The 115,004-nt window shown below is 72.2% G+C and carries 105 protein-coding genes and 1 CRISPR repeat array (2 of these 106 cut by a window edge); of the genes, 58 read left to right on the top strand and 47 right to left on the bottom strand.

Annotation, left to right across the window (positions count from 1 at the left end; all coding sequences use genetic code 11):
- The 3 genes from C1701_RS02685 to C1701_RS02695 form a co-directional block, all read left to right on the top strand.
- Nucleotides 1-736 carry the 3' portion of an ABC transporter substrate-binding protein gene (locus C1701_RS02685; protein WP_026420758.1) on the top strand. The gene continues 641 nt to the left of window position 1, outside the view, so only the last 736 of its 1,377 coding nucleotides appear in the window; its start codon lies off the left edge, out of view; the stop codon is at nt 734-736.
- A 58-nt stretch (nt 737-794) separates the two neighbouring features.
- On the top strand, nt 795-1,694 hold the full coding sequence (locus C1701_RS02690; protein WP_051314449.1) for a carbohydrate ABC transporter permease: 900 nt from the start codon (nt 795-797) through the stop codon (nt 1,692-1,694).
- Between the two features lie 101 nt (nt 1,695-1,795).
- Nucleotides 1,796-2,590 (top strand): carbohydrate ABC transporter permease, encoded by a 795-nt coding sequence (locus C1701_RS02695; protein WP_103056942.1) that lies wholly within the window; start codon nt 1,796-1,798, stop codon nt 2,588-2,590.
- 429 nt (nt 2,591-3,019) lie between these two features.
- Here the strand turns inward: C1701_RS02695 and C1701_RS02700 are convergent, their stop codons facing one another.
- The 6 genes from C1701_RS02700 to C1701_RS02725 form a co-directional block, all read right to left on the bottom strand.
- A complete protein-coding gene (locus tag C1701_RS02700) occupies nt 3,020-3,319 on the bottom strand; it encodes a hypothetical protein (RefSeq protein WP_103055478.1) in 300 nt (99 codons plus the stop codon).
- A gap of 112 nt (nt 3,320-3,431) precedes the next feature.
- Nucleotides 3,432-3,821: a hypothetical protein gene (locus C1701_RS02705; protein ID WP_103055479.1), complete on the bottom strand. Its 390-nt coding sequence runs from the start codon at nt 3,819-3,821 to the stop codon at nt 3,432-3,434.
- A gap of 3 nt (nt 3,822-3,824) precedes the next feature.
- A complete protein-coding gene (locus tag C1701_RS02710) occupies nt 3,825-4,121 on the bottom strand; it encodes a hypothetical protein (RefSeq protein WP_103055480.1) in 297 nt (98 codons plus the stop codon).
- Nucleotides 4,122-4,281: 160 nt separating this feature from the next.
- Complete coding sequence (locus tag C1701_RS02715) at nt 4,282-4,848, bottom strand: AMIN-like domain-containing (lipo)protein (RefSeq protein WP_030105057.1); 567 nt, start codon at nt 4,846-4,848, stop codon at nt 4,282-4,284.
- 171 nt (nt 4,849-5,019) lie between these two features.
- Nucleotides 5,020-5,790, bottom strand: coding sequence for an META domain-containing protein (locus tag C1701_RS02720; protein WP_103055481.1), 771 nt, complete (start codon nt 5,788-5,790; stop codon nt 5,020-5,022).
- Nucleotides 5,791-6,099: 309 nt separating this feature from the next.
- Nucleotides 6,100-6,966, bottom strand: coding sequence for an META domain-containing protein (locus C1701_RS02725; RefSeq protein WP_337662101.1), 867 nt, complete (start codon nt 6,964-6,966; stop codon nt 6,100-6,102).
- 510 nt (nt 6,967-7,476) lie between these two features.
- On the opposite strand from C1701_RS02725, the gene C1701_RS02730 reads away from it, so the two are divergent.
- The gene (locus C1701_RS02730; protein WP_103055483.1) at nt 7,477-8,358 is read left to right on the top strand and encodes an isocitrate lyase/PEP mutase family protein; all 882 of its coding nucleotides are present in this window, start codon (nt 7,477-7,479) and stop codon (nt 8,356-8,358) included.
- Between the two features lie 33 nt (nt 8,359-8,391).
- Here C1701_RS02730 and C1701_RS02735 read toward each other — a convergent pair whose 3' ends face one another.
- The 5 genes from C1701_RS02735 to C1701_RS02755 all read right to left on the bottom strand — a co-directional run bounded on the left by C1701_RS02735 (nt 8,392) and on the right by C1701_RS02755 (nt 12,951).
- Nucleotides 8,392-9,654, bottom strand: a complete 1,263-nt coding sequence (locus tag C1701_RS02735) for a glycoside hydrolase family 10 protein (RefSeq protein WP_026420748.1) — start codon at nt 9,652-9,654, stop codon at nt 8,392-8,394.
- A gap of 654 nt (nt 9,655-10,308) precedes the next feature.
- Nucleotides 10,309-11,298 (bottom strand): phosphotransferase family protein, encoded by a 990-nt coding sequence (locus C1701_RS02740; RefSeq protein WP_030105052.1) that lies wholly within the window; start codon nt 11,296-11,298, stop codon nt 10,309-10,311.
- A gap of 47 nt (nt 11,299-11,345) precedes the next feature.
- A complete protein-coding gene (locus tag C1701_RS02745) occupies nt 11,346-11,636 on the bottom strand; it encodes a helix-turn-helix domain-containing protein (RefSeq protein ID WP_103055484.1) in 291 nt (96 codons plus the stop codon).
- Nucleotides 11,637-12,259: 623 nt separating this feature from the next.
- Entirely contained in the window at nt 12,260-12,454 is a 195-nt protein-coding gene (locus tag C1701_RS02750) for a DUF397 domain-containing protein (protein ID WP_016698855.1), read from the bottom strand.
- Complete coding sequence (locus tag C1701_RS02755) at nt 12,451-12,951, bottom strand: DUF5753 domain-containing protein (protein ID WP_248783820.1); 501 nt, start codon at nt 12,949-12,951, stop codon at nt 12,451-12,453. Before C1701_RS02755 ends, C1701_RS02750 begins: the two co-directional genes overlap by 4 nt.
- Nucleotides 12,952-12,997: 46 nt before the next feature.
- On the opposite strand from C1701_RS02755, the gene C1701_RS27070 reads away from it, so the two are divergent.
- The 3 genes from C1701_RS27070 to C1701_RS02765 all read left to right on the top strand — a co-directional run bounded on the left by C1701_RS27070 (nt 12,998) and on the right by C1701_RS02765 (nt 14,194).
- Nucleotides 12,998-13,177, top strand: a complete 180-nt coding sequence (locus C1701_RS27070) for a hypothetical protein (protein ID WP_162182554.1) — start codon at nt 12,998-13,000, stop codon at nt 13,175-13,177.
- Nucleotides 13,156-13,605, top strand: coding sequence for a hypothetical protein (locus C1701_RS02760; RefSeq protein WP_103055485.1), 450 nt, complete (start codon nt 13,156-13,158; stop codon nt 13,603-13,605). Before C1701_RS27070 ends, C1701_RS02760 begins: the two co-directional genes overlap by 22 nt.
- Before the next feature lie 124 nt (nt 13,606-13,729).
- Nucleotides 13,730-14,194 (top strand): hypothetical protein, encoded by a 465-nt coding sequence (locus tag C1701_RS02765; protein WP_337662102.1) that lies wholly within the window; start codon nt 13,730-13,732, stop codon nt 14,192-14,194.
- Between the two features lie 301 nt (nt 14,195-14,495).
- Here the strand turns inward: C1701_RS02765 and ggt are convergent, their stop codons facing one another.
- The 3 genes from ggt to C1701_RS02785 all read right to left on the bottom strand — a co-directional run bounded on the left by ggt (nt 14,496) and on the right by C1701_RS02785 (nt 19,610).
- Nucleotides 14,496-16,307 carry a gamma-glutamyltransferase gene (ggt, locus tag C1701_RS02770; protein ID WP_026420742.1) on the bottom strand — a complete coding sequence of 604 codons (1,812 nt, stop codon included), beginning with the start codon at nt 16,305-16,307 and terminating at the stop codon, nt 14,496-14,498.
- A gap of 406 nt (nt 16,308-16,713) precedes the next feature.
- Nucleotides 16,714-18,168, bottom strand: coding sequence for a glycoside hydrolase family 28 protein (locus C1701_RS02775; RefSeq protein ID WP_103055486.1), 1,455 nt, complete (start codon nt 18,166-18,168; stop codon nt 16,714-16,716).
- A 428-nt stretch (nt 18,169-18,596) separates the two neighbouring features.
- The gene (locus tag C1701_RS02785) at nt 18,597-19,610 is read right to left on the bottom strand and encodes a pectate lyase family protein (RefSeq protein ID WP_081715762.1); all 1,014 of its coding nucleotides are present in this window, start codon (nt 19,608-19,610) and stop codon (nt 18,597-18,599) included.
- A gap of 536 nt (nt 19,611-20,146) precedes the next feature.
- Between C1701_RS02785 and C1701_RS02790 the strand changes: the two genes are divergently transcribed.
- Entirely contained in the window at nt 20,147-21,493 is a 1,347-nt protein-coding gene (locus C1701_RS02790; RefSeq protein ID WP_103055488.1) for a cytochrome P450, read from the top strand.
- Between the two features lie 92 nt (nt 21,494-21,585).
- Here C1701_RS02790 and C1701_RS02795 read toward each other — a convergent pair whose 3' ends face one another.
- The gene (locus C1701_RS02795; protein WP_026420738.1) at nt 21,586-21,777 is read right to left on the bottom strand and encodes a hypothetical protein; all 192 of its coding nucleotides are present in this window, start codon (nt 21,775-21,777) and stop codon (nt 21,586-21,588) included.
- Between the two features lie 354 nt (nt 21,778-22,131).
- Here C1701_RS02795 and C1701_RS02800 point away from each other — a divergent pair, with 354 nt between their 5' ends.
- Complete coding sequence (locus tag C1701_RS02800; protein WP_103055489.1) at nt 22,132-23,460, top strand: cellulase family glycosylhydrolase; 1,329 nt, start codon at nt 22,132-22,134, stop codon at nt 23,458-23,460.
- A gap of 94 nt (nt 23,461-23,554) precedes the next feature.
- On the opposite strand, the gene C1701_RS02805 is transcribed toward C1701_RS02800, so the two are convergent.
- Nucleotides 23,555-23,827: a hypothetical protein gene (locus C1701_RS02805; RefSeq protein WP_026420736.1), complete on the bottom strand. Its 273-nt coding sequence runs from the start codon at nt 23,825-23,827 to the stop codon at nt 23,555-23,557.
- Between the two features lie 724 nt (nt 23,828-24,551).
- Here C1701_RS02805 and C1701_RS02810 point away from each other — a divergent pair.
- From C1701_RS02810 to C1701_RS02830, 5 genes are all read left to right on the top strand, one after another.
- Complete coding sequence (locus C1701_RS02810; protein WP_030106982.1) at nt 24,552-25,757, top strand: nucleotide disphospho-sugar-binding domain-containing protein; 1,206 nt, start codon at nt 24,552-24,554, stop codon at nt 25,755-25,757.
- A gap of 476 nt (nt 25,758-26,233) precedes the next feature.
- Nucleotides 26,234-29,197 carry an AfsR/SARP family transcriptional regulator gene (locus tag C1701_RS02815; protein ID WP_337662103.1) on the top strand — a complete coding sequence of 988 codons (2,964 nt, stop codon included), beginning with the start codon at nt 26,234-26,236 and terminating at the stop codon, nt 29,195-29,197.
- Nucleotides 29,198-29,643: 446 nt separating this feature from the next.
- Nucleotides 29,644-30,408, top strand: a complete 765-nt coding sequence (locus C1701_RS02820; protein WP_337662104.1) for an AfsR/SARP family transcriptional regulator — start codon at nt 29,644-29,646, stop codon at nt 30,406-30,408.
- A 211-nt stretch (nt 30,409-30,619) separates the two neighbouring features.
- A complete protein-coding gene (locus C1701_RS02825) occupies nt 30,620-30,841 on the top strand; it encodes an MbtH family protein (RefSeq protein WP_051713501.1) in 222 nt (73 codons plus the stop codon).
- A 233-nt stretch (nt 30,842-31,074) separates the two neighbouring features.
- Nucleotides 31,075-31,851: a thioesterase II family protein gene (locus C1701_RS02830; RefSeq protein ID WP_155886282.1), complete on the top strand. Its 777-nt coding sequence runs from the start codon at nt 31,075-31,077 to the stop codon at nt 31,849-31,851.
- A 720-nt stretch (nt 31,852-32,571) separates the two neighbouring features.
- Here C1701_RS02830 and cas6 read toward each other — a convergent pair.
- Nucleotides 32,572-33,261 carry a CRISPR-associated endoribonuclease Cas6 gene (gene cas6, locus C1701_RS02835; RefSeq protein ID WP_026420733.1) on the bottom strand — a complete coding sequence of 230 codons (690 nt, stop codon included), beginning with the start codon at nt 33,259-33,261 and terminating at the stop codon, nt 32,572-32,574.
- A gap of 591 nt (nt 33,262-33,852) precedes the next feature.
- Nucleotides 33,853-35,220 carry a flavin-containing monooxygenase gene (locus C1701_RS02840; RefSeq protein WP_051713500.1) on the bottom strand — a complete coding sequence of 456 codons (1,368 nt, stop codon included), beginning with the start codon at nt 35,218-35,220 and terminating at the stop codon, nt 33,853-33,855.
- Nucleotides 35,221-35,355: 135 nt separating this feature from the next.
- On the opposite strand from C1701_RS02840, the gene C1701_RS02845 reads away from it, so the two are divergent.
- Both C1701_RS02845 and C1701_RS02850 read left to right on the top strand, forming a co-directional pair.
- Nucleotides 35,356-36,375, top strand: coding sequence for an SDR family oxidoreductase (locus C1701_RS02845; RefSeq protein ID WP_337662105.1), 1,020 nt, complete (start codon nt 35,356-35,358; stop codon nt 36,373-36,375).
- Nucleotides 36,272-36,904: a TetR/AcrR family transcriptional regulator gene (locus tag C1701_RS02850; RefSeq protein ID WP_103055492.1), complete on the top strand. Its 633-nt coding sequence runs from the start codon at nt 36,272-36,274 to the stop codon at nt 36,902-36,904. The genes C1701_RS02845 and C1701_RS02850 overlap by 104 nt, the downstream gene beginning before the upstream one ends.
- A gap of 55 nt (nt 36,905-36,959) precedes the next feature.
- Here C1701_RS02850 and C1701_RS02855 read toward each other — a convergent pair whose 3' ends face one another.
- Together C1701_RS02855 and C1701_RS02860 are read right to left on the bottom strand one after the other, a co-directional pair.
- The gene (locus C1701_RS02855) at nt 36,960-39,755 is read right to left on the bottom strand and encodes a hypothetical protein (protein ID WP_051713497.1); all 2,796 of its coding nucleotides are present in this window, start codon (nt 39,753-39,755) and stop codon (nt 36,960-36,962) included.
- Nucleotides 39,752-41,506, bottom strand: a complete 1,755-nt coding sequence (locus C1701_RS02860) for an HSP90 family protein (protein WP_337662106.1) — start codon at nt 41,504-41,506, stop codon at nt 39,752-39,754. Before C1701_RS02860 ends, C1701_RS02855 begins: the two co-directional genes overlap by 4 nt.
- A gap of 610 nt (nt 41,507-42,116) precedes the next feature.
- A CRISPR array of direct repeats spans nt 42,117-43,106; the repeat unit is 37 nt; unit sequence GTTGCACCGGCCCTCCGGGGCCGGTGAGGATCGCAAC.
- 20 nt (nt 43,107-43,126) lie between these two features.
- Between C1701_RS02860 and C1701_RS02865 the strand changes: the two genes are divergently transcribed.
- Nucleotides 43,127-43,546, top strand: coding sequence for a hypothetical protein (locus C1701_RS02865; protein ID WP_103055494.1), 420 nt, complete (start codon nt 43,127-43,129; stop codon nt 43,544-43,546).
- Nucleotides 43,547-43,590: 44 nt separating this feature from the next.
- Here the strand turns inward: C1701_RS02865 and C1701_RS02870 are convergent, their stop codons facing one another.
- Complete coding sequence (locus C1701_RS02870; RefSeq protein ID WP_026420729.1) at nt 43,591-44,334, bottom strand: peptidase E; 744 nt, start codon at nt 44,332-44,334, stop codon at nt 43,591-43,593.
- Nucleotides 44,335-44,732: 398 nt separating this feature from the next.
- Here C1701_RS02870 and C1701_RS02875 point away from each other — a divergent pair, with 398 nt between their 5' ends.
- The gene (locus tag C1701_RS02875) at nt 44,733-45,248 is read left to right on the top strand and encodes a pyridoxamine 5'-phosphate oxidase family protein (RefSeq protein ID WP_030106992.1); all 516 of its coding nucleotides are present in this window, start codon (nt 44,733-44,735) and stop codon (nt 45,246-45,248) included.
- Nucleotides 45,249-45,860: 612 nt separating this feature from the next.
- On the opposite strand, the gene C1701_RS02880 is transcribed toward C1701_RS02875, so the two are convergent.
- Nucleotides 45,861-47,066 carry an ROK family transcriptional regulator gene (locus tag C1701_RS02880; protein ID WP_337662107.1) on the bottom strand — a complete coding sequence of 402 codons (1,206 nt, stop codon included), beginning with the start codon at nt 47,064-47,066 and terminating at the stop codon, nt 45,861-45,863.
- A 410-nt stretch (nt 47,067-47,476) separates the two neighbouring features.
- Between C1701_RS02880 and C1701_RS02885 the strand changes: the two genes are divergently transcribed.
- The gene (locus C1701_RS02885) at nt 47,477-48,934 is read left to right on the top strand and encodes an RICIN domain-containing protein (RefSeq protein WP_103055496.1); all 1,458 of its coding nucleotides are present in this window, start codon (nt 47,477-47,479) and stop codon (nt 48,932-48,934) included.
- A 190-nt stretch (nt 48,935-49,124) separates the two neighbouring features.
- On the opposite strand, the gene C1701_RS02890 is transcribed toward C1701_RS02885, so the two are convergent.
- Complete coding sequence (locus tag C1701_RS02890) at nt 49,125-50,543, bottom strand: FAD-binding oxidoreductase (RefSeq protein WP_103055497.1); 1,419 nt, start codon at nt 50,541-50,543, stop codon at nt 49,125-49,127.
- A 63-nt stretch (nt 50,544-50,606) separates the two neighbouring features.
- Between C1701_RS02890 and C1701_RS02895 the strand changes: the two genes are divergently transcribed.
- Nucleotides 50,607-51,605: a helix-turn-helix transcriptional regulator gene (locus C1701_RS02895; protein WP_103055498.1), complete on the top strand. Its 999-nt coding sequence runs from the start codon at nt 50,607-50,609 to the stop codon at nt 51,603-51,605.
- A gap of 114 nt (nt 51,606-51,719) precedes the next feature.
- Here the strand turns inward: C1701_RS02895 and C1701_RS02900 are convergent, their stop codons facing one another.
- Nucleotides 51,720-52,181: a nuclear transport factor 2 family protein gene (locus C1701_RS02900; protein ID WP_026420723.1), complete on the bottom strand. Its 462-nt coding sequence runs from the start codon at nt 52,179-52,181 to the stop codon at nt 51,720-51,722.
- 93 nt (nt 52,182-52,274) lie between these two features.
- Here C1701_RS02900 and C1701_RS27075 point away from each other — a divergent pair, with 93 nt between their 5' ends.
- The 6 genes from C1701_RS27075 (at nt 52,275) to C1701_RS02925 (ending at nt 56,740) form a co-directional block, all read left to right on the top strand.
- Complete coding sequence (locus C1701_RS27075) at nt 52,275-52,571, top strand: TetR/AcrR family transcriptional regulator (protein ID WP_308208840.1); 297 nt, start codon at nt 52,275-52,277, stop codon at nt 52,569-52,571.
- 71 nt (nt 52,572-52,642) lie between these two features.
- Nucleotides 52,643-52,840, top strand: a complete 198-nt coding sequence (locus C1701_RS27080) for a hypothetical protein (protein ID WP_308208841.1) — start codon at nt 52,643-52,645, stop codon at nt 52,838-52,840.
- A gap of 360 nt (nt 52,841-53,200) precedes the next feature.
- A complete protein-coding gene (locus C1701_RS02910; protein WP_026420722.1) occupies nt 53,201-53,944 on the top strand; it encodes a class I SAM-dependent DNA methyltransferase in 744 nt (247 codons plus the stop codon).
- Nucleotides 53,945-54,192: 248 nt separating this feature from the next.
- Entirely contained in the window at nt 54,193-55,026 is an 834-nt protein-coding gene (locus tag C1701_RS02915; protein ID WP_337662108.1) for a nucleotidyltransferase domain-containing protein, read from the top strand.
- 98 nt (nt 55,027-55,124) lie between these two features.
- Nucleotides 55,125-55,898, top strand: a complete 774-nt coding sequence (locus C1701_RS02920) for a GNAT family N-acetyltransferase (protein ID WP_103055499.1) — start codon at nt 55,125-55,127, stop codon at nt 55,896-55,898.
- Between the two features lie 113 nt (nt 55,899-56,011).
- Complete coding sequence (locus C1701_RS02925; protein ID WP_103055500.1) at nt 56,012-56,740, top strand: DsbA family oxidoreductase; 729 nt, start codon at nt 56,012-56,014, stop codon at nt 56,738-56,740.
- 42 nt (nt 56,741-56,782) lie between these two features.
- Here the strand turns inward: C1701_RS02925 and C1701_RS02930 are convergent, their stop codons facing one another.
- The gene (locus C1701_RS02930; RefSeq protein ID WP_103055501.1) at nt 56,783-57,568 is read right to left on the bottom strand and encodes an SDR family oxidoreductase; all 786 of its coding nucleotides are present in this window, start codon (nt 57,566-57,568) and stop codon (nt 56,783-56,785) included.
- A 120-nt stretch (nt 57,569-57,688) separates the two neighbouring features.
- Here C1701_RS02930 and C1701_RS02935 point away from each other — a divergent pair, with 120 nt between their 5' ends.
- Nucleotides 57,689-58,309: a TetR/AcrR family transcriptional regulator gene (locus tag C1701_RS02935; RefSeq protein WP_030107003.1), complete on the top strand. Its 621-nt coding sequence runs from the start codon at nt 57,689-57,691 to the stop codon at nt 58,307-58,309.
- A gap of 255 nt (nt 58,310-58,564) precedes the next feature.
- On the opposite strand, the gene C1701_RS02940 is transcribed toward C1701_RS02935, so the two are convergent.
- Nucleotides 58,565-60,322: a glycoside hydrolase family 35 protein gene (locus C1701_RS02940; protein WP_103055502.1), complete on the bottom strand. Its 1,758-nt coding sequence runs from the start codon at nt 60,320-60,322 to the stop codon at nt 58,565-58,567.
- 1 nt (nt 60,323) lies between these two features.
- The gene (locus tag C1701_RS02945) at nt 60,324-61,640 is read right to left on the bottom strand and encodes an ROK family protein (protein WP_211237631.1); all 1,317 of its coding nucleotides are present in this window, start codon (nt 61,638-61,640) and stop codon (nt 60,324-60,326) included.
- A 240-nt stretch (nt 61,641-61,880) separates the two neighbouring features.
- On the opposite strand from C1701_RS02945, the gene C1701_RS02950 reads away from it, so the two are divergent.
- The 4 genes from C1701_RS02950 to C1701_RS02965 all read left to right on the top strand — a co-directional run bounded on the left by C1701_RS02950 (nt 61,881) and on the right by C1701_RS02965 (nt 66,832).
- A complete protein-coding gene (locus C1701_RS02950) occupies nt 61,881-62,672 on the top strand; it encodes a family 43 glycosylhydrolase (protein ID WP_081715757.1) in 792 nt (263 codons plus the stop codon).
- Nucleotides 62,673-62,828: 156 nt separating this feature from the next.
- A complete protein-coding gene (locus C1701_RS02955) occupies nt 62,829-64,790 on the top strand; it encodes a heparinase II/III domain-containing protein (protein ID WP_337662109.1) in 1,962 nt (653 codons plus the stop codon).
- 564 nt (nt 64,791-65,354) lie between these two features.
- The gene (locus C1701_RS02960) at nt 65,355-66,272 is read left to right on the top strand and encodes a hypothetical protein (protein ID WP_026420715.1); all 918 of its coding nucleotides are present in this window, start codon (nt 65,355-65,357) and stop codon (nt 66,270-66,272) included.
- Nucleotides 66,273-66,385: 113 nt separating this feature from the next.
- Nucleotides 66,386-66,832 carry a hypothetical protein gene (locus C1701_RS02965; protein WP_103055503.1) on the top strand — a complete coding sequence of 149 codons (447 nt, stop codon included), beginning with the start codon at nt 66,386-66,388 and terminating at the stop codon, nt 66,830-66,832.
- A gap of 1,175 nt (nt 66,833-68,007) precedes the next feature.
- Here the strand turns inward: C1701_RS02965 and C1701_RS02975 are convergent.
- Nucleotides 68,008-69,003 (bottom strand): alpha/beta fold hydrolase, encoded by a 996-nt coding sequence (locus tag C1701_RS02975; protein WP_030107014.1) that lies wholly within the window; start codon nt 69,001-69,003, stop codon nt 68,008-68,010.
- Between the two features lie 52 nt (nt 69,004-69,055).
- Here C1701_RS02975 and C1701_RS02980 point away from each other — a divergent pair, with 52 nt between their 5' ends.
- On the top strand, nt 69,056-69,667 hold the full coding sequence (locus C1701_RS02980; protein ID WP_026420711.1) for a TetR/AcrR family transcriptional regulator: 612 nt from the start codon (nt 69,056-69,058) through the stop codon (nt 69,665-69,667).
- A 549-nt stretch (nt 69,668-70,216) separates the two neighbouring features.
- Here the strand turns inward: C1701_RS02980 and paaE are convergent.
- The 6 genes from paaE to paaZ form a co-directional block, all read right to left on the bottom strand.
- On the bottom strand, nt 70,217-71,356 hold the full coding sequence (gene paaE, locus C1701_RS02985) for a 1,2-phenylacetyl-CoA epoxidase subunit PaaE (protein ID WP_103055504.1): 1,140 nt from the start codon (nt 71,354-71,356) through the stop codon (nt 70,217-70,219).
- A gap of 55 nt (nt 71,357-71,411) precedes the next feature.
- Nucleotides 71,412-71,927 (bottom strand): 1,2-phenylacetyl-CoA epoxidase subunit PaaD, encoded by a 516-nt coding sequence (gene paaD / locus C1701_RS02990; protein WP_337662110.1) that lies wholly within the window; start codon nt 71,925-71,927, stop codon nt 71,412-71,414.
- Nucleotides 71,921-72,847 (bottom strand): 1,2-phenylacetyl-CoA epoxidase subunit PaaC, encoded by a 927-nt coding sequence (paaC, locus tag C1701_RS02995; RefSeq protein WP_103055505.1) that lies wholly within the window; start codon nt 72,845-72,847, stop codon nt 71,921-71,923. The genes paaD and paaC overlap by 7 nt, the downstream gene beginning before the upstream one ends.
- Nucleotides 72,848-72,854: 7 nt before the next feature.
- Nucleotides 72,855-73,112: a 1,2-phenylacetyl-CoA epoxidase subunit PaaB gene (paaB, locus tag C1701_RS27085; RefSeq protein WP_026420707.1), complete on the bottom strand. Its 258-nt coding sequence runs from the start codon at nt 73,110-73,112 to the stop codon at nt 72,855-72,857.
- A 167-nt stretch (nt 73,113-73,279) separates the two neighbouring features.
- Entirely contained in the window at nt 73,280-74,305 is a 1,026-nt protein-coding gene (gene paaA / locus C1701_RS03005; protein WP_248783958.1) for a 1,2-phenylacetyl-CoA epoxidase subunit PaaA, read from the bottom strand.
- A gap of 46 nt (nt 74,306-74,351) precedes the next feature.
- The gene (gene paaZ / locus C1701_RS03010) at nt 74,352-76,394 is read right to left on the bottom strand and encodes a phenylacetic acid degradation bifunctional protein PaaZ (protein WP_103055506.1); all 2,043 of its coding nucleotides are present in this window, start codon (nt 76,392-76,394) and stop codon (nt 74,352-74,354) included.
- 65 nt (nt 76,395-76,459) lie between these two features.
- Between paaZ and C1701_RS03015 the strand changes: the two genes are divergently transcribed.
- The 11 genes from C1701_RS03015 to C1701_RS03065 all read left to right on the top strand — a co-directional run bounded on the left by C1701_RS03015 (nt 76,460) and on the right by C1701_RS03065 (nt 88,224).
- The gene (locus C1701_RS03015; protein ID WP_016701606.1) at nt 76,460-77,257 is read left to right on the top strand and encodes an enoyl-CoA hydratase/isomerase family protein; all 798 of its coding nucleotides are present in this window, start codon (nt 76,460-76,462) and stop codon (nt 77,255-77,257) included.
- A gap of 334 nt (nt 77,258-77,591) precedes the next feature.
- Complete coding sequence (locus tag C1701_RS03020) at nt 77,592-78,425, top strand: helix-turn-helix domain-containing protein (RefSeq protein WP_103055507.1); 834 nt, start codon at nt 77,592-77,594, stop codon at nt 78,423-78,425.
- A 719-nt stretch (nt 78,426-79,144) separates the two neighbouring features.
- Nucleotides 79,145-80,395: a hypothetical protein gene (locus tag C1701_RS03025; RefSeq protein WP_026420703.1), complete on the top strand. Its 1,251-nt coding sequence runs from the start codon at nt 79,145-79,147 to the stop codon at nt 80,393-80,395.
- A gap of 384 nt (nt 80,396-80,779) precedes the next feature.
- Nucleotides 80,780-81,208: a hypothetical protein gene (locus C1701_RS03030; RefSeq protein ID WP_103055508.1), complete on the top strand. Its 429-nt coding sequence runs from the start codon at nt 80,780-80,782 to the stop codon at nt 81,206-81,208.
- Between the two features lie 92 nt (nt 81,209-81,300).
- Nucleotides 81,301-81,804, top strand: a complete 504-nt coding sequence (locus C1701_RS03035; RefSeq protein ID WP_245533645.1) for a DUF3558 family protein — start codon at nt 81,301-81,303, stop codon at nt 81,802-81,804.
- Between the two features lie 383 nt (nt 81,805-82,187).
- Nucleotides 82,188-82,742, top strand: coding sequence for a DUF3558 domain-containing protein (locus C1701_RS03040; protein WP_337662111.1), 555 nt, complete (start codon nt 82,188-82,190; stop codon nt 82,740-82,742).
- 795 nt (nt 82,743-83,537) lie between these two features.
- Nucleotides 83,538-83,720, top strand: coding sequence for a hypothetical protein (locus C1701_RS27090; protein ID WP_337662112.1), 183 nt, complete (start codon nt 83,538-83,540; stop codon nt 83,718-83,720).
- 41 nt (nt 83,721-83,761) lie between these two features.
- Nucleotides 83,762-84,322: a DUF3558 domain-containing protein gene (locus C1701_RS03050; protein ID WP_081895415.1), complete on the top strand. Its 561-nt coding sequence runs from the start codon at nt 83,762-83,764 to the stop codon at nt 84,320-84,322.
- 370 nt (nt 84,323-84,692) lie between these two features.
- Complete coding sequence (locus tag C1701_RS03055) at nt 84,693-85,247, top strand: DUF3558 domain-containing protein (protein WP_337662113.1); 555 nt, start codon at nt 84,693-84,695, stop codon at nt 85,245-85,247.
- A 957-nt stretch (nt 85,248-86,204) separates the two neighbouring features.
- On the top strand, nt 86,205-87,542 hold the full coding sequence (locus C1701_RS03060) for a phenylacetate--CoA ligase family protein (protein ID WP_337662114.1): 1,338 nt from the start codon (nt 86,205-86,207) through the stop codon (nt 87,540-87,542).
- Between the two features lie 13 nt (nt 87,543-87,555).
- The gene (locus C1701_RS03065) at nt 87,556-88,224 is read left to right on the top strand and encodes a TetR/AcrR family transcriptional regulator (RefSeq protein WP_030228814.1); all 669 of its coding nucleotides are present in this window, start codon (nt 87,556-87,558) and stop codon (nt 88,222-88,224) included.
- Here C1701_RS03065 and yczE read toward each other — a convergent pair.
- The 3 genes from yczE to C1701_RS03080 all read right to left on the bottom strand — a co-directional run bounded on the left by yczE (nt 88,197) and on the right by C1701_RS03080 (nt 90,626).
- The gene (yczE, locus tag C1701_RS03070) at nt 88,197-88,913 is read right to left on the bottom strand and encodes a membrane protein YczE (RefSeq protein ID WP_103055511.1); all 717 of its coding nucleotides are present in this window, start codon (nt 88,911-88,913) and stop codon (nt 88,197-88,199) included. The genes C1701_RS03065 and yczE overlap by 28 nt on opposite strands.
- A gap of 218 nt (nt 88,914-89,131) precedes the next feature.
- Complete coding sequence (locus C1701_RS03075; protein ID WP_051713543.1) at nt 89,132-90,319, bottom strand: hypothetical protein; 1,188 nt, start codon at nt 90,317-90,319, stop codon at nt 89,132-89,134.
- A gap of 1 nt (nt 90,320) precedes the next feature.
- The gene (locus tag C1701_RS03080; RefSeq protein WP_016697700.1) at nt 90,321-90,626 is read right to left on the bottom strand and encodes a hypothetical protein; all 306 of its coding nucleotides are present in this window, start codon (nt 90,624-90,626) and stop codon (nt 90,321-90,323) included.
- Nucleotides 90,627-91,006: 380 nt separating this feature from the next.
- Here C1701_RS03080 and C1701_RS03085 point away from each other — a divergent pair, with 380 nt between their 5' ends.
- The 3 genes from C1701_RS03085 to C1701_RS03095 all read left to right on the top strand — a co-directional run bounded on the left by C1701_RS03085 (nt 91,007) and on the right by C1701_RS03095 (nt 95,154).
- Complete coding sequence (locus C1701_RS03085) at nt 91,007-91,846, top strand: M23 family metallopeptidase (protein ID WP_016697701.1); 840 nt, start codon at nt 91,007-91,009, stop codon at nt 91,844-91,846.
- A gap of 490 nt (nt 91,847-92,336) precedes the next feature.
- On the top strand, nt 92,337-94,976 hold the full coding sequence (gene lanKC / locus C1701_RS03090) for a class III lanthionine synthetase LanKC (RefSeq protein WP_035292115.1): 2,640 nt from the start codon (nt 92,337-92,339) through the stop codon (nt 94,974-94,976).
- A 46-nt stretch (nt 94,977-95,022) separates the two neighbouring features.
- Nucleotides 95,023-95,154: a SapB/AmfS family lanthipeptide gene (locus C1701_RS03095; protein ID WP_026418839.1), complete on the top strand. Its 132-nt coding sequence runs from the start codon at nt 95,023-95,025 to the stop codon at nt 95,152-95,154.
- Between the two features lie 881 nt (nt 95,155-96,035).
- On the opposite strand, the gene C1701_RS03100 is transcribed toward C1701_RS03095, so the two are convergent.
- The 3 genes from C1701_RS03100 to C1701_RS03110 all read right to left on the bottom strand — a co-directional run bounded on the left by C1701_RS03100 (nt 96,036) and on the right by C1701_RS03110 (nt 97,530).
- A complete protein-coding gene (locus C1701_RS03100) occupies nt 96,036-96,233 on the bottom strand; it encodes a DUF397 domain-containing protein (RefSeq protein WP_103055512.1) in 198 nt (65 codons plus the stop codon).
- A 254-nt stretch (nt 96,234-96,487) separates the two neighbouring features.
- Nucleotides 96,488-96,685 carry a DUF397 domain-containing protein gene (locus C1701_RS03105; protein WP_337662115.1) on the bottom strand — a complete coding sequence of 66 codons (198 nt, stop codon included), beginning with the start codon at nt 96,683-96,685 and terminating at the stop codon, nt 96,488-96,490.
- Between the two features lie 2 nt (nt 96,686-96,687).
- Complete coding sequence (locus C1701_RS03110) at nt 96,688-97,530, bottom strand: helix-turn-helix domain-containing protein (RefSeq protein ID WP_103055513.1); 843 nt, start codon at nt 97,528-97,530, stop codon at nt 96,688-96,690.
- Between the two features lie 259 nt (nt 97,531-97,789).
- On the opposite strand from C1701_RS03110, the gene C1701_RS03115 reads away from it, so the two are divergent.
- The 8 genes from C1701_RS03115 (at nt 97,790) to C1701_RS03145 (ending at nt 103,898) form a co-directional block, all read left to right on the top strand.
- Nucleotides 97,790-98,245 (top strand): hypothetical protein, encoded by a 456-nt coding sequence (locus C1701_RS03115; protein ID WP_103055514.1) that lies wholly within the window; start codon nt 97,790-97,792, stop codon nt 98,243-98,245.
- Nucleotides 98,242-98,505 (top strand): hypothetical protein, encoded by a 264-nt coding sequence (locus tag C1701_RS03120; protein ID WP_103055515.1) that lies wholly within the window; start codon nt 98,242-98,244, stop codon nt 98,503-98,505. The genes C1701_RS03115 and C1701_RS03120 overlap by 4 nt, the downstream gene beginning before the upstream one ends.
- Nucleotides 98,506-98,742: 237 nt before the next feature.
- Nucleotides 98,743-98,919, top strand: coding sequence for a hypothetical protein (locus tag C1701_RS27095; RefSeq protein WP_337662116.1), 177 nt, complete (start codon nt 98,743-98,745; stop codon nt 98,917-98,919).
- 84 nt (nt 98,920-99,003) lie between these two features.
- On the top strand, nt 99,004-99,357 hold the full coding sequence (locus tag C1701_RS03125) for a hypothetical protein (RefSeq protein WP_103055516.1): 354 nt from the start codon (nt 99,004-99,006) through the stop codon (nt 99,355-99,357).
- Nucleotides 99,358-99,436: 79 nt separating this feature from the next.
- Nucleotides 99,437-99,766, top strand: coding sequence for a hypothetical protein (locus C1701_RS03130; protein WP_030227703.1), 330 nt, complete (start codon nt 99,437-99,439; stop codon nt 99,764-99,766).
- Nucleotides 99,767-99,771: 5 nt separating this feature from the next.
- Entirely contained in the window at nt 99,772-100,407 is a 636-nt protein-coding gene (locus tag C1701_RS03135; RefSeq protein WP_248783725.1) for a hypothetical protein, read from the top strand.
- 551 nt (nt 100,408-100,958) lie between these two features.
- Nucleotides 100,959-101,954, top strand: coding sequence for a pectate lyase family protein (locus C1701_RS03140; RefSeq protein WP_026418846.1), 996 nt, complete (start codon nt 100,959-100,961; stop codon nt 101,952-101,954).
- Between the two features lie 366 nt (nt 101,955-102,320).
- A complete protein-coding gene (locus C1701_RS03145) occupies nt 102,321-103,898 on the top strand; it encodes a serine/threonine-protein kinase (RefSeq protein WP_051313959.1) in 1,578 nt (525 codons plus the stop codon).
- A 13-nt stretch (nt 103,899-103,911) separates the two neighbouring features.
- Here C1701_RS03145 and C1701_RS03150 read toward each other — a convergent pair whose 3' ends face one another.
- Entirely contained in the window at nt 103,912-105,072 is a 1,161-nt protein-coding gene (locus C1701_RS03150; protein WP_026418847.1) for an acyl-CoA dehydrogenase family protein, read from the bottom strand.
- Between the two features lie 303 nt (nt 105,073-105,375).
- Between C1701_RS03150 and C1701_RS03155 the strand changes: the two genes are divergently transcribed.
- Nucleotides 105,376-105,786: a spore-associated protein A gene (locus C1701_RS03155; RefSeq protein WP_103055517.1), complete on the top strand. Its 411-nt coding sequence runs from the start codon at nt 105,376-105,378 to the stop codon at nt 105,784-105,786.
- Nucleotides 105,787-105,841: 55 nt separating this feature from the next.
- On the opposite strand, the gene C1701_RS03160 is transcribed toward C1701_RS03155, so the two are convergent.
- Entirely contained in the window at nt 105,842-106,513 is a 672-nt protein-coding gene (locus C1701_RS03160; protein ID WP_103055518.1) for an O-methyltransferase, read from the bottom strand.
- Nucleotides 106,514-107,583: 1,070 nt separating this feature from the next.
- Here C1701_RS03160 and C1701_RS03170 point away from each other — a divergent pair.
- Complete coding sequence (locus C1701_RS03170) at nt 107,584-108,186, top strand: AAA family ATPase (protein ID WP_030106674.1); 603 nt, start codon at nt 107,584-107,586, stop codon at nt 108,184-108,186.
- A 128-nt stretch (nt 108,187-108,314) separates the two neighbouring features.
- Complete coding sequence (locus C1701_RS03175; protein ID WP_016701587.1) at nt 108,315-109,184, top strand: metallophosphoesterase family protein; 870 nt, start codon at nt 108,315-108,317, stop codon at nt 109,182-109,184.
- A gap of 37 nt (nt 109,185-109,221) precedes the next feature.
- On the opposite strand, the gene C1701_RS03180 is transcribed toward C1701_RS03175, so the two are convergent.
- A complete protein-coding gene (locus C1701_RS03180) occupies nt 109,222-111,057 on the bottom strand; it encodes a glycoside hydrolase family 15 protein (RefSeq protein ID WP_103055519.1) in 1,836 nt (611 codons plus the stop codon).
- A 383-nt stretch (nt 111,058-111,440) separates the two neighbouring features.
- On the opposite strand from C1701_RS03180, the gene C1701_RS03185 reads away from it, so the two are divergent.
- Nucleotides 111,441-112,238, top strand: coding sequence for an alpha/beta fold hydrolase (locus tag C1701_RS03185; protein WP_103056951.1), 798 nt, complete (start codon nt 111,441-111,443; stop codon nt 112,236-112,238).
- Nucleotides 112,239-112,345: 107 nt separating this feature from the next.
- Here C1701_RS03185 and C1701_RS03190 read toward each other — a convergent pair whose 3' ends face one another.
- The 4 genes in view from C1701_RS03190 to C1701_RS03205 are tightly spaced (at most 56 nt apart) and all read right to left on the bottom strand, a layout consistent with a single transcriptional unit that may run on beyond the window.
- Complete coding sequence (locus C1701_RS03190) at nt 112,346-112,867, bottom strand: PH domain-containing protein (protein WP_211237529.1); 522 nt, start codon at nt 112,865-112,867, stop codon at nt 112,346-112,348.
- 56 nt (nt 112,868-112,923) lie between these two features.
- Entirely contained in the window at nt 112,924-113,412 is a 489-nt protein-coding gene (gene ribH, locus C1701_RS03195; protein ID WP_026418852.1) for a 6,7-dimethyl-8-ribityllumazine synthase, read from the bottom strand.
- Nucleotides 113,409-114,692, bottom strand: coding sequence for a bifunctional 3,4-dihydroxy-2-butanone-4-phosphate synthase/GTP cyclohydrolase II (locus C1701_RS03200; RefSeq protein ID WP_026418853.1), 1,284 nt, complete (start codon nt 114,690-114,692; stop codon nt 113,409-113,411). The genes ribH and C1701_RS03200 overlap by 4 nt, the downstream gene beginning before the upstream one ends.
- Nucleotides 114,689-115,004: the 3' portion of a riboflavin synthase gene (locus C1701_RS03205; protein WP_026418854.1), read on the bottom strand. Its footprint extends 317 nt past the window's final position; 316 of the gene's 633 nt are visible here — the last part of the coding sequence; the start codon falls outside the window, past its right edge — the gene reads right to left on this strand; its stop codon occupies nt 114,689-114,691. Before C1701_RS03205 ends, C1701_RS03200 begins: the two co-directional genes overlap by 4 nt.

Here is a 115,004-nt window from a genome sequence, read left to right on the forward strand (position 1 = left end):
CCTCGCCCCGCTCGGCACGGTCATCCACACCTTCGGCGGCCGGTGGTTCGACGAGGAGTGGAACGCGGCCCTGGACTCCCCGGAGACCGCCGCCGCCGTCCAGTTCTACGTCGACCTGGTGCGCGAGCACGGCCAGCCCGGCGCGGCCACCAGCGGCTACACCGACTGCCTGACCCGGTACAGCCAGGGCCAGACGGCCATGTGGTACGACGCGACCGCCATGGTCAGCGCCGTGGAGGACCCCTCGGAGAGCCTGGTCGCCGGGCAGAGCGGCTACGCGCCGGCCCCGGTCCAGGAGACCGACGGCGCGGGCTGGCTGTACTCCTGGTCGCTGAGCATCCCGGAGACCTCGGAGCACAAGGACGAGGCGTGGCGGTTCATCCAGTGGGTGACCGACAAGGACTACCAGCGGCTGGTCGGTGAGGAGCTGGGCTGGTCCCGGGTCCCGCCGGGCGCGCGGCTGTCCACCTACGAGATCCCCGAGTACTCGGAGGTCGCCGGCGCGTTCGCCGAACCGACCCTGGAGGCGCTGGCCAGCGGCGACGAGAGCAACCCGACGACGCTGCCCATCCCCTACGAGGGGATCCAGTTCGTCCGGATCCCGGAGTTCCAGGACCTGGGGACCCGCGTGGGTCAGCAGATCTCCGCCGCCGTCGCCGGTTCGGTGACGGTCGAGGAGGCCCTGGAGCAGTCCCAGCGGTACGCCGAGACCGTCGGCCAGACCTATCAGGGATGAGGTGTCGCTGGTGAGCACGGTGCAGACGGCGGAGAGACCAACTCCCGCCCCCGCGAGCATGACCCCGGAGATGAAGAAGGCCGTCCGGCGGACCGGGTGGGTGCGGCGCGCCCCCCTGATGCCGGCGCTGATCTTCGCGATCCTGGTGACGCAGCTCCCGTTCCTGCTGACGATCTTCTACTCGTTGCAGTCCTGGAACCTGGTGCGCCCGGGTTCCTCGGAGTTCGTCGGCCTGGCCAACTACGTCAACGTCTTCGCTGACAGCACCTTCCGGGGTGCGGCGCTGCGGACGATCCTCATCACCGGCGGCTGCGTGCTGATCGCGATGCTGTTCGGTGTGCTGCTGGCGATCCTGCTCGACCGGCCCTTCCGGGGTCGGGGCGTGGTGCGGACCCTGCTGATCACCCCGTTCCTGGTGATGCCGGTGGCCGGGGCGCTGCTGTGGAAGACGACGATCTTCGACCCGCTGTTCGGGCTGCTGAACTTCGTCCTCAGCCCGTTCGGCGTGGACAGCGTGGCCTGGGTGTCGCAGTACCCGATGGCCGCGGTGATCACGGCCCTGGTGTGGCAGTGGACGCCGTTCATGATGCTGCTGGTCCTCGCCGGGCTCCAGAGCCAGGGCAAGGACGTGCTGGAGGCGTCGGCCACGGACGGCGCGAACCGCTGGCAGACCTTCCGCTGGGTGACGTTGCCGCACCTGCGGCGCTACATCGAGCTGGGTCTGCTCCTCGGTTCGATCTACGTGGTCAACACCTTCGACACCATCTACATGATGACCCAGGGCGGGCCGGGGACGTCCACGACGAACCTGCCCTTCTACCTCTACCAGCGGGCCTTCCTGGGCTTCGACGTCGGCCAGGCGGCGGCGCTGGGTGTCGTCACCGTGATCGGCACGATCATCGTCGCGACGGTGGCCATGCGGCTGATCTTCCGCAGCTTCTCCCGGGAGGACTCGTGAACGCATCGACCGAGTTGACGAGCGGACCGCGCCCGGCGGAGTCGAGGTCGGGCGCGCCGGCGGGCCGGCGCAAGCAGACCGGCTCGCAGCGGGCGGGTGGCATCGCGCTGACCACGCTCACCTGGGTGCTGGGGCTGGCGTTCTTCTTCCCGGTGCTGTGGATGGCGTTGACCGGGTTCAAGTCGGAGGCGGAGGCCTACAGCGACCCGCCGACGCTGTTCTTCGTCCCGACGTTGGAGCAGTACCGCAGCGTGTTCGACCGGGGGGTGCTGCCCTACCTGCTGAACTCGGTGTGGGCCACGCTGATCTCGGCGATCCTGGTGATCGTGCTGGCCACCCCGGCGGCGTACGCGCTGTCGATCAAGCCGGTCAAGCGCACCCAGGACGTGCTGTTCTTCTTCATCTCCACCAAGATGCTGCCGGTGGCGGCGGTCATCGTGCCGCTGTACGTCGCGGCGCAGCAGCTGTCGCTGGCGGACAACATCTGGACGCTGGTGATCCTCTACACGGCGATGAACCTGCCGATCGCGGTGTGGATGATGCGGTCCTTCTTCATGGAGGTGCCGAAGGAGATGTTGGAGGCGGCCCGGGTCGACGGGGCGACGCTCCCGCAGATGTTGCGCCAGGTCCTGATGCCGGTGGTGCTGCCGGGGGTGGCCGCGACGGCACTCATCTGCCTCATCTTCTCCTGGAATGAATTTTTCTTCGCCGTGAACCTGACGGCGGCCCGCGCCGCCACCGTGCCGGTGTTCCTGGTGGGCTTCATCACCAGTGAGGGCCTGTACTGGGCGCAGCTGTCGGCGGCGGCCACCCTGGCCTCGCTCCCGGTCATCCTCGCCGGCTGGGCAGCGCAGAAGCAGCTGGTGCGCGGTCTGTCGATGGGTGCGGTGAAGTGATCGGCCGTCACCGCGCGGTTCCCGCCGCGCGGTGACCTCGGACCCACTGAGCCCGTGCCGGCGTGCTCAGTGGTCCGACGCCCCCACCGGGATTCCCTGGTGGGTGCGGCGTCGGAGGAACGCCCCGGCGTGGCCGCCTCGCGCGGATCACGCCGGGGCGTTCGCACGTTCCGGGGTCCTTCCGAGGACGGCCCCGGGTGGCGGTGCTCCCCCGACCACCGTCGAGGCCCGCCGGGTCACCCTTGTCCCGCCGGGATGACCCGGCGCGGTCCGCTCCTGGCCCGGAGAGGGGCGGTCCGCACCCGGACCGGCGGTGTCCGGGCTCCGGGTACGGCGCTGGCCGTCGCCAGCTCCCGGTTTCGGCGGGCGCACCCGACCACCCGGGTGGACGCGGCCGCGCCCTGGCCCGGGCGTGGCGGGCGGTGCCCCTCAGCCCGCCGACGGGTCCGAGGAGGTCGTGCCGGAGGAGCGTGCACCCTCCCCGTCGGCCGGTCCCCGCCGGGACGGGGAAGCCCGTCCCGCGCCACGGCCCCGCGTGTGGGTGATCCAGCACTGGACGGCGATCACCACGCCGAGCAGGGCACCGAGCACGGCCGGCCAGTGCGTCCCGCCGCCCTCGGGGCGGTCCACGACGGCGCTCACCGCGAAGATGACCGCGCTGGCGGCTGCCGCGACGCCGGCCACGGCGAGGACGCGCTGGATCCAGGCTGGCGGGTGGGGTGCGGCCACGTGCTCACTCCAGGTGGTGTCGTCCTCGGGCCCAGGGCCTGGTGACGCCGGGCCGGCGGCCTTCGGTGCCTCGCGCGTGGACCTCGTCTCGGGAGACCGGCGGGGGCGGTGATCACGATACGCCGCCGGTGGCACCGCCCGTCCCGGGCGCGTCCGACGGCGGGCGACGGTGGCTCGGCTGGGACGGCGCGGGGGCGGCGACATCGCCGGGCGGGGAATCCTCGGGGGAATCCGGGCCGGTCCGGTGCCCGGGGCGAGCGCGGTCACCCGGCCGGCGGTCCGAGCTCCTCCGCTCCCGAACGGCGGCGTTCCACCGCACCCAGTGGGCCACCGCCGACACGGCGAAGAGCGATCCGGTGGCGACGAACCACCCGTTGATCTCGCCGTTCTCCCGGTGGTGCAGGACAACGGCGACGGTGAACAGCAGGGCGGTGACGGTGTTGAGGACGGCGTTGATGACCAGGAGCCGGGGGCTCCACGGGGTACGACGACGTGGGGGCACTCCTCACCTCCCCGCCTCGCCGGCGTTCCGCCGGATCTCCGCTTCCCGGCCGCGCATCCGCTCGTCGTCGCGGCGCATCTTCCGCCAGGCTCGTGAGCGCACCCAGGTGGTGCAGCCGAACGCCGCTGCCAGGGCGATCAGCCACGGCGCCGGCAGCTCCAGCAGTTCCCGGAGCCTGCCACCGTCGTGGACGGCGACCAGGGCGCCGATCAGCGCGAAGGCCACCACCAACCCCACGCCGGCCAGGACCCTGGCGCGGCGCGAGCGGAGGCGGGGCGGTGGGACATCGGTCTCGGACATGCGACACACTCCCCTCCGTGGGTTCGGCCAGTCACGGGCCGGGCGCGGCGGTCGCCGCCGATCTCCCGGGAGCGCCCGGTGCGCGCCGAGCCCGTGGTGGTGGTCTCCCGAGGGGCGCGGCGCGGCCGTCGAACCCGGCACGCGCCACACCCGGAGCGGTTCAGCGGTCGACGTCGACGATGATCCGGTTGCCGAGCACCCGGAGCTCGTACTCGTTCTCGCCGTCGGTGCCGACGACGAACTCGAAGGTGCCGTTGGGATCGGCGAACAGGGTGGCGCTGGCGACCGTGGCGAGACCGCCGGCCGGCATGTCGAAGTTGGTGGGGTTCGCGCTCTCCAGGATGAGGGGGCGGTCGGCGATGCCGATGACCCGGATGAAGTCGGTGCCGGCGGGCGTGGTGTAGAGGCGGTCGTCGTCCGCGTTGGGCGGGTTCACGTTGGACACGGCCCGCACGTTCGTCAGGGTGACGCCGCCGTGGAACTCGGCCACCACCCGGTCGAAGTCGGGGTGGGCCCCCGCGCGGAACTCCACGCTCCCGGTCTCCACCGCCGTTCCCCTGCCGTCCGAGGCGGCCGGGGCCACCCCGTGGGGACCGCTCGCCGGGACGGCGTCCACCCCGCCCGGCGCCGGGGCGCCGCCGGCCTGGTCGGGTTCCGCCGTCGCGCAGGCGGTCGTCGCCGCGGCCAGGGCGAGGCCGCTGATCAGGGCACCCAGTCGTCTTCGCACAACACACCACCGTTCGTCGTCGTTGATCTTCGTCGTGTGTTCCAGGTACCCCGGCTGGTCGCGGTGTACACCCGGCCGCCGGGGGTTCGTGGTGGGGGCGGGGGCGGGGGACGTTGCCCGGCGCCTGCCGTGCTCCCCGTGGGGGTTCCGAGGCCCCCGCTACTGGTGGCCTCAGTCCTCGGCCCGGTAGCCGAGCCCGCCGTCCGCGTCGGACAACCGGAGCTGGTCGCCGCTGGTCTCGAACTCGACCTCGCCGCCGAGGGTGCTCAGCACGCGGTCGTCCTGGCGCTGGGCGAACTCGTCGTCGCAGGTCGCCTCCTCCGGCTCTAGGTCGACCACCTCCACTCGCCCGTCCGCCTCGCGCCAGGTGCCGGTGAACGCCCGGCAGCCGGTGGAGCCGGTGAGGGTGCCGTCGGCGGCGAAGCGGAGCGTGGCCGGGTCGCTGTGGGTGGAGGAGGCCGTCTCGCCGGTGATGACGGAGCCGAGGAGCCAGTCGGTGCCCACCAGCTCGGCGTCGGGGACCTCCGGCACGACCTCGAAGCGCAGTTCGACCTGCGATCCGGTCAGCATTAACGCGTCCCCGTCGCGGTGGGCTCCGCCGACCGCGGACAGGGCGGCGAGGTAGGTCATCTCCAGGTCCATCGTCGGCCCGTCGCAGCCCCGGGCCGTCACGCCGTCGAGGTTGATCCGGACACCGTCGTCGGCCGCGTCGACGGCCCCCGTGTAGAGGTTGCAGGCGGCGGTCCCGCGCACCTCGCCGTCGACCACGGAGAGGCTGACCGGGTCGGCGTCGTCGAGGTCGAACGGTCCCTCGGCCCCGGTGCCCGCGACCAGTGCCCACTCCCCCTCGAGCGCCGAGGACGCGCCAGGTTCGTGGCCACAACCGACCGCTCCGGCCAGGACCACGGCGAGGAGGGCGGGGACAGTGCGGCGTCGAACCATGATGACCTTTCCTTCGGGCGGCTGTGCCCCGAGGACGGGGGACGCCTCGGCGTGGGTTGCACGTCGGGAACGACGGGAACGGCACACCGCCCGACCCCGGTGGTTGGTGACCGGGACACGACGGAGGTCGGGTGTGCGATTCCGGGTGGGGGTCAGGGCTTCGAACACCTCGGGTGGCGGGCCGTGCCGCCGCCAGGGTCGACGGAGCGATCACAACGCCATCCACCTCGCCCGCGCTCCCGGCGAACCGTCCCGTGCTCTGGGCCGGGGAGATCGGCCGGTCTCGCGGGTGGCGGGCGGCTCGGGGCGTCAGTGCTCGGTCCGGTAGACGAGCCCGCCGTCCGCACCGGACAGCCGGAGCCGGTCGCCGTCGATCTCGACCTCGACACCGCCGTCGAGGATGCTCCACACGCGGTCGTCCTGGCGTCGGGTGGCGTCGTGGTCGCAGCGCGGCTCCTCGGGCTCCAGCTCCGCCAGTTCCAGGTCCGCCACCTCCACTCGACCGGCCTCCTCACGCCAGGTGCCGGTGAACCACCGGCAGCCGGTGGAGCCGGTGAGGGTGCCGTCGCCGGCGAACGAGAGCGTGACCGCCGGGTCACCTCGGGTGGAGGAGGCCGACTCGCTGGCGGAGGAGCCAGTTCCGCCGGTGACGACGGTGTCCAGGACCCAGTCGGTGCCCACCAGCGGGGCGTCGGCGAGCTCCGGGACGGGCTCGAACCGCAGCTCGACGTCCGTCCCGGTCAGCACCAACGCGTCCCCGTCGTGGCGGGCCCGCCCGACCGCGGACAGGGCGGCGAGGTAGGTCTTCTCCAGGTTCATCACCGGCTGTTCGCAGCCCATCTCCGTCCACTCGGGGGAGGGGAAACTGATGCCGTCGCCCACCGCGTGGAAGGGCCCGCCGTAGAGGTTGCAGGCCGCCTTCCCCGTCGCCTCCCCGTCGGTGACGGTGAGGGTGACCGGGTAGTGGTCGAGCACGTCCACCGGCCCGTCGGCGGTGCTCCCCCCGACCAGCTGCCACTCCCCCTCCAGGGCGGCGAGCCCCGTCCTCGGGGCAGCGACGTCGATCGCTGGGAAATCCGCGCCGGTCGCGGCGGGGCCGGGGTCCTGGCCGCACCCGGCCATCGCGGACAGAACCGCGGCGAGGAGGACGGGGAACACGAAGCGTCGAGTCATCATGACCATCCCTGGAAGCGGTTGTGCTCCGAGGACGGGGCCCCGGACGGCGCGGGTTGCACGTCGGGGCAGCGGGGAGGGCACACCATCCGTGGCCGGGTGGGCGGGACATGGCGGGTGCTCGGTTCGGCCGGGGCGTGGGGCGGCCCCTCGTCAGGCGCGGGAACCGCCCCCGTGATCGCTGTCCACGAGGGACGCGCGCCTTCCCACGCGCCCTGTGGGGTGCGGTCCACGGCCGGGACTGCGGGACTTCCGACGGCGGGGCACCGGAGCGGCGGGTGGCCGCATGCCTCGTGCCTTCCGAAGTGCCGTTGGGCGGGCTCGCGAGGAGTGGGACGAGGCTGGCGGTGGGGGCGCCGGGTTCGAGCCAGGCCAGGGTGGTCACGCGGGCAGAGGCAGCCACGTCCGCCCGTCCACTCGACGGCACCTCCCTTCATGGATGCACGTTGGATACATTCCTGTTGGTCACGTCCGTCCGCGCGGCCCGGCCGCGCCGCCTGTGAGGAGCCGCCCATGAGCCAGACCACCGCCAGCGCCCTGCGCCACCGGGTGACGCACGGTCCGCTGCTCGCGGTCCCCGGCGCGGCCAACGCGCTGGCCGCCCGCGTCATCGAGGACCGGGGGTTCGAAGCCGTCTACGTCACCGGTGCCGGGCTGGCCAACACCTACCTCGGCGTCCCGGACATCGGGCTGGTGACCCTCACCGAACTGGTCTCCCACGTGGCGGCCATCCGGGACGCGGTCTCCGTCCCGCTCGTGGTGGACGCCGACACCGGGTTCGGCAACGCGGTGAACGTGACCAGGACGGTCCGGCTGCTCGAACGCGCCGGCGCCGACGCCATCCAGCTGGAGGACCAGGCCGCGCCCAAGCGGTGCGGGCACTTCGACGGCAAGGAACTCGTCCCGGCCCTGGAGATGGTGGGGCGGGTCCGGGCGGCGGTCGACGCCCGCCGGGACGATGACCTGCTGGTGATCGCCCGCACCGACGCCAGGGCCGTCGAGGGCTGGGACGCCGCCTTGGACCGCGCCCACCGGTACGTCGAGGCCGGGGCGGACATGATCTTCGTCGAGGCGCCGAGGACGGAGGAGGAGGTGCGGGCGCTGCCCTCCGCGCTGCCCGTGCCGCAGGTGGTCAACCTGGTGGAGGGCGGCCGCACCCCGCTCCTCCCGCTGTCGGAGTTGGGTGGTTTCCGGATCGCGCTGTTCGCCAACGTCGCCCTCCAGGCGGCGGTGCGGGGGATGTCGACGGCCCTGGACCGGCTGCGGGAGACGGGCTCCCTCGCGGAGGTGGCCGACCAGCTGGCTCCGTGGAGCGAACGGCAGCGGCTGGTCGGGAAACCCGCCTACGACGAGCTGTCCGCCCGCTACGCGGCCCCGGCCGATCCGGCGGGCTGAGCATCCTCGACCGGGACGACCGCGCCTCCCCGGTCAGGGCGACGAGGTCTCCTCGGCGGCGTCGGAGTAGTGGTCCCGCACCACCCGTTCGATGGCGGCGGCCGCGTTCCCCCGCAGCGAGGACATGCTGAAGTAGATGTCCCCGCCGACCTCGGGGTGTCGCCGGTTGAGCGTCAGGTGCTCGCTCAACTCGGCGTCGTCCCAGGCCGGCGAGCTGCCCACCTTGTAGGCGGCCTGCCCGATGTGGAGGCCGACACCGGTGCCGGCGACCAGCTCGGACCACCACGGGACGAGGACGCCGTAGTCGGCGGCGGCGTGCCCGATCTCCCAGTACACCTGCGGGGCGACGTAGTCGACCCAGCCTTCCGTCACCCAGGTGCGGCTGTCGGCGTAGACGGCGTCGTAGGACTCCAGGCCGCTGGTGCGGGAGCCCCGGTCGTCGGTGGAGGCGTTGCGCCAGATCCCGAAGGGGCTGACCCCGAAGTCCACCTCGGGTTTCGCCGCCCTGACCCGCTCCCCCATCTCCCGGACCAGCCGGTTGACGTTGTCCCGCCGCCAGTCGGCGACCGAGGAGAAGTCCCCACCGTGCTCGGCGAAGGTGTCCCCGTCGGGGATCTGCTGCCCCGCCACCGGGTAGGGGTAGAAGTAGTCGTCGAAGTGGGCCCCGTCGACGTCGTAGCGTTCGACGGCGTCCATCATGGCGTCCTGCACGAACTCCCGGACCGCCGGGACACCGGGGTCGTAGTAGAGCTGCCCGCCGTAGCTGAACACCCAGTCCGGGTTCCGCCGGGCCGGGTGGTCGGGGCTGAGCCTGTTCGGATCGGCCTGGGTGCTGACCCGGTAGGGGTTGAACCAGGCGTGGAACTCCAGGCCGCGCTGGTGCGCCTGTTCCACCAGGTACTCCAGCGGGTCGTACCCCGGGTCGCCGCCCTGGGTCCCGGTGAGCCACTGCGACCACGGCTCGTACTCGGAGGGCCAGAACGCGTCGGCGGTGGGGCGTACCTGGACGAAGACCGCGTTGAGCCGGAGCTCGACGGCCCGGTCGAGCAGGGCGTCGTACTCGGCGCGTTGTGCCTCGGGGGTCAGCCCGGTCCTGCTGGGCCAGTCGATGTTGGACACGCTGGAGATCCACACGCCACGCAACTGTTCCTCCTCGTTGGCCGTGGCCGTCGGCGGCGACTCCGCCTCGGCGCTCGGCGTCGTCGGCACGACGGAGGACCAGGCCAGCAGCAGGCCGAGGACACCGGCACCGAGAACGCGTGGCCGGCGACGGGAACGTTCCTGTCGGGTGAACACCTTCACCTCGCACTGTGCGCTCGCTGGTGGGACGGAGGTCGGTGCCCGACCTCGTCGCCCTGACGACGGTTACTTTCCCCTTCTCCGTCGACAATGGCGGAGATCGACGCGCACGCACCGGCTTCCGTCGCAGCACCACCCGTTCGGCGGTCAGCGCATCCGGCGTGAACGCCACCATCGGGGCGGGTCGCGCTTACGCGGCGCGCCCACTTCCGGCGGGCCGTGTCCTCCCGGAGGAGGCGGCAGCCGCGCACCGTCGGTCGCAGCCGAGAACATCGGCCCTGCGGTGTGCCGACCCGTGACCCGGTCGTCAGAAGCGGAATCCTGGTTCATCGTCACGTCGGGCCGGACACGTTCCCCGGCCGGGGGCGTGGTAGGTGGTGACCTCGCGCCCACGTCGAGCTGAAGGCGTCCCCTTTACCAGTCCGCGAAACACGTCGCCACCCCGGCGGGTGCCGAAACCGTGCGAACAGGGGCCGGGTGCCCCAATAGCCGCCCTGCCGCTCGGAGGGCGGTCCCTGGACCCGCCCGAGCACTCTGGGATGCGGAGCCTGTTCATGGACGCGCTGCGGGCACAAGACCTTGACGGCCTGGAACGCGAAGCGCCGCAGCGACCGTCGTCGGTGTTCGGCCGGGGCAACGGGAGCTTGCTGTTCACGCCCGCAGTTGGCCGAGCACGTTCCTCATCTGCTCATACGTCTCCGGCACCGCGTCGGCGTTCCCCAAGCGGTGCCGCTCCAAACGGATAGCGCCAATGTGCTTGGCGAGGTAGAGCAGCGACCTCCTAGCCGCAGCTGCCGTGGACGGTCGCTGCCCGTAGGTTTCCCAGAACGCATCCCGTTCAGTGCCGGGCTTCTTCGCCGCCATGAACACCGGCCAATCGGAATCGGGATCCCCCCACGACGTCCGATCATTGTCGAAGACCCCGGTAATCGTGGGCTCCGGCGCGTCGGATGCCATCATCACGTTGACCGTCCACAGGTCACCATGCAGCAGCCTCGGCTCGGTCACCTCGTTCAGCACCGCCTGGTACTTCTCCACTGCGGCCAACACCTCGTGCACGTCGGCCGAGTCGAGCCCGGCGTCGTCCAAGTCGGCCACGAGATCAACGAAGAACGCGGTGACAGCCTCGGCCCAGGTGCTGAACCCAGGGCCAGCCACAGGGCCGAACCGATCCCCTCGCACGGCATGGATACTTCGGGATATCTCCCCCATCTGCCGGAAGAACGTGGCCCACTCCGACTTCGGATATTGCCCGATACCTTCCGGACCGGAAACCCCATCGAGCATTTCCTGGAAAAGGTAGTCCCGGTCAATGATCTCGTGAGTGAAGTCCGCCGCGAGAGTGCGCGGAATCATCCGCGAAATCGACGCGAGGAACGGCGTACTTGCATACTCATTGCGCATCAGTTCCCGCTCGATGCGGTACTGACGTGCCGGTTCCGGAGCTATGCGCAGGATGACCCGACGGTTGTCGCCGAGGTCGACGCGGTAGGTGTTGTTGTACATCCCATTACCGAGTTCGACGGCCGAACAGGGTCTTACGTTCGACCCGAACGCCCGTTGACAAATGGCCTCGATCGCCTCGGCGGTCACCGACTGCTGGAAAGCATCAGCGGGACGCTCAATCGGACGGAACTGCACACAGTCTCCTTCGCTGACATGGTCAGGCGCGTTCGAGGGTGCCATCCTCACAGGTCGAATTCCCCAGCCTTGCACCAGCTACGAAAGCGGTCCACTCCTCGAAGGTATACAGGTGCACGAGCAGTTCGGGATGCTTGAAATTTCAAACCCAGCTCATCGATCAGCCGCATCCCAGTGGCCTGACTGTCCCGGATGGAGTGCCCATTTTCCAGCCGGGTGATCTTCATTCGTGACTGGCCAATGCGCTTGGCCAGGTCGGCGTGCGTCAACCCGGCAACCTCCCGCAGCACGCGCAGCTCCACCGCCAACCGCTGTCGACGCACGTATGGGTTGATCATCACACCTCCCTGCACACGGCTCACCAATGAACAGTTCGACGTAGCGTGCAGATCAGTAGCGTATCTCACAGCGCCGGACCAGCAATACCCGCGCCGAGCACACGTTCGGGCCGACACCAAGTCAGGCCCTGCTGTGAGCGTCGACGGAACTCAAGAATGCTTGGCAGTGGTCGCGGCGCAGCAGAACTGTCGGGCCGAATACGTCCCTCATACACCAGAAGGGCGGATCTCGCGACGACCGGCGAGGGCGGACTCGTCACCCGAGTTGACGCGGGTTCCCCTCGGCAGAACAAGCTTGTCGTGGTCGCCCGGCCAACAGGGTTCACCGGCCTTGGAGCTGGTCCACGGCAGGCTTCGAACAACAGACCCGCCCTCGTTCGGCAGCCCCACGCTCGCCGGCAGTCCACCCATCGTGGCAGCCGAAGGCCACCCACCACCACCCGTAGGACACGGACACCACCGGGAGGAGCAGCGGCTACCACCAGCAGCGCTCAACCCGCCCCAGGCGATGCCACCGGAACCGCGGACACGTCCTTCCACCGCACGCCGCCACCCAAGCCCACCCACCCCCCGAACGCCTGGAGCCCCCGCATCACGGGGGCTCCACCACATCCGAGGAACGCTCAGAAGCGGTCGGACCTCACCGCCGCGATGAAGGCAGCGAAGGCGTCACGATCAACGACGAGGGTGCCCGCGTCCCGGTTCTTCGTGTCCCGGATACCCGCGATGCCTGGCGCGCCACCGACTTCGACGCAGTCGCCCTGGCTTCCGCTCGCCCGTGCCTTCCGCCACCCGGTGAGGCGGTCACGTGCCGTCATGGTGCCTGCCTTTCGTACTGGTCACGGTACGAGGCGATGACCTTGGCTGAGTCGTCCGGGGTCATCGCCACGGCGGACAGCGTAGCCAGCGCTTCCAGGTACACCGAGGTGTCGCTCCGCCTGTCGAGATACGTCCCAGTGGCCAGATGTTCGAGGTAGACAACTGGATCCGCGTCGGCGAACTCCAGGATCGTGCCCATCCCACGTCCGCCGATCATCCAACCGGGCTGTGGCCCGATCGCCTCCGGGATGACGCGCACGGTGGCGTGTGCGTGGTCGATGAGCAGGTCCAACTGATCAGCCATTACTGCCGGGCCACCCACAACCCGGCGGAACGCGACTTCGTCGAGGTAGGCCGTGTAGACGGGAGCATTCCGGGAACGCAGCAACGCCTGACGCCCCATCCGGGCGAGTACGAGGTCCGCCATCGGATATGGACCCGGGGTGGCAGCAACCATCGCTCGGGCGTAGTCCGCAGATTGGAGCAGGCCCGGCACGATGTCACTGATCTGCGTGATCCGAACTGCCTCGTTCTCGTAGCTGATGAGCGTGCCGAGTTGGCCGGGAAGCGAGGACGACGGGGTCCACGGTGACGCGCTCCGGCGCGGGCGGCTGGCCCCGGGGGTGGTGGCCCCCGAGGCCACCACCCCCACCCTCCCCGCGTTCCCCGCACGTCCCGCCCTGGCCGGTGTCATCCCGCAGTGGACGGAGCCAGCACCGTGATCACCCCCACCAGCCGCACCACCCCACACCCTTGGTCAGCCACCGTCCCCGCCATCGACCCGACCGGAACGCTCACCACCCTCACCCTCGTCCTCGCCCCCGACCAGTCGACCGTCGTCCTGCTCGCCAACGGCACCCACACCCCCCTGGCACCCCCCGCCGCCCGCCACCTCGCCGCCGCCCTCCGAACACAACGCCGACTGCTCCTCACCCTCCACAGCGGACCCGCCTGCCGAACCCTGTCGGTCGCCCCCACCGCGACCCGGCCCACCCCCACCTCCGGGGCCAGACTCACCCTCCGCTCGGCCTCCCAGATCGCCGCCCACTGGCCGCTCATCCTCGGCCCCGGCCCCGCGCGATCCCTCACCCGCCTGCTCGACGAGGCGGCCCACCACTGCCGGCGGGCACCCTCGGCCCACCGACCCTGACGGAGACGACCATGACCACCCCGCCATCGCACCTCAACCCCACCCCGACCCGGGCCTGCCGTGTCCGCGCCTACGCCCTCCCGGTCCGCGCCCGCCGGGTCCGCCCCTACCTCCCGGCCCGGCCATGACCACCCCCGGGACCGTGCTGCCCGGCACCGAGATCGGACGCATCCTGGCCTGGTGGCCCGCCGGCCACCAGACGACGACCCTGCGGGTGGAGGCCAGCCCGCTCGGTGTCGTCCTCCGCCCCGAGGACACCCCCACCGAACCGATGGGGATTCCCCCCGTCCAGGCCCGCCGCCTCGCCGGAGCACTCCTGGTGGCCCACGCCCACGCGGTGGCCACCGTCCTGACCACCGGGCCGGAGCTGGTGGCCTCGCTGATGGTCACCTCCCTGCCCGGTCTCGGGGGCAAACTGCTCACCCTGGCCTGCCCCGGGCTGGAACCGCGGCGGTGGGCACTGCCCACCACCTGGCAACCCACCCGCCCCGGGGATCCCCCGCTCACCCACCCGGAGGCCGCCGGCGCGCTCCTCGGCCACGCCGCCGGCCACCCACCAGCCGACCAGCACCCCTCCCCACCGCCCTGAACACACCGGAACCCGATGCCGGCCCACCGCCGACCACCACACCACGGTGGAGGCGGAGTCGGCACCGGCGGGCGGCCGTACTCACCACACCCCGGCCGCTCCCCCGCGTCGGCGGACCGCGCCGCCCACGTCGACGGGTTCGCCCCGCCGGGCAGGGGCACGCCGGTGACAGCGCCAGCCGCACGGCGGTTTCCCTCGGTTCCCGCACCGACCGCGTTCCCACGTCCACCCGCTCCCGCCCCTGCGGGACGAACTCACCGGGCCGGTGCGGCGGGGCCGGCGGCCCGGTGTCTCGGCGGGCTCACGGCGAGGGCCAGACGACCGCCGCCGCGCCACCCCCCTGCCGGGTGGGCTCGGCGACGGCGACCAGCCGCCCGTCGGGCAGGAACTCGACGCCGCTGGCCATGCCGATGCCGCTGGTGGTGTCGAAGCGGTGGCCCCGGTCGAGGAGCCCGTCCACGGCGGGCAGGTCCACGAAGGTGGTCTCGGCGAGGGTGGTGGCGGTGTTCCGCTGGCTGGCGCGCGGGGCGGCGACGGCCTCCAACAGGGAGGCCTCCCGGTCAAGGCGTTGGGTGAGGATGCCCAGCACGGTGGTGATGATCGTGGTGCCGCCCGGGGAGCCGGTGGCCAGCAGGGGCTTCCCGTCGTGGAGCACGATCGTGGGGGCCATCGACGACCGGGGCCGCTTCCTCGGGCCCGGCAGGTTCGGGTCCGGCTCTCCCGGTGTCACCGGGGAGAAGGAGAAGTCGGTCAGCTCGTTGTTGAGCAGGAAACCCCGTCCCGGCACGACCATCCCGTTGCCGCCGGTCTGCTCGATGGTCAGGGTGTAGGAGACGACGTTGCCCCACCGGTCGGCGGTCGTCAGGTGCGTGGTGCTCATGCCCTCCCGGCCCGGTTCCACCTGGCCCCCGTCCGTCCCGCACGGCGTGCTGGCCCGGGGGTCGCCGGCGGGCACCGGGCTGGTCAGGGCCCGGTCAGGGGAGATCAGGCACGCCCGGTCGGCGGCGAAGGCGTCGGACAGCAGTTCCCCGGTGGGGACGTCGGTGAAATCGGGGTCGCCCACCCAGCGGTTGCGGTCGGCGAAGGCGACCCGGGAGGACTCCAGCAGCCAGTGCAGGTAGGAGGACTCGTCCATGCCGGCGAGGTCCACGGTCTCCAGGATGTTCAGCGCCTCCCCGACCGTCGTGCCGCCGGACCCGGGCGGGGCCATCCCGTACACCTCGTACCCCCGGTAGTCCAGCCTGGTCGAGGGCCGGTCGGGTGCGGTGTGGGCGGCCAGGTCGTCGGTGGTCATCCCGCCGGGTCGGACCACGCGGTCCGCCCCGGGGTCGACCTGGGGTTCGCGCACCGAGGACACGATGTCCTCGGCGATCTCGCCCTGGTAGAACGCCTCGACCCCGTGGGTCCCGAGGATCCGGTAGGTCTCGGCGAGGTCCGGGTTGCGCAGCACGGTGCCGATCTCCGGTGGCCGCCCGTCGGGCAGGAACAACTCCCGGGTGGCCGGGAACGCGGCGAACCGCTCCTGGTTGGCGGCGGTCTGGCGGTGGAAGTTCTCGTCGACGACGAACCCGCGCCGGGCCAGGATCTCGGCGGGCCTGAGCAGTTGGGCCAGGTCGCGGCTCCCCCAGCGGTCCAGGACCCGCTGCCAGGTCAGGGGGGTGCCGGGGACCCCGACGGAGAGGCCGCTGGTGACCGCCTCGTCGAAGGGGATCGGCTGCCCGTCCTCCAGGAACAGGTCCTCGCCGGCCGAGGCGGGGGCCGTTTCCCGGCCGTCGACGGTGTGCACCTCGCCGGTCGCGGCCTCGTAGTGCACGAGGAAGCCGCCGCCACCGATCCCGTTGGAGTAGGGCTCGGTGACCCCGAGGGCCGCGGCGGTGGCGACGGCGGCGTCGACGGCGTTGCCACCCCGCCGCAGGACGGCCAGCCCAATCTCGGTGGCGTACTCGTCGGCGGAGGCGACCGCCCCGCCGTGCCCGACGGCCTCCGGTCGCTTCGGCGGCGGTGCGGCGGCTCGCGCCCCGACCTCGGGTTCACCGGCCGCCGGGACCACCGCCACCGCGGCGACCGCCGCGGCGGTGGCCAGCACCGCGACCGTCCGGAAGCTCCGACGCATGCGCCCACCTCCCTGAGGTCCGACCGGCCGCGCCGATCGGGGGTGTCCGGATCGGACCACCGGCACCCGTGGACCTCTCATGGTCACAGCTCGTGTCCCAACGCGCACCCGTCAGCCAACGGATCACCTGCTTCACCCCGAGGAGTGAGACGGTGGCCGCGCACCGTCGGGCGCCGGCTCCGGGCGCACCCCACCCGTTGGCGCCGTGGCATGGCCCGCTCGCGGGGCCCCGCTCCGCCCGTCGGAGCCGGACCCGCGTCGCGGTCGCGCACGATCGGCCCTCGCCCCAGGAGCCCAGGACGCACCGGAGGGCTCCCGGCCGGCGCTCCTCCGCTGCCGGCCGCCCGCCCGTCCCCCAGCGGCGTCCTCCCGGGCACCGCGAGGACATCCGGGGCCGCCTCGGCGCTCACTCCCGCCGGGGCTCGGGCACCGACGATGCCGGGACGGCTCCCGCCGCCGGGACACCGTTCTCCCGGACCTCCTCGCACCGCAGGCCCTCGACGCCCTCGACCAGGGCCGGCTCGTCCACCCGTCGAACGTCGACGTCCCGCAGCGCCACGCCGCGCACCGGGGCGTCCGAACGGCCCCGGATCTCCAGCGACCGGCCGGCCCGTTCCACGGTGAGACCGTGGATCCCCACGCCGAGCACGGCCGGTCGGGCACCCCGGGTCCAGCCGGCTCCCCCCTCGTCGGCCACGATCCGCACCACCGCGCCGTCGACGGTGTCCACGTCCACATCGCGGACGTGGACCTCGCCGACCGTCCGGCCGGCCCGGGACCCACCCCGCACCCGCAGGGCGGTGTCGGTCCGGGATCCGCTCACCCGCAGCCCGGACAGGAACACCTGCTGGGCACCGGCGCCCACCACCACCGCCTCCCGGGCGCCACGCAGGGCGCAGTCCTCGACGAGGACCTCCGAACTCGGGACGTCGGGGTGCCGCCCGTCCTCGCCCTGCCCCCCGAGCACCGCCAACGCGCGCTCCGAGGCGTCGAGGTCGCAGCCGCGCACCCGGACCCGCCGGCTGGACTCGACGGCGCAGCCCACCCCGTCGGGGCCGGTGGCGCGGACCGCCACGTGCTGGACGAGCACGTTCTCACAGGACACCGGGTTCACCGCGGCCATCGGCGCGTTGAGCACGGTGACGCCGTCGATGACCACGTTGCGGCACCGGTAGGGCTGGACGAACTGGGGCCGCAGCGCGTCCCGCGCACCGAAGACCCGCTCGCTGACCCGGACCCCGCGTTCGGCCAGGGAACGCAACCGTTCCCTGGCGGCGGCCTCCGAGGGGTCCCCCTGGCGCCACCCGTGCTCGGGCAGCCCCGTCCACGGCCACCAGTGCCGCTCGTCGGCGCCACCGTCGAGGACACCGCCGCCGCTGACGCCGACGTTGCGCTGCCGGTGCGCGTACACCAGCGGCGAGGGCCCCACCAGGTCGAGACCGCCCCAACGACCTCGCACCCCCGGCAGGTAGGCGGCCGGGTCCCGGCTGAACGCCACCGTCGCCTCGTCGGAGACGTACAGGTTCACGTTGCTGAGCAGGTGGACCGGGCCGGTCAGGAACCGGCCGGCCGGCACCACCACGTGCCCGCCGCCCGCCTGCGCGCACAGCTGGATCGCGGCGCGGATCGCGGCCGTGCAGTCACGTTCACCGTCCCCGACCGCGCCGAACTCGGTGACGTCGAGGAACCGGTTGGGGAACCTCGGGGGACGCACCCGGTCCCGGAGCCGGTCCGCCCTGCCCCACGGTCCGACCGGGGCGGCGACCAGCGGACGGGCGGGACCGTCCTCGCCGCACGGCGTGCCGGCGTGGGGACGACCGGCACGCCGATCCGGTTCACGTCGACTGTGGACGGAAGTCATGGGAAGCCTCCTCGGGGGCCGGCCCTCGGCCGGAGTCGGTCACCGGCGAGGGCGGGACGCCGGCGAACCGGTCAGGGGCCGCGCGGCGGTGGGAGCGGGCCGGCGGGCGCTCCGGACACCGGAGGACGACCCCGCGCCGGCGACGACCTCCCCCGCGGACGCCGAAGCCGGGGCGTCGGCCCCGTGACGTCCGGCAAGGAGAGGCGCACCGCCCGGACCGTGCCACCGGGCCACCGCCAGCCGACCCAGCAGCTAGGCGAAAACTTTCCTCGATATACCACTTGCCAATATATCCGCCACCACTTCCCGGTCAATAGGTCGAAGGATTTCCACGTTTCCGGCCATCGGTGGATTGACGGAGCCCCCAAACGCGCGGCGCGCGCCGGACCTGGTCCGACGCGCGCGGCTCGTGGAGCGGGATCGTTGGGTCAGAGGCCGATCTTGCCGACGCCGGCCCCGGCGGTCACCACACCGGGGACCCGCTCGGCGGCGATCGGCGTGTAGCCGTAGGGGATCGGCCGCACCTGCGCCCCGTTCCTGGCCTCCGGCGTGCCGGAGTTGTCCAGCCAGTTGTTCAACAACAGGGTGTTGCCGGGAGGGGAGGTGGTGCCGGAGGAGGCCAACACCGGCCGGCGCACGTTCTCGAAGTAGTTGCGCTCGACGTAGACGCCCGCCTCGATGTTCGAGGACACGCCGTAGCTGCCGACGTCGCGGAAGTAGTTGTTCAGCACGTGCACGGGGTTGCCGAACCGCACGCGCGGGTTGCGCTGGTTGGTGCCCTCGAACAGGTTGTGGTGGTAGGTGACGCGCAGCCTGCCCCGGTCCATCCCCCCGTCGTTGTCCGAGGAGCCGACCAACGAGGTCTTGTCGTGGTTGTGCAGCCGGTTCCAGGACACGGTGACGAAGTCGGAACCACGGCGGATGTCGATCAGACCGTCGTACGCGTTCGACAGGTCGTTGTGGTCGATCCAGATGTTCGTGGAGCCGTCCTGGATGTTGATCGCGTCGTCGTTGGACCCGGTGAGGACCAGGTTCCGGATGATGATGTTGCGCTGACCGTTGATCGTCAGGCCACCGCCCCGGATACCCGAGTTGGACCCGACCCCCAGGATGGACTTGTTGGAACCCACCCGCTGCATGCCGCTGACCTGGATCATCCCCTGCACCCGGATGATCAGGCGCTCCGAGGAGTTCAGGTTGCTGGCGAGCTGGGAGGCGTTGGTGACGGTGACCGTCCGACCACCGGCGCCTCCGGTGGTTCCGCCGTTCTGCGAGGCCCACCCGACGGGGGCGCTGTCCTGGGCGAGCGCCGCCGACTGGGTCACCGCCAGCGTCCCGCCCGCCGTGGCCAGGACCGCCGCGAGCGCGGTCAGCGCGCGCCGCCAGCCCCGCCGGGGCAGGGGCTGACGGCCGGGTCTCGGTCGGATCTCGTCTGTTCTCATCAGGAAACCTCTCGTCGTGGCCAGGGAACGGTCCATGACCGTGGGATGGGGAGGGAGGGCGGTGCCGGGCGGTAAAGGCCGCGTCGGAGCGCCGGAGAAGCCGACCCGGGAGCCGACGACCGCGCCCCGGGGGAACGGAACGTAGCAACGGGGTTCCGGAGGGTCAACGCGGCGGGACGGGTGGGCCAGGCGAACGGCGCCGCTTTCGATAACCCACCGTCGCCCCGGGCAGATCGAACGGGTTCGAATGGCCGGCGGCGGCCAGGAAACGCACGAGAAGGCGCCGTCGTCCCCGGACCGCCGTCCGGTCGCACGGTCCGGTTCGTGGACAGGACCTACCGCCGAACGAGGGACCGGTGCTCGACACGCCCCCACTCCGGCACCGGCTCGGCCAGACTGGGCCGAGCCGTCACCGCACCGGGTCACCCCCGGCCCGCCGTCGGACGCGTCCGCCGACCGCCCCGCTCCGGGCCCCCGGTGGCGTCTCCCCGCGACACCGTCCCGCCGTTCGGTCCACGAGATTGGGAGAGCCGCCGATGAGCTCGCTCCGCACCCCCGCCGCCCCCGGTGTCCCCGTCCTGGGCTCGCTGGTCGACCTCCGACGTGACGCGCTCCAGGCCTACCTGCGGGCCTGCCGGGACCGTGGTGACGTCGTGCGGTTCGTCGCGGGCCCACCCGGGCTGCGCGTCGCGTTCCACGCGGTCTTCTCCGCGAGCGGGGCCGCCAAGGTCCTGTCGGCCGGGGCCCCGTTCCACAAGGGAGGCCACCTGTACCGGGAGGTCAGGGCCGTCATCGGGGACGGTCTGCTCACCAGCGACGGTGGTGACCACGTCCGCCAGCGGCGCCTGGTCCAGCCGCTGTTCACCCGGCGCCGGGTCGACGGCTACGCCGAGGGCATCCGGGAGGAGACCATCCGCACCCTCGACGGGTGGCGGGGCCGGGACGGCGAGGTGGTCGACATCGCCGGGGAGATGACAGACCTGACCCTCCGGGTGGTGACCCGCCTGCTCTTCGGGGCGGACGGCAGCGCGGCGGTCCCCACCATCCAGCGCTGCTTCCCGGTGCTGAACTCCTGGACCTACCGGCGGGGGACCAGCCCCGTCCGGACGCCCCGCGAGTGGCCCACCCCCGCCAACCGGCGGGCGGCGTCGGCCCGCGCGGAGCTCTACGCGCTGTGCGACCGGATCATCGCCGACCGCGCCTCGGCTGGCGCGGACGGCGCCGACCTGCTCAGCAGGTTGATCCGCACCCGGGACGAGGACGGCGACCGCCTCTCCCCCTCCGAGGTGCGGGACCAGGTGCTGCTGTTCCTCCTCGCCGGCCACGAGACGACGGCGACGGCGTTGTCCTTCTCGCTGCACCTGCTCGCCACCCACCCGGAGGAGCAGCGGCGGACGCGGGACGAGGTGGACCGGGTGCTGGGTGGCCGGGAGCCGTTACCGGCCGATCTCCCCGACCTCGACCACACCACCCGGGTGGCCAAGGAGGCACTGCGCCTCTACCCGTCCGCCCCGGTGATCGCGCGCAGCGCGCGGGAGGACACCGAGATCGACGGCCACCGCATCCCGGCCGGCACGGAGGTGGCGCTCATGCCGTGGGTGACCCACCGGCACCCGGCCTACTGGTCAGAACCCGAGCGGTTCGACCCTGACCGCTTCCTGCCCGAGCGGGAGGCCACCCGGCCCCGCTACGCCTGGTACCCCTTCGGCGGGGGACCTCGGGCGTGCATCGGCCAGCACTTCTCCATGCTGGAGACGGTGTTGGTCCTGTCGATGCTGACGCACGCGTACCGCTTCGAAGCGGTGGACCGGACCGTCCCGGTCGGTCAGGGAGTGACCCTGACGCCCCTGGGCCCGAACAGGTGCCGCCTGGTCGCGCGCTGACCCGGCGCGGCACCGCTCCCGGCGGGAACGGCGGGGCAGCACGCGGGCGAACCCGCCGGACCGGGACCGACCGGCGGGGGCGGCCCGGTCGGTCAGTGGCCGTCGTGCGTCCAGAGCCGGGCGTCGGCGCGCGCCGGGTCGTTGGCGCAGCTGATCAGCCCGTAGCCGGCCGCCATGGCGAGGAGCACTCCCGCCGCCGCGGGCGGGTACCAGAGCAGCGCCACCGCGACGAGGAGAAGCACGCCGCCCAACGCGAACAGCGCGGCACGCCGGGTGTCGGACATGGTTGACCTCCCTGTTCGTGGTCCTGATGTCCTCGGTGTCGATGCCACCACCCCCCCGCGTTACCGGTCGATCGCCGATTCACACGGCCTCGCGTCCACCGTCACCCGAACGCGGGTGCGGAGAACCCGGGTGAGGTGGTGACCGGGAAGGCCGCGGAGGTCGGGAGGGGCCCGAGTGCCGGGGGCCGGGCGGCCGAGCCCCCTCGGCCGGGGGCACCCGCGCGACGGCGGCCGTCCGCGTCATTGAGCGGGTGGGAACACCGGTCCTATGCTGAACGGGCCGCCCGGATCCGAGTGCCTTCCTCGGTCCGACAGTCCCCTGTCCGGACCACTGGTCACCCCAGAAGGCAGGTCATGAGGAACCCACTGAGAACCGCAGGAACCCTGCTCGCCTCCCTACTGCTCACCCTGTTCGTCGTCACTCCCTCGGCGCACGCCCAGGCCGGCTTCACCGTCTCCGACGGTCGGCTGTACGACGCGAACGGCAACGAGTTCATCATGCGCGGGGCCAGCCACCCCCACGCGTGGTTCACCCACGAGACCGGCGCCTTCGCCGACATCAAGGCGCTGGGCGCGAACACCGTGCGCGTGGTGCTCAGCAGCGGCCACCGCTGGGAGCGCAGCGACGTCGACGACGTCGCGAACGTGGTCTCGCTGTGCAAGGCCAACCGGCTGATCTGCGTGTTGGAGGTCCATGACACGACCGGGTACGGGGAGCAGGACGGCGCGGCCAGCCTGGACCAGGCCGTGGACTACTGGCTCGACGTCCGGGAGGCCGTGGAGGGCGAGGAGGCCTACGTCATCGTCAACATCGGCAACGAGCCGCACGGCAACACCGGGTACGAGGCGTGGACGGCGGACACCATCGGCGCGATCGAGCGGCTGCGGTCGGCCGGGTTCACCCACACGCTGCTGGTGGACGCGCCGAACTGGGGGCAGGACTGGACCTTCACCATGCGGGACAACGCCGAGGAGGTCTTCGCCAGCGACCCGGCGGGCAACACGGTGTTCTCCATCCACATGTACGGCGTGTACGACACCGCGACGAAGGTCAGCGACTACCTGGCCGCCTTCCAGGACGCGAACCTGCCGCTGGTCATCGGCGAGTTCGGGCACTACCACTCCGACGGCGACCCCGACGAGGACGCGATCATGGCGGGCGCCGAGTCCCGGGGCCTCGGGTACATCGGGTGGTCCTGGAGCGGCAACAGCACCGAGGTCGGCTACCTCGACATGGTGAACGACTTCGACGGGAACAGCCTGACGTCGTGGGGGGAGCGGATCTTCCACGGTGAGAACGGGATCGCCGACACCTCGGTGGAGGCCTCGGTGTACGGGGACGACGGCGGCGGTGGCACCGGCCCGTCGTGCTCGGTGGGCTACCGGGTCGTCAACCAGTGGCCCGGCGGCTTCCAGGGTGAACTGGTCATCGGGAACACCGGTTCCGCCGAGGTGAACGGCTGGCGGCTGGACTGGGAGCTCCGCGACGGTCAACGCGTCCAGAACCTGTGGGGCGGGGTCGTCGAGCAGCGGGACGGTGCCGTGAGCGTCACCAACGCCACGCACACCGCGACCATCCCCGCCGGGGGCTCGGTGACCGTCGGGTTCACCGCCACCTGGACCACCGTGAACACCGGGCCGACCGGGTTCACGCTCAACGGCTCGGCCTGCGCGCTGGCGTGAGGACCGGGCGGAGGCCCGGGCGCCACCTCGGCCCGCGAGGCGGGGCCGAGGTGGCTGGCGATCCCCCGCCCCGCCGACGCAGGGGCGAGCGGGCTCACTCGACCGATTCGGGCTCCCTGGCGGCGAGGCGCCGCAGCAGGACGAGTTCGACGAGGTCGTTGACGGTGCGCAGCGAGCCGTAGGCGATCGGGTCGTCGGCCAACGCGATTCCGTACTCGCGCTCCACGCTCCCCACGAGTTCCCGGAAACGCTCCTCGCTGAGGTCGTCGAGTCCGAGCGAGACCCGACCGGTCACGCTGTCCGGGGAATCGGAGTGCTGCTCGACACCGAGGACGGCCAGGACGAACTGGCGGATCTCGTCTCTCATGGAACCTCTCTCGTGTTTTCGGGTCGGGCCGACGTTTCGGGGTGTTGACGACTTCCGGGTACGCGGAAAGAAGATCCCACCGATCGGCGGGGTGCCATCCTCCCCGGACCGACACTACAGCGCGGGCACCGTGGTGACGGCGCCCATCCGGACGCCGATCCTCCTCCACCGAGAACCAGCCGGCCCAGACAATTCGCCCATTGACCCCAGGGCCAGGACAATCAGCCACTTCGAACGTGATTCAGTTTCGACAATGACCCGACAATAGGGCAATTTTCGAAACGGGAATCTCCATTTCTCACTCTTTGGAGTGCAGGTCCTGATCCCACCTTGCAGGAGCTCCGGAAAAGGCGATAGCCATTGAACTCGTGAACCCCGCCGCGAGGTGTCCTTCTCGGTTCCCTTCCCGCATGGTCCTCGGGAGGAGCGGACCACTCGTCAGCCCCGCGCCGGGCTGGCGGCACCTCGGCGGGGTGGGGCGGAACCGGGTGCCACGGTTGGCGGGCCCACCAGCCCCACCGGACCGGCGAACCGACCGAACACGTCCGGCGACCGCACCCGCCGGGCACGGTCCTCCGGGCCGCCCGGCCAGGGTGCGGGCGCGAGGAAGCGGTGCTCCCCCCACGCTCCCGTCCGCCCCACGCTGAGTCCCTGGTCGTTCGCGGGGCGCGGTGCTGCCCCGCGGCCCGCGGCCCTACCGTCGTGGAAGCTGAGACACGGTCCGATGCGCATCCTCCTCACCGCACCGCCCGGCATCGGGCACGTGCTCCCCCTCGTCCCCCTCGCCTGGGCCGCCGAACTCGCCGGGCATGAGGCCCTCTTCGCCTCGACGGGTCCCGCGCTGGCGATGGCCATCCACTCCGGCCTGCGCTGCGCCGAGGTCTGCGGCACCGACATCGCCGACACCTACCGCCGCACCGCCGACCACGTCCAGTTCCCCCGCCCGCTGACCCGGAGCGAGGCCCAGCTGGTCCTGGCGGGGTGGAGCAAGTACGCCGAGCCCCGCAGGGCGCCCGTGCGCTCGGCCGCCGAACGGCTGTTGTCCGGCACGGTCGGCCTGACCGCGGCGGTGGGCGAACGGATGATCGACGGCCTGGTCGGCCTGATCCACCGCTGGTCCCCGGACGTCGTCGTGGCCACCGGTCAGATGCCGGCCGGGATCCTGGCCGCCGAGGTCACCCGCGTGCCGTTGGTCCTGCACCGCTCCGGTGTGGCCGGTCCGGTGCCGGCGGCGGCGTTGGCGTCCATGTCGGGCGCCCGAGCCCGTTACGGACTGCCTGACGGCGAGGTGATCCCGACGGCGGTGGTCGACAGCTGCCCCGACAGCCTGCGGCCGACGGGCAGCGACGCGGGGGTGCCGCTCCGGTGGACCAGTTACACCGGCGGCGGTGTCCTGCCCTCCTGGGCGCTGTCCGCGCCGGCGCGTCCCCGGGTGTGCGTGGTGGCCGGATCGTCCCTGCCGGCCCGCGCCGAGGACCTGCTCTTCGGCCAGCTCGTCGCGCAGCTGGGCCAGCGCGATGTCGAGGTGGTGGTGAGCACGGGCGGGGCGGACCTGTCGAGGTGGTCACCGCTGCCCTCCAACGTGCGCGTCGCGACCTGGTTCCCACTGCCCGCCGTGCTCCCCACCTGCGTGGCCCTCATCCACCACGGGAGCACCTCCTCGACCTTCGCCGCACTGGCCAGCGGGGTCCCCCAGCTGGTCCTGCCCCGGTCGCTGGAACAGCCGATGAACGCCGCCTCGGTGGTGGAACGGGGGGTGGGCGACGCCTGCGCCCTGCTGCCCGAGACCGTCGACGAGGTCAGCTCGGCCCTCGACCGCGTCCTGGACGACGACGTGCTGCGGTCGGCGGCGCGGGAGGTGGCCGAGGAGATCGCCGCGCTGCCCGCCCCCTCGCACGTCCTGAACCGGCTCTCCGAGTTCGTCCCGTAGTCCCCCACCCCGCCGTGCCCCGAGGACCGGGGCACGAGGTCGGGGCCGAGCGCTGGACGCGCGACCGGGCAGCAGGCGGCACGGAGCCGGCGCCCGGGGAAGGTGGACGACCCCGGGTTCTCCACACCGACCCCCGAAATCCGACGTCGCCATCGCCGGACGTCCGCCTCGGCCACCGCTCGGGGAGCCAGCGAAATCCGGAGGATTTCCCGGCACGGCCACCGCAGCGCTCAGAAGTTCCACCCGTCCGGGATGACCATCCGCCCCGGCGCGGGACCGCGAATACGCACCGGCCGTGGCACCGAGCCGTCCTTCCCGGGCGGCGGACGGTTACCGGATCAGCATTGGTCCAAAAAGCCCTGGCACTCCTGATGAATGTCTTAGAATCGAGGAATCCGGCGCGCGCTTCGCCAATCCGGACCGGGTGCGTCCGGGGGAGACAGGCTCGACCTTTTGGGGGAATCCTGCGACTGGACGTGCTGGGGCCGCTGTCCCTGTTCGGTGACGACGGCCAGCAGATCGTCGTGCCGCGCGGCAGGGCGGCGACGGTCCTCGCGTTCCTGACCGCCCGCCGCGGCCAGCCGGCACGCCGGGACCTCCTGGTGGACGTGCTGTGGGGCGAACGCCCACCCCGCACCAACGCGGCCAGCGTGCACAACTACGTCTCCACCGTGCGGGCCCTGCTGAACCGGGCGACCGAGTCCGGCGCGGACCGGCTCCTGCTCACCCCCCAGGGCTACCGGCTCGTCCTCCACCCCTCGGAATGCGACCTCCTGGAGTTCGAAGGCCTCGTGTCGGCCGGACGCGACGCGGCCCGACGGGGAGAACCCGCGCGGGCGGCGCGGCAGCTCCGCCGGGCACTGGACCTGTGGCGCGGGGAACCCTTCCCGCAGCTGGCCTCCTCCCCCCGTTCCTGGTCCGAGCCGAGGCGGCTCCACGAGCTGCGGCAGTCGGTCCACGAGGACTGCCTGGAGGCCGAGCTGTCGCTGCGACGTCCCGCCGAGCTGGTACCCGAGCTGCGGCAACTCGTCGAGGACGAACCGCTCAGCGAACGCGTCCGCGCGCTGTTGATGCGCGCGCTGGTCCTCGCCGGCGAGACCGCCTCCGCGCTCGCCGTCTTCCAGGAGGCCCGGGAGACGCTGGTGAACGCGCTGGGGATCGAACCCGGCCGGGAGCTGCGCGAACTGCACGGCAGCATCCTGCGCGACGACATGCCCCGCACTCCTCCCCCGCCCGGTGGCGACGCGGAGGGGACGACGGCCGATCCGGGATCGGACGAGACCGGTCCGGACCCGTGCGAGACCGACCCGTGGACCCCGCCCAGGCAGTTGCCCCGTGACCTGCCGGACTTCGTCGGTCGGGACGAGGTGCTGGCCCAGATCCTGGCGCACGCCGCATCCACGCGCTCCGTCCCCGTCCTGGTGGTCACGGGCGGGCCGGGGACCGGCAAGACCGCGTTGGCCGTCCACGCCGCGCACCACCTCGTCCCCCGGTTCCCCGACGGCCAGCTGTACCTGAACCTCGGTGGCGGGTCCGAACACCCCGTCACCCCGGAGGACGCGTTGGCCGCGCTGTTGCGCAACCTCGGGGTGACCGACGCGTGCGTGCCCACCGGGCTCGAGCACCGGGCGGCCGCCTACCGCAGCCGGCTCGCCGGGCGTCGCGTGCTGGTCGTCCTCGACGACGCCGCCGACGTCGACCAGATCACCCCGTTGTTGCCCGGGACCGCCGGCAGCGCCGTCCTGGTCACCGGCCGACGACGGCTCCCCGCGCTGCCCAGCGACCTCTCGACCGTGCTCGAACCCTTCACCCCCGAGGAGTCACTGCGGTTCCTCGCCCGGCTGCTCGGTGCCCAGCGCGTCGAGGACGAGCCGGAGGCGGCCGCCCGCCTGGTGGAACTGTGCGGGGGCCTGCCGCTGGGCATCCGGATCATGCTGTCCCGGTTGGAGACCCGTCGTCACTGGTCGTTGGCCTCCCTCGTCGGGAGGATGCGCGACGAGAGGCGCGTGCTCGACGGTTTCGACGCCGGGCACCTCAGCGTGCGCGCCAGCTTCACGCTGTCCTACTCGGGACTGGGTGAGGCCGAACGTGCCCTGTTCCGGCGTTTCCCGCTCACCCCCGCCCGGGAGCTGGCCTGCTGGGCGCTGGCCGCGCTGGCCGGCACCAGGAACCCCGACGAGGCCATCGACCACCTGCTCCTCGCCCACCTGGTGGAGCCCGCCGACGGTCCGTACGAGCGCTACCGGGTGCACGACCTGGTCCGGTCCTTCGCGGCGGAGCGCGGCGCCGAGGCCGACGGCCTGGTCGGCGAGCCGACGAGCGAGGCGCGGGCCGCTGTCCGGCGGTTGTTCGACACGGCCCACGCCCTCATCGGCGCCGCCCACCGGCGGCTGCCGACACCGGGGGGTTGGCCGACACCGTGCGGGTCGCCTCCCGCATCGCCACCGCCCGTCCCCGTGCCGCCGGGGTTGGCGGAGGACGCCATGTCCTGGTTGACCGAGGAGGCCCCGACACTGGTCCCGACCCTCGTGCAGGGGTGTGAGCTGGGGTGGGCGGCCTCGTCGTTGGACGCGGTGGAGCGCCTCGCTCCGTTCCTGGCGTTCCGGCACCGCACCGACGAGACGCGTCGGCTGTACCGCGCCGTCGCCTCCGGACTGGCCGATGACCGCCGGCTCCTGGCCAGGGCCCACTTCGGCCTGGCCCAGTCGGAGGTGATGGCCGGGCGGCTCGACTCCGCCTCGATGCTGCTCGACGAGAGCGCCTGGCTGCTGGCGGACGCCGGTGACCACGACGCCCTCGCGCACACCCTGGTGCTCGCCAGCTTCTGCCGCACCCACCACCAGGAGTTCGACGTGGCGGAACGACTGGCGAAGCGCGCGCTGCGGGTGGCGGAGACCACGCGGGACCGGCACGCCCTGGTCCGATCCCTGCGGCAGTGGGGCAACGTCCGGTTGAAGCGGGGCGACGACCGGGCCGCCGTCCACCTCCTGGACCACGCGCTCACGCTCGTGGAGGGCCACGACGAGCCCGATCTGGAGGCGATGGTGCTGAACACGCTGGCCAACGCCCTGATCGGCCTCGGGGAGCTCGACCGCGCGGACCACCTGTGCGACCGCGCGGTGTCGCTGCTCGACGTGTTGGGCCAACCGGTCGGCCGCGCCTACGTGCGGGTGGCCCAGGTGGTGATCCGCGCCGAACGCGGCGATCACCTCGAGTCCCTGGCGATCGCCCAGGACCTGCTCACCACCTTCCGCCAGTTCGGGGACCAGCGGGGCGAGGCCTACGTGCGCCACCGGATGGCGCTGGCCGAGCTGGCGTTGGGCAGGTCGGCCAGGGCCGTTCCGCTGCTGCGGGCGGCGTCGAGCCTGTACCAGGCACTCCACATGCCGACCAAGGCCCACGAGGTGCGGTCCACCCTCGACTCCCTGATGCCGCGCTGAGGGGACCCCTGCCGCCACGCGGTTTCCGCCGGGTGGCACGATCGGCCCGTCCACTCCGGACCGCCGACGGATCGACCCCGCCCGGCGCGGGTCCCCAGTCCCGTCGGGACAACCGCTCCACGCGGCCGGACCACGGGGGTACGACCACCGGATCGGACGTGTCCCGGGAGTGGACGAATCCTGTACCGTCAGAACTCGCGCGGCAGTGGCCGGACGACCGCCCTCGCCCCCGCCTCCCACCCCGGGCCCGGTGTCCGCCGCCCCTGAGCCCGGTGTTAGGGCTTTCTTAGCGCGCCGGGCGAGACTGGGCCGCCGCCCGCGCTGGACCGGTGCCGCGGGCCTGTCCCACGGAGGCGGGATTGAGGTTCGGAATCCTGGGATCACTCGAGGTCGAGGACGACGCATGTGACGTTCGGACACCTGGAGCGTCGAAACCGCGTGTCCTGTTGGCACACCTGTTGACGAACGCCGACCGGGTGGTGTCGGTGGAACGGCTCATCGCCCAGATGTGGCGGAGGCAGCCGCCGAGGACGGCGCGGACCGCCCTGCACGTCTACGTGTCGAAGCTGCGGCGGCTGTTGGGCGGGGAGACCACCACACCCGACCGGTCGATGCTGGTCACCCAGCCTCCCGGTTACCTGCTGCGCCTCGGCGGAGCTGGCCTGGACGCGCGGGCGTTCGACACCCTGCTGGCGACCGCCAGGACCCGCGCCAACCAGGGCCGGCTGTGCGAGGCGTCGCAGCTGATCACCGACGCCCTGGGGCTCTGGCGGGGGCCGGCGCTGGCCGACGTCCGGTCGGCCGGCGGCGATCTGGAGAACGAGGCCCGCCGGCTGGACGAGGCCCGGATCGCCGCCTACGAGCGGCGCGTCGAACTCGACCTGCGGCTCGACCGGCACGCCGACCTGGTCGGCGAGCTCTACGCGGCCACCTCGGACCATCCGATGCGGGAGAGCCTGCACGAGTACCTCATGGTGGCGCTGCACCGCTCGGGCCGGCCGGGCGAGGCGCTGGAGGTCTACCGGGCGATCCACCGCTCGCTCCAGGACACGCTGGGGCTGGAGCCGGGGCCCCGGCTCCAGCGGTTGCAGCGGACGGTGCTCACCCGCGGCGCGGAGGACCTGGAGTACCCCGGCAGGTGGGCGGGTTCGGGCCGAGGGTTGGCCGGCGGCACACGGCCTCGCCCGAAGCTGTCGGTGCGGAGCGCCTGAACCACCGGGGACACGGGTCGGGAGCCCAGTCCTGGCGGCGGGCCGGTGGGCCGGTCGTGGTCCCGCCCACCGGGTCCGGCCCCGGCGCCGAGGGGGTTCCATCGGGATGCGCGGCCGGCGGGGGTGCCGGCCGGTTTCGCCCGCCATGCAGCGAACGTGCAGGGCGGCAGGGTTCACTCGTGCGGTCCACGCACTCGACGGAGGGGGTTCGATGACGAAGGGGACGAAGGGGACCACGGGCGCGGAGGCGACGCACCACCGGTTCCTGGTGTTGGGGAACGAGACGGGGCAGTACTCGGTGCGGCCGGCGTTCGCCGAGGTGCCCAGCGGCTGGACGGTGGCGTTCGGGGCGGACACCAGGAGGAACTGCCTGGATTTCCTGGTCTCGCGGTGCCCGGTCGCCCCGGGGAGGGGCTCGTTCCGGGCAGGGTGAACCACGGGCACCGCCTCGCCAGCGGGGGACGGCGGTGCGGCGGGCGGGCCGTGGAGCGCGGCGCGGCGGGGGCTGGTCGGCGGTCCCCGAGGGTGGGCGCGGGTCCGGGCTGGACGGGAGACGTGCCGGTTGGGTTCACTGTGGCCGGGAGGATCACCCCGGGTGCCCGACCGGTGACGGTCGGCGAGGTTCGCCGTTCGGGGCTCCCGCCGTTGACCGCCGTCCAGGAAGGCATGCCCACCGTGACAACCTCGACCACCGGGACCGAGTCGCCGTGGTTCCGGCGTTTCCACCGCACCGCCGTCAACCCGAGGGCCCGCCTGGTGTGCTTCCACTCCGCCGGGGGCAACGCCAACCAGTTCCGCTCCTGGCCGGGACTGCTTCCGCTGGACCTGGACGTGCTCGCCGTCCAGCCTCCGGGACGGCAGGACCGGATCGGTGAGCCGGTGGTGGACCGGATGGACGACCTGGTGTCCCTCGTCGTGGCGGAGCTCCTCCCGCTCACCGACCTACCGCTCGTCCTGTTCGGGCACAGCATGGGCGCCGCGGTCGCCCACGAGGTCGCGGCGCGGCTGGAGGACGAGCACGACGTGCGGGTTCCCCTGCTGCTGGTGTCGGGGCGGGCCGGCCCCGGCCGGACTCGACCACGGGGGCTGGCGTACGCCGACGACGAGACCCTGCTGGCGGACGTGTCCCGGCTGAGCCAGTTGGACCGCGCCCTGTTCGCCGACCCCGACCTGCGGGAGGTGGTGCTGCCGTCGATCCGGGGTGACTACCGGCTGGTGGAGACCTACCGGGCCCCGGTGGGCCGGACGGTGGAGGCGCCGATCGTGGCCTACACCGGTGCTGCCGACCCCGTCGTCCGGGTCGAGGACGTGCGGGAGTGGGCCACGGCGACCTCGTCCAGGTTCGAGATGCGGGTCTTCGACGGAGGCCACTCCTACCTGGTGCCGCAGGAGGCGGCGTTGGTGGCCGACGTGCGCGTCAGGATCGACCGGGCACTCGGCTGACTGGAACGGCGGCCACTCCCGGTGCTGGCCCCGGGGAACGGCACCGCTCGGCGACGTCCATCCACGCCAGGAGCTGGCGGGGCACTCGGCGGCTGACCTGGTCGGGCCGTCAACGAGGTTCGGCCGGAGGACGACGGGCGACGCGAGAACCCGGTGGGCAGCCACCGCGCACCGCCACTGGGGGCGTTCGGGAGGCGGAGCCGGGCCCCACCCCGACGCCCGACCCACTCCGGCGGCGCCGAACACGACGCGAGCGGGGGAGGCGTGTCCCGCCCCGCCCCGGAGCGTCCCCGCCAGGGGCGGTCGTCGCCACGCCGTCTACCCCGACGATCATTGCCCCTGCGCTCGGGGGACTCGGCCCGACTCGGCTGCCCCCTGCCCGGCACGGAGGGTGCGGCACCCGGTCGATCCGGGGCGAGCCCGAAGGCAACCGAGGGGAGGCCACCGGCTCCGGTGCTGGGCCGGGCACGCACCCCGACGCGGTGGTGCGCGGGCGCGAGTGCCGTCGGCGGCCGTCGCCCCCGGGGAACGGTGGACGACCGGGCGGGGCGGCCACACCGCCGTGACGGAGGTGGCGGAACGGCGCTCCGGCACCCCCCGCGAGCCCGACCGGACGAGGGTGGGCGCGCCGCGACGGCCGGGGGTCGCCGGTCACCTCGGGTCGGATCACCGACGGCGACGACATGGACCGCCCCGGTGGCGGACGTCCCCGGGGGTCCCTCAGCGGATCCAGCCGAACCCCTGGTTGTTGCCCAGGCCCAACCCCCAGGACCGGATCGCCTCGACGAAACGTGGGTCGGCGCTGAGCCGGACCCGGATGACGGCCCCGATCCTGGGCGCGCCCTGCACCAGGAACCGCCGGCGCGGACCGGAATCGACGAGGACCAGGTCCTGCGGCGCGGGCAGGCCCAGCACGTCGGCCTTGTGCCGCAGGTTGTGCGCCAGCCGGCCGAGGAACGCCGGGTGGGTGGGCTCGATGAACTGGTTGTCGTACTTCACGAGGACCGGGGTGGCCGTGGTCAGCTCCACCTCGCCCCCGGCCGTCGGTTCGGCGGTCTCCACGCGCACCTCCCGGACCCGCAGCACCGTCCTGCCCCAGCGCAGGCTGTCGTGCCGGTGGAGCGCGGCGGCCATCGGACCCGCGATCTCGGGCATGGGAGAGCCGAACCAGACCGCACCCCGGTCCGAGGTGGTGTAGACGCCACGCCGCCGAGGGGCGCCCCGGAACTGGGGGCAGGTCAGCCCGAAGGGGCGCATCGGATCCCCGCGCCACCCCTCGTCGTGCAGGCTGCGCGCGAGTTCCCCGTTCTGGCTGCGCAACAACGTGTAGGCGACAGCGCGCGCCGGGCCGAAGACGTCCGCCCAGTGCATGGTCTCCGCCTTGGTGTCGACGTCCACCCGAATCCGCATGGAATCCCCCGTGGTTGCCCCGCCAGTCCCGGAACCGGTTCGCGCGCCGGTGACGGAATTCGGGGAACCGGGAACGGCACCCGTTCTCCCGGACGGCGAACTCGGTGAGGCGGTAGATTAGCGTCCGCGCTTCCGCCGAACGGCGGGCCCCCGCGTTCTCCCGCCGCCGATCATCGGAACACCGGTCCACTCCTGGCGAGGCACCTCAGCGTGGGCCGCTCCTTTTCCTTGCTCCCCTCGACGAATTCCGCGGGAGGACGCGGCCGAACCCCGGGAAAAACCAGCGGGCCGAGATCCGAAATTTTCGTGGTGATCTTTTCGACGCGTCTCCCGCCGGCGGTCGTCGTGCTCCGGCGGGCCGAGACCCGGCTCGGCCTCCGGGCCTCGTCGCCCCTCGGTTCGCGGCCACGAGGTGGTGCGCGCCGGCCGGGGCTCCGGACCGGGAGGGGGTGGCCCGGTCCGACCACCGCGCGCGGTCGAACCGGACCGTCTCACCTCCCGCAACAGGGTCTGCGCCGACCCGCGGGCCGCCCCGCCGGTCGGAGACGGGCTCCCGGGCGCGGCACCCGGTCGAGCCCGTTCGCGTGGTGGTCAGTGGTCACGCCACCGGGACGGATCACCACCAGCCCGCAACGCCTCCAGCTCCCGGTGGGCGCGCTCCAGCTCCCGCCGGTAGACCCGCTGGTCGGCGTAGGCGCGGTGCCGGGGGCTGGCGAGGTGGCGGACACCGCCGCTGAGGTTGGGCCGCAGCTGCTTGCGGACCGCGAGCAGCCGGGCGGCCGGTCCACCGACCCGGTGGGTCAGCACCGCGCTGGCCACCAGGTCCGCCTGCCGGCTCAACAACGGGAACGCGCCGGCGTCCGTCTCGAAGAGACCGAGGAAGAACAGGTCGGGGCGCCGCCGGTCCAGCACGTGGAGGTAGAGGTCGGGTGTCCCGGCCCCAGCCCCCACGAGCCCCGGCGGCAGGAACGGGAAGTCCACCCGGTAGCCGGTGGCCTGGATGACCAGGTCGGGACGCCAGGTGCTGTCGTCGGTGAAGCGGATCTCGGGCCCCTCCAAGGCGACCACGTCGGGAACCGCCGTGACGTCGCCGTGGCCGAGGTGGTGCAGGATGCGGTCGTTGAGGATGGGGTGGCTCTCGAAGATGCGGTGGTCGGGCGCGGGGAGGCCGTAGTCCTCTGGCCTGCCGGCGAGCAGCCGGAGCAGGCGCCGCATCACCGCCTGCCGCAGCCACGCCGGCAGCGGCGGGCTCTGGGCGGCGAAGACGTCGGCCGGCCGGCCCAGCACGTACTTCGGGATGACGTGGTAGCCGCGCCGCAGGCTCAACCGGGTCTCGACCGCCGCCGTCGCCGCGTCGCAGGCGATGTCCACCCCCGAGTTCCCGCCCCCGACGACCAGCACCCGACGCCCCCGCAGCCGTCCGGGCCCGTCGTAGTCCCTGGCGTGGATCAGCTCACCGTCGAAGGCACCGGGCCACTCGGGCCTCCGGGGCGTCCACTGCCGCCCGGTGGCGACCGCCAGGCCCGCGTACCGGTGGGAGCGCCCGTCGGAGAAGCTCACCGCCCAGCCGCCCGACGGCTCCGGCCGGGCGGAGGTCACCGCCCGCCCGCCGGTGAAGTGCTCGTGGACGTCGTGGTGCGCCGCGAACTCCCGCAGGTAGTCCAGGATCAGGCGGTGGCCCGGGTAGTCCGGGTAGCGCGCCGGCATCGGGAATCCCGCGAAGGCGGACATCGTGCGGGAGCTGATGAAATGCGCGGAATCGTAGAGCGGCGTCCCCGGATTCTCCCGATCCCACAATCCGCCGATCGCGTGATGTCGGTCGACGAGGTCGAAGGAAATGGACCGACGCCGGAACGCGGCGGCGAGCGCCAGACCGGCGGGTCCGGCGCCGATGACGAGATACCGGTCCGATGTCGACGCGGGACCACCGGAACCCGACGGCCGTTTCCTGGTGGTCATCACCAACCCCGAGAAGAAAGCGGAACTCGAATTGAATTCGAGTTATACTCCCAAGATCAGCACGCGGTCAAGTCCCTCCCGGAGGTCCGTGCCATGCCGGTGACACCGGAGAAACCATCCCGCCACCCCCATCCGGTGCCCGCGACCACGGCGCGCCACTGGCCGCCGCGCCGGCACCCCTCCCCTGATTTCTGGGCGGGACGCCACGCCGTGGTGACCGGGGGGTCGAGCGGGATCGGACTGGCCCTGGTGGACCGGCTCCTCCACCTCGGAGCCCGGGTCAGCGCCGTCGCCCTGGACGACGAACACCTCGACCGGCTCACCCGCCGCGCCACCACCACCCCGCGCCTGGTGACCCGCGCCCTGGACGTCACCGACCTCGGCGCCACCCGCGACACGCTCGCCGGCCTCGCCGAGCAACACGGCCCGTGCCACTCCCTGTTCACCTGCGCCGGGATCACCGAACCCGGCTACTTCCACCGCTTGTCCGACGACACGTTCCGCTCCATCATGGAGGTCAACTACTTCGGCACCCTCCACTCCGTGCGCGCCGTGGTACCCGCCATGACCGCCGCCGGGCACGGCACCCTGACCTGCGTCGTGTCCGTCGCGGGGATCCTCGGGGTGTTCGGCTACGGCGCGTACTCGCCCAGCAAGTTCGCCGTGCGGGGGCTCACCGAGGTGCTGCGCCAGGAGCTCCGCCCGGCCGGCGTCCGCGTCAGCGCCGTCTACCCACCCGACGTCGACACCCCGATGCTCGCCCAGGAAACCCCGCTCAAACCCCCCGAGCTGCGCGCCCTCTCCGGAACGATCCGCCCCCTGAGCGCGAGCCGGGTCGCCGAAGCCATCCTCGCCGGCACCCAACGAGGACATCCGGTCATCATCCCGGACTGGCGCACCAGGGGGCTGCGGTGGGTGGCCGGCGCCGCGCCGGGAGTGGCGAACGCGATCATGGACCGGATCATCACCGGGGCGAGCCGGCCAGGAGGAGGCGATCCGCGGAACCCGGGCCCGACCCCGGACCGGCAGGACGGAAAGGCGAGGGCAGCACGTGAGCACAGCGATCCCCGGCTACCGACGTCGACCAGCGCAGGCGCGCACCCAGGAACGAGCACGCCGCATCCTCGCCGCGGCGGAGGAACTGCTGGTCGGTGAGGGCTACGCGGCCGTCACCACCAGCAGGGTGGCCGCCGTCGCCGGAATACCGGTGAGCTCCCTCTACCACCTCTTCCGCGACCGGGACAGCATCATCGACGCCCTCGTCGCGGGCTACCTCGACCGGTTCCTCGACATCACCGACGACATCTCCTCGGCCGTCGAACACCACACGGTGGGCCTCGACCAGGTGGTGTCCGAACTGATCGACGGCTACGCCAGCCTCTACCGCACCGAACCCGGGTACCGGGTGCTCTGGCTGGGCGGCCACCTCGACGGCCGGCTCGCCGCCAAGGACCGCGACAACAGCAGCCGGGTCGCCGAACGGCTCCGGACCGTCCTGGCCGAACAACCCGAGGCCGCCCACCGACCCGAACTCGTCGCGCTCGCCTGCCGCGTCGGCGTCGAGATCGGCGACCACCTGCTGCGACTGGCCTTCCAGGAGAACCCGGACGGCGACCCCGCCATCCTGGAACAGGCCAAGATCGCCGTCACCGCCTACGTCCGCCAGGCCCTGACCCGACGCTGACGCCGGGGGCTCCGGGACCGCGACACCCGGAGCCCCCGCACCGACGGCGTGGACGTCAACCCCGCAACTCCGCCAACAGCTCCGCCACCCGCTCCCGGTAGTTGTCGGCGCCCTCCGGAAGCTCGTCCAACGCGTGGGTCAACACCACTTCGGCCTCGTCCCGCCGGTCCAGGTCGATCAACATCCGCCCCCGCAGCACGTCGGCGATCGCCGCCTCCACCCGCCCGTCCAAGGCCCGAAAACCCGCCGCGGCCGCCGACGCCCTGGGCAATCCGTCGTCCAGCCGTCCCAGGGCGGCGAGGATCCGGGCGGCGTCGTAGGACAGGCGCGCCCGCTGCCAGCCCACGGCGGGATCACCGGCGGGCAGCTCCGCGGCCAGCTCGTCCGCACCGGACAGCACCTCCCACGCCCGCTCACCCTCCCCCGCCCAGTGCCAGGACAACGCGGCCTTCCGCCGGTTCTCCAACTCCTCCACCCGCCGCTCGGCCCGCCGACAGGCCTCGGCGGCCCGCAGGTAACGCTCCGCCGCCTCGGCGTCGCGGTCCTGCTCGTCCAACACGTCGGCGACGTGGCCGTGCATCTGCGCCACCCCGGCCGGGTTCTCCTCCCGCTCGCAGTACTCCACGAGCTCGTCGAAGAGGGCGAGCGCCTGCTCGACATGCCCCAACGCCCGGTAGGACTGCGCGAGCAGGAACCGCCCCCGGTACAGCTCGTCGACGTCACCGAGCCGCTCCAGCGCCGGCAGCGCCTCCTCGGTGGCCTCCGCCGCCTCGTCGGGCAGTTCGATGCGAAGGCAGGCGTCGGCCAGGTCGAGCCGCACGTAGGCCGCCCGCTCCGCCTGCCCGTCCTCCTCCAGGTCCACGACGAGGTCGGTCAACTGCTCCTGGGCCTCCAGCGACCGGCCCAGGTTCAACGCCACCTGCGCCCTGCGGTGCAGGGCGGCGAACCGGAGCGCGGACTCGTCGGTGCGGGCCGCCTCGGCGAACAGGCCGTACGCGCCGGGCAACTCCCCCAGGTTCGCCCGCAGCGAGGCCAACCCGAACTGCACGCGGCGCAACAGCGTGGAGGGCGGGAACGCCTCCAACTCCTCCAACGCCCGTTCCCACAACGGCAGCAGCCGGGTGCGCGCGTCCAGCCCGGCCTGGCTGGCGAACCGCGCGTGCTGCGCGACCACCCCGGCCAACACCACGCGGTCACCGAACCGTTCCGCCCGCTCGACCGCCTCCGCCAACAATTCCACGGCATCGTCGGTCCGGTCGCTGAGGTGGTAGGCCGCCGCCAGCCGGCACCGGGCCCGCAGCGCCTCGCCCCGGTGGCCGTCACCGTCGAGCGCCAACAGGCCCCGGTTGATCTCGGCGAGCCCCTCCTCGGACCGCCCACCCTGGCAGAGAAGCACGCCCAACCGGGTCCGCGTCTCGTTCTCCCGCACCAGGTCCCCCACCCGCGCGAACAGGGTCATCGCCCGCCGCCAGGTCTCCTGGGCCAGTTCGACGTCACCGTCGGCGAGGCGGAACCCGTGCGCCACCAGACGCCGGGCCAGCAACGCGGGTTCCGGGTGCGGGCACAGCTCGTCGAACCGCTCCCACGCGGACGCCGCTCGCCCGTCGTTCTCGAACCACATCTCCCGCTCGGCGAGCTCGGCCAGCGCCTCCGGACGCTCCGGCAGTACCTCGGCCGTCGGCGGCTCACCCGGCGCGGTCGGCGCGGTCGCCGGCGCCTGCCCGGACCGGCCCCGCCGCACCAGACCGGACAACGGCAGGTGGTCGACCAGCGGTTCCTCGACGAGCTGGCCGCGCACGGACTCGCTCTGGTGGGAGGTGCCGTTGCGTTCGTCGAACCGCGCCGCCACCGCCAGCGCCCGATCGGCCAGCTCGTCCCGCAGCCGCGCCACCGGCACCGTCGTCGCCTCCCGCTCCCGGAAACCGGGACGACGCACGGGGTCGTCGCCGTGCCCCCGGGCCACGATCAGGTCAAGGGTGCGGGAGGCCGCGGCGGCGAACTCCATCTCGGTCATCGGGGACGGCGGCTCGTCAAGCCACCCGAGGTGCCGTTCCACGAGTTCCAGCCCGCGCACCTCGTTGCCGCTCAACGCGCAGAACCGGATGTGCTCGGCCACCAGGGCCAGTTCGCTCCTGTCGTGCTGCACGGCCCGGTAGGCGCGGCGGTGCGCGTCGGCGGCGTCGTCGAGCGCCCCCACCCGCAGGTAGGGCCGGAGCAGCGCGGTCAGGATGCCGTGCGGCTGCTCGGTGCACGCCAGCTCACCGTCGAGGACCGGCGCGGCCAGCGCCACCGCCTCCTCGTACCGGCCGGTGTCCTCGAGGTGGTACACCTTCTCGCTCGGTTCGCAGCCCGCGCAGTCGGACATCGCGCTCCGGGGGCTGGCGCACCACAACCGGTACTCCTCCTCGGCGGCGTCGAGGTCACCGAGGTGCCGGTGCACCCTCGCGCGGCGTTGGTGCACCGGACCCACGCCGTGACCGGCGAGCCGGTAGCGCCGCTCCATGTCGGCCAACACCGCCCTGGTCCGGTCGAGCGACACCTCGGGGAAGGAGGTCAACGCCCCGATCACGCCCTTGAAGTACCAGAACAACTGGTGGTCGAACCGCGAATCCGACTCACCCCGGTCGTAGGCGGCCAGGCACCAGGAGAACGGCACGACCATCTTCGCCGGTTCGCCGCCGTACTGGTACGCCGCCACCGCCAGGATGCGGGACGCGTACCGCAACCCCGGACGCCCCACCGCGTCCGACCGCCGGACCACCTCCTCGGCGGCGGCCACCTGGGAGGCACCGTAGGGCAGCCGCCAAGCCGCCCGCAGCATCTCCTCGACCTCCTGCTCGCTGTGGCTCACTGCTGGTCCTCCGAAGGAATGGCCCGCTCCAGCAGGCCGAGAAACGAGCGGTTCAGAAGGGCGGCGTCCGCCGGCCGGATCGGGTGGTAGCCGAGCAGGAGGGCCTGCCCGTACAGCGACTCGACGGCCAACCGCACCGCCTCGGGATCCCGCGAGGCGCAGACCCGCCGCACCAGGTCGTTGCGGTGGTTCAACACCAGGCGCGGGCGGTCCTCCCTGGGTTTCTCGAAGGCCGACAGCACCCCGGCCCACAGTTCGTCCACCTGCTGCCGGGTGGAACGCAACTCGGACTGGAAGGCCGCCGACCGGTCGACCAGGTACAGCACCGGCAGGTTGACCGGGTCGAAGGAGCGCAGCACGAGTTCACAGCCCAGCCCGTCGAGCACCCCCTGCGCGGCGGTGACGAACGGTCGCGCGGCCAGTTCCTCCGCCGGGTCGACCGGTTCGAAGCGGGTGACCAGATCCGTGGGGTCGAGCCGCACGACCACCGCGTCCGCGTCCACGACCGGGAGACGGTCGATGATCTCGGAGTCGTAGGTGTAGCCGCCGTTGACCACGGCGAGGCCCTGGGCGGCCGCGACGGCGGCCAACTGGCGGAAGTCCTCCGCCGTCGTCGTGTACCGCACCGTGCCGTGGCGCGCGCGGAAGTCGGCCAGCGTCATCCGGCCGACGTTGGTCTCCATCGGCATCCACCGCTCGACGAGGCGCAGCATCTCGTCGTCGTGCAGCGCGAGCGCCTTCACCCCCAGGTGGTGGATCTCCAGGAACCTGGCCAGCCGCGCCGGTTGGGTCCTGGCCAGCCCCGTCATCCAGCCACGCAGCCGGGCCCCCAGCGCCTCGCGGGTCGCCTCCAGCAGGCCGTCGTCGTACAGGGCCTCCCGGCTCGCGGTGGGCCGCAGGCCCTCCGCGTCGACGACGCAACGGGCGAAGAACGCCCAGTCGGGCAACAGCCCGTCGCCGCTCTCGGTGAGCAGCATCCGCTTCAGGTAGACCCGGTGCCCGGCGCGTTCGGCCGGGTTCGCGGGGAAGGGCAGCACGTAGGCGACACCGGTCAGCCCCGCCTCCGGAACCGCGAGGTCGATGACGTCGAACGGGGTGAAACCGAAGGTGTCCTGGGCGTAGCCGAGCAGGTCCGCGTCCCGTTCCCCCGGGGTCCGGTCGTCGGACCGCCACGGCGGCCCGTCCCCGCTGACGGCCTCACCGGCGACGGTGACCCGGAAGGGCAGCAGGGAACCGTAGAGCCGGCAGAGGTCCCGCACCGTCTCCGGTTCGAACCACTGCTCCGCGCCGCGTCGGGCGCGGAGGGAGGCGGTGGTGCCCGGTTCGTCCCGCTCCGCCGGGCCGATCGCGTACGTCCCGTCGGACCGGCCGAGCCACTCCACCGCCGCACCACCGCTCACCGAACGGGTCACGACGCGGACCTCATCGGCCACGAGGAACGCGGAGAGCAGCCCGATGCCGAACTGGCCGAGGAACTCGTGGCGGGCGAAACCGAGTTCGTCCCGCTTGGAGCTGCGACCGATGGTGGCGAGGAGTTCGTGGACCTGCGACTCGGTCAGGCCCACCCCGGTGTCACTGATGGTGAGAGCGCGGTCGGTGAGTTCGATCCCGATGGCGGCGGGGGCGTCGGGATTTCCGACGCGGCGGGCCGTCACGGCGTCCACGGCGTTCTGCAACAGTTCCCGCAGGTAGACGCGTGGGCTGGAGTACAGGTGGTGGCTGAGCAGATCGACGACTCCGCGAAGATCCACCTGGAATTTCTGGTTCACTGTCCCAATCCCCAGTTCACCCCAACGTGTGGTCGGGACTCGAAATGATGATCTAGCTCATCCTATTCAGCACGGCCGACGGGCACGGTGGCGGCACAACCGCCCTCAGGCTGGCCGGAGCCGCCGTCCAGTGCGCACTCCGAAGGGTCCTTTTCGGACGTACGGTCCCTCGCCCTCCCCGGACGTGGGGACCGGCTGTCGCCAGACCGTCAGCGGACACGCCGCAGGCGTGGCGTGGAGCGGACGAGCCGCGAGAGAGGAGCGCGTGCCACGGACGCGGGGTGCGCGTCGACCGAAGGCGGGAGGGGATGCGCGGTAGCTGGCACGGGGGAGGTCGAAGCCGCGGATCGCCGACGGAAGCGCGGTTCCGGACGCCGTGGGGTGGCCGGTACCGTGAGGCGCCAGTGCCGTGAGGACAGCCCGAGAACGGTCATTCGGGTTCGGTCGGAGGGTCATGATCCTGCTTGGGAATCGGAAGCGTCACGCGACACGCCTGACCTCTCCCAACCAATTCCCGGGCGTGTCGACTGTTTTGCCTGGTTCCTGCGCGCTTCGTGGAGCGCGTAACCTGGAAAACCGCTGCTCGCGCAGCGTTGCACCGGCCCTCCGGGGCCGGTGAGGATCGCAACGTCGGCGAGGACGACGCCCAAAGAACCCGCGCCGCCCGGTTGCACCGGCCCTCCGGGGCCGGTGAGGATCGCAACCTCGGTGTCTCGCGGGGACTCCCCAGCTCAGGAGCTGTTGCACCGGCCCTCCGGGGCCGGTGAGGATCGCAACCCCGGCGAGGGCGGCGGGTGGTCGGCGGCCGTTCCCGTTGCACCGGCCCTCCGGGGCCGGTGAGGATCGCAACCACCGCATCGCCCTCACCGACATCGACGCCCTCGCGTTGCACCGGCCCTCCGGGGCCGGTGAGGATCGCAACCTCCGAGCCACCCCGGAGGGGGACGTCGTGCGGAGTTGCACCGGCCCTCCGGGGCCGGTGAGGATCGCAACGAGTGGATGCTCTTGCGCAGCCTCGCTCCTGCGAGTTGCACCGGCCCTCCGGGGCCGGTGAGGATCGCAACACCGGCCCTCACCACCCCGGCGGGTGGCCCGGCGAACGAGTTGCATCGGCCCTCCGGGGCCGGTGAGGATCGCAACTGATGACGGTCTCCCAGCTCATCGCCGCCCTGTCCCGGGTTGCACCGGCCCTCCGGGGCCGGTGAGGATCGCAACGTCACCTATGTTCTCTATCCGGTCTTGCTGTCCTAGGGTTGCACCGGCCCTCCGGGGCCGGTGAGGATCGCAACCTGGTCGCCGCAGGACCGGTGGACGACCGTCGAGTAGTTGCACCGGCCCTCCGGGGCCGGTGAGGATCGCAACGAGGCACTCACGGCAGACCCACTCGGGCCGCCCGGGTTGCACCGGCCATCCGGGGCCGGTGAGGATCGCAACGCCTCCTGGCTGGCGTGCTGGCTGGGCCACGCCGCCGTTGCACCGGCCCTCCGGGGCCGGTGAGGATCGCAACGGGCGCAACGTGCGCTGCGTGACCTCTCACAGCCTCGTGTTGCACCGGCCCTTCGGGGCCGGCGAGGATCGCAACGACGGGCCACAGGGTTGAAGGTGATCAGCTACGCCCTGGCTGGCCAGGCCGACGCCAGTGCGCGGGTGCTGGACGAAGCGATGCGCCTGCTCTCCCAGCCCAGCCGGGACGACGAAGTCCGTTTGGGGCAGCGCAGCGTCGTCGGCGACGACCTGTACGCGGTCTACCAAACCACCTGCGACATCTACCTCGGTCTCGGTACCGACGTGATCGACGCGCTACAACCCCGGTTGGATGGACTGGCCCGCTCCTCGCCCCGCACGGCCATGATCAGCCGCGCGAAGCTGGCTCACGCGTATGCCAACGCCGGCCAACCCGCCGACGCCGTCCGACTGGCCTGGGAAACGCTGGACGCCCACGACCAGGTCGGCTCGCACTCCGCCTTGACCGAGGTCCGCTGCGCCAGTGGGAGGTTCGTGCGGACGTGCGCGGGGAGATAGCCGACCTCGCCCACCGGCTGTCCGGCTGACCATCGGCCAGCCGGTTATGCGCCCTTGCCCCGTTTCAGCCGGAGCGCGTCGAGCGGTTCCTCCCGCACCTCGCCGTCCGAGGACCGGGTGACACGGTAGACGCCCGCGTTCGGCCGGTCGGCGATCGCGGCCACCAACCGGTCGTGCTCGTAATGCAGTCCGGCACCGGTGTCGGTGGCGTAGCCGACCAGACCGCCCGCAGCGCCTTCGGTGGCGAGCAGGTGGTGGAAAGCCGCCCGCCGCTCGCCTTCGCCGTAGTGCACCGCGTTGGCATGAGGCAGCAATCCCAGTCCCTCGCCGCTGCCGCGAACGCCGCCGTAGGAATCGGTGACCGTCCACGTGTGCCAGCACAGCGACCCGGCCGACTCACCGGCCAGCACGACCCCCGCCTGCCAACAGTCGGCCAGGATTGCCGGCAGGTCGTGGGCGTGCCACACCGCCAGCAGGTTGACCACGCTCCCCCTGTCCACCCAGACGACGTCCTGCTCGTGCAGGTGAGCGGCTACGTCCGGCACATTGGGTTGCTCGAACAGCGCTAGGTGGGAGGTGCGCACCTCGGTGTCGGCGAACGCCGCGTAGAAGGCGTCGATGCTGGCCTGCCGATCACCCGTGCCGGTCGATACGAAGCACAACCGCGGGCGGGGCGGCCCGCCGGCCAGGTCGAAGGCGTAGGAGAACACCGGGCCGGGCCGCCACGGGTCCCGGGCACGGTTGAACCCCATCGAGGTCGCCAGGATCGTCGGTGCGTCGGCCGCCACCCGCTCAGTGTGGCACCGTGCTGGATCACACTGCGACGGTTCGGCAGTCTCGATCCGCCGTCGCACACGGTCCCGCGACACGATCGCCAGGCCCGGACGTCGATGCCAACAGGACATCGTGGACGGCGGCCGGCAGCCCCACCGCGGCGGTGGGACGACCCGGCTTCCCTGCCTGACCCTCCATGTCCCCCATCCGTGGGGCTGGCGGCATCCGGCCGGCCTGGGTGACCGTGTCCTGCCGCGCATCCCCTCCCGTCGCCAGCGAGGCTCATCCCGAGCCGGACGGCAGGGACCCCTGGTGGCCGGCCGCACGCTTCGCATCCAGGGCGGAGCGACCAGTTCGCCCGGCCACGGGAGTCAACCCAAGCGGAAGCCTCAACCACGAGAGGGGAACAACGATGGCGATCGACGAGCCAGTCGCGGAGCTGGACCCGAGGTTCAGCGCTCCGGACGCACTGCCGACCAGCTGGTTGCGGATGGAGAAGGCGCTGCGGGGCGCGGAGACCTACTGGTTGTCCAGCGTGCGCGACGACGGCCGTCCGCACGTGAGCACCCTGCTCGCGGTGTGGCTGGACGGCGCGGCCTACTTCTGCACCGGTGAGGACGAGCAGAAGGCCCGCAACATCCAGCGTAGCCCGCTGTGCGCGCTGACCACCGGCTCGAACCTGCTCAACGAGGGTCTTGACGTCGTCGTGGAGGGGACGGCCGAGCAGATCTCGGAGGAGTCCGTCCTCCGGGAGATCGCCGATTCCTACCTGGACAAGTACGGGGAGGCCTGGCGGTTCGAGGTCCGCGACGGCCGTTTCCACGGCACCGGTGGTGGTGGGAACGTGGCCGTGGTCTACCGGATCCGGCCGGCCAAGATCCTGGCGTTCGACAAGGGTGGTTCCAGCCAGACCCGGTGGCGGTTCTGACCGTCCGCCGAGGTGGGAGGGCCTGGGCCGCACCGGCAGGGGCGCGGCGTGGCGGCCGTCGTCAGGGTGCGGACCCAATCCTTCGCGGACGGAGTGCCCGGGTGGTGGACGCCATCGAACGGTTCTCGCGCATCCTCCGAGTCCGCCAGGGACGGGCCGGCGGCGTGTCGCCGCCGGCCCGACCCCCAGCGCCACCCAGGGTCCGCCCATCATGACCGCTCCGCGCGAGGAACGCCGGCCGGCTGCTGCCCCGACGGGGTCCGGTGATGCGGTGACCGAGCGGCGCACCGGAGGGCCGCTGTCCACGCGAACCCGGTCAGCGCACTCCTCGGACCGCCGCGGTGGTGTTGGATCCCCGTCCCCCACGGTGGTGCTCCCGGGTCCGAGTTCCGGTCCCCATCCGCTGGAGGTGACTCGGGCACTCGGGAGCCGGGCGGGGTGATGTCCCCGCCGGCGCGTCTTCCGGAGGCGTCGGGGCACGCTTCCCCCGGCATCCCCGGAGCCGCACTTGTGCCAGGGCTGGGCCGGCCGTTCGAACGGGTGCTCGGCCTCCGCCGTTCTCGCTCGCTCTCCACCATCATCCGGCGAACCCAGGTGGGCCGAAGCCCGGGGTCAGCCGGGAGGCGACGTGAAGTCGCCGATCCGCCGGGCGATGGCGACCGCCGCCGCACCCCGCGCCCACTCCTCGAACGGTGCCAGGCGGACCACGACCTCGGCGCGGCCGGCCGCGCCGTAGGAGGCCTCGTGGAGTGCGGCGCGCAGGTGGGGTTCGAGCAGGGCGAGACCCGCCTGGTGGTCGGCGGACACCACGACCACTTCGGGGCCGAGGAGGTTGACGACTCCGGCGGCGGCCCGTCCCACGGCCCTCCCCGCCTCCTCGAACACCCCTCGGACCCGGGCGTCGCCGCCCTGGGCGCGGCGGACCAGGTCGGGCAGTGCCAGATCGGGTTCTCCCAGGAGTTCGGCGGCTCGTCGCACGATCGCCGGTTCCGAGGCGACGGCCTCCAGGCAGCCGGTGGCCCCGCAGTAGCACCGGGGGCCGCGCGGGTCGACGGGGACGTGGCCGAGTTCGCCGGCGACGCCGAAGGCCCCGGTGCGGACCCGACCGTCGACGACGAGGCCGCCCGTCACGCCCGCGCCGACGGTGACCAGTAGGAACGAGTCGGCGCGGGCTCCCACACCGAACCAGTTCTCCGCCTCGGTGAGGGCACGGACGTCGTTGTCGACGACGGTCGGGAGCCCGGTCTCGGCGCTGAGCAGATCGGCGAGACGCAGGTCCCGCCAGCCGTGGAACGGCTCGTAGCGGGCGATACCCCGGTCCCGGTCGACGGCACCGGCCACCGACACGCCCAGCGCGTGGGTGCGGACACGGAAGCGGGGTTCGAGGCGGCGCAGCTCGTCGACCAGTCCCGCCACCGACCCGACGACGTCCGCGACGTCATGGCCCGACAGGTGGTTTCGGGCGGCGTGGCGGACATGTGCCCTCAGGTCCGTGACGACGCCGATGAGTTCGTTGGCCGTCACCTTGACACCCACCACGAACTCCCGGTCCGCACGCACGTCCAGCGGGACGGAGGGCCGGCCGATCCGGACGTCGCGCCCCCCGACGCCGTTCCGGCCGTGGCCCGGGGAGACCTCGGCGAGGTAGCCCCGGTCGAGGAAGGCACGGGTGATCTTGGTGATGCTGGGTTGGGACAGGCCCGTGCGCCGGACCAGTTCTCCCCGCCGCACCGGGCCGTCGGTCAACACGAGGCGGAACACCCGCGCACTCGCACGCGTCGTGGCGATCGGTCCGCGACCCTGCGCGGGACGGGGCATCCCCGGAAAGTACCGCCGCCGCGTTCCACGGGTCAAGAATCGGGATACGCCCTCGTCAACGCCTGACCAACCAGGCGGTCTCCGCCAAGCGCACGCCTCGGAACTCCCGCTGACGCGGAGCTTTCGAAAACTACCGCCACCGACTTCCATGCACTGGGAATTGAAGTCCTCGCACGTCAACGGTTACGGTGATCGAGATCACGCGTTCGTCCCGGCTGACCTCCGCCGCGGAAGGAGCTACCGGTGCACGCCCGCTCCTGGTCCGGACCCCGGGGCCGGTCGCGAGGTGGTGCGCGTCCCCGACCCTCGGGACCGATGCCAGTCCCGTCACCGGTCCCGACGGTCCCCGCAACCAGCCGCGTCCCGAGATCGCGTGTTCACACCCGTCGACAGCGAACAAGGGAGTTTGCATGTCCCGGACACGATGGACGAGACGGCGCCCCGGCGCCGTGCTGGCCGCGGTGGTCGGCACCGTGGCACTGCTGATGACCGGTGTCCTCACCGGTACGGCGTCGGCCGAACCGGTTCGGATTCCCAACGCAACGCAGTTCACCGACACCGACGGAAACCCGCTGCACGCCCACGGTGGCGGTGTGCTCAAGGTTGGCGACTACTACTACTGGTTCGGGGAGAACCGCAACCCGGACTTCACCTTCCGCCACGTCTCGGCGTACCGGTCGACCGATCTGCGGAACTGGGAGTTCCGCAACCACGTGCTGACCCAGGACAGCGACCCGGAACTCGCGGTCGCGAACATCGAGCGCCCGAAGGTGATCTACAACGAGTCCACCGGGCAGTTCGTCATGTGGATGCACAAGGAGAACGGCCGGGACTACGGGGAGGCCCGGGCCGCCGTGGCCGTGTCGGACACCGTCGACGGCGACTACGAGTGGCGAGGCAGCTTCCGGCCCTTCGACGAACACATGTCCCGGGACATCACCGCCTTCGTCGACGGGGACGGCACCGGATACATGATCTCCTCCGCCAGGGAGAACTACGACCTGCACGTGTACCGGCTGACGCCCGACTACACGCAGGTCGAGGAACTCGTCCACGTGCTGTGGCCCGGCGGCCACCGGGAGGCCCCGGCGATGTTCGAACGCGACGGCGTGTACTTCCTCGTCACCTCCGGCGCCACCGGGTGGAATCCCAACCAGCAGAAGTACGCCACCGCCGAGTGCGTGGAGTGCCCGTGGACGGAGCCGACGAACCTGGGGAACTCGACGGCTTTCGGCTCGCAGACGGCCTTCGTGCTCCCGGTGGAGGGCAGCGAGACCACCAGCTACCTCTACATGGGCGACCGGTGGGGCCCGGCGCAGGGCGGCACCCCGAACGACTCCGAGTACGTGTGGCTGCCGTTGGAGTTCCCCACCCCGACCTCCCTCACCATGGACTGGACACCCGAGCTGGAGATCGACACGGCCACCGGGCGGATCAGTGGGCTCGACGGCGGACAGGCTCGCCCGGTGGTGGCCAGGCACAGCTCCAAATGCCTGGACGTGGCCGACGAGTCCACCGCCGAGGGGCACCGGGTGATCCAGTGGGAGTGCACGGGAGGGAACAACCAGCGGTGGGTGTCGCGGGATGTCGGCGGCGGGCACGTGGAACTCGTCGCCTGGCACAGCGGACGGTGCCTGACGGTGGAGGGCGGCTCCACGAGCGACGGCGGAGCCGTGACGCAACGTGCCTGCACCGGTGAGCCCCACCAGCAGTGGCGTGCCGAGGACGCGGGTGCCGGCCACGTCCGCTACGTGGCACGGCACAGCGGGCTGTGCCTGGACGTGGCCGACGAGTCCACGGCGAACAACGCCACCGTCCACCAGTGGAGCTGCGGCACCGGACCCCACCAGCAGTGGTCCCGGGGCTGACCGCCCGGTGACAGCCATCCGGCACCGGTGACGACATGTCCGAACCGGATCGTGGCCAGGAGCCGGACGCGTCCGCTCGTCGCGTTCGTCCAGTCGCGTGGACCCGCGGGCGCGATGGATGCGCCGACCCGGTCGTGCACCGGGCCCGGCGCCACCCGCCCGATCCACCGGGTGGGCGCCGGGCGATCGCTCAGTTCGGGGAGGTGGGGGCGGTCGGGGGGACGTTGCGGTTGTGGCGGAACAGGTTCCTCGGGTCCCACCGCGCCTTCGTGTCGGCGAGCCGGCGGTAGTTCTCCGGCGTGTAGGCGGAGCGGACCCGCTCGGTGTCCGCTCCGTCCCCGTCCAAAAAGTTCAGGTAGCTGGCGCCGGTCGACCAGGGGCGCAGTGCCGCGCGGACCTCGGCGTGCGGGGCGCGGAGCGCGGCCGCCTGCTCGGGGGTCGCGTCGGGGGGTGTGCGGCGGGTGAGGCCGAGGAGGTACTCGGCGTCCCGGTGGCTGACGCAGTTCGCCTCGGCGGGTGGGCGTCGGAGCGCTCCGCCCAGGTGGCGGATCTCCAGGACCTGGGGCGACGGCGCTCCTGGGCCGACGCGGTCCAGGACACCGCTCAGGGCCTGGTCGGGGAGACCGTCGAGGAACAGGTTGGTCGTCTGGTAGCCCATCGGCTCGGTGGGGTCCGAGCAGATGGTGGCCGAGTCGGTGTAGGGGAGTTCGCCGACCGCGTCCAGCAGCCGGGGACCCACCGCCCGCAGCGGTGCGATCACCTCGTCGCCGGTGGCCACGTCGAGGGTCGCGGCGATCCGCACGTGCAGCACGTGCCGACCCCGCAGGGGGTCCGGCACGCCGTCGACGTCGGGGAAGGGGACGAGGGCGACCGAGGTGGTGATCTCCTCGGGTGCCGCCGACGTCCAGTCCCGCCACGCCCGCAGCGCCTCGCCGACCAGCGGGGCGTCGTAGAAGAGCCCCCCGCCGTAGAGGGTGGGGACGGGGAAGAGGTCGACCTCCATCCCGGTGACCACCCCGAAGTTCCCGCCGCCCCCGCGCGACGCCCAGAACAGGTCCGGGTGTGTCCGGGCGGTCACCGAGCGGGTCGTCCCGTCCGCCGTGACGAGTTCGATCTCGCGCACGTGGTCGGCGGCGTAGCCGAACCGGCGGGCGAGCAGGCCCAGGCCGCCGCCGAGGGTGTAGCCGACGGCACCGACGTGGGGGGTGCTACCGGAGAGCGGGGCGAGGCCGTGGGCGCCGGCCGCCTCGATCACGGCGGACCACGGCGCCCCCGCCTCGATCCACGCCACGCGTCGACCCGGGTCGACGCGGACCCCGGCGAGGTCCCGGGTCACCACGAGCAGCCCCCCGGTGTACCGGGGAGGAACACCGTGCCCGGAGTTCAGCACGGCGACGGGCAGGTCGTGGTCGGCGGCCACGCGGACGGCGGCGCGGACGTCGGCCGTGGTGGCGGCGAGGACGGCGACGTCGGGTCGATGCGGGCCGTAGGTCTGGAAACCGACGGTGGCGGTGGCGAATCCCGGGTCCTCGGGGAGGAGGACCGGACCTGCCACCTCGGCGCGCAGGGTGGCGACGACAGGGGTGATCGCGGAGGTCGACGTGGTCATGCGGTCGAAGCTAGAGCGCGTTGCGGACCGGAGGTGTCCGCAAGGAGATGACATCCTGAAAGAGTGAACGCGAGCCTGCCGGCGCGGCTGTTGAGCCTCCTGTCGCTGTTGCAGAGCCGCCGCGAGTGGTCGGGGGCCGAGTTGGCGCGCCGGCTGGAGGTGACCGACCGGACCGTCCGACGCGACGTCGGGCGGCTGCGTGCCCTGGGCTACCCGGTGCGGGGTACGACCGGCACCGCCGGCGGGTACCGGATGGTGGCCGGGCGGGATCTTCCTCCGCTGCTGCTGGACGACGAGGAGGCGGTGGCGGTGGCCACGGCGCTGCTCACCGCGGCCGGGGGCACGGTCACGGGGATCGAGGACACCTCGGTGCGGGCGTTGGCGAAGTTGGAGCAGGTGTTGCCGGCACGGCTGCGGCACCGGGCGGCGGCGGTGTCCCGGGCGACGGTCCCGCTCGTGCGGCCGGCACCGAACCAGGTGTGCCCGGAGGTGCTGTCGGTGCTCGCCGTCGCCTGCCGGGACCACGAGGTGGTGACGTGCTCCTACCGCGACCGGGACGGGGTGGTGACCGAACGACGGGTCGAACCCCACCACCTGGTGACCGGTCACCAGCTCTGGTACCTGATCGCCCACGACCTGCGCCGCGGCGGGTGGCGGACGTTCCGGGTGGACCGGATCTCCGAGGTGGCCCCGACCGGGCGGCGCTTCCAGCGCGGGGAGGTCCCGGGTGGGGACCCGGCCGAGTACCCGCGGGGTGTCCTGTTGTCGACCCCGTTCCCGCACCGGGCGGAACTGTGGGTGGCCGCGTCGGCGACCCGGGTGTCACGGGTGTTGACCGACCCGCTGCCGGGCCGGGTTCGGGACATCGAGGACGGCGGGTGCGTGGTGGCGCTGGGCTCGGACACGGTGGACGGCCTGCTGCGGGAGGTCCTCGCGGTCGTGGCTCTCGGGGAACCGGTGACGATGACGGCGTCTGACCTGCTGCGGGAGCGGCTGCGCGCGTTGTCCGCCCGCCTCTCGGAGGTGGCCGACGGCGGCCCGGCGTCGGATGGCGCGGGGTGAGTGAGTGCGCGGTACCCGGTCACGGGGTGCGTGGCGGCCGTGCCGCCCACGGCTACCCGCCGACCGGGCTGCGTCGACCTTGCCGGCAGCTGACCGCCGTCGCGCCTACCCCGGTCACCACAGCGGGATCTCGGTTCCGTGTTCCTCCGGGAGTCGGGGACCGTGGATGCGTCGTTGGGCGTCGCTGATCGCGACGTCGTTGATGCTCGCCTCCCGGCGCGACATCAGGCCGCGGTCGTCGAACTCCCACAGCTCGTTGCCGTAACAGCGCCACCACTGCCCCGTCCGGTCGCGGCACTCGTACTGGAAGCGGACCGCGATCCGGTTCCCTCGCCACGTCCACAGGGATTTGCGCAGCGCGTAGTCCAGTTCACGCTCCCACTTGCCGGTCAGGAAGTCGATGATCTCCGCCCTGCCCCGGAGGACCGTGTCGCGGTTCCGCCAGACCGAGTCCGGGGTGTAGGCGGTCGCCACGCGGTGGGGGTCGCGGGTGTTCCACGCGTCCTCCGCCGCCTGGACCTTCAGCAGCGCTGTCTCCTGGGTGAACGGCGGGTAGGGCGGACGGTCCTCGGGCATCTCCTGGTCTCCTCACTCCCATGGGAGAACGATCGTTCTCCACCGGTGACCTGCACTAGAGAACCACCGTTCTCAACGTCAAGGAGTCTCCCAGTGCCAGCCCCGACGTCGGAGGAACGGAACCATCTCGATCGCGTGGTGCTCCTCGACGCGGCGGAGCGGCTCTTCTACGAGCGCGGCATCCGCGCGGTGGGGATGGACGAGGTCCGTGCCGCCTCCGGTCTGCCGCTCAAACGGACCTACCGGTTGTTCAGCGCCAAGGAGGACCTCGTGGTGGCGGTGTTGCGCCACCACGACCAGCGGTGGCGAGGCGAGCTGGCCGACCGCGTGGAGCGGGTTCCCGAGCCCCGCGAACGGGTCCTGGCGCTGTTCGACTGGCTGGAGAAATAATTCGGAAACCCGGCTTCCGGGGCTGCGCCTGGATCAACGCGCACGGCGAGCTCGGCTCGTCCTCGCGGCGGGTGTTGGCCGAGATCCGTTCCCACAAGCAGGCGTTCCACGACCAGATCGCCGAGTGGGTGCGGACCGCCGGGTCCTCGGTGGTCGAACCAGTCGTCCTGCTCGCCGAGGGCGCCATCGTGACGGCCGGTGTCAGCGGCGATCCGGCAGCTGCCCGCCACGCGCGGCGAGCCGTCGCGCGGATGCTCGGGATGGTGTGAGCACCCCCGCTCGTCCCCGCCCCGCCGACCGCGGCCGCTGGGCTTCGACGGGCGGCGGGACCGGGCAGCGCCACCCGCGCGTAGGGGGGTGAACCGAGCAGCTCCGACCCCGCCGCGCCGCCGTTCGCGGTCGGGGTGCGCGGTGGTGAGGGGGAGGACCGCTCGACGCATCACGCGGGTCGCCTCGGGGCATCACCGATCCCGGCCCCCGCCCCGGGACAAGCCGCACGAGTGGCGGGCCGGTCGGCCCTCGTGGCCCCGGGACGCGCCCGTCCGCCGGTGGTGGCTCGGGCAGGGCCTGGTCGCCGTCGCACCGAATTCGGTGGACATCGCGGGCCGTCGCCGGGAATCGTCACGACCATGCGCCAGGAGGAGATCTGGGACGCGGAGACCGCCCAACGCTATGACACGCCGGGCCGGGGCAGGTTCGCCCGTGAGGTCCTGGAACCGACCGTCGACCGCCTGGCCGCGTTGGCCGGTGACGGGGAGGCGCTGGAGTTCGCGATCGGCACCGGTCGGGTGGCCGTGCCACTCGCCGAACGGGGGGTCCGCGTCACCGGGATCGACCTGTCCCGTCCCATGGTCGAGCGGCTCCGGACGAAGGTGGACGATCGGGCCGTGCCCGTGGTCATCGGGGACATGGCCACGGCCACCGCGCCGGGCGAGTACTCGCTGGTGTACCTGGTCTACAACACGATCTCGAACCTGCTCACCCAGGCCGAGCAGGTGTCCTGCTTCCGCAACGCCGCACGCCACCTGGTGCCCGGCGGGCGGTTCGTGATCGAGCTGGAGGTGCCCGAGCTGCGCCGGCTCCCACCGGGGCAGGAGGCGCTGGTCTACCACGCCGAGCCCGGGTACGTCGGCCTGGACACCTACGACACGGTGCGCCAGCACCTGGTGTCCCACCACTTCACGTTCGGCGAGGGCAGGCAGGCGCGGCTGGCGCGCAGTCCGCACCGCTACGTCTGGCCGGCCGAGCTCGACCTGATGGGGCAGCTGGCCGGGTTCGACCTGGAGAACAGGTGGGCCGACTGGTCCGGAGCCGAGTTCACCTCCGACTCCCGGTCCCACGTCTCCGTCTATCGGCTACCACCGGCCCCGTGAGCCCGTGGTGGACACGAGGCCCGGCGCGGGGCGGGACCGTGGGACGACCCGCGAGCGGCTCCTCGTCGCGGCCGGCCGCGCCGCCCCCGGTCACCGCGACGGCACGGGCCGGGTCCGCCCTCGGTCCCGGTCGGGAGCCCGGGGCTGGTGTGCGAGCGGGTGGCATCCGGGGCGGTCGTGCCGGTGCCACGGAGGGGAGCTCGGGAAATCGGGTGGATCGGTTCGCGCCGATCGGTCATCCTGCGCGAATGGTCGAACGCGGGGTGGACGAACGCGGGGTGGACGAACGCGGGGTGGACGGCACGGGAGCGATCGTCCGGGAGGGGGCCCTCGACCGGGTGGGCGCGGCGTTCACGCCGGTGGTCGAGGCGACCCGGGCACGCCTCGCTGCGACCTTCGACGCCGACCGCCTGCACAGCGCCTACCTCTACGGCAGCATCCCCCGGGGCACCGCCGTCCCTGGCACGTCCGACCTGGACGTCCTGGTGGCCCTGCGAGCGGAGCCATCGGCCACCGACCGGGCCGAGGTCAGGACCATCGAGTCCGAGTTGGACGACGCCTTCCCGGAGATCGACGGCGCCGGCATCCTCCTGTCGAGCATGACGTCCCTCCTCAGCGACGGGGAGCGGTACGACGGCGGGTTCTTCGTCGCCTGCCTGTGCACCCCGCTGCTCGGGCAGGACCTCGCCGAGCTGCTGCCCCGTTACCGGCCGGACTCGGTGCTCGCGCGGGAGACGAACGGCGACCTCGGTTCCCTGCTTCCCCGGTGGCGGGACAGGAACGCCGCCGCCACCACGGACGCCGAGCGGCGTTCCCTCGTGCGCGGGGTCACCAGGCGGGTGGTCCGCACCGGGTTCACGCTGGTCATGCCCCGCTGGGGCGGGTGGACCAGCGACCTCACCCGGTCGGCCGACCTCTTCGCGCGGTACTACCCGGACCAGGCCGAGCGGATGCGGGCCGTCGCCGAGGCCGCGTCGGCTCCGACGGCGAACACGGACGTCCTCCCGATGGTCCTCGACGACCTCGGCCCCTGGCTGGCCGAGGAGTACGCCGCCGTGCACGGGGTCCCCGGGCCGCGCTGACCACGCGACCTCCGGACGTCCCGCGCGAGGGGGTGGCCGATCACGATCGCCGTGCCACGCCCGCGCCCCGTGGCTGGCCCGCCGGAAGGGAGGCGAGGATGCCGACCACGTCCTCGACCAGCACCGCCGCCCTCGTCGCCGCGCTCCAGGAACGGACCGCGCGGGCACTGCCAGCCGAACACGTCGTCCACCTCGGAGGCTGGTGGCTGCGGCACTCCCCCGGCTGCGCGTGGTGGTCGGCGGCCGTGCTGGCGCACGAGGAGCTGGCGGCGGAACCGCTGGCGGAGCGGGTGGGACGGGCGGAACGCTTCCACGCCGGGTACGGCGGGACCGCCCGCTTCCAGATCAGCCCGGCCTCACCCGACCAGTTGGACGCGCTGCTGGCCGGGCGGGGCTATCGCCGGGAGAGTCCGATGTCGTTGCGGACCGCTCCGCTGGACGGGGCACGCGTCGGGGCGGTCGGCGCCCACCTCCCGGTGTCGGTCGCCGATCAGGCGGATCCCGGCTGGTTCGACACCTGGTTCGCCGTGCACGGCGCGGGCCTCGACCGGGAGGCCGAACGCCGGGTGCTCGACCGGCTGGACCGCCCCTGCGGGTACGCCTCCGTGGCCCTGGACGGGGAGGTGGTGAGCGTGGGCCGGGTGGTCCTCGACGACCGCTGGGCGGGGATCTTCGGCATGGCGACAAGGCGGCACGCCCGGGGCCGGGGCGCCGCCCGGCTGGTGTTGGGCGCGTTGGCCGGGTGGGCGGGGCGACGCGGGGCCCACCAGCTCTACCTCCAGGTGGACGAGGACAACACCGCCGCGCACGGGCTCTACACCCGCGCCGGGTTCACCGAGCTCGCCGCCTACCACTACCGCACCGCCCCCTGAGCGGTGCCGGGCGGCGTCCTCGTCCGCCACGACGGGCGGCCGGGCCGGTCGACTACCGTGGCGGAGGCTCACGGTCCGTTCCGGGGAGTCGAGGCGCGAGGAAGGAGCCGCTGGTGCGGGTCGACATCTGGTCCGATCTGGTCTGCCCCTGGTGCTACCTGGGCAAGAAGCGGTTCGAGCGGGCGCTCGACGCCGCCGGCCTCGGTGACCGCGTCGAGGTGGTGTACCGGTCCTTCCAGCTCGACCCCGGGTTCCCCCGGGGTGAGACCCGCGACCAGGCCGAGGTGCTGGCCGCGAAGTTCGGCACCTCCCGGGAGGAGGCGGCCCGGATGGGGACGGACATGGAGCGCACGGCGGCCGGGGACGGGCTGGAGTTCCGGATGGGCGGGCTGCGGTACGGCAACACCTTCGACGCCCACCGCCTGGTCCAGTGCGCCGCTGGGCAGGGGACCGGCCCGCGCATGGTCGAGCGGCTGTTCCGCGCGCACTTCTCCGAGCAGCGGTCGCTGTTCGACCGGGACTCCCTCGTGCTGCTCGCCACCGAGGCCGGGGTGGACGAGGCGACGGCCGGCCGGGTGCTCGACGACGGGGACGCGCACGCCGACGCGGTGCGCGCCGATCTCGACCTGGCTCGCCGGCTCGGAGTGAGCGGGGTGCCGTTCTTCGTGCTCGACGGCAGGTACGGGGTGTCGGGCGCGCAACCGGTCGAGGTGCTGGCACGCGCCCTGGCCACCGCCGCCGGGGTGGACGAGCGGGCCGCCGACCCGACGGGGGGCGAGGGTGGCGCGGCGTGTGCCGTCCCGGACGGCGCGGCGCGGTCGGGGTCCGGGTCGGCCGGCTGATCCCGCACCAGGCCCGGCGGGCCGCCCCACCGCGCCGCCGGCTCAGAGGGTTCGGGTGGCGCCGCCGTCGATGAGCAGGTCCGCGCCCGCGACGCTGGCGGCCAGCGGTGAGGCCAGGTAGGCGACGAGGTGCGCCACCTCGAGGGGTTCGACGAGCCGACCGGTGGTCATGCCCGAGGCCTCGGGCAGGCCGGCGAGCAGGTCGTCGAGGGGGATGCCCAGCGAGCGGGCGAGGGCGGCGCCGTACCCCTCTGGGTGTTCCCACAGATCGGTGCGCACCGGTCCCGGGGAGACGGTGTTGACCCGGACGCCCCGGGGCCCGTACTCGGCGTCGAGGCCCTTGGCGAACGCGGTGAGCGCGGCCTTGGCCACCGCGTAGGGCAACGGGCCGGCGCCGGGCGTCCGCGCCGCGTTGGAGGACACGGTGACGATGCTGCCGCGCTGGTCGAGCAGGCTGGGCAGCAGGTGCCGGGTGACGCGGACCGCGCTGAACAGGTTGAGCTCGAAGGTGGCGTGCCACAGGGCGTCGGAGGTCCCCAGGAACCCGCTGGTCTGGCCGTCACCACCGTCGCCGCCTCCGACGTTGTTCACCAGGACGTCGACCGCGCCGAGTTCCGTGAGGGCCGCGCCGGCGAGGTCCCGCGCGCCCTGTTCGGTGCCGAGGTCGGCGGTGACGGCCGTCGTGCCGGGCACTGGCGGGTCGGGGGCGCGGCGGGCGCCGACCACCACCCGGACTCCCTGTTCGGCGAGGACGGCCGCGATGGCGCGGCCGATGCCCCGACTTCCGCCGGTGACCACCGCTGTCTTCCCGCTCAGGCGAAGATCCACCAGAACTCCCTTCAACCACTACTTCGTTGATGCCACTACCGAGTTACTTGCTACACGAATGTAGCAACTTCGAGGGAAGGGGTGGCACGGCGGTACGCTCCCGGCGGGGAGGGCACGGTGATGCGGGACAACACGGAACGGACCCCGGGGCCGGGACGCGCCCGACGCGCGGACGCCGAACGCACCGTGCGCGCCATCCTCGCCGCCGCCGAACGGGTGCTCAGCCAGGAGCCCGGGGCCACGATGGAACGCATCGCCGCCGAGGCGGGGGTCGCGCGGACTACGGTGCACCGGCGCTTCGCCACCAGGGAGGACCTCGTCTCCTCGCTGACGGTCCTGGCGGCCCAGCAGTTGGAGGCGGCGGTCCTGGCCGGCCGCCCCGAGAGCGCCCCACCCCTGGTCGCCCTGCACGAGGTGACGGCCAATGTGCTGCGCATCAAACGGACCTGGAGCTTCGCGATGGGCGTCCACTCCGAACACCCCGAGGTGGTGCGCGTTCACACCGACACCCGCGCCCGCTGCGTCGCCCTGTTCCGCCGGGCCCGCGACGCCGGGGCGGTGCGCTCGGACGTCGACCCCGACTGGGCAAGCCGGGTGTACTACGGGCTCATCCACGCCGCCGCCGAGGACCTGGCCGAGGAGCCGACACCGGCCGAACTGGACGCGGCCGCCGCGCGGGTGGTCGACACGCTGTTCACGGGAGTCGGAGCCGGCGGCGGCACGCCCCACCGGTCGGGCTGAGCCCGGCCACGAACACGCGGGAGCCCGGCCGCCCCCGCGCCCGCCCGCCACCGGGCGGAGGACCCGGTCCCCGGTGGGGTGGCTGGGGTGGGACCGCCACCCGTCGCGACTCCCACCCGGCCGAGCCGTGCGCGGCGGCGACGCCCGGACGGGATCGGGGAGGGGACGACCTCGGGGAGACCGGGGTCGCCGTGCCGACCTCAACCCATGAACACGCGGCCCGAGGGGCCACCCCACGACAAGGGGCCCGAACCGTCACTCCTGGGTATGACCCAGGTCGGGTTCGGGCACCAACATCAGCGTGCGCGACGTCGCGGCCTCCAACTCGAGAACGACGATGTCGTTGACCCCGGGGCGCAGCACGGGCCCGGGGACGTAGAGGGTCCGCTGCGGACCGCGCCGCCAGTACCGCCCGAGGGCGAAGCCGTTGATCCAGACCACGCCCTTGGTCCAGTCCGGCAGGGAGACGAAGGTGTCCGCCGGCTGCTCGATCCGGACGGTCCCCCGGTGCAGTCCCGGGCCGGCTGGCAGCCCGGTGGCCGGCGAGTACGGGGCGGCGGCCAGTTGCTCCGCCGACAGCGGCAGCGGGTGGCAGCTCCAGCCGGTCACCTCGGTCCCGTCGACGAACACCCCGCCGAGGACGCCCTTGCGGTCGGCCAGCCCCTCCCCGTAGTTCACCCGCCCCTGGTTCTCCACCAGCAGGTCGAGCCGGGCACCGGCCGGTGCCCGCAGCGCCAGCGCCCGCTCGCGGTGCTCCCGCTCCAGCACCCCCACCGGCGCGCCGTCCACGAAGACCTGGGCGCGGTCGTGCACGTCCTCGACGACGAGCACCCCGTCCACCGCCGCCGGCAGGGTGGTCCGGTAGAGCACGAAACCGTAGGCCTGGCCCAACTCCTCCATCGTGAGCGGCCGGTCGGCGGCGACCCCCTCGGCGAGGAGGTCCACGGCCGGGAGCAACGCCGCCGACTCGTCCAGGCTGACCGCCGTCTCCGGAAGGCGGGGCCCCCGAGCGGGCACCGGCTCGTCGGGGACGGGGGCGTACCGGGCGATGACCTCGCGGAACGCGGCGAACTTCGGGGTGGGATCACCGCTCTCCGACAGCGGGGCGTCGTAGTCGTAGGAGTTCACGGTGGGCAGGTACCGGCCGTTGTCGTTGGCGCCGTTGAGGAAGCCGAAACTGGTCCCGCCGTGGAACATGTAGAAGTTCACCGAGGCACCGGCGGCCAGCAGCTCGTCCAGGGTGGACGCCGCGTCCTCGGGCTCGCGCACGTGGTGCGGCCCACCCCACCGGTCGAACCAGCCGTGCCAGAACTCCATGCACATCAACGGCCCCGTGGGCTGCCCCTCCCGCAAGCGGGCCAGGTTCTCCGCCGCCCGCGAGCCGAAGTTGCCGGTGCGCAGCACCCCGGGCAGGCCCCCGGCGGCCAGCATCTCCTCGGAGGGCTGGTCGCTGGTGAACAACGGGACGTCCACCCCGCCGGCCCGCAGGAACTCCGCCACCCGCTCCAGGTACTCCTGGTCCCGGCCGTAGGCGCCGAACTCGTTCTCCACCTGCACGGCCAGCACCGGCCCGCCCCGGGTCACCAGGTGGGGGACCACCAACGGCAACAGCCGGGCCAGGAAGCGCTCCACCGCCGCCAGGTAGGTGGGGTCGGTGGAGCGGAGCCGCACCCCGGGTTCCGCCAGCAACCAGGCGGGCAGCCCCCCGAACTCCCACTCCGCGCAGATGTAGGGGCCGGGGCGCAGCAGCACGTGCAGCCCCTCCGCCCCGGCCAGCCGCAGGAACCGGGGGAGGTCGAGCCCGTCCTCGGCGGTGAGGTCGTCCGGCGTCGGTTGGTGCAGGTTCCACGGGACGTAGGTCTCCACGGTGTTCAGCCCCATCAGCCGGGCCTTGCGAAGCCTGTCCTCCCACTGGTCGGGGTGGACCCGGAAGTAGTGCAGGGCACCGGAGATGATGCGCGTCGGCTTCCCGTCCAACAGGAAGTCGTCGTCACCAATGGCGAATTCGGGCATGTCAGCGCTCCCGGTGGGCGGTCGTCGGAACGGGGTCGCGACGCGGCGCGGCCGACGGGCCGCCCGCGACGAGTCCTTCGAGGGCCAGTGCGGCGACGCCCAGGCTCACGGCATGCCCCTCCACCCCGGACAGCCGCCAGTCGACGGCCGCGAGGTTGCGGGGCAGGGCGTGGGTGGCGGCGCCGTCGCGGGCGGCGGGCAGCAACCAGCGGCCCAGGCGGGTCGCCACCCAGCTGCCGAGCACCACGGTGTCGGGGTTGAGGACGTTGACCAGGTTGGCGAGGGCGACACCGAGGGTGGCGCCCACCTCGTCGAGCACGGCGAGGGCACGCGGATCGTCCCGGCCGGCGGCCGAGGCCAACGCGTCGACGGTGGCGGACTCGTCGGCGTGGAGCAGCGGGTCGCGCGGGTCGCGTTCGCGCAGCGTCGCCACGATGCCGGGAGCGCCCACATAGGCCTCGACGCAGCCGGTCCTGCCACACCGGCAGGTCCGTCCGCCGGGGACCAGCAGGGTGTGCCCCCACTCCCCCGCCGCGTCGGTGGCTCCCCGGTACAGGCGCTGGTCGACGGCGATCCCCACGCCGACCCCGGTTCCGAGGGTCACCACCGCCAGGTCGTGGGCGGCGCGTCCCCCGCCGAACCACAGCTCGGCCACCGTGCTCGCCTTCAGCGGGTTCTCCAGGAAGGGTTCGCTCCCGAAGGCGTCCGCCAGGAGCCCCCGGAACCTCCCCTCCGGGTCACCGTCCTCGTAGGCCCCGGTGGCGGCGGGGAACAGGGACACCCCGCTGTCGGTGTGCCGCTGCCCCGGCAGGCTCACCCCGATCCCGAGCAGGCGGTCCCGGGTCAGCCGACCACGGTCGAAGATGCCGCGCACCAGGTCGACGACGTGCCGGGCCACCACGTCGGGCTGGTGGTCCTCCGGTCCGATCTCCCGGTGCCCCGAGTCGAGGCCGCGCAGCGCGAGGTCGAACAGGTCGGCGCGGACGTAGGTCTCGGCGACGTCCACGCCGACGAGGACGCCGTGGTCCCCGTTCACCGCGAGCCGCGCCCGGGGACGACCGCCACCGGAGTCCTCCCTGCCGACCTCGACGAGCACCCCGAGGGCGAGCAGTTCGGTGGTCAGGGTGGCGACGGTGGCGGGGGAGAGCCCCGTCTCGGCCGCCAGCCACTGGCGGGTGACCGCCCGCTCGGCCGAGTACACGCGTCGCAGCAGGTCGAAGCGGTTCTCCCTGCGGATGTCCCGCGAGGAACGAGGACGCACGACACCCTCCTCCTCCGGTGCCAGCGAGTCCACCGGCGGGCCGGGGACTTTTTCCAAGGGTCGGATTTTGACCCTAGTCCCGCTCGGACCGCGAGGGCCAGCCGCCCGACGGCCCCGCGGCGGCCCCGGCCGGAAACGGCCGTCCCCGCTTCCCCGGATCCCGGGGACGCGGCCCAGATGGGCTGACTTCGGTCAAACCCCGCCCACGGGCGGGGACGGCCTTGTCCACCGGCCGCACCGCACGCAGGATCACCCCACGGCGAACGGCCTGGCCGCGCCGCCACGGCAGTGGGAGGGATGAGGAGCAGGGTGCGCTACGTCTTCACCGCGTTCACCAACGGCAGCGAGAGCAACATGTACGTCTACGAGTCGGCGGACGCCACCGACTTCACCCTGCTCCACGGCCCCGCCTACGAACCCCCGACCGGACTGGTGCGGGACCCCTCCGTCACCCGGCACGGCGGCCGCTGGTTCGTCGCCCACACCACGGGCTGGGAGACCGGGAACTTCGCGCTGGCCGTCAGCGACGACCTCATCCAGTGGCGGCACCACACCACGGTGGAGGTCGGCGTGGGGTGGGTGCGCAACACCTGGGCTCCGGAGTTCTTCCGCGACCCGGCCACCGGGCGGCAGCACGTCGTCGTCTCCCTCTCCACCGGCTCCTACGGCCCCTTCCGCCCGCACCTGTTCACCGCCGAGGACGACGAACTGACCCGCTGGTCGGGGCCGGTGGAGCTGGCCGGCATCGGCCCCAACCACATCGACACCTTCCTCGTGCACCACGGCGGCGAATACCACGCCTTCGCCAAGAACGAGACCGACAAGGTCGTCGAACACGCCGTGGCACCCGCGCTCACCGGGCCCTACCGCTTCGTGGACACCGGCGACTTCGCCGGGTGGGGACGGGTGGAGGGTCCCGCGCTGACCGTGCTCCCCGACGGCCGCCACCGCATCTACCTGGACGGCTACACCACCTCCCGCTACGTCTACAGCGACAGCGCGGACCTGCGGACCTGGTCACCGCCCCGGGAGCTGCCCGGCGGGCTCTCGGGCTCCGTGCGGCACGGATCGGTGTTCCGCGAGGAATGAGCGACGACCGGGGAGGGCCGAGACTCCCCGGTCGCGGAAACGGGGGTTGACCGGGACGGACAGGCTGGGGGCCACGGGAAGGGCGACGAGATGGCACACCAGGGTGACCGTGGCGGACGACGGAGGAGCCGCTGGCCACGACGGACCCGCGCGGCGGTGCGCGCCTCGGCCACCGCCGACCGGTTCGCCCCGCTGTGGGCGGACCTCCGCGCCGCCGCCGAGGACGCGGTCCGCGACGGCCCCCCGCCGCTGCGGTTCCGGGAGTTCGCCGCCTTCCGGGAACGCGGCGACCGCCTGGGGTACGAACGGCCCTACTTCGCCCGCCGCCGCCAGCTCGCCGCGCTGGCACTGACCGTGCTCGTCGACGAACGCCCCGAGCAGGCCACCGCCCTCAACGACCTGGTGTGGGCGGTGTGCGACGAGCACACCTGGGCGCTGCCCGCCCACCTCGCCCCGGACGACGGCCCCGCCGCCCACACCCGGTGCGTCGACCTCTTCGCGGCGGAGACCGCGCACGCGCTGGCCGAGGTCACCAGGCTGCTGTCCCCCGCCCTGCACCCGGAGGTCACCGCCCGCGCCCACGCCGAGATCCGCCGCCGCGTCGTGGAACCGATGTTGGAACCCCGGTCCCAACCGTGGGAGTCCTGGCGCCACAACTGGTCGGCCGTCTGCGGGGGCGCGGTCGGCATGACCGCCCTTGCGCTCCTGGACGACGAGCGGGAACGGGCCGCCCTGCTGGCCCGAGCGACCCGCGCCCAGGAGGTGTTCCTGTCCGGCTTCGGTGCCGACGGGGCGTGCACCGAGGGGGTGGGCTACTGGTCCTACGGGTTCGGCTACTTCGTGTACTTCGCGGAGACGCTGCGGGACCACACCGGCCAGGACCTGCTCACCGGTGCCCACGGCGACCACGTCCGCCGGATCGCCGAGTTCCCGGCGGCCGCCTGGCTCGGCGGCGGGCACTTCGCCAACTTCGCCGACAGCCCGGAGGAACCGGCGCTACCGGCCGGCCTGCTCTGCCGGCTCCGCCAGCGGCGAGTGGCGCGGTCGTTACCGCCACTGACCACGCCGCCACGACTCGAGGACGACCCCTGCTACCGGTGGGCCCCCCTGACCCGAACGCTGTGCTGGGCGACCGACGAAGCCTTCGCCGGTCCGGCCGGCCACCCGGCGACCACCCGGGGAGGTGGCCCCGCCGCGGCGACCAGCGGCCCCACCACCGACGGCGCGGTGGTGCCCGACGACGCCTGCGGGGACCCGCCCGAGAGGACGACGGAGACCGGCCGGGAGGGCGGTGGGCGCGGCGACGCGGGCGAGGTACCGGGCCGGGCCACCGGGGAGACCACCGGCGCGCCGGGACCGGTCGTGACGGAGGCGGGCACCTGGTTCCTGCCGGCCGCGCAGTGGATCACCGACCGGCGCCCGGTGCTGGGCGTCCCGGTGGCCTTCGCCGCGAAGGGCGGTCACAACGACGAGCCGCACAACCACAACGACCTCGGCCACTTCCTGCTGCACGTCGGGGGCGAGTCGCTGCTGGCCGACCTCGGCTCCCCCGAGTACACGCGGGACTACTTCGGCCCCGGCCGTTACCGGGTGCTGCACGCCTCCTCCGAGGGCCACTCGGTGCCCCTCCTCGACGGCACCGGGCAGCTACCGGGAGCCGAACGACACGCGGTGGTCCTCCACCACGAGCAACGCCGGGACGGCGTGCGCCTCACCCTCGACCTGACCAGCGCCTACGACCACCCGGCGCTGCTGGCCCTGCACCGGGACCTCGACTGGCGGCACACCGAGGACGGCGGGCGGCTGCTGCTCACCGACACCGTCGAGGTGGCCGGCGACTGCGCGGTGACGGAGACCTTCGTCAGCAGGCACCGGGTGCGCACGGGAACGGATCCCACCGAGCCGGCCCACTGGCGAGGCCGGCACGGGCGCGTCGGATTGCGGGTGCCCCCGGGCCGGTCGTGGACCGTCGACGACGACGAGGTGCGGACCGTCGAACACGACGGATCTCCCGGAGTGGCGCGCCGACTCCACCTGACGACGACGCTGCCCCCGGGAATCCACGACCTGCCGGTGGAATTCACCGTCGTTGTCGACCGGGCAGGAACCCCCCGGTGACGGCGGGACCGCCAGGCAGGGCCTCGGGACGACGAGAACGACGCGCGGTCGTCCCGGTTGTCGCGTGGTCAGAACGGTGAAATCGGCACCAGAAATACGTGTCCCCGCCGGCCTGATCGACACTGCGCGACACGGAACGCGCTCGTAGGCTCGATTGTGACGTCCCCCATTTCACAGCACGCGCGGGTCGACGTTACGAGCGAGGAGAACAGAACACCCGGCCCACGAGCAGGAGCACGCCGCCCGGGAAGCGGTTCACGGGGCACCGCGATCACCCGAAACGAGGCGCACGAGCAATTCCTCGACCAGCGGCCCGAAGGCTGGACAGTGTCCGGAGGAACCGTGCGTGGACGCGCACGGGGACGACGCGGCGGATGCCGCGGCCCCTGTCGGATGCGGCACCGCCGCCCCGAGGATCCGAGTAGTCCCGGAACTGGTCGCGCCCGAGAGGCACGGCGACGTTCCCGGCGATGGCGACCGCCGAACTGGATTCCCGCATGCGCCGCGCACCACCGCACATCACCGCCGGGCTGGGGAAACCACACGGACAAGGAGTGGTATCCCATGTTGCGCATTACCGCGGACGTCTTCTCCGGACGTCAGAACCCGGTGTGGACGGTCGGTGAGGAACGGACGGCACGGAACACGTTGCGCGCCCTCTCGGAGGGCTCCGAACTGCTCACGGAGGACGCGCCGGCCCGCGCCGGTGTCGGGTTCCGTGGCCTGCTGGTCGAGTCACTCAGCGACGAGGCCGCCCCGGACCTCCGTCTCGGCTCGACCACCTATCTCCCCGTGGGCCGGGAGGCCAGGGGCCCTCGTGCCGCCGAACTGGCCGAGCGGTTGATCGGCCTGTTGGACCGGGTGGACACCAGCCTGGACACCGAGGAGGGCGTCAGCCTGCCCGAACCGCTGCGGCCGTTCCTGACCACGCAGTTGACCACGGCGACCGAGGAAGGCTCCCGCAGCGGGGCGAGCATCCAGGAGGGCGGGCAGGAGACGAGCGAATCGTTCACCGCCGCCGCCACCTGCTACTACGACGTCACCCCGTTCAACCCGGGCTTCTGGAACGACGACCAGAACACCCGCCTGCACAACAACTGCTACAACTACGCCAGCAACTGGCGCAACAACACCTTCGCGCAACCCGGACGCGGGTGCGGGAACCAGTACACGGCCCTGACCTGCGCCGAGGTCGGCCGAGGCGCGTTGTGCGACGGCATGCACCGCCGCTACGACTGCTTCCCGGACAGCGAGTGGCCGCGCCACCTGGTCGCCCTGGTGATCTGGCCCAACACCGACTTCCACTGGTACCGCCTCCAGTCGGAGGGGTACTGGGCGCACAAGCCAGGCAGCACCGCGGCCAGGAACGTGGACAACAGCAACCGGGTGATCAACAACCCCGAGACCTGCGACCGGGGCCCGTACACCCAGTTCTGCGGCTACTTCTACGGCTGCCACACCCAGCGGCAGCGCATCCGCTGACCACCGACCGCGTCTGACCGCGTCACACGGCGGGCGGGGCGGGCACTGACGCACCGTCGAGGTGGGCACCCGCCCCGCCCGTTCCGGTGTCACCGAGCGGGAGGATGACGGGCATGGACGTGGAGGTGGCCCTCTACAGCGGCCGTCCCAACCCGGTCTTCCGGTTGCGCGGCGCCGAGCGGGAGGAGGCGAGCCGGCGGCTCGGGGCCCTGGTCGCGGTTCCCGACCGGTCGGCGCCCCCCGGCGGGCTGGGCTACCAGGGGTTCCGGTTGCGCCCGGCCAGCAGCGACGGATCCTCGGACGCCGGGGCGTGGGAGGTCGGGGACGCGGGAGACGAGCCCACGGTGGCCGGGTCGTCCATCGTGGAGTACGCGGTCGGCGGGGGCCTCGTCGTCGCGCGGGGCGCCGACGGCGGGGTCCGGGTGTCACTCGATCCCGGCCGGGAACTCGAACGCTGGCTCGCCGAGCGGAGCACGCGCGCGCTGACCGAGCAGGAGATCCGACTCGTCGAAGGGAGCCTCGCCAGCGAGGAGGATCCTGGCTCCGACTTCCCGCGATGAGCGGCCCACGTCCGGCTGGGATGCGCTCGCGATGGCGAAGTGGCTCGTGGACCGGGCAGCATGACCGAGCGCGCTCGCCGGTTCCCTTGGCCGTCCGCTCCTCGTCGCGGCCCGCGAGCGGGGCGTGCCGCGCCTACCAGCCGGACCCGAACGACACCTCACCCCGAACCCCTGCACCCCCGACCGCCCGCACCCGCTGGACGATGACGGGGTGGCCGCTCCGGTGGAGGTGCGCCCACCCGCGTGGGAGGCCAGCCGACGTGGATCAACCGCGCACGGCGTGTGACCGTGACCGGACCGAGTGGGCGGCACACTGGTCGACGACCGCGACAGGTTCGCGGCGTTCGTCACGGCTGTGAGCTCCGGCCGCCCGCGATCAGCAGCCAACGAACCCCGGCCAGCGCCGCACCTGGCCGGTGCGTCGTCCACATCAGCTCACGCGGACCACGCGATATCGCCGACGTCGACTCCGCGCCCGTTCTCCTCGGACTCCCTTCCAAGAGTCCCCGGGATCAACCGTGCCGTACGCACGAGGCGCGCCGCCAGCTTCCCGGCGTTCTCCGTGGTCCCGCTCGCGGGGACGCCGTGCTCGTTCAGCGCCGGAACGAACTCGGCCAGCATCACCGCGTCGAATTCCGCGCTCCGCTCCCCGCGGCCTCACGGCGCGCCGGCTGCGTCGGCGCGGGGCCAACGGCCGCCGCCAGGCCCCGCCTGGCTTCCTCAACGCCCCCCAGGGCCGCCCGCACTGGGCCACCACCCCGGCGACGGGCGCCGGCGACCACCTCCACGACCTCGAACTCCCACATACCGTGACCAACGCTGGCATCCGGTCACGGACCGGGACGGGAAGTCATCCCGCGCGTGGAGAAGCGTCTCCGGTGCGCGGCCGCCGGGTGGGCAGGCCGTCGAGCGCGAGGGGATCCACCCGCGCCGAGCGCCTCTTGGCTCGACGTCGGGGTTCGTCCCGCGCGCCGGCACCGGGCCTCCGCCACCCAGGGGCCCTCCGGTGCCCGGAGGGCCGATGCGCCCTGGCGGGTGACGCTCGCCCGGCGTCCCTGGCGATGGAGTCGCTGGCAATGGCGTCCTCGCTCCGCCGCCCCGCCCGCTGGCGCCGCTTCCCGGGCGGGGGCCACGACGGCGGTTGCGAACCGCGTCGAGGACGCCCCGCACGATGGCTACTCCTGCGCGTCGAGGAACCCGGCGATGTCCTCGGCGAGCTCGTCGGGGTGTTCACCGTTGATGGCGTGCGAGGCGTCCGGGTAGAGGCGGACGGTGCCCTCCGGCAGCGCGCGTTCGGCGACCTCGACGGCAGCGGCGGAGTCGAGCATGACCGACTCCCCGGCGATGACGGCCAGCACGGGCATGTCCAGCCCGGACAGCGCCTCCTCGCTGAGCCGGCTGGGCTGCGGGAGCCGCAGGCTGTAGTGCGCCATCCCGGCCTCGATCATCCGGGCGACCGGCACGTCCTCGACGGGCGCCCCGCCGGCCGTGTACGAGTTGAACCCGTCCCGCCAGGACTTGGGCAGCCAGGGCAGGGAGGCGGGCAGGGACCGCACGATGGTGCCCAGGGGCATGTCGTCGAAGACGAACACCGGCTCGACGAGGGTGAGGCTGGCGATCCCCTCGGGCTGGCGGGTGGCGAGGTTCGCCGCGGTCCAGCCGCCGATGGAGAGGCCGACCAGGTGGAACTCGCTCTCCGGGAGCCCGTCGAGGGTCTGGTGCAGCCAGTCAGCCTGGTCGTCGTCATCGACGATCGGGCGGTCCTGCACGCTCATGCCCGGTTCGCCGAGCAGGTCGAGGGTGTAGACGTCGCCGACCCGCAGCAGGTGGGGCAGGTTGTCCGCCCACACCGGGGACGCGGAGGCCCGCCCGGGCAGGAGCACGAGGGGCTCGGCGCGGTCGGCCTCCCCCTCGAACCGGTACGCCCGCACGATCCCGTAGTCGGTGCGGACGTCAAGGGTGGCGTCCGGGACGGGCAGGTCGGCCATCGCGGTCCGGTACGTGTCGTGGAACTCGTCCCGGCCCTCGGCGCTGGTCCAGTGCCCGACGGGGGAGGGCGTGCGGGAGACGAACCCGATGACCAGGAACAACGCCGCGATCACGCCGAGCACGATGGGCCAGCGGCGGCGCCGGGTTCGGGTGGGGGATGGGGTCGGTGTGGTGTCGTCCACAAGGCCTCCTAACCGATCGGTAGATTCTTCTACCGTACGGTAAGCTGAGGGCATGGCCAAATCACCCCGTGACCAGGACACGTCCCGACCCCGTCAGCTCACCCTCACCGAGCAGGCCCGCCGCACCCAGTTGGTCGAGGTCACCATCGGCCTGGTGGCCGAGCGGGGGTATGCCGGGACCTCGCTGTCCCGGATCGCCGAGGGCGCGGGCATCACCAAGGCCGCCGTGCTCTACCACTTCCCGTCGAAGGACGCCGTGGTGAGCGCCGCCCACGAACACGTGCTGACCGCGCTGACCGGCCACGTCGCCGAGGCCGTCGAGGCCGTTCCCCCCGAGGGCGGCCCCGCCGCCTACGTGCGGGCGATGATCGGCCACCTCCGGGAACACCCCCGGCACACCCGGATGATCGTCGAAGCGATGACCCAGGGCGGCGGGGACGGGGACTACGACCCCAGCCTCCGGTGGCGGCCGCTCGCGTCGCTGCTGGCGGCCGCGCGGCAGGCACGCGGCGTCACCTCGGAGCTGGACCTGCGCACACTGGCGATCACCATCGGGGGCGCCGTCGACGCCATCGTCGCCGAACGACTCGCCGACGACGGCTACGACACCGGAGCGGCGGCTGACCTGCTGGTCGCGATGGTGGACCGCACGCTGTTCGCGTGACAGGAAGGGGGACGCACCGGCGACGGGCTCCGCACCAGCGGACACCGCGGAGGCGCTCCGAGCCGCCCCCGCCTCCCCACCCGACCGCGCCCCAGGCGGGCCCACCGGTCCCGGTGGACGACCGAAGGGGCAGGGCGCGCGGGGATGGTCACGGCCGAGGTGGGCACGGCGGAATCGCGGGCCCAGGGACACGGCGGCGGGCCACCCACGGCCGTCGGCTCATCGAACCGGCCGCCGCGCGGAGCATGCGGCCGGCATGGTCGACCTCCTGGGGACTCCCTCGCCGGGCGGAAGGGGACGCGGCGGACTGCGCGACCCGCCGCGTGGTGCCGAGGTGGCTCCGGGTGTCGTGAGCCGGGGCGGGCGGCCCGACCGGATGACGGTCCGCTCGTCGCTCCGGACCGCCGTCGGCAGCCGGGGCGAGGCCCCTGGGGCGGCTCCCGGGCGAGGCGGCAGGGGCCGCTCCCGAGACACGACTCCTGGCCGCGATCAGGCCTCGGCTCCGGCGGGAAGCGGTTGGGGGCCGGGGACACCCGGTCGAGCCCCGGATCACCCGTCGTAGTCGATCTCCAGCTCCTCCGTCGTCGGCAGGGACTGGCAGGTGAGCACGAACCCGGCGTCCACCTCGGACGGTTCGAGGGCGAAGTTCCGGCGCATCCGCACCTCCCCGGAGACGACCCTGGCCCGGCAGGTGCCGCACACCCCTCCCCTGCAGGCGAAGGGCAGGTCCGGTCGGGCCGGCTGCGCCGCGTCGAGGACTGGCACGTCCCGGGGCACCGTGAGGCTGGTGGTCCGACCGTCGAGCAGCAGGCGGACCCGGGTGACCGGGCCCGTCGGCGCGGAGCCGTCCTGGTGGCGCCGCACCGGCGGGGCCTCGTCCTCGACGTGGAACAGCTCCCGGTGCACCCGGGCCGCCGGCACCCCGTGGTCGGCCAGCGCCGTGCGCACCACCTCGACCATGTCCCACGGCCCGCACAGCCACCAGTGGTCCACCGTCTCCGGGGGCACCACCTCGGACAACAGCAGCTCCACCTTCGCGCCGTCGACCCGTCCCGAGGTCAGCTCCGCCTCCCGGGGTTCCCGGGAGAGCACGTGCAGCAGCTGCGTCCTGGCCGGGTACCGGTCCTTCAGGTCGGCCAGGTCCTCGGCGAACATCACCGACCCGGTGTGCCGGTTCCCGTAGACGAGGGTCACCCGGGACGTCGGGTCGCCGGAGAGGACGGTGGCCGCGATGGACAGCAGCGGGGTGATGCCGGACCCGGCGGCGACGAGCACGTGGTGGCCGGAGACGTCCTCGCCCAACGCGAACCGTCCCGTCGGCGGCAGCGCCTCCACCACGTCCCCGATGGCGACCTCCCGGTTCAGCCACCGCGAGACCAGGCCGTCTGGCACCTCGCGCACGCCGATGCGCGGCGCGCTGCCAGCCGGGCCGCACAGCGAGTAGCTGCGCCGCTCGTCGAGCTCGCCCTCCCGCCGCCGCAGGGTGAGCGCCTGGCCCGGGCGGAACCGGAACTCGGCGGCGTACTCGGGCGGCACCTCGAAACCGATCTCCACCGCGTCGGAGCACAGCCGCCGCACCGAGGCAACCCGCAGCGGGCGGAAGGTGGGTCGCGGCCGGCCGCCCCTCCCGGCGGCGCCGGCCCCGGCCCCGGCGGGGTCGCTGGTCGCGTCCGGAGCACGGGGTGTCATCGCGGTCCTCCCAGGGCGGTGCGGCGCGGTCCGGCACTCGTCGCCCTCCGCGCGGTCACAGTTCCCTCACCTGCTCGAAGGGCTCCCCGCACCCCCGGCAGCGGCGCAACGCCCGGCACGCCGTCGCGCCGAAGGCTGCCAGCTGGTCGGTGTCGGGCGAGTCGCAGCGCGGGCAGCGCGCGGCCGGCGGGGGGTCCAGGCGCAGCGGTACCGGACCCGTCCCCCGGCGGGGCGCCGGGCCCGGTGGCGCGATGCCGTGTTCGCGGAGCGCGGCCCGGCCCTCCGGCGTGATCCAGTCGCTCGACCAGGGCGGGGCGAGGGCGGTGCGGATGTCGACGTCGGGGAAACCCGCCCGGTGCAGCGCGGCCACCAGGTCGGCGCGCATCTCGACCAGCGCCGGACAGCCCGAGTAGGTGGGGGTCACCGTCACCACCACCCGGGTGGGCGGCTCGATCTCGACCGAGCGCAGCACCCCCAGGTCGACGAGGGTCAGCATGGGCAGCTCCGGGTCGACGACCGCCCCGGCGGCCGCGCGGGCCCGGTCGAGTTCCGGGCTGGGCACCGTCACCACCGCCCCTCGGGGTGCGCGCGGGCCACGCTCTGCATCTCCGCCAGCAGGTCCCGCAACGCCGCCGTGTGCCGCCCCGTCCGACCCCAGGGGACGGCCGGGGCGTCCCCGGCCCCCCGGTCGTCCATGCCGGGCGGGTCCAGGGTCGCCTGGTCGCACACCCGGCTGAGCACGTCCGCGAACTCCGCCCGGGTGGTGGCGGGGTCGACCCCCGTCCCGTCGGCGACGGCGGTCCGCTCCGCGTCGGTGGTGGCGAACAGTTCCTCGACCAACGGCCACACCTCGACCAGCCCCTCGGCCACCCTGCGATGGGACTCGTCGGTGCCGTCCCCGAGCCGCACGGCCCACCCCGCCGCGTGGTCCCGGTGGTAGGCGACCTCGGGCACGGCCTTGGCCGCCACCGCCGCCACGACCGGGTCGCGGGAACCGCTGAGCCGGTCCAACAGGGCCAACCGCCAGGTCGAGAAGACCAGCAGGCGGGCCACCAGGTGCCCGAAGTCCCCGTGGGGGGCCTCGACCAGGCGCACGTTGCGGTAGTCCTCGGCTGGCCGGAAGAACGCCAGGGCGTCCTCGTCCGGTACGTGGCCGGGCACCCCGGCCGGCCGCAGTCCCGGGTCGAGCTGGGCGGCCCTGGCCAGCAACGACCGGGCCTGCCCGAGCAGGTCGAGGGCGATGTTGGCCAGCGCGACCTCCTCCTCCAGTTCCGGCGCGTGGGTGCACCACTCGCTGAGCCGGTGCGCCATCACCAGGGCGTCGTCGGCGAGACCGAGGACGTGGCGGGCGGCGGCGGGCCGGTCCACACCGGCGGGAACGGTGTCGTCCACTCCGGACAGCGCGTCCTGGAAGCCGGTGCCGTGGGCCCACCGGTCCCCCAGTCCCCCGGCGTCCTCGGTGAGCGCCTCGTAGGCGTTGTCGAAGGCCATCGGGACCTCACAGATGGGGGACGTCGTCGGGGATCGCGTAGAACGTGGGGTGCCGGTACACCTTGTCGGCGCTGGGCGCGAAGAACGGGTCCCGTTCGTCCGGGCTGGACGCGGCGATGGCGTCCGACCGGACCACCCAGATGCTCACCCCCTCGTTGCGGCGGGTGTAGAGATCGCGGGCGTTGCGGAGGGCCATCGTGTCCTCGGCCGCGCGCAGCGACCCGACGTGGACGTGGTTCAGGCCGCGCCGACCGCGCAGGAACACCTCGTAGAGCGGCCATTCCGCGCGGGGGTCCCGCCCGGCTCGTCCACTGTCGGCGCCGGCGGTGCCAACTCCCGGGGTCCGGGCGTGGTCGTCCCCGGTCGGGCTCGCCGACCGGTCCGGTCCGGTCGAGGGGCCGGACCTGGCGTCGGGTGCGCCTCCGGTGGTGGTCACCCGGCCACCCCCGCCCCGACCGCGTCCCGGGCCGCCCGCTTCGCCGCGTGCGCGGACGCCGCCCGCCGCACCCACTCGCCGTCGCGGTGGGCGGCCCGTCGCGTGGCGATCCGTTCGGCGTTGCACGGCCCGTCACCCCGGATGACGCGGGAGAGCTCGTCCCAGTCGATCGGCCCGTGGTCGTAGTGCCCGCGCTCGGCGTTCCACCGCAGGTCCGGGTCGGGGAGGCTGACACCCAGCGCCTCGGCCTGGGGCACCGTGATGTCGACGAACCGCTGCCGCAGCTCGTCGTTGGTGTGCCGCTTGATCCGCCAGGCCATCGAGCGGGCCGTGTTGGGCGACTCGGCGTCGGGCGGCCCGAACATCATCAGGCTGGGCCACCACCAGCGGTCCACGGCGTCCCGCACCTGGGCGCGTTGCTCCTCGGTACCGCCCATCATGGTCATCAGCAACTCGTAGCCCTGCCGTTGGTGGAAGGACTCCTCCTTGCAGATGCGGATCATGGCGCGGGCGTAGGGGCCGTAGGAGCTGCGGCACAACGGCACCTGGTTGCAGATCGCGGCGCCGTCGACCAGCCAGCCGATGACTCCGACGTCGGCGAAGGACAACGTCGGGTAGTTGAAGATCGACGAGTACTTCTGCCGGCCGGTCACCAGTTTCTCGGTCAGGTCGGCGCGGTCCGCGCCCAGCGTCTCGCAGGCCGAGTACAGGTACAGGCCGTGCCCGGCCTCGTCCTGGACCTTGGCCAGCAGGATGGCCTTGCGTCGGAGCGAGGGGGCGCGGGTCAGCCAGGCCCCCTCCGGTTGCATGCCGATGATCTCGGAGTGCGCGTGCTGGGCCACCTGTCTGATCAGGGTGGCGCGGTAGGCCTCGGGCATCCAGTCCCGGGGTTCGATGCGTTGGTCCTCGGCGATCAGGCGTTCGAACCGGGCCTGGGCCTCGGTCTCGTCGGCCAGGGTCGCTTCGGGTGGGCGGCGCGCCCCGTCCGGGCCGTGCCCGGTCCTCCGGTCCGTCACCGTCATCACCTCCTCGGCCGAGGGCACGGCCGTTGGTCCTCCCGGGTGGCGGTCAGCCCGCCTCGCCCGGCTTCTTCGCCACGAGGGTGAGCACGTCGTACCGGGCCACCGACTCGCCGTGCTGGTTGGTGACGTCGGCGTCCCACCGCACCTCGCCGTGGTCGGCGTCCACCCGGGGCGTGATCTGCTTGGCGGTGAGCGTCACGGTGAGGGCGTCGCCGGGGTAGGTGGGGGTGAGGAACCGCAGGCCCTCCAGGCCGTAGTTGGCCAGGACGGGCCCGGGCGCCGGGTCGACGAACAGGCCCGCCGCCAGCGACACCACCAGGTAGCCGTGCGCGACCCGCCCCTCGAAGAACGGGTTGGCGCTGGCCGCTTCCTCGTCGGTGTGGGCGTAGAACGTGTCGCCGGTGAACTCGGCGAAGTGCTCGACGTCCTCGAGGGTGACCGTGCGGGGCCCGGCGACAACGCTGTCGCCCACCCGCAGGTCCTCCAGGTGCCGGCGGAACGGGTGGACGTCGTCGACGGTGCGGGGCGCACCGGGCATCCAGCGGTTGGCCACGGCGGTGAGCACCCCCGGGCCGCCCTGCACGGCGGTGCGCTGCATGTGGTGCAGCACGCTGCGGATGCCCCCCAGTTCCTCACCGCCGCCGGCGCGGCCCGGGCCGCCGTGCACCAGGGCCGGCATCGGCGACCCGTGGCCGGTGGACTCGGTGGCGGTGTTCCCGTCGACCACCAGCAGCCGGCCGTGCCAGGGGGCCAGGCCCAGCACCACCCGGCGGGCGAAGTCGGTGTCCGCGGTGACCACGGAACCGGCCAGGCTGCCCAGGCCCCGGGCGGCGAGGTCGATGGCGTGGTCGGCGTCGCGGTACGGCAGCAGGGTGCTGACCGGACCGAAGGCCTCCACCTCGTGGACCGGGGCGGCGTCGGGGTCGTCGGCGCGCAGCAGGACCGGGGAGAGGAACGCGCCCCGCAGCGGGTCGGCGTCGAGCGGGTCCACCCGCTCGGGGTCACCGAAGACGGGGGTGGCGGTGGCCAGCAACGCCTTGAGGGAGCGGCGGACCTCCTCCCGCTGTTCCAGGCTGGCCAGCGCGCCCATCCGGGTGTCCTGGTGGGCGGGGTTGCCGACGGTGACCTCGGCGAGCCGCGCCGCGACGGCGGCGGCCACCTGGTCCATCCGGTGGGCGGGCACCAGGGCGCGGCGGATGGCGGTGCACTTCTGGCCGGCCTTGACGGTCATCTCCGTGACCAGTTGGTCGACGAAGACGGCGAACTCGGGGGTGTCCTCGTGGGCGTCGGGTCCGAGGACCGAGCAGTTCAGCGAGTCCGCCTCCGCGCTGAACCGGACGGCGCGCCCGACCACCGCCGGGTGGGACCGCAGCCGGCGGGCGGTGGCCGCCGAGCCGGTGAAGGCCAACAGGTCCTGTTCGGTGAGGTGGTCGAGGAGGTCGCCGGCCCCGCCACACACCAGTTGGAGCGACCCTGGCGGCAGCAGACCGGAGTCCAGGACCAGTTCGACCAGGCGTTCGGTGAGGTAGGCGGTCTGGCTGGCGGGTTTGACGAGGGTGGGCACGCCGGCGAGGAAGGCGGGGGCCAGTTTCTCCAGCGGCCCCCACACGGGGAAGTTGAAGGCGTTGATCTGCACGGCCACCCCGTGCAGGGGGGTGCACAGGTGTTGTCCCAGGAACCCGCCGTCCCGGCTGAGGCGTTCCGGCGGCCCGTCCACGTAGACGGTGTCGTTGGGCAGTTCCCGCCGCCCCTTGCTGCCGTAGGTGAAGAGCACGCCGATCCCGCCGTCGACGTCGAAGCGGGCGTCGAACCGGGTGGCGCCGGTGCGGGCGGACAGCGCGTGGAGCTCGGAGCGGTGTTCCCTCAGGTGCCCGGCGAGGGCCTTGAGCAGGGCGGCGCGCTGGTGGAAGGTCAGCTCCCGCAGGGCGGGACCGCCGACGCGTCGCCCGTAGGACAGGGCCGAGCCCATGTCGACGCCGGCGGAGGTGATGGTCGCGATCCGCTCACCGGTGACGGCGTCGAGCAGCGGTTTTCCCTCATCCGTCGGAGTGAACCAGTCGCCGTTGACGTGGCTGCGCAGCGGACGCATCCGACACCGCCCTCCCGATTTTCACCCTTAACTTACCGACCATTCGTTTAGTACTGTATGGCAGCATGACTGACCGTGGGACGCAAGTACTCGTCCACATCAGGGAATCGGTCGCCACGATCACCCTGAACAGGCCAGAACGGGGAAACGCGCTGACCACCGAGCTGAAGCGGGAGCTGGTGGCGGCGGTCAGGAGGGTGGGTTCCGACGAGGCGGTGCGTGCCGTCGTGCTCACCGGCAACGGTCCGGCGTTCTGCGTGGGGCAGGACCTCGCCGAGCACGCGGAGACCCTGCGGACGCGCCCCGACGAGGCGTTCGACACCGTCTCCGCGCACTACAACCCGATCGTCCACGGGCTCGCGACGATGCCCAAACCCGTGCTCGCCTCGATCAACGGCAGTTGCGCCGGAGCCGGCCTGGGCTTCGCCCTCGCCTGCGACCTGCGGATCGCCGTGTCCGACGCCCGCTTCCGCACCGCCTTCACCGGCATCGGCCTGACCTGTGACTCCGGGGTCAGCGCCAGCCTCGCCCGGGCCATCGGGTCGGCGAGGGCCAGCCAGCTCGTGCTGCTCGGAGAGCCGTTCACCGCCGAACAGGCCGCCGACTGGGGCATGCTCGCCCAGGTCGTGGCCCCGGAGCAGCTCGCCGAGACGACGGAGGCGCTGGCCGGACGATTAGCGCAGGGCCCGACGCGCGCCTTCGCCGAGGCGAAGCTCGCCATCGCCGCGTCCTGGGGTTCCACCCTGGACGAGACACTGCACCGCGAGGCCGAGGCGCAGGCGCGAGCCGGCGCCACCGAGGACCACCGCCGCGCCACCGACAGCTTCACCCGCCGCCAGCCGACCACGTTCACCGGCCAGTGAGACGCGGCCGGGACCGGCCGGCACCGGTTCCGGTCAATCGAGCGACCCGAGGGCGGGGTCCCACCGCCGCCGCGTGACCCGTCCCCTCCACACTCCCGGACCACCGCCCGCCCTGCCGAGGGAGGACGCGGAACGCCGACCCACCGTGACCGAGGGAAATCGGGAGCCGCGGCGGTAACCTGCCCGTAACAGCGCGCATTCAGCCGTCACGCCGTCACCGAACCAGGCGAGCTCCTACCGATTCCGGATAAGGGAAATCTGACGGGTTAACGAGGTGTCGGTACGCCCGTTCGATCTAGTTTGACGCCCCGAGGCCACCGCTATCGTCGGGCGCATGAGACCCACCCTCAGGCAGCGCCGACTCGGTTCCGCACTCGCCCGGCTGCGCGACCGCGCGGGAATTGACATCGATACCGTGGCAGCCTCGATGGGTTGGACCAGATCGGACACGAGCGGCCGGGAGTCCGGCCGGACCGAGAGCTCACTCGCCGACATCGAACGGCTCAGCCACCTCTACGACAGCACCGACGACGAGCGCGGCTGGTTGCTCGACCTCGCGGGGCGACAGCGGGAGCGATGCTGGTGGCAGCCCTTCGGGGCCGCCGTGCCGGACACCTTCCTGGACTACCTGGAGTTGGAGGAAACCGCCACCGACCTGCACGCCTGGGAGATCGACCTCGTGCCCGGCCTGCTCCAGACACCCGACTACGCGCGGGCCGTGATCGAGTCGTGGATCCCCCGACCCGGACCCGACCTGGCCGAACAGCGGCTGCGGCTGCGGATGGCCCGGCGGGAACGGATGGGGCGGCTGAGGCTGTCGGTGGTCGTCGACGAGGGAGCCCTGCGGCGGCGGGTGGGCGGCGACCGCGTCTGGCGCGAGCAGTTGGCGAGCCTGACCCGGCTCCCGGAGACGGTGACCCTGCGGGTCCTGCCTTTCTCCGGGGGAGCCCACGCCTCGCACAGCGGGTCGTTCAGCCTGCTGACCGCCGTCGGCGCCACCGGTGTGGACCAGGCCGTCCTACTCGACAACGTCGGCGGCTCCCTCTTTCTGGAGGACGAGCCGGAAGTCCGGCGATTTCAGTCCGCATTCGAGGATCTGCGCGCGGCCGCGCTCGATCCCGAGAGCAGCCGCGACGCGATTCTGGACATTCTGCGGGCGAACGGATAGCGCACAAAGGAAGACCGTCGGGAATTCCCGCGCCGGCCGCGCGGCAGGCGTTCCCGGTCGGGTTCGGACAGGCGGACGTGACCGGGATCGGGCGGCCGTGGGCGGCCCCTCCTCGACCTCCCCGAGACCGGGGGGCGGTCCTGGCGTGGCGGAAGAGGCGGCGCCGACGGGGTCTCCACGCGCCCTCCGTGCGGGAGGCCCGGGTGGACGGGCCGGCCCGGCGGCCGCGTCCCCGCCAGAGCACCGAGGAGCGGGGGACGGCGCGACCAGGACCGACCGCGACGGAGCTCGGCGCCGAGCGGCCAACACCGGACGTCGGCGACGGGGTCCCCCTCCGACGACCCCGCCCCAGGCAGGGGGACGGCGCCCACCGACCCGCGTCCCCCGGGGCGGGGCTCATCCCGGCTCCCGTCGAGCGGATACGGGGAATAGTTGTCGAGAAATACCGACAGTTTGTTGTCTTGACACCACTGTGGCTGGTTGTTGAAATGGTCAAGTCGACTTGGCAAACGCTTACCGCTACGTGATCATCCACGCCGGCGAGGGAACGGGCGCGCGTTCCGGAGCCGGCCGGTCGAAGGCCGTCGAACGCGATCGAATACGTGTCGAACACGAGCCGAACGCCGTCGGTTCCGAAGCTTTCTCGGGGTGGTGGTTCCGCCCCGAGGCGACCCGACCGCACACCACCCGGTAAGCGCCCCGACCACCAGGAGTGAGAGATGGGCCGCAACGGCGCACCCCCCGTCCTCGGCCGACGAGCCAGCTCGGTGACCACCGCGCTCCTCGTCCTGGCCACCGCGACCGCGACGCTGGCCGCCCCGGCGTCCGCCGACACCCCCCACCCATCCCCCACCGGCACCTCAGCCGGAACGGAACTCGCCCGGCACGCGGCACCAGCCACCGAACCCGCTCCCCGGCAGGACTGCGGGGCGGGGGACACCGACGCCGCCGCCGTGCTCGACGCCGGAACGTGGCGGGCCACCAACGGCGGCCAGACCGTCTACACCGGACCGAGCATGCTGGAGGCGATGCGCGCCGCAGTCGGCAGCCTCACCCCCGGCCGGACCAGCACGGAACGGGTCGTCGTGCACGGGTCGGGCGACATGCCCGCCAACCAGTCCCTCGACCTGCCCAGCCACACGACCCTCGAGGTGTGCGGCACGGTCAACGTGACCGGCACCCCCACCGGGGACAACGCCGTCGTCCGGGGACGCGGCGTCACGAACGTGGAGATCCCCCACCTGAGCGTGACCGGGGCGCCCTGGTTCGGCCTGTTCTTCCGCAACGGCAGCGACATCCACCTCGGCCAGATCGACCTCCAGCTCTCCGGAGGGCTGGGGATCCGCATCGACAACCACGCCGACCGCGCCGTGCGCACCACCGGCGTGCGGATCGACGACGTGCGGGTGTCGGGCACCAACAACCACGGCGTGGAGACCTACGGCGTCGACGGGCTGACCGTCGGCACCGTCGTCGCCCGGGACGTCGCCTACTCGGGGCTGCTGCTCAACGACACGATCAACGCCACCGTCGGCACCGTGGACGCCGTCAACGCGGGCACCGGCACCGGGTACGCCGCGTTCCGCATGGCCAACCGCAACGGGCGGATCGGCGACGGCTACCCCACGAACATCCACGTCGGCGAGGTCATCGCCCGCGGCGGCGGACGAGGCGTGTTCTGCGTCTCCGAGAGCGGCGGAGCGGTCATCGACCGCGTCGACATCGCCGACACCGGCAACAACGCGATCCTCATCGAGAACTGCCACAACATCGACATCGCCCCCGACGGCGGCAGCGTCACCGGTGGCGGCGACATCCGCATCGCCGCCAGGACCGACTTCGCCAACACCTCCGACATCACGCTCCAGAACCTGACCGTCACCGACTCGGCCATCACCGAGAACCCGTGCGGCGAGAACATCACCATCCAGAACAACACCCTGGTCAACAGCGCGCTGAACATCTGTTGACCCTCGACCCCGCGCCCTCCCGCTGAGTTACTGGGAACCAGGTTCCCCACCGATCACCCGGTCGGGGACCACGGCGGGAGGGCTCGGTGCCGACCCCTGATCCACTCCGAGACACCCGGTTCCCCGGCCAGGCCCCCGCCTCGCCCACACCCCCACCCCGGACGGAACCGGAGCACCCGCCGGCGACGCCGAGCGGCGAGCCCCGTCACCACGTCCCGGCTGACTCCTCCCCACGGCCACCCCACCAGCGCGCGGACGAGGCCAGCCGGCGCGGGCTGCGCCCGGGGTTGGGTCATCGGTGGGTAGCACGGACCGAACCGCCAGACTGTCGCTGCCAGTGTTGGTAGTTTCACCCGAGGCGAGAACTCGTGGGTGGGAGGACTCATGCACATCGAGAGTGGCGGTGAGGGCGGACAGCCGACCTCCATGCCCGATACCGGCAAAATGATGGGCACCATTGGACACTTCCGTGCCGCAGCAGCCGCCGGCAAGGTCACCATCGACCCGGACAGCGCCGAGGCGATGGCAAGGAAGATCGACGCCATAGCCGAGAGAGCGAAGGACCGGCGGGGTCGGGTCCGGACACTGAATCAGCGAGTTCCCCTCGGTTCAAGCCCGGTGGCCCTACAGATGTCAGAACAGACCAAGCTCAGCGCGGCCGGGACCCCGCAGTCCGCCGCGGAGAATCTCGAGCTCTACATCGAGGCGCTGACGGAGCTGGCGGCAGCCATCCGAGCCAGTGCCCGGAGCACTCAGGCTACGGATGAACAGACCGCAGCCGAGCTCAACCGGCTAGGAGAGGACCAGGCATGAGGCACAGGGGTGTGGGTGTGTGGGGAACAGCGCTGGGGCTGGCGGCGCTGATGTCTGCCTGCGCGAGCACGGAACAAGGAACCGCAGTCGCCGTGAACCCGACAGTGGACTCCTCCCTTCCAGGCAGCGCCACTCCGTCGGCGCCTGGAAGCCCCGGCGAAGAGCCAGAAGTGGATGTGGTGGCGGAACTATCGGAGATGTTGCCCTGCGAAATCCTCAGCGACGAGGAACTAACCACCCTGGGCTTCGATCCGGAGACCGCCACGTTCGATGACGTCGGCGTGTCCTACGACTGTCGCTACCGTTTGCCGGGTGGGGAGAGTCCGGTCATGACGATTCAGTTGGACTGGGTCTATAGCGTAGATCAGCTGAATCTGACAGACTACACGGTTGAGGAGATCAGCGTAGGGCCGCTGCGCGCACTCCGCATCATTGAAAAACCCGCATCGGAACATTGTCAGATCTCCATGCATTTGAGCGAACAGGCTCACGCGTCAGTTTTTGTGGATTACGCGGGGACACTCGAGCAGGCGTGCGCCATAGCGGAGGGCACCGCAGAGGCGTTGGAGCCTTCATTGCCTCGGTCTTCGGACTGACCAGGCTGACGGTGGAGCTCACCGGGTCCGGCTGACACGAATCGACGCATGCCCGCATCCTTGAAATGACCTTATTCCTCCCTCAGTGTGAGCAGCGGGCAACGCCATGTGCGATGCCCATGGTGGCACGGCGGCGTGAAGTTCGCCTCCACGCTGTCACGCAATGGACTGGAAGGACCAGCATCGTTAAGCCTGGTTGGCCCTCTACCCCAAGGACGGTCCTGCCCACGTCGAGGCGTTGACAGAGTGGGCAGCGACCAGCCGGACCTGCCCGGCGCACTCGCAGCTCCGAGGATTCAGAACACAGCCGGGTGCAACCGGCTGGGAAGGAATGAGACATGAGGCACGGGGGCGCCAGGACGTGGGGAACAGCCCTGGGACTGGTGACACTGCTGTCTGCCTGCACCAGCACGGAACAAGGAACCGCAGTCGCCGTGAACCCGACAGTGGACTCCTCCCTTCCAGGCAGCGCCACTCCGTCGACACCTGGAAGCCCCGGCGAACAGCCAGGAGTGGATGTGGTGGCGGAACTATCGGAACTGTTGCCCTGCGAAATCCTCAGCGACGAGGAACTAACCACCCTGGGCTTCGACCCGGAGACCGCCACGTTCGATGACGTCGGCCTGGCCTATGACTGCGGCTACCGCTTGCCCGGCGGAGGCAGCCCGATCATGGCAATTCAGCTGAACTGGCAGCGCAGTGTTGATCAGCTGAATCTGACAAACTACACGGTCGAGGAAATCAGCGTGGGACCGTTGCGGGCGCTCCGCATCATCGACAAACCCGCATCGGAACATTGTCAAATCGCGTTGGATTTGAGCGAACAGGCCCACGTGTCTATTTTTGTTGATTACGCGGAAACGTTCGAGCAAGCATGCGCCATAGCGGAGGACACCGCAGCGGCCGTGGAGCCTTCATTGCCTCGGTCCTCGGACTGACCAGACCAACGGTGGTGCTTCCCGGGTCCGAGTCCTCCCCCAGACATCGCTCGAGTGGGACCCAGCAGCACGTCCACAGTGCCCGCGCGGTGATACTGCGACCAGGCGCCAGCCACCCTGAACCAGGACCCGACGTTGACGGAACGCGACCGACACGCAGCCCTTCCGCTCTGACCCCGTGTGATTCGGTCAACACCCCTCGGCGCACAACGGCCCGCATACCCCTCCTTGTCCGTGGACGTCAGCGGGGTGGTGGCCACACCAGCCGAGGCCAACCGGAGGTGACGGCCCCCACCCGCCAGTACCAAGTCCGTGATGCGCTACCCCACCTACCGGGTCACCGGCCGGCTCGCGCCAGCGACCGAGCCGCACAGCTGGTCAACAACGCGGAACATGCGCGACCCGGCCACCCAGCGCGCGAACGAAGCCAGCCGGCGCGGGGTGCGCCCGGGGTTGGGCCATCGGTGGGTAGCACGAACCGAACCGCCAGACTGTCGCTGCCAGTGTTGGTAGTTTCACCCGAGGCGAGAACTCGTGGGTGGGAGGACTCATGCACATCGAGAGTGGCGGTGAGGGCGGACAGCCGACCTCCATGCCCGATACCGGCAAAATAATGGGCACCATCGTGCACTTCCGTGCCGCAGCAGCTGCCGGCAAGGTCACCATCGACCCGGACAGCGCCAGGCGATGGCAAGGAAGATCGACGCCATAGCCGAGAGAGCAAAGGACCGGCGGAATCGGGTCTTCACACTGGATCAGCGAGTTCCCCTCGGTTCAAGCCCGGTGGCCCTACAGATGTCAGAGCAGACCAAGCTCAGCGCGGCCGGAACGCCGCAGTCCGCCGCGGAGAATCTCGAGCTCTACATCGAGGCGTTGACGGAGTTGGCGGCAGCCATCCGAGCCAGTGCCCGGCGCACTCAGGCCGCGGATGAACAGACCGCAGCCGAGCTCAACCGGCTAGGAGAGGATCAGGCGTGAAGCGCAGGGGTGTGGGCGTGTGGGGAACAGCCCTGGGACTGGTGACACTACTGTCGGCCTGCACGAGCACGGAACAAGGAACCCCAGTCGCCGTGCAACCGACAGTGAATTCCTCCCTTCCAGGCAGCGCCACTCCGTCGGCGACCGGGAGCCCCGACGAACCGCCGCCAGAGGTCGTGGATGTGGAAGCAGAGCTGTCAGACATGCTGCCCTGCGACATCCTCAGCGACGAGGACATCACCACGCTGGGCTTCGACCCGGAGAGTGCCACGTTCGATGACGTCGGCGTGTCCTACGACTGTCGCTACCGCTTGCCGGGCGGGGAGAGCCCGATCATGACGATTCAGTTGGACTGGGATTACAGCGTCGACCAGCTGAATCTGACAAACTACACGGTTGAAGAAATTAGCGTGGGACCGTTGCGGGCGCTCCGCATCATTGTCAAACCTCCATCGGAACATTGTCAGATTTCATTGGACTTGAGCGAGCAGGCCCACGTGTCCGTTTTTGTAACTTACGCGGGGACCACCGAGCAGGCATGCGCCATAGCGGAGGACACCGCAGCGGCCGTGGAGCCTTTATTGCCTCGGTCCTCGGACTGACCAGACCGACGGTGGTGCCCGGGGGTCCGGACGTTCCGAATCGGGCACGCTCAGATCGCTGGCGCGCCGAGGGCACTGTCCTCGTTCCCCCCTCGGTGTGGGCTGTGGGCAATGTCATCTGCAATGCCCGTGGTGGGGTGGCGGTAGTAGTTCGGGAAGGGACCAGCAACGTCGAGCCCGCCCCAACGCCGCCATCTCAAGGACCATCCTGCCCATGTCGAGGCGTTGACAGAGTGGGCAGCGACCAGCCGGACCTGCCCGGAGCACTCGCAGCTCCGAGGATTCAGAACACAGCCGGGTGCAACCGGCTGGGAAGGAATGAGACATGAGGCACGGGGGCGCCAGGACGTGGGGAACAGCCCTGGGACTGGTGACACTGCTGTCTGCCTGCACCAGCACGGAACAAGGAACCGCAGTCGCCGTGAACCCGACAGTGGACTCCTCCCTTCCAGGCAGCGCCACTCCGTCGACACCTGGAAGCCCCGGCGAACAGCCAGGAGTGGATGTGGTGGCGGAACTATCGGAGCTGTTGCCCTGCGAAACCCTCAGCGACGAGGAACTAACCACCCTGGGCTTCGACCCGGAGACCGCCACGTTCGATGACGTCGGCGTGTCCTACGACTGTCGCTACCGTTTCCCGGGCGGGGAGCGTCCGGTCATGACGATTCAGTTGGACTGGAATTACAGCGTCGATCAGCTGAATCTGACAAACTACACGATTGAGGAAATCAACGTAGGGCCGTTACGCGCACTCCGCATCATTGGCAAAACCGCGTCAGAACATTGTCAGATTTCCTTGCACCTGAGCGAGCATGCCCATGTGTCAGTTTTCGTACATTACGCGGGAACTCTCGAGCAGGCGTGCGCCATAGCGGAGGGCACCGCAGAGGCGTTGGAGCCTTCATTGCCTCGGTCTTCGGACTGACCAGGCTGACGGTGGAGCTCACCGGGTCCGGCTGACACGAATCGACGCATGCCCGCATCCTTGAAATGACCTTATTCCTCCCTCAGTGTGAGCAGCGGGCAACGCCATGTGCGATGCCCGTGGTGGCACGGCGGCGTGAAGTTCGCCTCCACGCTGTCACGCAATGGACTGGAAGGGCCAGCGTCGTTAAGCCTGGTTGGCCCGCTATCCCAAGGACCGTCCTGCCCACATCGAGACGTTGACGGGGTTGGCGACGGCCAGGTCTGAGCGGGTCAGGCCCGTGCGGTCGAGCTCCGCTGCGGCTCCGCTGGTGAGGGTTCCAGCGTCAACACTGCTGAGAGCGAGAACAGGCTCGTAGCCGCCATACGTGACCGGCTGGCCGCCTACACCACTGACCACGCCGGCTGAGTTCGCAACGTCACCGATTCGGCCAGCACTGAGAATTCGCCCCAGGGAGCGCGGCAGCATCCACCGACACCCTTGTCAACAGTGCGCTCAACCTCTGCTGATCCTTGACACCGCGCCCTAGCGCTGCGTTACTGGGACCGAGGTTCCCCACCGACCATTCGGTCGGGTACAGGGCGGGAGGGCTCGGTGTCGAACCCGGTTCCGCGCCGAGGCACTCGGCGCCGCGACCAGGTCTTCCGCCTCGCCCACGATTCCGAGGGCACCGGGGCCGGCCCGGGACGGCGGGCGGCGGGACGCGCGCACACCGTGGCGGGTCGGCCACTTCCCGGGCGCTGGCACGAGCTTCCCAGCAGGCGGTCCCGAACGGATCCCGGCGGACCACCACCGGCCCACCGGGGACCACCACCGGCCCACCTCTGGGGCGGAGACCGGGTTCCGCCGCGACGAATGCGACGCCACCCCTCGCCGCCGGACCACCCCTCGCCGCCGGACCGTCCCACGCCGCCGAACCGACTGCACCGGACGAGCCACCGGGACAGGAGCGCACGCATGACCGACCAGCCCATCCACTCCGATTCGCCGTCCCGCACCGGGCGCGGGGCGCCGGGGGAACGTCCCCGGCTCTCCGCCGACGAACTGGCGGCGCTCCAGCTGGTCCGGCTGCGGTGGACGCTGCGGCACGCCTACGACAACGTGCCCTTCTACCGGCGCCGCTTCGACGAGGCCGGGGTGCGTCCGGAGGACTGCCGGTCGCTGTCGGATCTCGCCGGGTTCCCCCACACCACGAAGGACGACCTCCGCCGGAACCACCCGTACGGGATGCTCGCCGTCCCTCCCACCGACCTGCGCCGCATCCACGCCTCCAGCGGGACCACCGGCGTCCCCACCGTCGTCGGCTACACCCGGCGGGACCTCGACATGTGGGCCGAGGTGGTGGCGCGGTCGCTGCGCGCCGCGGGGGCACGGCCGGGGCAGCGCGCGCACATCGCCTACGGCTACGGCCTGTTCACCGGTGGCCTCGGCGCGCACCACGGCGCGGAACTCCTCGGTTGCACCGTCATCCCCGCCTCGGGTGGGATGTCGGCCCGCCAGGTGCGGCTCATCCGGGACCTGCGACCGGAGATCGTCCTGGCGACCCCGTCCTACCTGTTGACCCTGCTCGACGAGTTCGACCGGCAGGGCGTGGACCCGCGGGACGCCGGGCTCCTGACGGGCGTGCTGGGCGCCGAACCCTGGACTGAGGGGATGCGCGCGGAGATCGAGGGCAGGTCGGGGTTGACCGCCGTCGACATCTACGGGCTGTCGGAGATCATCGGTCCCGGGGTCGCCCAGGAGTTCCCGGAGGCCGTCGGCGCGTTGCACGTCTGGGAGGACCACTTCTACCCCGAGGTCCTCGACCCGGGCGGGACGCCGGTCGCCCCGGGCGAGCGGGGGGAACTGGCCATCACGACCCTGACCAGGGAGGCCATGCCCCTCATCCGTTACCGGACCGGTGACCTGTCCGCCCTGACGCCCGGCGCCGGCGTCCCGTTCCGGCGCATGGCGCGGATCACCGGTAGGACCGACGACCTCCTCATCCTGCGAGGGGTGAACCTCTACCCCACGCAGGTCGAGGAACTCGTGCTCCGAACCCGGGGGCTCTCCCCGCACTTCGTGCTGGAACTCACCCGGGAGGCCAGGTTGGACCAGCTGACGATCCGGGCCGAGGCGGTGTCCGGTCTCGCCGCGGACCGCTGGCCAGCCGTGGGCGGGGAGCTGTCCGACCTGGTTCGCGGCGAACTGGGCCTGCGGGTCGGGGTGGAGGTGGTGGCACCGGGCACGCTGGAACGGTCCTCGGGGAAGGCACGACGCGTGCTCGACAACCGTGAGACCACGGGGCCGGCCTGAGACACTGACCGCCATGACCGACGGGCCCGCCGAACGCGCCAGCCGCCGGGGACGCCCCGGCTACGACCTCGACTCGCTGCTCACCGTCGCGGTGAGGGTCTTCAACGAGCGCGGTTACGACGGCACGAGCATGGAGGACCTGGCCAGTCGGCTGGGCATCACGAAGTCGGCGATCTACCACCACGTGGCCGGGAAGGAGGAGTTGCTCCGGCTCAGCGTGGACCGGGCGCTGGACCAGCTCTTCGCCGTGGTCAACGAACCCGAGGCACAGCGGGGGCCGGCGATCGACCGGCTCGAGTACGTGGTGCGCCGCAGCATCGCCGTGCTGGTGGACGAACTCCCGTTCGTGACCCTGCTCCTGCGGGTGCGGGGCAACACGGCGGCCGAGCGGCGGGCGCTGGCCCGCCGCCGCGAGTTCGACCGGCTCGTCAGTGACCTGGTGGAGCGCGCCGAGAGCGAGGGCAGCATCCGCCGGGACGTGGACCCCGCGCTGACCAGTCGGCTGCTCTTCGGCATGCTCAACTCGATCATCGAGTGGTACCGGCCCCGGCGGGGTCTGACCGCCGTCGACCTGGCCGATGCCTTCGTGAAGATCGCCTTCGACGGCCTTCGGAGCCGCCCGGACGCGCCGCTGTCCCCGGTACCGGACCCTGGTCAGACCGGTTCGCCCGCGGGTGCGTGACGCACGGGTCCGCTCGGCTCGCCGACGGTGCCTCGGGTGAGCCATCCCGGCAGGCGGGACGGCGTCCGCTCGGGCGCCGGGTTGGGGGCGGGCGTCGCCGGCGGGACCCGGAGCCGGGGGACGAAGAAGTGCACCAGCGGCCCGATCGCCAGGGCGAAGACCACGGTGCCCACCCCGACGGTGCCGCCCAGGGACCAGCCGACGGCCAGCGCGGCGACCTCGATGAGCGTTCGGGCCCGCCGCACGGGAACGCCCCGCGCCGCCAGCCCGGTCATCAGGCCGTCCCGGGGACCCGGTCCGAGACCGGCCCCCAGGTACATCGCCGTTCCCACGGCGTTGATCACCAGCCCGGCGAGTAGGAACCCCACCCGGACCGGCAGCTGTTCGGGGGCTGGGACCCACTCGATCACGGTGGCCATGATGGGGCCGATCAGGAGCACGTTGTGCACGGTGCCGAACCCTGGACGTTGCCGCAGCGGGATCCACAACGCGAGGACGACGGTGGACACACCGATCACCACCCACGCGAGCGGGAGGCCGGTGCTGCCCGCCAGCCCCTGGTGCAGCACGTCCCACGGATTGAGGCCGAGTTCGGCCTGGAACATCAGTCCGAGTCCGCCACCGAACAACAGCAGTCCGAGGTAGAGGTTCAGCACACGACGCAGCCGCGTGCCGGTCCGCCCAGCCATTTACATCCCCCTGCATGGCATGTCAAGTCCCTGTTATCACACTGTATAGGCAGGGGAGACAGCCTCGCGACCGGGTTTGTCCACTCTCTTCCGTCCACAACTGACCCTCCGTGACGACGTCCCGCCGAGGAATGGTCCTTTGTGGATTTCCGAGGCGCGAAAGGGCTGGTCCCGCCCCGGGGAGCCCGGGGCGGGCGGGGTCGGCGCACCGCCGTTCGTCACCCCATGGCGTCAGGCACGGAGAAGACGACGCGACTGCCCGGGTACTCGGTGTGGGTCCAGGCCCGCCCACTGTCGGCCTCGTAGGAGATGTCCTCCGGTCCGATCGGCAACGCGGAGGAACTGCTGGCGACCCCGACCTGACCCCGGTAGAGCAACCCACCGGTGTTCCGCCCCCGGCTCCGGACCATCAGGAAGGTGTCGTCGTGCGACACGGCACCCTGCAGGTTGGTGTGCGGCGAGCGGTAGGCCGCGTCGGCGGCGACCGTGCCGGCCGAGTCGACCGTCAACAGCCCGGTGTCGGTGTCCAGCGGCCACCGCACGAGGCGCGCACCGGGCACCCCGTCGTAGTACTCCCCCGTCAGCAGCGAGGGCGGCGAGGTCGACCGGTCCACCGCCAGGTACGAGTAGCACAGCGGCTGGTCCAACGAGTCCGGCGGCCGCACGCAACCCCCGGTCTGCGTGTACGCCCCCACCTGGGGAACGACGTACCGGTAGTCGTGGGCGTAGTACCGGCCGTCGGACCCCAGGCCGATGCGGTCCTTCGAGGCATCACCCTCGGTGCGCCAGACCGTGCGCAGGTCGAACACCCGGATTCCCCGGGAGGTGTCCACGACGTACAGGTGGTCGCCGTACCAGGCGAGGCCTCCGGCGTGGATGTTCACCGCCCGGAAGTCGTCGGTGCTCGTCGGTTCGACCAACAGGACGTGCCGGTAGCGGGGCGCGGCCGGGTCGTCGTAGTCCACGAACGACACCCGCACCCCCTTGTCGTCGGTGTTGTACCAGCTCACGAGGATGGCGCGGTGGCCGGCGTAGGACCCGTCCCCGGTGGCGTCCCAGGACGCGGTGATGCCCTGCGGGTACCACTCCGGCGTGCCGTCGTCACCGCTGTTCCAGCAGAACCCGGTGGCCCCGGTGACCCCCGTGGCGTGGCACAGGCCCCGTGCCTCCCGGTTGGCGTCGGCGAACACCTCGGCGGCGCTGGCCTGGGTCACCCGGGTCTCGAGTCCGGCGATGCGTTCGCCGTAGGTGTCGAAGGTGCCGTTGTCGGAGAGCCGGTAGGGGTCGCTGGGGATGGTCGTCAGCGTCGTCTGCGCCGGGGTGACGGCCTCGCCAGGCTCGGCGCCGGCCACGAGTGATGCTCCCGCCACGGTGGCGGCGGTGAGCAGTCCGATCAGTCTCGTCACGTCAGTCCGTCCCATCACTGGTCGGCCCGCACCCGGTCACGTCCCACGCTCCGCCACCGGTCGGTTCGGCGGCCCGTGCCTCGTCGGGCCCACCGGGGGCTGTGCCGGGAACGGGCCAGCGCACGGGTTGGTCGTCGAGGGTGGATGTGGACCTGGGATCATCCCGCCGCCGTACCACCACCACGACACCGGTGTTCCCGCTGGTCGTGGCGGTCGGACCGAGATCGGGCACGCCGGGCGGCGGGCGTTGCTCGATCTGCGCGCGCAGCCAGAGGGTAACCAGCTGGGGTCTGATCGCGGAAGTCATTCACCACAGTCCGGGGGATGACCGGGGTCGCCGCCTCCACCGTCCACCCGAGGACCCGCCCCGAACCCTCCACCGTCCGGTGTGGTGCCCCGCACCGACCCGACACGTCCACACCGGCGCTCCCCGGGCCAAAAACGGGGCTGCGTCCAGCTAAAGCCCCGACAAAGATCCACTTCCCGCGCGGCGAGCCACCCGGCCGCAACGCCGCAGCACAATCGGGGTGGCCGACCACCGGCGGCGGCTGCCCGCCGGGCGCCCTACGCCGTTCGCCTCCGCCGGCGTCCGAGCGAGGGGCTGTCGGATTCGCGCCCCCTGTGATCACATGACCACTCCCTGCCAGCGGCGAGGTCTCCGCTGGTGAACCCGTCGGGAGGACGCTGATGTACAGACGTCTGGCGGCGCTCGTCGCCGCAGTGGCCATCTCCGCCGTCGGCCTGGTCATCAACCAGGGCGAGGCCCAGGCAGCACCCAACTTCCGGCTGCCCTTCGAGTGCGGTGAGACCGTCACCGCGAACACCCGCGCCAACCACAGCCCAGCACAGGCGATCGATTTCCAGCGGGGCAACATCAACGGGCTGCCCGTCGTCGCCTCGGCCGCCGGCACGGTCTCCCGGGTGGAGAACACCGGGAACACCAGCTACGGCCGGTGGATCGAGATCAACCACGGCGACGGGTGGAGGTCCCGCTACGCGCACCTGTCCTCGCAGGCGGTCTCGGTGGGACAGCGGGTGACGCAGGGCCAGCGGATCGGCAACGTGGGTTCGACCGGCGGATCGACCGGGCCGCACCTGCACTACGAGCACCTGCAGAACGGGTCCCCGGTGCGGATCAACACCATCGACGGGCAGCGGATCACCTACTACGGCAACACCACCGTCACCGCCTGCGGCGGCGGTAACCCCTACACCCCGCAGCAGGCCTGCGGCACCGGGTACGGCGTGATCAACCAGCGCGCCCTGGGCTCGGCGGCCACTGTCTACCTGCTGTACAACGCCTCGAACGCGCACAACTGCGTGGTGACGATGAAGCAGAGCTCCATCGGCACGCCCACCGCGACCTCGGCGTTCCTGGAGGTCCAGGGCAAGTCGCGCAAGACCGATTCCGGCTCGTTCTCCTACTACGCCGGGCCGGTTCGCGACGCCGCCCCCGCCACCTGCGTCAAGTGGGGCGGCTCGGCGGGCGGCCAGTCCTGGGAGAGCCCCTTCCAACACTGCGGCTGAGCCACCGCTCCACCACTGGCCGGTCCGCGTGCCCCAGGGCACCCGGGCCGGCCTCCGCGTCTCCCGGCACCGCCCCGGACCGACCGTCCCCACGGCACACCGCCGCAGCTCTCCTCCTCGACCGTGATCACTTCGCCCACCGAGCGCCACGTTCGACTACTCACCGTAGGTACCTGTGCGGCAGGTGGCCGTCAGTCATTCACACCGGCGGGCCGAGGCGCTCCCCCGCTGGTCCCCACGGTCGCCACCACCGGTACCCGTCATATCGGACGGACTCCGGGGTTTCCCGGTGGGAAAATCACCCCACCGCACTTCACTCGGCTGAATCCCACAACCGGGTGCACCCCACCGCCCGCTATGACTCAATGCCGTCAAATTCCCGTCACAGTCCGGCACTGATGGAGCAGTCGATTCACATCTTCGGCGTCTTGGCCGGTGCTCCCCGTCGTGGGGAAATGTCCTGGCACCGGTCACGGGAGGGACACCACAGATGGATTCACGGTACGAGGCGTACTGCTTCGCGAATCCGTTCTTCTACGACGTCCCCTCCCAGGACGGCCCGGAAGCGGCCGGTTTCCTGGCGGAACTGCCATCACCACCGGATGACTGGGACGTCACCACCCGCGACGTCTGGCAGGTCCTCCGCCCCTCGGGCACGTCGATGGCCGCGCAGGGCTGGAAGATCCACGTCTCGGCGACCCTGGCCAACGCCCGGCACGTCCTCGCCGTCGTCTACCAGCACTGCCTGACCACCGGCACACCCCTGAAGTTCCTGCGCACCGAGGACATCCTCCTCGCGCGGAACTCCAAGTACGCCGCCCGGGAGTCCAGCGGGAAGTTCGTCACCGTGTACCCGCCGGACGAACGGTCCCTGCGCGACACCGTCACCACGCTCAACGACCTCCTGCGCGGTCAGGCCGGCCCGTTCGTCCTCAGCGACCTCCGGTACGAGGCGGGCCCCCTCTACCTCCGCTACGGCGGATTCCTCGAACAGTGGGTCACCGGGGACGACGGGGAACCCGTGACCGCCATCGCCCGGCCCGACGGGACCCTCGTCCCCGACCTGCGGCGCCCGGTATTCCACACCCCGGACTGGGTGGAGGTGCCCCCGTTCCTTCGGCCCCAGCTCGCCGCGCGGAAGGCCCGGGCCGGCGGCGAGCAGCCCTTCATCATCGAACGCCCCCTGCACTTCTCCAACGGCGGCGGCGTGTACCGGGCGGTCCGGGTCAGCGACGGCCGCCCCGCGATCCTCAAGGAAGCCCGCCCGCACGCCGGCCTCGACCGCGACCGCCGGGACGCCGTCGCCCGCCTCGACCAGGAACACCAGGCGCTCAGCGCCCTCGACGGAGTGACCGGCATCCCGGCCGTCCTGGGCCGCTTCCGGTACTGGGAACACGAGTTCCTCGCCCTGTCCGTCCAACCGGGGATCCCCCTCGGGCAGTGGCTGGCCCGGCACTACCCGCTCAGCCGGCCACGCTCCACCCCCGGCGAACGCGCCGACTTCACCGAACGGGCCTTCCGCATCCTCGACCAGGTGGAGGCGCTGCTCCACCGGGTCCACGACCTCGGCTACGTCTACGGGGACCTGCACGACCGCAACATCCTCGTCGACGAGAACGACCAGGTCTCCCTCGTCGACTTCGAGCTGGCCCGCCCCTCGGCCGAAGCCACCCGCTCCGCGCTGGGCGCCCCCGGCTTCGCCGCACCCCCCGACCGGGTCGGCGTCGACGCCGACCTCTACGCCGCGGCCGTCCTCCGGCTGTGGATGTTCCTGCCCATGACGGCGCTCACCGCACTGGACCCGGGCAAGGCCGAGACCTTCGTCCGCTTCGCGATCCGGGCGTTCCCCCTGTCCAGCGCCGACTTCGGCGACGCCGTCCTCGGCCAGTTGCGCCCCCGCACCCCGGCCACCACCCCCGCCGACGCGCCGCCGCCCTCGGCGGGCCTGCGGGCGCTGGCCACCGACCGCCCGGACTGGGCCTCGGTGCGCGAGTCGGTGGCCACGGCGGTCCTGCGCAGCGCCACCCCGCACCGCCGGGACCGGCTGTTCCCCGGCGACATCGAACAGTTCCGGGGCGGCGGCGCCACCCTCGCCCACGGCGCGGCCGGTGTGCTCCACGCCCTCGCCGCCACCGGCCACGGCCGGCATCCCCACCACGAGACCTGGTTGGCGGACTCGGTCCGCCGGGACCCGCCGCGCCGCCCCGGCCTCTACGACGGCGCGCACGGCATCGCCCACGTCCTGGAGGAACTGGGACGGCACGAGCTGGCCGACGAACTCCTCACCGAGTTCGACCCGCTGCTCCCCCACCTGACCCGGCACGGCCTCGGCTCGGGACTGGCCGGCATCGCCCTGAACCTCCTGCACTTCGGCGCCCGCCGAGCCGATCCTGGGCGCACCGACCAGGCGCTCGTCCTCGGCGAACGGCTCCTCGCCGCCGTTCCACCACCGGCCGCCGCCGGACCCAGGGGCAAGGGGCGCGCCGGGCTGCTGCACGGCTGGTCGGGACCCGCCCTGCTGTTCCTGCGGCTGTTCGAACTCACCGGGGAACGGCGGTGGCTGACGGCCGCCGACGACGCCCTGGCCGCCGACATCGCCGAGTGCGGGGAGACCGAGCACGGAGCGCTGCTCGTCCGCGACGGCTCCACCCGCATGCTGCCCTACCTGGAGGTGGGCAGCGCCGGGATCGTCGTCGTGCTGGAACAGCTGGCCGGACACGCCCCGGACAGCCCCACCGCCGGCCAGCTGCCCGGGCTGCGCCGCGCGTTGCTCGGCGAGTTCGCGATCCAACCGGGGCTGTTCCTGGGCCGGGCGGGTCTGATGGTGGCGCTGGCCGCCGGGGTCCGCCGCGACCAGGACCCGGAACTGGTGGCCGCGCTGCGCCGGCACCGCGCCCGCCTCGCCCTGCACGCGATCCCCCACGAAGGGGAGGTCGCGTTCCCCGGCAACCAGCTGCTGCGGCTGTCGATGGACCTGGCCACCGGCGGCGCCGGTGTCCTGCTGGCCCTCGCCGCCGTCGAGGGGGACCTCCACCTGCCGTTGCTGCACCCGGGGGCGTCCTCCAGCGGGAGCGGTGAGCCCACCGGCCGCCAGGACTCGGCGGCGGCCACCCAGAACCCCCGCCCGTGACACACGGGCGGGCAACCAGGGAATCATCCAGGAAAGGAAGTGCGCTATGGAGTCGGTTCTCGACCTTCAGGCGATGGAGGCCACCGAGGACGCCGCCGAGTTCGCCAGCCCCGGTGGCAGCCAGGCCAGCCTGCTGCTCTGCGGTGACAGCGGTCTGAGCGTCCTCACCTGCCGCTGAGCCGGCACGTGGCCTGAGGGCCACGCGACCGGGAACGATCGAGAACGGAGGATGGGAGCGGCACACTCGTCCTGTGCCGCTCCCAGTCCCATCCTCGACCATCACCCACCCGCGCGGAACCCGGTCCCACCGGCGCCGGAGGCGCGTGGGCACTGGAGTGGGCGGCCGTGCCGAACCGACCAGGTAGCCATCCGCGAACCGTGGTGAGGCGCGCCGGCACGCATGCCGTCATCGTCCTGTGCCCGGTCGGCGAGGCCGGTGATGAACCGTTGCTCGGCCTCAAGTGGATGACCGAGTACCTGCGCGAGGAGCTCGCCGAGACGCCCGTCACGGGGATACGTCGTGTAGGTGAGCGGTCAGCGCGGACGAACGAGTTCCGGCTCGCGGGAGAACGCGCGAGCCGGGACGTCGGAAGTCCTCGGGGTCCTTCAGTGGCGAGCGGGCAACGGAGACGACTGGGCAGGGCGGCTTGTCGCTCATCCATCGGGCCGAGCGGTCTTGCTGCTGCGCTGCGCAGGGTGCCTTCAGCGCGGCACGAGACCGTCAGGACTCACCCGTGAGCTAAGCGGCCCTGCTCGGCTGCGAGGCGGCCGTTGATGTCATCGTCCTCCCGGCAGTGTCGACGAACCTCACGCCTCGTCGGGGCACAGGCTCGCGCCGCCTGTTGGCCGCCGATTCAGCCCCACGCCCCTCACCCTCACCGGCTGAGCGCCTGGCTGATCGCCGGGCATGAACTCCTCGGTGAAGGTGGATCACCGGCGTTGAGCTCGGGCGGTTCTGGTGGGGCTCCTCCTAGTGGGACGTGTTGCGCCATGCCGTGCGGCAGTGGGGGTGGGCGGGAGGTGCCCGCCGGCCACCCCATCGGCCGGCGGGCTGACAGGTCAGACGCGGTCTGCCTTGACGGCGGTGATGAAGCTGTCGAAGGCCTGCCGGCTGACGACAAGAGTGCCACCGGCACGGTTCTTCGTGTCCCGGATACCGGCGAGACCAGGTGCGCCGCCGACCTCGACACAGCTGTTCACTCCGTTGGTGCTTCGGGTCGACTTCCGCCAGTTGCTGAAAGTGGTGATAACGCTCATCTGCTGCCTCCTGAAAGGAAGGGGAAGGGTTTTGATCTGGAAAACTCGGTGTTGTCCTCGACGACTCCCGCCCGGACGAGAAGGGTATCCATCCCAGGATGCCAGCCAGCATACGACAGAGTCTCCGCTAGATTGGTTATGCCTCTCGCTGTCGTAGTGAGGTGCCCAAGGTGGCAGTATCGCGGATGCGGCCGCCTGTGAGGCATGAGGGCAACTGCCCGCCGGCCTAAACGAGGTGGCCGGCGGGCTCAGGGTCAGAAGCGGCCGGCCTTCACGGCGGTTACGAAGCTACCGAAGGCACGGCGGCTGACGACAAGAGTGCCACCCGCACGGTTCTTGGTGTCACGGATACCAACGAGACTAGGCGCGCTACCCACCTCCACGCAGTTCGCGGACCCGTTGCTACTACGGGTCGCCTTACGCCAGTTGGTCATACCAGTGAGGTATTCCATTCTCACTCCTCAAGTTCACGGATACGGCCCGCAAGGAGAGATTCAGATTCTGCGGGCGTGAGTGCTGCTGTGAAGACGCGTTCGAACGCCACAGCGAAGTACTGGGTATAGGTAGCACTGTCGTGCCACTCGCCATCCACCATCGTCTCGGTGAACGCGAACGTGGCACTGGGCTCTCCCACGTCCAGCAACGTGAAGGAAGTACCAATCGGGGTGTGTTCACCCGCGTCGAACGGGAGCACCTTCAAAGTGACATGGTCAAGCTGCGCGAAGTGCCGCAAAGTGTCGAGTTGTTGCCGAAGACCGCCCGTACCGCCTACCCGGCGGTGAAGCGCCGCTTCACCAAGCACCAGGCTTACCTGTGGCGCGTTCTCGCCCATGACATGAGCCGCCCGGGCTAGACGCTTGGCGACTGCGCTGTCGATACCCCCAGCGGCGGGGAGCACAGCCGTCGAGAGCACTGCTCGTGCGTAACGTTCAGACTGGATGAAGCCTGGTATCAGCTCCTCGTAGAAGACACGCAACCGCGTAGCCGCTGCCTCGACAGCCACGTAAGCCTGCGCCCAAACAGCCACGGGCCGCGTTTCCCGATCACGTCGCCGGGCTTCGGCGGCGAGCATGAGGACGTGGTCCCGCTCGGACGGACTCAGACTGTATAGCTCGGCCAGCCGTTCAGTTTCCGTCAGTGCGAGGACGCGGTGGCCGCCCTCGACGAACGCAACCTTGCGTGCATACCAACCCAGTTCTTTGGCGACGTCGCCCGCGTCCAACCCTGCCCGTTCGCGGTGCGCACGAAGCGCTTGCCCGAGCAGCAGCCGATAGGCGAGAGGCGGCGGTGTTCTCATGCGTTCATCTTCTCTGGTCTCTCACGCGCGGTGGTACATCGCTGAAGATGCCCCGTAGGGGCTTTTCACCCGAATTGACTACAGCCAGTGGTGGGCTGGACCTTGCACAGTCACGGCCATAAGCCGTACGGTCCTCAATGTAAGTCGTACAGTCACACTCGTACCTGTACTCCTTCCTTCGGGTATGCCAAACATCACGGAGGGGCCGGGCCAACTGTCCAGGCCGCCCGGCCCCTCCTTGAAGAGAGGAACCGACGCTATGACCGTCGATCCCATCCCGGTAGCCATGCTACTGGCCGTAGCCGTCCTGCTCGCCGAGGTGTACCGCCGGCACCGAGGGCGCCCTGACCAGCCGATCCGTGCCGTGGTCACCGTCAGCGGCGTGGTCTTCCTCAGCGGCCCACCCCCCGGCGATGGCATCCCCCGGTCCACCTCGGACACCCCGTGGTCGACCCCGTCACCCGCTAGTCCCGCTGGTTCCTGGCACACCACCCGAACCCGGTCGGGACCCGCGACCGCCCACGCCAGCACCCACCCCAGCACCGACGCCGAGGGGGGCGGCCACGAGCAGGACACCGGCCGACACCACTGGCGCCCCACCCCCACCACCCTCCCGCCTGCGGTCGGGAATCCCGACCCGGGGTGGGTCACCGTCCTCACCGGACACCTCCCCCTCCCGGCCCCATCCCGACACCCTCGGGGGCGGGTCGCGTGATCCTGTCCGCAGTCCTCGGAGCCTGGGCCGCCCTGACCCTGCTGTGGACCGTGGAATGGGCCGACCGTGTCCTGCTTCCCCCGCTCCGCGGAACCATCCGGCTGCGTCGGGTCCGGCGCACCACCCGCCAGGCGTTGATCGCCGCCGGGCATCCCTGGCCCCGCCCTCGTCGCCCCCGCCGCAGGCCACCCTCCGCGCCTCGGCCGAGACCGGTCGGTGCGGTCGTCGTCCCGAAGGATGACGTCCCCACCGACTCCTGATCGCAGCCGCTCACCCCCGTGCCTCCCCCGGGCCGTGTCCTCCCGCCTCCCCGTGTGTGGAATCGCGCGGCCTGTCGGGGGTGGTGGCTGCCCGGTCGCCCGGTGGGTCGAACCGGGACACCCCGGCCCCCCTGTTGTTCCCGGTTCCCACCGGGCGACCACCCCTCCGTTGCTGCCCGCTGTCGGTGCGCCACGCCCCGCGCGGTGCACCCCTGCTGACCGAAGGACCCCTCACTCGTGATCGTCCTCGTCCTCGTCCTCGTCCTCGTTCTCGTCCCCGTCGTTGTCTCGGTCCTCACCGGCTGCTTAGCCCTGAGCGTCGTGGTGGGCCTGGTCGCCTCGTTCCGCTCGGCCGTCGAGGACCACCCGCTGTCCCGGTCGCTGACCACCCTGTTCCCCGGACCCACCCCGTGACCCCGGCTCCCGAGGACACCGAGACGGTGTCGCCGCTGGTGGTGCGGTCGCGGCGGGTCCGCCCCTACCTGCCGGAGGACGACCATGACCGACACCGCGACCCGGACCGCGCTACGAGCGGTGCCGGAACTGGCCGGGATCTACGCGTTGACCCGCCGAGGCTGGCAGTGGACCTCGTTGTCCCGGGGCACCGGGACGCTGGTCGGCTGGTTCGCCTGGTCTGGCGGGCCGTTCGTGGACTGGTGCGTGATCCGGGGCTACGGGGAGGTCGAGGCCGTCCGGGTCCGCGACGGCGACGGCCTGGTCTGGCAGCGCAGCGGATCGGTCGGCGTGGTCGCCGCTGAGCTGCGGGACCTTCCCCCACCGCACGCCCCAGGTGCGCCGCGCCTGCTGACAGGACGCCGGTGGCGACCACCCGGCGCACTGCGCCTGCGGTAACCACCCTCCCCCAATTCCTTTTCCTTTTCCTTCTCCTTCTCCTTCTCCTTCTCCTTCTCCTGCGGACAGGAAGAACTCCGTGTACTACGTCATCAACCGCTGTCTGGAGCCGATCAACGCCCGCTCCTATCTCGGCCCGTTCCCCCGCTACCCGCAGGCGTTGCGGGCCTGGGGGTTCCGGGGCCAGGTCGTCCTGGCCGCCCTGGGCACCGCCGCGATGCGTTCGGAGGTCAGCACGGCCGGCCGCCTGTACTACCTGCTGCCCCGTGACCCCAGTCCTGGTCCCACCGGTGTTCCCGAGCTGGCACGGGGGCCGCTGCGGTGCCGGCACACCGCCGAGGACCAGGCCGGTGAGGGGTTCCTCCTCACGTCCCAGTTGCTGCCCGACCCCGTGCTCAGCGGCGCGTGACCACCATGAACCAGACACCAGAACCCACCGGTCACGCCGCTCTGTCGTTGGCGGGGGCCGCCCCACCGGCTGGGCCCTACCCGGCGCGGACACCCCTCGCTGAGGAACCGACCTCGCCCGCCGAGGCAACGACCGGGGCGGGCAGTGCCGGGGTGCGCGACGGGGACGACATCACCGGAGCCTGGCTCACCCGATGCGCGGTGCGCACCCCGGTCGTGGGCCGCCTCTACGGTCACGTCGACCTCGATACCGGCCACGGGCCTCCTGTCGGACCGGGCCTTCGTTACCTGGTGGGGACCTTCGACCACCGTCGCCTCGTGCTGTGCGGGGCGGTGGTGCGGCACTGCGCCGAGTTCGACGAGCTCACCACGGCCACGATCACGGAGATGCGGGACCTGGCCCGCCGGTGGCGGCTGGGGGAGTTCCTGCCGCCACCGACCACGATGAAACGCCGCCGCCGACGCGTCCCGGCGTGGGCGCGGGTGCGGTTCTGGTCCTGGGAGCCCGAGGTCGAGCTGGGCATCAGCTACGCGGGTCGGGTCAGTTTCAAACACGGCGACTGGGCCCGCATCGGCCCACATCCGTCCAGCGTCCTCCCCATCGCGGACAGCAGTGGAGAGGACCGCAGCTACCCGACGTGACCCCGCCGGGCACGACCTGCGGGATACCGCCGATCCTCCCGCGATCGCCACACCGGTTCCTCCTCCGCGCGGGGGCCGTCGATGGGTCGTCACCGGGCGGGGCGCCGGCGGCCGCGACCGATGACGTGCGACGCCATTTAACGTGCGTTCCAAATGGCGCAGCCATTGCTACCACCGTGTTCGCAGCTGACGGATCCACCCGGCGGAATCGGCGGAGGGAAAACGGTCGACAGGTATCGAACGTACCGTCGACCGAATGTCGGACAAGGGCACCGAGGTGGTTAATCATTTGCCAACAGAGTGTTGACAGGGTGGAAACACGAGTCGTAGCCTCCATCCCACAGGGAAACGCTTTCCCCCTGGTAGAGACCTTGAGGACAACGGAGTCCAGGTCGCGCAACCCCCTAGGTCCCGAGCGGCGGACACGCCGGACGGGAAACCCAGCGGAACGGAAAGAACCGGTCCGCGCGCACCCTGCCGCGAGCCGAATTCCACCCCCTCCACCGGTCGCCGCGCCCTCACTCCGACAACGGAAGAAGAGAGAGGCTGACATGAGGAAACGACTCGTCGGACGCCGGCTCGTCGCCGCCGGCGCGCTGTCCGCGCTCGCCGTGGGCTCGGTCCTGGGCGGCTCGGTGCTGGCGGCCGCCGAACCCTCCGAGCCCTGGTCAGCGCCGTACCAGGACGACCGGCCGATCGGCTGGGCCAGCGTTGACGAGAACGGCCAGAACGGCACCACCGGCGGGGCCGGCGGCGACACGGTGACCGCCTCCAACGCCGACCAGTTCCTCGACTACATCTCGCGGGACGAACCGCTGGTCATCGAGGTCGACGGCACGATCCAGCTGTCCGGGATGGAACGGGTCAGCTCGGACAAGACGATCATCGGCGTCGGCACCAACGGCCACATCACCGGCGGCGGGCTCAAGCTGCGCTCGGTGAGCAACATCATCATCCGCAACCTGCACTTCTCCGACGCCAACGACGACTCGATCGACATGGAGGAGGGCACCCACCACGTCTGGGTCGACCACAACAGCTTCACCAACGCCAACGACGGCGCCGTCGACATCAAGCGTGAGTCCGACTTCATCACCGTCTCGTGGAACCGGGTCTACGAGCACGACAAGAGCATGATCCTGGGCCACTCCGACAACCACACCGCCGACATCGGGCACCTGCGCGTCACCTACCACCACAACTACTTCGACGGCAGCGACACCCGGCACCCGCGTGTGCGGTTCGGTGACCAGGTCCACGTGTTCAACAACTACTACCGGGCCAACAAGGAGTACGGGGTCGCCTCCACGATGAACGCGGGCGTCATCGTCGAGGGCAACTACTTCGAGGACGTCGACACCCCCACCGAGGTCGGCTACGGCAGCTCCAGCGACGGCCGCATCGTCGCCAGGAACAACGTCCTCGACAACTCGGGTGAGATCGCGACGGCGGGCAGCGTCGACGACCCGCCCTACTCCTACACCGTCGACAACCCGCAGAACATCCCGTCGCTGGTCGGCGGCGGCGCCGGGTACGGCAACCTCTGACCCCGCCCCGGCGGCCGAGCGCGTCGACCCGCCCCGGCGAGGTCCACCACCCCGACAGGTGACCCGCGCTCCCCGATGCCCCTGGCCCTCGGCCAGGGGCATCGTCGCCGTTCGGGACGGTCGCGGCCGCGCGGGCCGAGGAGCCGCCGCCTCCCCTCCCCCGCCCTCCCTGCCCGCCCAGCCGCCGGCCGCCACGCGGGCGGCGGGCACGCAGCGCCGCCGACCAGCCACCCCGGGTGTCCCCGCTGGACGCCGCGCCCTCCCACCCGATCCGGACGGCCTCCCCGGGCCCGGTACGCGGGTTGGCTGTTCGGGCTTCGCGCCGGCCCTCTAACCTGTCGCGGTGGAACCGACGGGGAGACTCGGGTGAGCCAGGAGCAACGGAGGGTCGCCGACCGCTACCGGCTGGATGAGCGGATCGGCAGCGGAGCCATGGGCATTGTCTGGCGAGCCCATGATGAGCGGTTGAACCGCACCGTCGCCGTCAAACAGCTGCTCCAGCAGCCCGGACTGACTCCGGAGGAGGCCGAGGAGGCCCGGCAACGCGCGCTGCGCGAGGGCCGGATCGCGGCACGGCTGCAGCACGCGAACGCCATCGGCGTGTACGACGTGACCGAGCACGAGGGCCAGCCCTGCCTGATCATGGAGTACCTGCCCTCGCGGAGCCTGGCCACCGTGCTGGCCGAGGAGGGCACGCTCACCCCCGAACGGGCGGCGGCGATCGGCGCGCAGATCGCCACGGCGCTCAGCGTCGCGCACGCGGCCGGCATCGTCCACCGCGACGTCAAACCGGCCAACGTCCTGCTCGGGGAGGACGAGGTCGTCAAGATCACCGACTTCGGGATCTCCCGGGCGACCGGCGACGTCACGGTCACCAAGACGGGCATGTTCGCCGGCACCCCCGCCTACCTCGCCCCGGAGATCGCCCGGGGCAACGACTCGGTCTCCGCCTCCGACGTGTTCTCCCTGGGTGCGACCCTCTACGCCTCCGTGGAGGGCGACCCGCCCTTCGGCACCGAGGGCAACAGCCTCGCCCTGCTCCAGACCGTCGCCAAGGGCCGCATCAACCCCCCGCAGCAGTCCGGGCCCCTCGCGCCCGTCCTGGTGCACATGCTGCGGGCCGAGCCCCAGGACCGGCCGACGATGGCCGAGGTCCGGGAGGCGCTGCAGGCCGTCGCCGAGGGCTCCCCGCTCCCGCCGACCGTCCTGGCCGTCCCCGGCCTGACCCCCAGCACCCCGGCGGAGCCGACCGCGACCCGCGCCATGCCCGCGCCCCCCACCCGCGGCCTGGCCGACACCGGCCCGATGACCGGCCCCATGACAGGCCCGATGACCGGCCCGATGACCGCGGTCGGCGGCGGACCGAGCGCCGAGACGGTGCCCGCCAAGACCGTGCCGGCCGCCAAGGCACCCGGGAACCCCACCCGGGTCAACCGGCCCACGGCCGCCGCCGCCCCGGCACGTCAAGCCGAGCCCGCCCCCGCCGAGGAGGAGTGGTGGCGGCGCCCTGCGGTGCTGGCCGGCGCCGGCGCGGCCGCCGTCGTGGTGGTCATCGTCGTCATCGTCACCGCGCTGTCCCTGGGGGACGACAACGAGACCCCGTCCGTGGCCCCCGACACCGACACCACCACCACGACACCCGCCCCCACCACACCCTCCGAGATCCCGACCACCGAGGAACAGGGACCGGTCGACGAAGGGGCCGACCCCGGGTGGCAGCAACCCGCCCCACCACCCGCCAACGACTACCAGCCGGCACCCGACCAGGGCAGCGACACCATCGACCAGCCCTCGGCCCCCGAGGTGACCGACGATGACCCCGTCGACCCACCGGACGACGACGACACCGAGCCCGCCGACCCGCCCGACACCGGCAACCCGCCCGGCGGGGACGAACCACCCCCCGGCCAGGGCAACCCGGAGAACACCCACAACACGCCGTGACGGCGCGCGCTCCTCACCGGAACGCGGCGATGCCCGTCAACGCACGGCCGATGGTGAGGGTGTGCACCTCGGCCGTGCCCTCGTAGGTGAGCACCGACTCCAGGTTGTTGGCGTGCCGCAGCGGCGAGTAGTCCAGGGTCACCCCGTTCGCGCCCAGTACCGTGCGGCACTCCCGGGCGATGCCGATCGCCTCGCGCACGTTGTTGAGCTTGCCCGCGCTCACCTGCTCCGGCCGCAGCCGGTCCCGTTCCTTCAACCGTCCCAGGTGGACGGCGAGCAGCGCGCACCCGCCGAGGCTGACCGCCATGTCCGCCAACTTGGCCTGCGTCAGCTGGAAACCGGCGATCGGCCGTCCGAACTGCTCCCGCGTCGACGCGTAGTCCAGGGTCGTGCGCAGGCAGTCCCGCGCCGCGCCCACCGCCCCGAAGACGATGCCGAACCGGGCCTCGTTCAGGCAGGACAGGGGAGCGCCGAGACCCTCGGCGTGGGGGAGCCGGGCCGTGTCCGGGAGGCGGACGTCCTCCAGGACCAGTTCGGAGGTGACCGAGGCCCGCAACGACAACTTCGCGGGGACGTCCACGGCACGGAAGCCCCTGGCCGTGGTGGGCACGAGGAAGCCGCGCACCCCATCCTCGGTGCGGGCCCACACCGTGGCGACGTCGGCGATCCCGCCGTTGGTGATCCACGTCTTCGTGCCGGTGAGCACCCAGTCGGAGCCGTCACGCACCGCGCGCGTCCGCATCGCGGCCGGGTCGCTGCCCGCGTCGGGTTCGGTCAGCGCGAAACAGCCGACAGCCTCCCCCGCCGCCAGCCGGGGCAGCCACTCCCGCTTCTGCTCCTCCGACCCGTACCGCCAGATCGAGAACATCGACAGCGACCCCTGCACCGACACGAAGCTCCGCAGGCCGCTGTCCACCGACTCCAGCTCCAGGCACGCCAACCCGTAGGCGACGGGGCCGAGCCCGGCGCAGCCGTACCCCGTCAGGTGCATGCCCAGCACCCCGAACGCGCCCAGCTCCCGCGCGAGGTCGCGGTCGAACACCCCTCGCTCGAAGCGGTCGGCGACGCCGGGCCGCGCCCGCGCGTCGAGGAAGTCGGCGAGACCACGTTGGATCTCCCGTTCCTCCTCGGTCAGCAACGAGTCGATGTCCAGTAGCGCCAGCGGATCCGGCATCGGGGGACGTGCCACGGTGTCGACCTCGCCTTCGTCGGCGGTTCAGGGCCTTCCGCGGCAGAGCCTGCCACAACTCGGGGCTCCCGCGTCGGCGACGTCGGCCCTCGCCGCCGCTCGCCGGCGGCGCTCCGGGCCCACCGGGGACGCCTCCGCGTGGAGCACCCCACCGGGGTCGGGTGGCGTTCACGCCGAAGGGCGGTAGGGCGCGGCGACGGTGCCGGTTCCGCTCGGTCGGCCGGGGAGGGACGTCGACCGCGTCCTGGCCTCGGCGGCGCGTGCGCACCGCCAGGCGAGGAGCCGCGAATGAGGACGTCCGCACGTCGGAGCCGCACCGCCCTGGCCGCGCTGTTCCTCATGCTCGTCGCCTCCGTGGTCCCGCCCGGCGCCGCGGCGGCCGCCTCCTACGGCGGGCAGCGCGGCTCCGGGTACTCGGTGGTGAACTCCCTGGACCTCGTCGAGGCCACCGTCTTCCTCACCTACAACGCGGGCAACGGGAACAACCGCGTGGCCTTCGGGAACACCCCCGGCGACCGGCTGTTGATGAACGTCTGGCTGAAGCGGTCGCCCGAGACCCCCGCCGACTGGCGGCACGACCGCGGTTTCCTCACCACCTACGCGGGGCCGGTGCACCGGGCCGCCGCCGGCACCCGCGTGGACTGGGGCGGGTACCGCAACGGTTCGGAGGACACCCGGTACGGCACGAACCGCGGCTGACCCGGCATCAGCGCGGCCAGCCCGCCGCCGGGCGCTGACGACCCCGTGCCGCCGGCTAGGAGCCGACGACGGCCAACGCGAAACCGTCGTAGCCCTTGGCGCCCACGGTCTGCACGGCGGTCGCCGACAGGCGCGGCTCGTCCGCCACGAGCTCCAGGAAGGACCGGACGCCCTCCACGGCCCCGTCACCGCTGTCCGGGTCCGCGACCCGCCCGTCCCGCACGACGTTGTCGGCGATCAGCACGGTTCCCGGGCGGGACAGGCTCAGCGAGTAGTCCAGGTAGGCCGGGTACCCCTGCTTGTCCGCGTCGAGGAAGATCAGGTCGAACGGGCCCATCCCCGCCGTGACGAGCTGCGCCATCGTCTGCTGGGCCGGGCCGATGTGGATGTCCACCTTCCCGAGCAGCCCGGCCGCCTCCAGGTTCGACCGCGCGACCTCGGCGTGCCTCGGGTCCCCCTCCAAGGTGACGAGCCGCCCGTGTTCGGGGAGGGCACGACCCAACCACACGGTGCTGTACCCGCCGAGCGTTCCCACCTCCAGGATCGTGTGGGCCCGGGTGATCACCGCGAGGAGGTGGAGCAGCTTCCCCTGGTTGGGGGCGACGTTGATCGGGGGGAGCCCGGCCGCCGCGCTGGCGGACAGGACGTGGTCGAGCACCGGGTCCTCGGGCACCAGCAGCCCGGTCAGGTAGTCGTCGACCTCGGCCCAGCGGTCCTGCGACGGCATCAGCGCCTCCTCCCGAACGGCCCGTCCGACTCTACTGCCACGGGAGGCCGACGGCGGGCCGCGCGCGATGAGGAGGTCGCACGGCACCCCCGACCGGGCGGATGGCCTCGGGCCCCCAACCCGAGGCCGGGCCCGTGCCCCGTGCGAGGCCGCAGCCAGCCACCCCCATGGCTGGCGCCGTCCACGCACGAGGCACCTTCCTCCCCCGAGGACGCGTTCCCTCCGCCCCGTTCCCCCCTCCGGTGAAACGGAACCCCCGCGATGGGACGCTGTCCGAATGGAGGCGAACCGCGCCGGTACCACCAACGTGGTCTCCTCCGTCGTGCTGTCCGCGCTTCACCTGATTCAGCCGTTCCCGTTCACGAGAACACTCGCGAACGGGATCCGGATGCTCCCCCAGCATTGCGCGGACACCCCCATGCCCGGTGACCGACGGTCGGTCAGTCACCGGCTGAATTTCTAACACGGATGACCGACGGAACCGCAATCGACTCCGGGTTCCCCAATCCCCCGAACGAGCGGGTCCCACCTCGGCCGCGCCGCGACCGCCAAGCGCGGGATGCGGCATCCACGCTGGTCACACACGCATTCTTCCCTCCACGGCGAATAGGGCCAGCCTCGGAGGGTGTCGACCGTCGACAGTGAATTTCCTTCTATCGGAGTAACGATAACCGCGATGTGGGGGATACGCTGCGGAGTCCCGCGTGCACGCAGCGCACTAACGCGCTCGCTCAAATCAAGATCATCTTCTCGCGCGCACCACGAGCGGGGCGCCACACGCCACGCAATGCGAGCGAATTGCCCTCGGAAAGACGCTCCGAGGCAATCACCGTCAACTTTCCACGACCACTCCCGACACCTCGAAACAATCAGCCGGAACCAACGGTCCGGCGGATTCCCACCGGACCGGAACACCACTCACCCCAGACCGCCCGGCTGGCTGGCTGGCTGGCTGGGCGGCGGACGGCGGACGGAACCCCCACCCCGGGAACCTCGCCGCCCAGGACCGGGACCACCCACCCGCCGACACACCACCGGAAATCCCGTTGTCGCCCCGGTACCCCCGCGCGATGCTGCTGCCCGTGACCGAACCCCCGAACACCTCCACCAGCGACACCCCACCCCCGCTCACCGGCGTGCTCGTCCTCACCGGAGTGATGGCCGCCGGCAAGACCACCGTCGCGCGGACCCTCGCCGACCGCCTCCCGCGCTCGGCCCACGTCGGCGGCGACGCCTTCCTCCGCATGGTGCGCGGCGGCCGCGAGGACATGACCCCCCACCCCACCCAGGAGGCCCGACGACAGCTGCGCCTCCGACACCGCCTGACCGCGCACACCGCCGACCTCCTCGCCGAGGAGGGCTTCACCGTCGTCGTCGAGGACATCCTGATCGGACCCGACCTGACCCGGTTCCTGGCCACGCTCCGCACCCGACCCCTGCGCCTCGTCGTCCTCGCCCCCACCCCTCGGGCCATCGCCGACCGCGAACGCGAGCGCACCAAGGACGGCTACCTGACCTGGGACGTCGCCACCCTCGACGGCCTGCTCCGCGCGGACACCCCCCGCCAGGGGCTCTGGTTGGACACCTCCGACCAGACGCCCGCCGCCACCGTCGAGGACATCCTGGCCCACGCGGACGAGGCACTGGTGACCCCGGACCGGCGGGACGACTGACCGGCCCCGGCCCCACCTCGGGCGTCCACCCCGGACCAGCACCCCGAACCGCCACGCCCCCACCTCGAAGGACCCGGGCCACCGCGACGGGGACCCGACCACCGGGCGCGCTCGGGTAGCCTGCCGGGATGGCCCGGTCCCTGCTCGCCACCAGCGATCTGCACGTGTCACACGAGGGCAACAGCGAGGTGGTGGAGCGGCTCCGCCCCTACACGCCCGAGGACTGGCTCATCGTCGCCGGCGACGTCGGGGACACCGTCACCGAGATCACCTGGACGCTCGACCTGCTGGCGCGGCGGTTCGCCAAGGTCATCTGGGTGCCGGGCAACCACGAACTGTGGACGACCTCGCGTGACACGGTCAAGGCACGCGGCGAGGAGCGCTACCGCATCCTGGTCGACGTCTGCCGCGAACTCGGCGTCCTGACCCCGGAGGACCCCTTCCCCGACTGGGAGACCGAGGACGAGACCTTCACCATCGCCCCGCTGTTCACCCTCTTCGACTACAGCTTCCGCGAACCCGGGCTCTCCTTCGAGGCCGCCATGAGGGACGCCCACGAGACCGGCGTCGTCGGCACCGACGACATGCTGCTGCACCCGGACCCGCACCCCACCCGGCAGGCGTGGTGCGCGGAACGCATCCGCTACTCCGAGAGCCGGCTCGACGCCGTGGCCCCGGACCGCCGCACCATCCTCGTGTCGCACTGGCCGCTGCACCGCGGCCCCACCACCATGCTGTGGTACCCGAGGTTCGCGATGTGGTGCGGCACCACCGCCACCGGCGACTGGCACCTGCGCTACCGGGCGGCCGTGGCGGTGTACGGGCACCTGCACATCCCGCTGACCTTCGACTTCGACGGAGTCCGGTTCGAGGAGGTCTCCCTGGGCTACCCCCGCGAGTGGCGGCGGCGCACCCCCACGCCCTACCCGATCCGCCGCATCCTGCCGGCCGACCCGAGCCGCACGACCTCGAACCACCTGCTGCCCGGTCACCGGTGAGCCGCCAGGCCGAGGACCCCGGCCCGCCCCGGCTCGCTCAGCCCATCGCCCGGTCGAGGTTGACCGCCGCGCTGATCAACGCGAGGTGGGTGAAGGCCTGCGGGAAGTTGCCGAGCTGCTCCCCGGTGAGGCCGATCTGCTCGGCGTAGAGACCGAGGTGGTTGGCGTAGGTGAACGTCTTCTCCAGGGCGACCCGCGCCTCCGACAGCCGACCCGCCCTGGTCAGCGCCTCCACGTACCAGAACGAACAGATGGAGAACGTCCCCTCCGAACCCCACAGGCCGTCCGGCGCCTGTTCCGGGTCGTAGCGGAAGACGAGGCTGTCGACGACGAGGCCCTCGCGGATGGCGTCCAGGGTGGACAGGAAACGCGGGTCGGTGGGTGAGCAGAACTTGACCATCGGCATCAGCAGCAGCGACGAGTCGAGCACGTCGTCGTCGTAGTTCTGCACGAACGCCTGCCGGCGTTCGCTCCACCCCCGCTCCATGATCTGCCGGTACACCCGGTCGCGGGTCCGCATCCACGAGTCCAACGGCCCGGGGAGGCCGCGCTGCCGCGCCATCCGGATCATGCGCTCGAACGCCACCCAGGTCATCAGCCGGGAGAAGGTGTGGTCCCTCGGACCAGACCGCACCTCCCAGATGCTCTCGTCCGGCTGGTCCCAGTGCTCACCCAGCCAGTCCAGCACGCCGATGAGGTCCTGCCAGCTGTCGTAGGAGATGCCGGTCCCGTACTTGTTGTAGAGGTAGACGGAGTCGATGATCTCGCCGTAGATGTCGAGCTGGAGCTGGTCGGACGCGTCGTTGCCGATCCGCACCGGCCGGGCCCCCCGGTATCCCTCCAGGTGGTCCAGGGTGCGCTCGGGGAGCTCGGGGTCCCCGTCGATCGAGTACATCACCCGCAGCGGACCGGCCTGGCCCTCCCGGGGCCGGCGGAACCGCCGCGTCAGCCACTCCATGAAGGCGTCCGCCTCCGAGGTGAAGCCGAGCCGGAGCAGGGCGTAGAGCGAGAAGGCCGCGTCCCGCATCCACACGTACCGGTAGTCCCAGTTGCGTTCACCACCCAGGTCCTCGGGGAGGCTGGCCGTCGGCGACGCGATGACGGCGCCGCTGGGCTCGTGCGTCAGGAGCTTGAGCGTCAGGGCCGACCGGTGGACCTTCTCCCGCCAGCGGCCGCGGTAGGTGGACCTGGCCAACCAGCCCCGCCAGAAGTCGACGGTCCGCCGGAACAGCTCCTCGGCGTCCCCGGCGTGGTGGTGGTTGGCCCGCTGGCCGCTCTCCAGGGCCTCCAGCACGAAGAGCTCGGTCTCCCCCGCGCTGACCACGAACTCGCCGTGCGCGTCGCCGTTCCGGTCCACGTCGAGATCGACCGTCGCCCCGACGCCCAGCACGGTGTCGCGGCCGACGAAGCACAACCCGTCGCGGTCGCGGCGCACCTCGTGGGAGTCACGGCCGTAGTCGAGCCGGGGGGCGAGGGTGACCCGCATCCGCATGGACCCCCGGAGCCCCAACACCCGCCGCACCAGCCGCTGGTGGTGGTCGGGGTCCCGTTCCCGCAGCACCGGCATGAAGTCGTGGACCTCGACCATGCCCTCCTCGGTGAGGAAGCGGGTGATGAGGACGTTGGTGTCCGGGAAGTAGAACTGCTGGGTGCCGGCGACCCGGCAGTCCGGGCTGATCCGCCAGTACCCGCCGCGCTCCGCGTCCAGCAGGCTCCCGAACACGCTCGGGGAGTCGAAACGCGGGCAGCAGAACCAGGAGACGGTGCCGTCGGTGCCCACGAGGGCGGCGGTGCGCAGGTCCCCGATCAGGCCGTGGTCGGCGATGGGGGGATAACGGCTGTCGTCGGTCCGCTCGGCATCGTCGGGGCGCATCCCACATCCCTCACGCTCGTCCGCCAGGCGGCCCGACCCCGACTCGTCGGTGCCACGACCGGACGCGCCCTTCCCTTCCTCCGATCGACCGTAACGCGACTGGCTGGTCGTCGCTGATGACGAGATCGCCGGGGGAAGGCACCAGGAGCACCAGGGAGGTGAATTTCATTCATGACTGATGGGACAGGGCGGACGAACCCCACGGGGGAGGCGACCTCGCGGCAGGGTGGGCCGCGGGCAGGATGGGCGCGCGCCGGCACCGGTGAGCCGACCGGCCTGGGCGGGGACGGCCGCCGCCGCTCCGGGGAGGGGAGGGGCGGATCGGGCCGGCGGGAGTGGGCGCGCGGAAGAATCCGGTGGACACGCCCCCTACCGTCGCCAGGGTGATCACTCGTCGTTCCGTCACCCTGAACGGTCGTGCCCACTCCGTCCTCGACTCCGGCGGCGACGGACCGCCGCTGCTGGCCCTGCACGGCACCTTCGGGCGGTCGGACATCTTCGCCAGGCTGGCCGCCGACCTCGCCCCCGACTGGCGCGTCATCGCCCCCGACCAGCGCGGGCACGGCCGCTCACCCCGGGGTGGGGACTTCTCCCGGCGGGCCTTCGTCGACGACGCCGCCGCCCTCGCCGCCTCGCTCGCCACCGGCCCGGTGGCCGTCCTCGGTCACTCCCTCGGGGGGCTGAACGCCTACCAGCTGGCCGCCCACCACCCCGACCTGGTGCGCGCGCTGGTCGTCGTCGACAACGGGGCCGTCACCGGCCCGCCCGAGGTGCCCACCCCGATCCTCGACGTCCGCGACTGGCCCCGGCTCGCGCCCAGCAGGCAGGCCCTCGCCGACCACCTCGCCGAAGCGGGGATCCCGGTGGCCGACTACTTCCTCGCCAGCGCGGAGCCCGCCCCGGGCGGCGGCTGGCGGTACTGCTTCGACCTCGACGACATGATGGCCGTGCAACGGGCCGGGGTGGGCGACTGGTGGCGGGACTGGCTGGGATCGTCGTGCCCGGCGCTGCTGCTGCGGGGGGAGCACAGCCACCTGCTGTCAGCCGACCACGCCCGGGACATGGTGCGCAGGAGGACCGCGCCCACCTCCCTGGTGGAGTCCCCCGGCTGCGGCCACTGGCTGTACGAGGACGACCCCGTGCGCTTCGCCGACACCGTCCGGGAGTTCCTCGGCCGCTGACGCCCGTCAGTGGTGCCGCGGACGTCAGCCCCTCCCCGGCCCCCGCCGCCAGCGGGGGCCGGGACCCGGCGACCTCACCTCGGCGGGGCCACCGGGCACCGGCTGGGTCACCTCGCGGTGGGCGCCGAGGGTTCCGCCCCCTCGACCGCCGGTTCCACGACCTCGACGCCGGTGTGCCGCCGGTGCAGACGACGGACCTCGCGCATCGCCCGCACCGCCCGGTGCCGGTCGGCGGCCTGGATCGCCATCACGGCGATGTACTCGTCGTCCGGCAGTTCGATCCGCGCCCACGGCACGCCCTCGGGGAAGGTCACGGCCCGCACCAGCGGCCACTCCACCGTCCGGCTGACGAGGATGTTCCGCACCTCGACACCCTGGGGCCCGACCCGCAACCGGGGGCGCGCCAACAGCAGGGCGGCCCCGGCGAGCAGACAGCCCAACAGCACCATCGCCACCTGGTCCGAGGTGCCGAAGAACGCCCCGGTGGGGGTCTCCTTCAGCAGCACGGCCACCACCGTGAACACCGAGACGAGGGACACTGCCGCGCCGACGGCCACCAGCCGCACCCGCCAGGGACGGACCACCAGCGTCCCGTCGCCGCCCTCCGGCCCGGTCTGGTCCTCAGTCAACACCCGCTCCTCACACTCACTCCGGCCGCTCGCCGGACCGACAGGACCGACACGCCTCAGGCGGACGGCGACCCGCCGCGCAACGCGCGCAGGGTCAACGCGGTCTCCACCGCCGCCACCGCCGCCTCGTACCCCTTGTCCTCCGACGACCCGGGCAACCCGGCCCGCGCCACAGCCTGCTCCTCGGTGTCGCAGGTGAGGACCCCGTTGCCCACCGGTGTCGCCTCGTCCAACGCCACCCGGGTGAGCCCGGCGGTGACCGCGTCGCACACGTACTCGAAGTGCGGGGTCCCGCCCCGCACGACCACCCCGAGGGCGACCACCGCGTCGTGCGTCCTGGCCAACTGCTGGCACACCACCGGCAGCTCCACCGAGCCGGCGACACGGACCACGGTGGGTTCGGGAGCACCGGACTCACCGATCGCCGCGAGCGCCCTCGACAGCATGGTGTCGGTCAGCTCGGCGTGCCACCGGGTGGCCGCGACGCCGACCCGCAGTCCGGCGGCGTCGCCCGGACGCAGGCCGGGCGATCCCTCGCCGCTCATGCCGTCACTCCCGTTCCCCCGTCGCCGGTGGCGTCCGCGTCGCCGCCGAGCCCGTCCAACTCGTGCCCCATCCGGTCCCGCTTGGTCCGCAGGTACCGCAGGTTCTCCGGGTTCGGCCGGACCGGCAGCCCGACCTTGCCGTTGATGCGCAGCCCGTAGCCCTCCAGGCCCACCCGCTTCGCCGGGTTGTTCGTCAGCAGGCGCATCGACCGGATGCCGAGGTCGCACAGGATCTGGGCGCCGGTGCCGTAGTCGCGGGCGTCGGCCGGCATCCCCAGCGCGAGGTTGGCGTCGACGGTGTCGGCACCGTCGTCCTGGAGCTGGTAGGCCTGGAGCTTGTGGATCAGGCCGATGCCCCGGCCCTCGTGGCCGCGCATGTAGAGGACCACGCCTCGGCCCTCCTCGGCCACGGTGGCCAGCGCGGCGTCGAGCTGCGGACCGCAGTCGCAGCGCAGGGACCCGAAGACGTCCCCGGTCAGGCACTCCGAGTGCACCCGCACCAGCAGGTCCTCGCCGTCCCCGATCTCGCCGTAGACCAGGGCGATGTGCTCGACACCGTCGATGACGCTGTCGTAGCCGTAGGCGCGGAAGTTGCCGTGGGCGGTGGGGATCCTGGCCTCGGCCACCCGCTCCACCTGCTTCTCGAAGCGGCGGCGGTAGGCGACGAGCTGGGCGATGGACAGCAGCACCAGGTCGTGTTCGGCCGCGAAGCGCTCCAGCTCGGGACGCCGGGCCATCTCCCCGTCGACCTCGCTGGAGACGATCTCGCACAGCACGCCGGCGGGACGGGCGCCCGCCATCCTCGCCAGGTCCACGGCCGCCTCGGTGTGGCCGGGGCGGCGGAGCACGCCCCCGTCCTTGGCGCGCAGCGGCACGACGTGACCGGGGCGGCTGAGATCCGCCGGCCCGGTGTCCGGGTCGGCCAGCAACCGGACCGTCAGCGCCCGGTCCGCGGCCGAGATCCCGGTGCCGACCCCCTCCCTGGCGTCCACTGTGACCGTGTACGCGGTGCCGCGCCGGTCCTGGTTGACGTGGTACATCGGCGGGAGGTCGAGCCGGTCGCACTCCTCGGCGGGCAGGCCGACGCACACGTAGCCCGAGGTGTGCCGGACCATGAACGCCATCAGCTCGGGCGTGGCCCGCTCGGCGGCGAAGATCAGGTCGCCCTCGTTCTCCCGGTCCTCGTCGTCGACCACCACGACGGGGCGGCCGTCGGCGATGTCGCGGAGCGCCCGCTCGACGGTCGCCTCCAGTTCCGTCCTGCTCTCCACCGTCGTCATCGGCTCACCTCGGTCGTCGTCGGAGCGGGGGTCACGCCGAGATGGCTGGCCGCCAGCTTCTCCACGTACTTGGCCAGGACGTCCACCTCCAGGTTCACCACGTCACCCGGCTGCCGTCGGCCGAGGGTCGTGAGTTCGAGGGTCGTCGGGATGAGGCTGACCGTGAAACCCCGCTCGTCGACGCCCATCACGGTGAGGGACACCCCGTCGACGGTGATCGAGCCCTTCTCCACGAGGTAGCGCCCCAGGTCCGCGTCCAGGGCGACGTGGACCACCTCCCAGTGTGCGGAACGCTCCCGGGAGGTCACCCGC

Source organism: Actinoalloteichus sp. AHMU CJ021 (genome assembly GCF_002895405.1).
GTDB classification, from domain to species: domain Bacteria; phylum Actinomycetota; class Actinomycetes; order Mycobacteriales; family Pseudonocardiaceae; genus Actinoalloteichus_B; species Actinoalloteichus_B caeruleus.

Bases quoted from the DNA above. Each gene is read 5' to 3' on its own strand.
- C1701_RS02690 (WP_051314449.1), top strand. From the start codon at position 795: ATGACCCCGGAGATGAAGAAGGCCGTCCGGCGGACCGGGTGGGTGCGG.
- C1701_RS02710 (WP_103055480.1), bottom strand. From the start codon at position 4,121: ATGTCCGAGACCGATGTCCCACCGCCCCGCCTCCGCTCGCGCCGCGCC.
- C1701_RS02720 (WP_103055481.1), bottom strand. From the start codon at position 5,790: ATGGTTCGACGCCGCACTGTCCCCGCCCTCCTCGCCGTGGTCCTGGCC.
- C1701_RS02725 (WP_337662101.1), bottom strand. From the start codon at position 6,966: ATGATGACTCGACGCTTCGTGTTCCCCGTCCTCCTCGCCGCGGTTCTG.
- C1701_RS02730 (WP_103055483.1), top strand. From the start codon at position 7,477: ATGAGCCAGACCACCGCCAGCGCCCTGCGCCACCGGGTGACGCACGGT.
- C1701_RS02745 (WP_103055484.1), bottom strand. From the start codon at position 11,636: ATGATCAACCCATACGTGCGTCGACAGCGGTTGGCGGTGGAGCTGCGC.
- C1701_RS02750 (WP_016698855.1), bottom strand. From the start codon at position 12,454: ATGACGGCACGTGACCGCCTCACCGGGTGGCGGAAGGCACGGGCGAGC.
- C1701_RS27070 (WP_162182554.1), top strand. From the start codon at position 12,998: ATGAGCGTGCCGAGTTGGCCGGGAAGCGAGGACGACGGGGTCCACGGT.
- C1701_RS02765 (WP_337662102.1), top strand. From the start codon at position 13,730: ATGACCACCCCCGGGACCGTGCTGCCCGGCACCGAGATCGGACGCATC.
- ggt (WP_026420742.1), bottom strand. From the start codon at position 16,307: ATGCGTCGGAGCTTCCGGACGGTCGCGGTGCTGGCCACCGCCGCGGCG.
- C1701_RS02775 (WP_103055486.1), bottom strand. From the start codon at position 18,168: ATGACTTCCGTCCACAGTCGACGTGAACCGGATCGGCGTGCCGGTCGT.
- C1701_RS02785 (WP_081715762.1), bottom strand. From the start codon at position 19,610: ATGAGAACAGACGAGATCCGACCGAGACCCGGCCGTCAGCCCCTGCCC.
- C1701_RS02790 (WP_103055488.1), top strand. From the start codon at position 20,147: ATGAGCTCGCTCCGCACCCCCGCCGCCCCCGGTGTCCCCGTCCTGGGC.
- C1701_RS02795 (WP_026420738.1), bottom strand. From the start codon at position 21,777: ATGTCCGACACCCGGCGTGCCGCGCTGTTCGCGTTGGGCGGCGTGCTT.
- C1701_RS02800 (WP_103055489.1), top strand. From the start codon at position 22,132: ATGAGGAACCCACTGAGAACCGCAGGAACCCTGCTCGCCTCCCTACTG.
- C1701_RS02805 (WP_026420736.1), bottom strand. From the start codon at position 23,827: ATGAGAGACGAGATCCGCCAGTTCGTCCTGGCCGTCCTCGGTGTCGAG.
- C1701_RS02810 (WP_030106982.1), top strand. From the start codon at position 24,552: ATGCGCATCCTCCTCACCGCACCGCCCGGCATCGGGCACGTGCTCCCC.
- C1701_RS02825 (WP_051713501.1), top strand. From the start codon at position 30,620: ATGACGAAGGGGACGAAGGGGACCACGGGCGCGGAGGCGACGCACCAC.
- C1701_RS02830 (WP_155886282.1), top strand. From the start codon at position 31,075: ATGCCCACCGTGACAACCTCGACCACCGGGACCGAGTCGCCGTGGTTC.
- cas6 (WP_026420733.1), bottom strand. From the start codon at position 33,261: ATGCGGATTCGGGTGGACGTCGACACCAAGGCGGAGACCATGCACTGG.
- C1701_RS02840 (WP_051713500.1), bottom strand. From the start codon at position 35,220: ATGACCACCAGGAAACGGCCGTCGGGTTCCGGTGGTCCCGCGTCGACA.
- C1701_RS02875 (WP_030106992.1), top strand. From the start codon at position 44,733: ATGGCGATCGACGAGCCAGTCGCGGAGCTGGACCCGAGGTTCAGCGCT.
- C1701_RS02880 (WP_337662107.1), bottom strand. From the start codon at position 47,066: ATGCCCCGTCCCGCGCAGGGTCGCGGACCGATCGCCACGACGCGTGCG.
- C1701_RS02885 (WP_103055496.1), top strand. From the start codon at position 47,477: ATGTCCCGGACACGATGGACGAGACGGCGCCCCGGCGCCGTGCTGGCC.
- C1701_RS02890 (WP_103055497.1), bottom strand. From the start codon at position 50,543: ATGACCACGTCGACCTCCGCGATCACCCCTGTCGTCGCCACCCTGCGC.
- C1701_RS02900 (WP_026420723.1), bottom strand. From the start codon at position 52,181: ATGCCCGAGGACCGTCCGCCCTACCCGCCGTTCACCCAGGAGACAGCG.
- C1701_RS02910 (WP_026420722.1), top strand. From the start codon at position 53,201: ATGCGCCAGGAGGAGATCTGGGACGCGGAGACCGCCCAACGCTATGAC.
- C1701_RS02915 (WP_337662108.1), top strand. From the start codon at position 54,193: ATGGTCGAACGCGGGGTGGACGAACGCGGGGTGGACGAACGCGGGGTG.
- C1701_RS02920 (WP_103055499.1), top strand. From the start codon at position 55,125: ATGCCGACCACGTCCTCGACCAGCACCGCCGCCCTCGTCGCCGCGCTC.
- C1701_RS02935 (WP_030107003.1), top strand. From the start codon at position 57,689: ATGCGGGACAACACGGAACGGACCCCGGGGCCGGGACGCGCCCGACGC.
- C1701_RS02940 (WP_103055502.1), bottom strand. From the start codon at position 60,322: ATGCCCGAATTCGCCATTGGTGACGACGACTTCCTGTTGGACGGGAAG.
- C1701_RS02950 (WP_081715757.1), top strand. From the start codon at position 61,881: ATGAGGAGCAGGGTGCGCTACGTCTTCACCGCGTTCACCAACGGCAGC.
- C1701_RS02960 (WP_026420715.1), top strand. From the start codon at position 65,355: ATGTTGCGCATTACCGCGGACGTCTTCTCCGGACGTCAGAACCCGGTG.
- C1701_RS02965 (WP_103055503.1), top strand. From the start codon at position 66,386: ATGGACGTGGAGGTGGCCCTCTACAGCGGCCGTCCCAACCCGGTCTTC.
- C1701_RS02980 (WP_026420711.1), top strand. From the start codon at position 69,056: ATGGCCAAATCACCCCGTGACCAGGACACGTCCCGACCCCGTCAGCTC.
- paaE (WP_103055504.1), bottom strand. From the start codon at position 71,356: ATGACACCCCGTGCTCCGGACGCGACCAGCGACCCCGCCGGGGCCGGG.
- paaC (WP_103055505.1), bottom strand. From the start codon at position 72,847: ATGGCCTTCGACAACGCCTACGAGGCGCTCACCGAGGACGCCGGGGGA.
- paaA (WP_248783958.1), bottom strand. From the start codon at position 74,305: ATGACGGTGACGGACCGGAGGACCGGGCACGGCCCGGACGGGGCGCGC.
- paaZ (WP_103055506.1), bottom strand. From the start codon at position 76,394: ATGCGTCCGCTGCGCAGCCACGTCAACGGCGACTGGTTCACTCCGACG.
- C1701_RS03015 (WP_016701606.1), top strand. From the start codon at position 76,460: ATGACTGACCGTGGGACGCAAGTACTCGTCCACATCAGGGAATCGGTC.
- C1701_RS03020 (WP_103055507.1), top strand. From the start codon at position 77,592: ATGAGACCCACCCTCAGGCAGCGCCGACTCGGTTCCGCACTCGCCCGG.
- C1701_RS03025 (WP_026420703.1), top strand. From the start codon at position 79,145: ATGGGCCGCAACGGCGCACCCCCCGTCCTCGGCCGACGAGCCAGCTCG.
- C1701_RS03030 (WP_103055508.1), top strand. From the start codon at position 80,780: ATGCACATCGAGAGTGGCGGTGAGGGCGGACAGCCGACCTCCATGCCC.
- C1701_RS27090 (WP_337662112.1), top strand. From the start codon at position 83,538: ATGTCAGAGCAGACCAAGCTCAGCGCGGCCGGAACGCCGCAGTCCGCC.
- C1701_RS03060 (WP_337662114.1), top strand. From the start codon at position 86,205: ATGACCGACCAGCCCATCCACTCCGATTCGCCGTCCCGCACCGGGCGC.
- C1701_RS03065 (WP_030228814.1), top strand. From the start codon at position 87,556: ATGACCGACGGGCCCGCCGAACGCGCCAGCCGCCGGGGACGCCCCGGC.
- yczE (WP_103055511.1), bottom strand. From the start codon at position 88,913: ATGGCTGGGCGGACCGGCACGCGGCTGCGTCGTGTGCTGAACCTCTAC.
- C1701_RS03080 (WP_016697700.1), bottom strand. From the start codon at position 90,626: ATGACTTCCGCGATCAGACCCCAGCTGGTTACCCTCTGGCTGCGCGCG.
- C1701_RS03085 (WP_016697701.1), top strand. From the start codon at position 91,007: ATGTACAGACGTCTGGCGGCGCTCGTCGCCGCAGTGGCCATCTCCGCC.
- lanKC (WP_035292115.1), top strand. From the start codon at position 92,337: ATGGATTCACGGTACGAGGCGTACTGCTTCGCGAATCCGTTCTTCTAC.
- C1701_RS03095 (WP_026418839.1), top strand. From the start codon at position 95,023: ATGGAGTCGGTTCTCGACCTTCAGGCGATGGAGGCCACCGAGGACGCC.
- C1701_RS03100 (WP_103055512.1), bottom strand. From the start codon at position 96,233: ATGAGCGTTATCACCACTTTCAGCAACTGGCGGAAGTCGACCCGAAGC.
- C1701_RS03105 (WP_337662115.1), bottom strand. From the start codon at position 96,685: ATGGAATACCTCACTGGTATGACCAACTGGCGTAAGGCGACCCGTAGT.
- C1701_RS03110 (WP_103055513.1), bottom strand. From the start codon at position 97,530: ATGAGAACACCGCCGCCTCTCGCCTATCGGCTGCTGCTCGGGCAAGCG.
- C1701_RS03115 (WP_103055514.1), top strand. From the start codon at position 97,790: ATGACCGTCGATCCCATCCCGGTAGCCATGCTACTGGCCGTAGCCGTC.
- C1701_RS03125 (WP_103055516.1), top strand. From the start codon at position 99,004: ATGACCGACACCGCGACCCGGACCGCGCTACGAGCGGTGCCGGAACTG.
- C1701_RS03135 (WP_248783725.1), top strand. From the start codon at position 99,772: ATGAACCAGACACCAGAACCCACCGGTCACGCCGCTCTGTCGTTGGCG.
- C1701_RS03140 (WP_026418846.1), top strand. From the start codon at position 100,959: ATGAGGAAACGACTCGTCGGACGCCGGCTCGTCGCCGCCGGCGCGCTG.
- C1701_RS03150 (WP_026418847.1), bottom strand. From the start codon at position 105,072: ATGCCGGATCCGCTGGCGCTACTGGACATCGACTCGTTGCTGACCGAG.
- C1701_RS03155 (WP_103055517.1), top strand. From the start codon at position 105,376: ATGAGGACGTCCGCACGTCGGAGCCGCACCGCCCTGGCCGCGCTGTTC.
- C1701_RS03160 (WP_103055518.1), bottom strand. From the start codon at position 106,513: ATGCCGTCGCAGGACCGCTGGGCCGAGGTCGACGACTACCTGACCGGG.
- C1701_RS03170 (WP_030106674.1), top strand. From the start codon at position 107,584: ATGCTGCTGCCCGTGACCGAACCCCCGAACACCTCCACCAGCGACACC.
- C1701_RS03175 (WP_016701587.1), top strand. From the start codon at position 108,315: ATGGCCCGGTCCCTGCTCGCCACCAGCGATCTGCACGTGTCACACGAG.
- C1701_RS03180 (WP_103055519.1), bottom strand. From the start codon at position 111,057: ATGCGCCCCGACGATGCCGAGCGGACCGACGACAGCCGTTATCCCCCC.
- ribH (WP_026418852.1), bottom strand. From the start codon at position 113,412: ATGAGCGGCGAGGGATCGCCCGGCCTGCGTCCGGGCGACGCCGCCGGA.
- C1701_RS03200 (WP_026418853.1), bottom strand. From the start codon at position 114,692: ATGACGACGGTGGAGAGCAGGACGGAACTGGAGGCGACCGTCGAGCGG.